Origin of the sequence: Mesorhizobium sp. SEMIA396 (assembly GCF_024518615.1) — a bacterium.
In the GTDB taxonomy this organism is placed as follows: domain Bacteria; phylum Pseudomonadota; class Alphaproteobacteria; order Rhizobiales; family Rhizobiaceae; genus Mesorhizobium.
Window position 1 is genome coordinate 54,262 of the sequence record NZ_JANIFC010000016.1, and the last position, 115,343, is coordinate 169,604.

Annotated in this window: 74 protein-coding genes and 2 pseudogenes (2 of these 76 only partly in view); 53 read left to right on the plus strand and 23 right to left on the minus strand. The window is 62.5% G+C overall.

All coding sequences use genetic code 11. From position 1 onward, the window contains the following. Together NP503_RS29845 and NP503_RS29850 are read right to left on the minus strand one after the other, a co-directional pair. Positions 1-1,259: the 5' portion of a methanol/ethanol family PQQ-dependent dehydrogenase gene (locus NP503_RS29845; RefSeq protein WP_127271841.1), read on the minus strand. Its footprint begins 622 nt before the window's first position; only the first 1,259 of its 1,881 coding nucleotides appear in the window; its start codon is at positions 1,257-1,259; its stop codon lies off the left edge, out of view. Next, entirely contained in the window at positions 1,256-2,287 is a 1,032-nt protein-coding gene (locus tag NP503_RS29850; RefSeq protein WP_372958894.1) for a heme-binding protein, read from the minus strand. Before NP503_RS29850 ends, NP503_RS29845 begins: the two co-directional genes overlap by 4 nt. A 442-nt stretch (positions 2,288-2,729) precedes the next feature. Between NP503_RS29850 and NP503_RS29855 the strand changes: the two genes are divergently transcribed. Together NP503_RS29855 and NP503_RS29860 are read left to right on the plus strand one after the other, a co-directional pair. Further along, entirely contained in the window at positions 2,730-3,773 is a 1,044-nt protein-coding gene (locus NP503_RS29855) for a LacI family DNA-binding transcriptional regulator (RefSeq protein ID WP_127268546.1), read from the plus strand. Positions 3,774-3,811: 38 nt separating this feature from the next. Further along, positions 3,812-4,225, plus strand: coding sequence for a heme-binding protein (locus NP503_RS29860; protein ID WP_268931180.1), 414 nt, complete (start codon positions 3,812-3,814; stop codon positions 4,223-4,225). 41 nt (positions 4,226-4,266) lie between these two features. Here NP503_RS29860 and NP503_RS29865 read toward each other — a convergent pair whose 3' ends face one another. Beyond that, positions 4,267-5,298, minus strand: coding sequence for an L-idonate 5-dehydrogenase (locus NP503_RS29865; protein WP_127268548.1), 1,032 nt, complete (start codon positions 5,296-5,298; stop codon positions 4,267-4,269). 15 nt (positions 5,299-5,313) lie between these two features. Next, positions 5,314-6,249, minus strand: a complete 936-nt coding sequence (locus NP503_RS29870) for a 2-hydroxyacid dehydrogenase (RefSeq protein ID WP_127268549.1) — start codon at positions 6,247-6,249, stop codon at positions 5,314-5,316. Between the two features lie 129 nt (positions 6,250-6,378). Here NP503_RS29870 and NP503_RS29875 point away from each other — a divergent pair, with 129 nt between their 5' ends. The 8 genes from NP503_RS29875 (at position 6,379) to NP503_RS29910 (ending at position 13,787) form a co-directional block, all read left to right on the plus strand. Beyond that, complete coding sequence (locus tag NP503_RS29875) at positions 6,379-7,146, plus strand: SDR family oxidoreductase (protein WP_127268550.1); 768 nt, start codon at positions 6,379-6,381, stop codon at positions 7,144-7,146. Further along, complete coding sequence (locus tag NP503_RS29880; RefSeq protein ID WP_236383252.1) at positions 7,115-7,690, plus strand: gluconokinase; 576 nt, start codon at positions 7,115-7,117, stop codon at positions 7,688-7,690. Before NP503_RS29875 ends, NP503_RS29880 begins: the two co-directional genes overlap by 32 nt. 1 nt (position 7,691) lies before the next feature. Beyond that, the gene (locus NP503_RS29885) at positions 7,692-8,576 is read left to right on the plus strand and encodes an NAD(P)-dependent oxidoreductase (RefSeq protein WP_127268551.1); all 885 of its coding nucleotides are present in this window, start codon (positions 7,692-7,694) and stop codon (positions 8,574-8,576) included. An 80-nt stretch (positions 8,577-8,656) separates the two neighbouring features. Beyond that, positions 8,657-10,153, plus strand: a complete 1,497-nt coding sequence (locus NP503_RS29890) for a sugar ABC transporter ATP-binding protein (RefSeq protein ID WP_127271839.1) — start codon at positions 8,657-8,659, stop codon at positions 10,151-10,153. A gap of 19 nt (positions 10,154-10,172) precedes the next feature. After that, positions 10,173-11,228 (plus strand): ABC transporter permease, encoded by a 1,056-nt coding sequence (locus NP503_RS29895; protein ID WP_027036365.1) that lies wholly within the window; start codon positions 10,173-10,175, stop codon positions 11,226-11,228. Between the two features lie 28 nt (positions 11,229-11,256). After that, the gene (locus NP503_RS29900) at positions 11,257-12,192 is read left to right on the plus strand and encodes an SMP-30/gluconolactonase/LRE family protein (RefSeq protein ID WP_127268981.1); all 936 of its coding nucleotides are present in this window, start codon (positions 11,257-11,259) and stop codon (positions 12,190-12,192) included. Positions 12,193-12,257: 65 nt separating this feature from the next. Then, complete coding sequence (locus NP503_RS29905) at positions 12,258-13,373, plus strand: substrate-binding domain-containing protein (RefSeq protein ID WP_127268982.1); 1,116 nt, start codon at positions 12,258-12,260, stop codon at positions 13,371-13,373. A gap of 81 nt (positions 13,374-13,454) precedes the next feature. Further along, positions 13,455-13,787 carry a hypothetical protein gene (locus tag NP503_RS29910; RefSeq protein WP_127268983.1) on the plus strand — a complete coding sequence of 111 codons (333 nt, stop codon included), beginning with the start codon at positions 13,455-13,457 and terminating at the stop codon, positions 13,785-13,787. A 535-nt stretch (positions 13,788-14,322) separates the two neighbouring features. Here NP503_RS29910 and NP503_RS29915 read toward each other — a convergent pair. Then, positions 14,323-14,652: a hypothetical protein gene (locus tag NP503_RS29915; protein WP_127268984.1), complete on the minus strand. Its 330-nt coding sequence runs from the start codon at positions 14,650-14,652 to the stop codon at positions 14,323-14,325. A gap of 710 nt (positions 14,653-15,362) precedes the next feature. Between NP503_RS29915 and NP503_RS29920 the strand changes: the two genes are divergently transcribed. The 6 genes from NP503_RS29920 to NP503_RS29945 all read left to right on the plus strand — a co-directional run bounded on the left by NP503_RS29920 (position 15,363) and on the right by NP503_RS29945 (position 49,149). Further along, positions 15,363-41,126, plus strand: coding sequence for an LEPR-XLL domain-containing protein (locus NP503_RS29920; protein ID WP_236383253.1), 25,764 nt, complete (start codon positions 15,363-15,365; stop codon positions 41,124-41,126). Positions 41,127-41,191: 65 nt separating this feature from the next. Next, positions 41,192-43,063: an HlyD family efflux transporter periplasmic adaptor subunit gene (locus NP503_RS29925; protein WP_127269820.1), complete on the plus strand. Its 1,872-nt coding sequence runs from the start codon at positions 41,192-41,194 to the stop codon at positions 43,061-43,063. A 2-nt stretch (positions 43,064-43,065) separates the two neighbouring features. Further along, positions 43,066-45,213, plus strand: a complete 2,148-nt coding sequence (locus NP503_RS29930; RefSeq protein WP_236383254.1) for a peptidase M50 — start codon at positions 43,066-43,068, stop codon at positions 45,211-45,213. A gap of 177 nt (positions 45,214-45,390) precedes the next feature. Then, positions 45,391-46,260, plus strand: a complete 870-nt coding sequence (locus NP503_RS29935) for a SapC family protein (protein WP_236383256.1) — start codon at positions 45,391-45,393, stop codon at positions 46,258-46,260. 45 nt (positions 46,261-46,305) lie between these two features. Beyond that, a complete protein-coding gene (locus NP503_RS29940) occupies positions 46,306-48,294 on the plus strand; it encodes a prepilin peptidase (protein ID WP_236383258.1) in 1,989 nt (662 codons plus the stop codon). Positions 48,295-48,345: 51 nt separating this feature from the next. After that, positions 48,346-49,149 (plus strand): efflux RND transporter periplasmic adaptor subunit, encoded by an 804-nt coding sequence (locus NP503_RS29945; protein WP_183445046.1) that lies wholly within the window; start codon positions 48,346-48,348, stop codon positions 49,147-49,149. A gap of 563 nt (positions 49,150-49,712) precedes the next feature. Here NP503_RS29945 and NP503_RS29950 read toward each other — a convergent pair. Together NP503_RS29950 and NP503_RS29955 are read right to left on the minus strand one after the other, a co-directional pair. Further along, positions 49,713-50,705: pseudogene (locus tag NP503_RS29950) on the minus strand (IS481 family transposase). Positions 50,706-50,944: 239 nt separating this feature from the next. Beyond that, positions 50,945-51,619: a GntR family transcriptional regulator gene (locus tag NP503_RS29955; RefSeq protein WP_127323185.1), complete on the minus strand. Its 675-nt coding sequence runs from the start codon at positions 51,617-51,619 to the stop codon at positions 50,945-50,947. A gap of 289 nt (positions 51,620-51,908) precedes the next feature. On the opposite strand from NP503_RS29955, the gene NP503_RS29960 reads away from it, so the two are divergent. Genes NP503_RS29960 through atzF form a run of 8 tightly spaced genes read left to right on the plus strand, consistent with a single transcriptional unit; the run spans position 51,909 to position 60,242 of the window. Next, the gene (locus NP503_RS29960) at positions 51,909-53,036 is read left to right on the plus strand and encodes a BMP family ABC transporter substrate-binding protein (protein ID WP_236383261.1); all 1,128 of its coding nucleotides are present in this window, start codon (positions 51,909-51,911) and stop codon (positions 53,034-53,036) included. A gap of 29 nt (positions 53,037-53,065) precedes the next feature. Further along, positions 53,066-54,196, plus strand: a complete 1,131-nt coding sequence (locus NP503_RS29965) for an ABC transporter permease (protein WP_236383286.1) — start codon at positions 53,066-53,068, stop codon at positions 54,194-54,196. Next, entirely contained in the window at positions 54,196-55,122 is a 927-nt protein-coding gene (locus NP503_RS29970) for an ABC transporter permease (protein WP_127321988.1), read from the plus strand. Before NP503_RS29965 ends, NP503_RS29970 begins: the two co-directional genes overlap by 1 nt. Positions 55,123-55,136: 14 nt before the next feature. Next, positions 55,137-55,838: a cysteine hydrolase family protein gene (locus tag NP503_RS29975; protein WP_127321989.1), complete on the plus strand. Its 702-nt coding sequence runs from the start codon at positions 55,137-55,139 to the stop codon at positions 55,836-55,838. Between the two features lie 10 nt (positions 55,839-55,848). Beyond that, complete coding sequence (locus NP503_RS29980; protein WP_127321990.1) at positions 55,849-57,372, plus strand: ABC transporter ATP-binding protein; 1,524 nt, start codon at positions 55,849-55,851, stop codon at positions 57,370-57,372. After that, positions 57,372-58,040: a cysteine hydrolase family protein gene (locus NP503_RS29985; protein ID WP_127330531.1), complete on the plus strand. Its 669-nt coding sequence runs from the start codon at positions 57,372-57,374 to the stop codon at positions 58,038-58,040. The genes NP503_RS29980 and NP503_RS29985 overlap by 1 nt, the downstream gene beginning before the upstream one ends. Then, complete coding sequence (locus tag NP503_RS29990) at positions 58,033-58,383, plus strand: cupin domain-containing protein (protein ID WP_127330529.1); 351 nt, start codon at positions 58,033-58,035, stop codon at positions 58,381-58,383. Before NP503_RS29985 ends, NP503_RS29990 begins: the two co-directional genes overlap by 8 nt. Continuing rightward, entirely contained in the window at positions 58,380-60,242 is a 1,863-nt protein-coding gene (gene atzF / locus NP503_RS29995) for an allophanate hydrolase (RefSeq protein ID WP_236383264.1), read from the plus strand. Before NP503_RS29990 ends, atzF begins: the two co-directional genes overlap by 4 nt. A 227-nt stretch (positions 60,243-60,469) precedes the next feature. Here atzF and NP503_RS30000 read toward each other — a convergent pair whose 3' ends face one another. Next, positions 60,470-62,212 (minus strand): hypothetical protein, encoded by a 1,743-nt coding sequence (locus tag NP503_RS30000; RefSeq protein ID WP_256755019.1) that lies wholly within the window; start codon positions 62,210-62,212, stop codon positions 60,470-60,472. Positions 62,213-62,631: 419 nt separating this feature from the next. Here NP503_RS30000 and NP503_RS30005 point away from each other — a divergent pair, with 419 nt between their 5' ends. From NP503_RS30005 to NP503_RS30030, 6 genes are all read left to right on the plus strand, one after another. Beyond that, entirely contained in the window at positions 62,632-62,820 is a 189-nt protein-coding gene (locus tag NP503_RS30005; protein WP_127322616.1) for a hypothetical protein, read from the plus strand. A gap of 275 nt (positions 62,821-63,095) precedes the next feature. After that, positions 63,096-63,524 (plus strand): hypothetical protein, encoded by a 429-nt coding sequence (locus tag NP503_RS30010; protein WP_236383269.1) that lies wholly within the window; start codon positions 63,096-63,098, stop codon positions 63,522-63,524. A 479-nt stretch (positions 63,525-64,003) separates the two neighbouring features. Beyond that, positions 64,004-64,186 (plus strand): hypothetical protein, encoded by a 183-nt coding sequence (locus NP503_RS30015; RefSeq protein WP_127322615.1) that lies wholly within the window; start codon positions 64,004-64,006, stop codon positions 64,184-64,186. A 15-nt stretch (positions 64,187-64,201) separates the two neighbouring features. Next, entirely contained in the window at positions 64,202-65,110 is a 909-nt protein-coding gene (locus NP503_RS30020) for a LysR family transcriptional regulator (RefSeq protein WP_127322614.1), read from the plus strand. A gap of 342 nt (positions 65,111-65,452) precedes the next feature. Next, positions 65,453-66,199: a hypothetical protein gene (locus tag NP503_RS30025; protein ID WP_236383272.1), complete on the plus strand. Its 747-nt coding sequence runs from the start codon at positions 65,453-65,455 to the stop codon at positions 66,197-66,199. 54 nt (positions 66,200-66,253) lie between these two features. Beyond that, positions 66,254-67,174, plus strand: coding sequence for an NAD-dependent epimerase/dehydratase family protein (locus tag NP503_RS30030; RefSeq protein WP_236383274.1), 921 nt, complete (start codon positions 66,254-66,256; stop codon positions 67,172-67,174). Here NP503_RS30030 and NP503_RS30035 read toward each other — a convergent pair. The 8 genes and pseudogenes from NP503_RS30035 to NP503_RS30070 form a co-directional block, all read right to left on the minus strand. Continuing rightward, positions 67,072-67,584: an OmpA family protein gene (locus NP503_RS30035; RefSeq protein WP_236383276.1), complete on the minus strand. Its 513-nt coding sequence runs from the start codon at positions 67,582-67,584 to the stop codon at positions 67,072-67,074. The two genes, NP503_RS30030 and NP503_RS30035, sit on opposite strands and share 103 nt — an antisense overlap. A gap of 10 nt (positions 67,585-67,594) precedes the next feature. Then, positions 67,595-68,254: a L,D-transpeptidase gene (locus NP503_RS30040; protein WP_128308789.1), complete on the minus strand. Its 660-nt coding sequence runs from the start codon at positions 68,252-68,254 to the stop codon at positions 67,595-67,597. 172 nt (positions 68,255-68,426) lie between these two features. Next, the gene (locus NP503_RS30045; RefSeq protein ID WP_236383277.1) at positions 68,427-68,930 is read right to left on the minus strand and encodes a hypothetical protein; all 504 of its coding nucleotides are present in this window, start codon (positions 68,928-68,930) and stop codon (positions 68,427-68,429) included. 293 nt (positions 68,931-69,223) lie between these two features. Continuing rightward, positions 69,224-69,322, minus strand: a pseudogene (locus NP503_RS30050) (integrase); the annotation flags it as partial. Positions 69,323-69,563: 241 nt separating this feature from the next. Next, entirely contained in the window at positions 69,564-71,525 is a 1,962-nt protein-coding gene (locus tag NP503_RS30055) for a CHASE2 domain-containing protein (protein ID WP_236383279.1), read from the minus strand. 87 nt (positions 71,526-71,612) lie between these two features. Next, positions 71,613-72,416 carry a FecR domain-containing protein gene (locus NP503_RS30060; RefSeq protein ID WP_236383281.1) on the minus strand — a complete coding sequence of 268 codons (804 nt, stop codon included), beginning with the start codon at positions 72,414-72,416 and terminating at the stop codon, positions 71,613-71,615. Positions 72,417-72,427: 11 nt separating this feature from the next. After that, positions 72,428-73,642 (minus strand): M48 family metallopeptidase, encoded by a 1,215-nt coding sequence (locus NP503_RS30065; protein WP_236383282.1) that lies wholly within the window; start codon positions 73,640-73,642, stop codon positions 72,428-72,430. Positions 73,643-74,170: 528 nt separating this feature from the next. Further along, positions 74,171-75,358 carry a magnesium transporter gene (locus NP503_RS30070; RefSeq protein WP_127332122.1) on the minus strand — a complete coding sequence of 396 codons (1,188 nt, stop codon included), beginning with the start codon at positions 75,356-75,358 and terminating at the stop codon, positions 74,171-74,173. A 792-nt stretch (positions 75,359-76,150) separates the two neighbouring features. On the opposite strand from NP503_RS30070, the gene NP503_RS30075 reads away from it, so the two are divergent. Both NP503_RS30075 and NP503_RS30080 read left to right on the plus strand, forming a co-directional pair. Next, positions 76,151-77,212, plus strand: a complete 1,062-nt coding sequence (locus NP503_RS30075; RefSeq protein WP_236383283.1) for an aromatic ring-hydroxylating dioxygenase subunit alpha — start codon at positions 76,151-76,153, stop codon at positions 77,210-77,212. Between the two features lie 457 nt (positions 77,213-77,669). Beyond that, positions 77,670-79,463 (plus strand): PAS domain S-box protein, encoded by a 1,794-nt coding sequence (locus tag NP503_RS30080; protein WP_128309167.1) that lies wholly within the window; start codon positions 77,670-77,672, stop codon positions 79,461-79,463. Between the two features lie 312 nt (positions 79,464-79,775). Here NP503_RS30080 and NP503_RS30085 read toward each other — a convergent pair whose 3' ends face one another. Beyond that, positions 79,776-84,800: an autotransporter domain-containing protein gene (locus tag NP503_RS30085; protein WP_236383284.1), complete on the minus strand. Its 5,025-nt coding sequence runs from the start codon at positions 84,798-84,800 to the stop codon at positions 79,776-79,778. 455 nt (positions 84,801-85,255) lie between these two features. Between NP503_RS30085 and NP503_RS30090 the strand changes: the two genes are divergently transcribed. Continuing rightward, positions 85,256-85,399, plus strand: coding sequence for a hypothetical protein (locus tag NP503_RS30090; protein ID WP_236383285.1), 144 nt, complete (start codon positions 85,256-85,258; stop codon positions 85,397-85,399). Between the two features lie 350 nt (positions 85,400-85,749). Beyond that, positions 85,750-86,610: an ATP-dependent DNA ligase gene (locus NP503_RS30095; RefSeq protein WP_256755020.1), complete on the plus strand. Its 861-nt coding sequence runs from the start codon at positions 85,750-85,752 to the stop codon at positions 86,608-86,610. A gap of 693 nt (positions 86,611-87,303) precedes the next feature. On the opposite strand, the gene NP503_RS30100 is transcribed toward NP503_RS30095, so the two are convergent. Then, positions 87,304-88,533, minus strand: coding sequence for an acetyl-CoA C-acetyltransferase (locus NP503_RS30100; protein ID WP_306256337.1), 1,230 nt, complete (start codon positions 88,531-88,533; stop codon positions 87,304-87,306). Between the two features lie 81 nt (positions 88,534-88,614). Between NP503_RS30100 and NP503_RS30105 the strand changes: the two genes are divergently transcribed. The 14 genes from NP503_RS30105 to NP503_RS30170 all read left to right on the plus strand — a co-directional run bounded on the left by NP503_RS30105 (position 88,615) and on the right by NP503_RS30170 (position 102,829). Next, positions 88,615-90,561, plus strand: coding sequence for an acetoacetate--CoA ligase (locus NP503_RS30105; RefSeq protein WP_236383494.1), 1,947 nt, complete (start codon positions 88,615-88,617; stop codon positions 90,559-90,561). Then, the gene (locus NP503_RS30110) at positions 90,558-91,709 is read left to right on the plus strand and encodes a thiolase family protein (protein WP_127330595.1); all 1,152 of its coding nucleotides are present in this window, start codon (positions 90,558-90,560) and stop codon (positions 91,707-91,709) included. The genes NP503_RS30105 and NP503_RS30110 overlap by 4 nt, the downstream gene beginning before the upstream one ends. After that, positions 91,709-92,149: a Zn-ribbon domain-containing OB-fold protein gene (locus NP503_RS30115; RefSeq protein ID WP_127330593.1), complete on the plus strand. Its 441-nt coding sequence runs from the start codon at positions 91,709-91,711 to the stop codon at positions 92,147-92,149. Before NP503_RS30110 ends, NP503_RS30115 begins: the two co-directional genes overlap by 1 nt. Then, positions 92,146-92,598, plus strand: a complete 453-nt coding sequence (locus NP503_RS30120; protein WP_127330591.1) for a MaoC family dehydratase — start codon at positions 92,146-92,148, stop codon at positions 92,596-92,598. Before NP503_RS30115 ends, NP503_RS30120 begins: the two co-directional genes overlap by 4 nt. Positions 92,599-92,603: 5 nt before the next feature. After that, a complete protein-coding gene (locus tag NP503_RS30125) occupies positions 92,604-93,839 on the plus strand; it encodes an MFS transporter (RefSeq protein ID WP_236383495.1) in 1,236 nt (411 codons plus the stop codon). Between the two features lie 180 nt (positions 93,840-94,019). Then, positions 94,020-94,748: a GntR family transcriptional regulator gene (locus NP503_RS30130; protein ID WP_256755021.1), complete on the plus strand. Its 729-nt coding sequence runs from the start codon at positions 94,020-94,022 to the stop codon at positions 94,746-94,748. Between the two features lie 197 nt (positions 94,749-94,945). After that, entirely contained in the window at positions 94,946-95,722 is a 777-nt protein-coding gene (locus tag NP503_RS30135) for an SDR family NAD(P)-dependent oxidoreductase (protein WP_127330587.1), read from the plus strand. A 27-nt stretch (positions 95,723-95,749) separates the two neighbouring features. Next, the gene (locus NP503_RS30140) at positions 95,750-96,409 is read left to right on the plus strand and encodes an L-fuculose-phosphate aldolase (RefSeq protein ID WP_127330585.1); all 660 of its coding nucleotides are present in this window, start codon (positions 95,750-95,752) and stop codon (positions 96,407-96,409) included. A gap of 63 nt (positions 96,410-96,472) precedes the next feature. Continuing rightward, complete coding sequence (locus NP503_RS30145; protein WP_027035479.1) at positions 96,473-97,474, plus strand: sugar ABC transporter substrate-binding protein; 1,002 nt, start codon at positions 96,473-96,475, stop codon at positions 97,472-97,474. 102 nt (positions 97,475-97,576) lie between these two features. Beyond that, complete coding sequence (locus tag NP503_RS30150; RefSeq protein ID WP_128306845.1) at positions 97,577-99,070, plus strand: sugar ABC transporter ATP-binding protein; 1,494 nt, start codon at positions 97,577-97,579, stop codon at positions 99,068-99,070. After that, entirely contained in the window at positions 99,067-100,098 is a 1,032-nt protein-coding gene (locus tag NP503_RS30155) for an ABC transporter permease (protein ID WP_127330583.1), read from the plus strand. The genes NP503_RS30150 and NP503_RS30155 overlap by 4 nt, the downstream gene beginning before the upstream one ends. After that, positions 100,095-101,078: an ABC transporter permease gene (locus tag NP503_RS30160; protein WP_128306846.1), complete on the plus strand. Its 984-nt coding sequence runs from the start codon at positions 100,095-100,097 to the stop codon at positions 101,076-101,078. The genes NP503_RS30155 and NP503_RS30160 overlap by 4 nt, the downstream gene beginning before the upstream one ends. Before the next feature lie 21 nt (positions 101,079-101,099). Continuing rightward, entirely contained in the window at positions 101,100-102,065 is a 966-nt protein-coding gene (locus NP503_RS30165) for a carbohydrate kinase family protein (protein WP_236383498.1), read from the plus strand. After that, a complete protein-coding gene (locus NP503_RS30170; protein WP_128306848.1) occupies positions 102,062-102,829 on the plus strand; it encodes an SDR family NAD(P)-dependent oxidoreductase in 768 nt (255 codons plus the stop codon). The genes NP503_RS30165 and NP503_RS30170 overlap by 4 nt, the downstream gene beginning before the upstream one ends. Before the next feature lie 304 nt (positions 102,830-103,133). Here the strand turns inward: NP503_RS30170 and NP503_RS30175 are convergent, their stop codons facing one another. From NP503_RS30175 to NP503_RS30195, 5 genes are all read right to left on the minus strand, one after another. Continuing rightward, entirely contained in the window at positions 103,134-103,928 is a 795-nt protein-coding gene (locus NP503_RS30175; protein WP_128306849.1) for an N-acyl homoserine lactonase family protein, read from the minus strand. A gap of 2 nt (positions 103,929-103,930) precedes the next feature. Further along, positions 103,931-104,854, minus strand: coding sequence for an NAD(P)-dependent oxidoreductase (locus NP503_RS30180; RefSeq protein ID WP_236383501.1), 924 nt, complete (start codon positions 104,852-104,854; stop codon positions 103,931-103,933). A gap of 71 nt (positions 104,855-104,925) precedes the next feature. Further along, positions 104,926-106,881, minus strand: a complete 1,956-nt coding sequence (locus NP503_RS30185; RefSeq protein ID WP_236383503.1) for a (Fe-S)-binding protein — start codon at positions 106,879-106,881, stop codon at positions 104,926-104,928. 1 nt (position 106,882) lies between these two features. After that, on the minus strand, positions 106,883-107,851 hold the full coding sequence (locus NP503_RS30190; protein WP_236383505.1) for an electron transfer flavoprotein subunit alpha/FixB family protein: 969 nt from the start codon (positions 107,849-107,851) through the stop codon (positions 106,883-106,885). Positions 107,852-107,854: 3 nt separating this feature from the next. Continuing rightward, positions 107,855-108,619: a hypothetical protein gene (locus tag NP503_RS30195; RefSeq protein WP_236383507.1), complete on the minus strand. Its 765-nt coding sequence runs from the start codon at positions 108,617-108,619 to the stop codon at positions 107,855-107,857. Between the two features lie 380 nt (positions 108,620-108,999). Here NP503_RS30195 and NP503_RS30200 point away from each other — a divergent pair, with 380 nt between their 5' ends. The 5 genes from NP503_RS30200 to NP503_RS30220 all read left to right on the plus strand — a co-directional run. Then, positions 109,000-110,145 (plus strand): substrate-binding domain-containing protein, encoded by a 1,146-nt coding sequence (locus NP503_RS30200; protein ID WP_164898422.1) that lies wholly within the window; start codon positions 109,000-109,002, stop codon positions 110,143-110,145. 74 nt (positions 110,146-110,219) lie between these two features. Next, positions 110,220-111,761 carry a sugar ABC transporter ATP-binding protein gene (locus NP503_RS30205; protein WP_236383508.1) on the plus strand — a complete coding sequence of 514 codons (1,542 nt, stop codon included), beginning with the start codon at positions 110,220-110,222 and terminating at the stop codon, positions 111,759-111,761. Further along, a complete protein-coding gene (locus NP503_RS30210; RefSeq protein WP_127330565.1) occupies positions 111,758-112,708 on the plus strand; it encodes an ABC transporter permease in 951 nt (316 codons plus the stop codon). Before NP503_RS30205 ends, NP503_RS30210 begins: the two co-directional genes overlap by 4 nt. A gap of 41 nt (positions 112,709-112,749) precedes the next feature. Continuing rightward, positions 112,750-113,679 carry an ABC transporter permease gene (locus tag NP503_RS30215; RefSeq protein WP_256755022.1) on the plus strand — a complete coding sequence of 310 codons (930 nt, stop codon included), beginning with the start codon at positions 112,750-112,752 and terminating at the stop codon, positions 113,677-113,679. Between the two features lie 36 nt (positions 113,680-113,715). After that, positions 113,716-115,343, plus strand: the 5' portion of a protein-coding gene (locus tag NP503_RS30220; protein ID WP_127330561.1) for a GMC family oxidoreductase. It continues 46 nt past the right edge of the window; only the first 1,628 of its 1,674 coding nucleotides appear in the window; its start codon is at positions 113,716-113,718; the stop codon falls past the right edge of the window.

A 115,343-nucleotide genomic window follows, 5' to 3' on the forward strand; every position in this document is an offset into this window, starting at 1 on the left:
GGGTTTGCAATCAGGCGGCCGGTCTTCAGGTCGACGCCCTTGCTGGAATTGACCGGGCCATAGGCTGTGGCCGACAGCACCTCGCCAGTGGTCCGATCGAGGATATAGAGGTAGCCGTTGCGTTCCGGTCGGACGAGGACCTTGCGCGGCTTGCCTTGCCAGGTCATGTCCAAAAGGATCTGCTCGTTGATGCCGTCATAGTCATGGAGGTCATGCGGGCTCCACTGATAGAACCACTTCGCCGCTCCGGTATCGGGATCACGCGCGAAAATACCGGACGTCCATTTGTTGTCGCCGGGCCGCAAATCCGGATTCCACGGTCCTGGATTGCCTGTGCCGTGGAAAATCAAGTTCAAGTCCGGATCGTAGGAGATCCAGCCCCACATATTGCCGCCGCCGATCTTCCAGGCTTCCGGCGGCCATGTCGTCACGCCAAGGTCTGTGCCCTTGTCCATGTCATAGTGGGGCTTGAAGTCCGGGCCGATCAGCACATCCTTGTCGGGTCCAGTGCCATAAGCCGTCCAGACAATATGCCCGTCTCCGGCATCCAGCGCCTTGACCCAGCCGCGGACGCCCATTTCGCCGCCGGAATTGCCGACCAAAACTTTGCCCTTCACCACCAGCGGAGCCATGGTGATGGTCTCGCCGATGTTGATGTTGCCGATATGAGCGTTCCAGATCGGTTTGCCTGTGTTGGCGTCGAGGGCGATCGTGTGGCCGTCCAGCGTGTTGAAGAAGATGCGCCCGTCGGCGAAGGCCGCGCCGCGGTTGACGACATCGCAGCAGGCCACCCCTTGTGCCGCCGGCTCGGGGTTGGGCTCGTACTTCCACTTCATCGGCGCGCCGGGCCTGGAAAGGTCGAGCGCGTAGACGATGTTGGGAAAGGGCGTGACGATGTACATGATGTTGCCGACAACCAGCGGCGCTGCTTCCTGGCCCTTGTTCACGCCGGTGGAGAAGGTGAAGGCGACCTGCAGGTTCTTGACGTTGCCTTCGTTGATCTCGGTCAGGTCGCTGAAGCGGGTCGACGCGTAGTTCTTGGCCGGCATTGTCCATTGCCCGTCATCGGGTGGCGCGGCGGCGGCGGGCGGCGCAATAGCCGCCGCCGATGGCGGCTCCGAGGCACCGCTCAGGAATGGGCCGCATGCCAGCAGCATCACCGAGAGTATGCAGGTGCGAAAAGAATTCTCGGTCGCCAATGCGCGGGCGCCTCGTCCTGCGTCAACGCGCGCCGGTGCCGGGTGCAGCGTGCCTTTCATTTGTGGATCGAGCCTCCCACGCCGGCGCCGAGCGCCGCCGCGATGTCAGCCTCGGTACCGGCACAAAGCGGATGGCCCCAACCCGAGGCGCTTTTGCCGCCGGGATCGAGATCGTAGACGATGGCGTCCTTGCGATTGGGATTGACCCCGGCGGGAACCTTGTCGAGGCCGAGCGCCGCGCGAACACGCCAGGCGACATTGTGATCGGCGCATGAGGAATCTCCGGAGACCCCGATCCCTCCGACGATGCTCTTGCCGTCATAGAGGGCAAGCCCGCCGCCAAACACAACGACGCCTCCAATCGGCTTGCCGACAAGGGGATCGCTGGCGCTTCCGAACGTTTTGGGATCGCCCGCATAGGCCGCGGCCTGGTTAACCGGATTGGTCTCCTGCAAGCCGAAAAGCGGCCCGCCAGGTTGCGCCCCCGCGTAGAGATTGGCCGTCGATAGGGCCATTTGCGCCAAGCTGAGCCCATTGGCCGTATTGGCCTTCTCTGCCGCGACGAGGCGACTGCCTGGCCATTGGGAATCGGCGGTGGGACCGCTGAAAGCGATCGCGCACACGGCGCCGTCGCGGGCAACGACAGCCGCCCATTCGTTAGTCTCAAAGCCTCCGTTGGCAGGTCCGCCGCTCGCTTTCACATTGGCCTTGAGGACAGCGAGCAGCTTATCGTGGTGGGCCGGGCAGGGCGCCTGTGCCATGGCTTGGCCCTGTGGGGACAGGCCACCCGCCAACACCAGGCCAAAGGCAGATAAGAAAAGCTGACAGCGGTACATTGTCCTGCCCATTGGTTCGAGCATCAAAGAATCATGGAGCACTCTGTCAGACTGGAGAATGCGAGAAAGAATCCGTGATCCAATGCCGTCGATGTCTAACTTGGGCGATGCAGGTATGTTCCTGCTTTTGGAAAAAATGCACAGTTCCCGTCCGGTGAATGGCAAGGTTGCCGTCTGTCCCGCCGGCTGCCGGCTCATCGCACCTAGTAAGCACTTGGCATTATCGGAGAAGCGGAGCGGTTGCGGGACCATACGGACGATCCACCCGGCAATGAGGGGTTAGCGTAGTCCGGAGTGCTTCGTAGTGGTTTTTCGCAGAAAAACCAACGGTTTGCGGTTCATCTCATTCACAATCGGACCCACATTATCAACTGAAGTCTTCGATTGCCTAAGTCGCTGATTTCTTTGGCCTCGTGCAAATCTGGGTGTAAGGGCAGCAGATCCATCTGACGGTGCTTTGACGGTAATTTTCGTACGCGACTCAACGTTCGAGAAAAGAACCGTCACCCAGTGCTCATGACAATACCTAGACACATATGGTCGTTGTCTTGTTCAGATGGTATCGATAACATGTCCTTCGCGTGGAGTTTGATTCCAAGGGGTGGCTCATGATCGATGCAGGACGCCGCAGAGACCTTGTGACCGAACGTCTAGCGCTTCCCTTGGGCAGGCCTCAGCCGGCCGGTGGAGCGGCATGATGGCCAAGGCTGCCTCATCTAGGCCCCTCGAAAGCCATGCGCCAACTATGGTTGACGTGGCGCTGCGGGCAGGTGTGTCCACCATGACCGTTTCACGCGCCCTGAAAGAGGGCAGCCGGGTTTCCAAGGCGACGCGGGAAAAGATCATGGCTGCGGTCAACGAGCTTGGTTACGTGCTCGACCAGTCAGCCGGTACCCTGTCCTCGCGCAAGACTGGATTTGTTGCTGCAATGGTTCCATCGCTCAACAATTCCAACTTCGCCGACACGGCGCGCGGTATTACGGATGAACTGGAGAGCACGGGACTCCAGCTTCTTCTCGGCTACACCGACTACACGGTCGAGAAGGAGGAAAAGCTGATCGAAGCGATGCTCCGCCGACGGCCGGAAGGCATCATAATGACTGGAGGAGCCCATACGGAGCGCGCCCGCCGCCTTCTTGATAACGCGGGCATCCCGGTAGTCGAAACCTGGGAGTTGCCGTCGAAACCCATCGATCAGGTGGTCGGGTTCTCCAACGAAGAGGCGATGGGGCTTCTCGTCAAAACGCTGGCCAGGAAAGGCTATCGAAAATTCGGCTACATCGGTGGCACGACCTCGCGCGACACGCGCGGCAGCCAGCGGCGCGAAGGCTTTGTCCGAGCCATCGAGGAACTCGGCCTGCCGACCGGCCGGCTTGTCTCCTTCGGCGTGCCACCGATCTCCATCGAACAAGGTGGCCAGGCGGTTGTGAGCATGCTGGAACGCTGGCCGGACACCGAGGCCGTGCTCTGCGTTTCCGATCTCTCGGCCTTTGGCGCGCTGATGGAATGCAAGCGTCGTGGAATGCGGGTCCCGCAGGACATCGCCATTGCCGGCTTTGGCGACTATGAGGTTGCCGCCTTCTGCCATCCCGGCATCACAACCGTGAACGTGGACTGCTATGGCATCGGACAACAAGCTGCCCGCAGGCTTATCCAGATCATCCGCGGCGGCGAAAAGAAGCACGAACAGGAAATCATCCTGACCGGGTATCGCGTCGTCGAGCGCGAAAGCACCTGAACTCCTTCAGCAAATTCCAAAACAGTAAAGGCATAGCGATGTTTCGAAAGACCATCAGCCTCACGCATGACGGCGCGTTGAAAGCCGTGGCTGCCGGAGCCGCACGCGCCGTCACGATAGGGGTGCCGCAATGTCTTGTGGTTGTCGATGCAAGCGGCGAGACCATCGCCAGCCTGCGTATGGACGGCGCACGGTTCCTGAGCCTGCACACGGCGCGGGCAAAGGCGCGCACGGCGGCGTCGATCAACGCCGCCACCGGCGGCATGGCGCCCGAAGCAGCAACCTTGGCTGGGATCGCCTCACAGGGCGGCGTGACCAATTTGCCTGGCGGCCTGCCGATCCGCTTCGATGGCCGCCTGGCGGGCGCCATCGGTGTCGGTTCGGGAACCGGCGAGCAGGATTTCGACGTGGCACGCGCCGCGCTGGCGGCGATCGGCGCCGACGCGATTTAAAGGCGATGTGTTGATGCGCTTCCAGCGCATCCGAAGGATCTTCAGAACGCGATCTGGACCTTCATCGACCTGTTGCGGTCACCAGCGATCTCGAAAGCGGTAACCGCCTCGTCGAGCGGATAGATGCCTGATAGCAGCGGTTTGACATCCACCCGGCGGTGGTTGATCAGGTCGACGGCGAGCGCGAATTCCTCGTGAAAACGGAAGCTGCCGCGCATCTCGATCTCTTTGGCGACGATCAGGTTCTGCGGGAGAGACACGTCGCCGCCAAGGCCGAGCTGCATCAGCACGCCGCGCGGCTTCAGCACGTCGAGTCCGGCCCGTGCCGCGCGCTCGTTGCCGGAGCATTCGAACATCACGTCGAAACTGCCCTTTTCGATGTTATAGGCAGCGAGCTTGTCGGCGTCGGTGGCGACATTGATGGTGCGGTCAGCGCCGATCTCCCGAGCCTTTTCCAGCACGGCATCCATGACGTCGGTGACGATGATTTCGCGCGCGCCGTGGGCTCTGGCTGCCAGGATGCAAAGCGCGCCGATCGGCCCGCAGCCGGTGACCAGAACGCGTTTGCCGAGCAGCGAGCCGGCGCGGTTCAGGGCATGCAGCGTAACCGCAAAAGGCTCGGCGAAAGCGGCCTCGTTGATGGAGATATGGTCGGCGATTTTATGACATTGCCACGCCTCCGCGATCAGGCGCTGGCGGAACGCCCCTTGTATATGGGGCATCGGCATGGCGCTGCCATAGAAGCGCATGTTGAGGCATTGGTTCTGCATGCCTTGCAGGCAGTAGCGGCAGGCGTTGCAGGGTCGGCTGGGCGAGATCGCGACGCGGTCGCCGACAGCGAGTGTGGAAACGCCGCCGCCGATGACCTTTACTGTGCCGGCAACCTCGTGGCCGAGGATCATCGGTTCGCGCAGGCGAATCGCGCCGAAGCCGCCATGGTTATAGTAGTGCAGGTCCGAGCCGCAGATGCCGCCGGCTTCGACCGCGATCTCGACCTGTCCGGCGCCGGGGGAGCCCGGATCGGTCTCCTCTATCCGCAGGTCTTTTATCGCGTGGATGACGATCGACTTCATGATGGAATCTCTTTCTCAAACGACCGGTGTCAGCAAGGTCTGTCCGCCGAAATGGGCCGCGAGATTGTCGCGAACGAGCTGACCCATTGCCTTGCGGGTCTCCACCGTGCCGCTGGCGTGGTGCGGTTGCAGCACGACATTGGAAAGCTTCAGGAAGCGATCGTCGATCGTTGGCTCGTTCCAGAACACGTCAAGGCCGGCGCCCTTTATGGCACTGGATTCCAGGGCCGCGAGCAACGCGGTCTCGTCAACCGTGCTGCCGCGCGAAATATTTATGACGATGCCGTCAGGCCCGAGTGCAGCCAGAACATCCGCATCGATGATGTGCTTCGTGCTGTCGCCGCCAGCGAGCGTCACAATCATGAATTCACTCTGTCGCGCCAGTTCGACCAGATCGCCAACGAATGCGTAGGGCAAGTCATCGCGCTTACGCACGTCGAAATAGGCGACAGCGCAGTCGAAGGCTGCGGCGCGCCTGGCCACCGCCGCGCCGACGCGGCCCATGCCGACAATGCCCAGCCTTTTCCCGCAAACGCGCGTCACCAGCGGCATGTTGGCCTTGCGCCAGCTGCCATCGCGGACGTAGGCGTCGGCCTGCGGGATCTTGCGCGCCACTGCCAGCAGCAGCCCGATGCCGATATCGGCCACGTCCTCGGTCAGCACGTCAGGCGTGTTGGTGACGCGGATGCCGTTTGCCCTGGCGTAAGCAAGGTCGATGGCGTCGGTGCCGACGCCATAGCAGGAGACGATTTCAAGCTTCGGCAGTTTCGCCATCAGCGCCGCACTTGCCCCAAGCTCGCCGCGCGTTGCGATGGCACGAATCGCGCCAGCTCGGCTTGCGATAAGCGCGTCCTTGTCCTCCGCCTGCCAGAGCTTGTGAACGCGATATCTCGCCTCGAGGTCTTCCATGTCCCAATCCGGATAGGGGCCGGTCATCAATATATCGGTCATGGCGTCGTCTCCTCAGCAAGTTCATTTTTCCCATTGACTATGTTATCGATAACATTCATGTCAATAGGCACTGGCGGCGGCGCGGTGGAAATCATATCCGCTTCAGGGGACAGTCCTCAGGAGGAGCGCATGAGCAGTTCGTTGTTCGATTTGACCGGCATGCGGGCGCTGGTCACCGGCTCGGGTCAGGGGATCGGCCTGGCGCTGGCAGAGGGGCTGGCGCAGCACGGCGCCGAAATCGTGCTGAACGGGCGCAACGCTGAAAAAGTCGCGGCCGCTGCCGATGCGCTGGTGGCCCGGGGATACAAGGCTCGCGTGGCGGTCTTCGACGTGACCGATCACGCTGCGGTCGTCAAAGGCGTCGCCGAGATCGAGGCGACGATCGGCGCCATCGACATTTTGATCAACAATGCCGGCATGCAGTTTCGTATGCCGCTCGAGGACTTCCCTGCGGACAAATGGGACGAGCTGCTGCGCACCAACATCTCCAGCGTGTTTTTCGTCGGGCAGGCGGTGGCGCGGTACATGATTGCGCGCAAGTGCGGCAAGATCATCAACATCGCCTCGGTACAAAGCGAGTTGGCCCGCACGAACATCGCGCCCTATACCGCCACGAAGGGAGCGGTGCGCAATCTGACGCGCGGCATGTGCGCCGACTGGGCCAAGCATGGCCTGCAGATCAATTCCATCGCGCCGGGCTATTTCAAGACGCCGCTCAACCAGGCGCTGGTCGACAATCCCGAATTTTCGACATGGCTGACCAACCGAACGCCGGCCGGACGCTGGGGCGATGTCGGCGAACTGATCGGCGCGGCAGTCTTCCTGGCCGGACCGGCCTCATCCTTTGTCAACGGACACACGCTCTATGTCGATGGCGGCATCACGACCTGTCTTTGAGCCCGCACTCATCGTCGTGATGGGTGTCAGCGGCTGCGGCAAGACCAGAATCGGAGTCGAGATTGCGGAGCGGCTCGGCCTCCCCTTCATCGAAGGCGACACGCTGCATCCGCCCGGCAATGTCGAAAAGATGTCGGCCGGCATCCCGCTCGCCGATGACGATCGCTGGCCGTGGCTGGATCTGGTGGGTGCAGCCTTGCGCCAGGCGAACGAGGAGGGCCGTGGGCTTGTCGTAAGCTGCTCAGCGCTGAAGGAATCCTACCGTGATCGGCTTCGCCATGCGGTGGGCGGGTCGGCGGTTTTCATATTCTTGGAGGGGTCGCGCGCGCTGCTGCAAGCCAGACTCGCCGAGCGTGGCGGCCATTTCTTTCCGCCGGCGCTGCTCGATAGCCAATTCGCTGCGCTGGAAAATCCGGATGGTGAGAAGCTAGTGGTCACCGTGGATATCAACGCTCCGGTCTACAGCATAGTCGACGCGGCTTTGGAGGGGCTGGGCACTCTCAGTGTCGCACCCGCTGCCGGGACAAAGAGAGAGGCACGTTGACATGACAGAAGCAGCACAAATCGCCGTTGTCGGCGCCGGCATCATGGGATCGGCGATTGCCACCCGCCTGATCGAGACCAAGCAGACCGTCACGATGTTCGATCTGGACAAGGCCAAGGTTGCCGCCCTGACCGCGAAGGGTGCGGCAGCCGCCGCGTCTGTCGCCGAGGCGACACACGCCAGCAGCTTCGTCATCCTCAGCCTCAACCATGCCGATATCGTGCGTTCGGTGGTGTTTGGCGACGGCGGTGTCGCGGCTGCGGCGTCGTCCGAAAAGCTGCTGATCGACATGTCGTCGATCGACCCGGCCGACACCGCTGAGATGGCGAAGAAGCTCTTTGCCGAGACCGGCATGAAATGGCTCGACTGTCCGCTGTCGGGCGGCGTTCCCGGTGCGCTCGCCGGCCGGCTGACCGTCATGGCGGGCGGCGAGGCGGCAGACTTCGAACACGCGCGCACGGTGATGCGGCATCTCTGCGCCAACTACACGCTGATGGGGCCGAGCGGGGCAGGGCAGACAACCAAGCTGATCAACCAGCTTTTCTGCGCGGTGCTGTTCCAGGCCGTCGCCGAAGCGGTGAAACTCGCCGAAGCCGGCGGCGTCGATCCCAAGGCCATCCCGGCGGCGCTGAAGGGCGGCAGGGCCGATTCCAGCATCATGCAGGAGTTCATGGCAAAGTTTGCCGCTCGCGATTTTTCAGCCACCGGACGCATCGACAACATGCTGAAGGACCTCGATTCGCTGCAGGCCTTTGCGCTGAAGACCAAGACGCCGATGCCGATGACCGGGCAGGTGGTCGAGATCCATCGCCTGCTCTGCGCGGCCGGGCTGGGGTCTAAGGATTCGGCTGAAATGATGCGCCTGCTCGACGGCAAGACCAGCTGAGCGGCGAGCCCTGGACTTTGTCGCTTGACGCTCAGAAATGTTATCGATAACATCATTTGGCGATCTTGGGAGGAACGCTTGTGTCTGAGGAAAAATTGATCGAATTCAAGTCGATTACCAAGGAGTTCGGCGGCACCCGCGCGCTCTCCGACGTGTCGCTCGATCTGCACAAGGGCGAGATCCTGGCACTGCTCGGCGAGAACGGCGCCGGTAAGTCGACGCTGATCAAGACGCTTGCCGGCATCTACCGTCCCGATGGCGGCAGCATCCTGTTTCGCGGCGAGCCTTATCATCATCGCCCGCCGCGGCCGAACCAGCGCCAATCCGTCGCCTTCATTCACCAGGATCTCGGCCTGATCGAGTGGATGACGGTCGGCGAAAATGTCGGCCTCGCGCAGGGATTTTCGCTGCGCTCCGGTCTCATCGACTGGCGCTCCACCGAAAAGCGGGCGCACGAGGCGCTGAAGCTTGTCGGCTGCGATTTCGATCCGACGACGCGCGTCCAGGATCTAACGCGTACCGAAAAATCGCTGGTCGCCATCGCCCGCGCTCTGGCCACCGAGGCCGATGTTCTGGTGCTCGATGAGCCGACCGCCAGTCTCCCGGCCGACGAGGTCGATCGCCTGTTCGACGCCATCCGCCCGCTCAAGCAGCGCGGTGTCGGCATGATCTATGTCTCGCATCGCCTCGACGAGATTTTCCGCATCGCCGACCGCGTTGCCGTGCTGCGCGACGGCAGGCTGGTTGGCCAGAAGAAGGTCGCCGAGACCAAGCCGGACGAGCTGGTCGAGATGATCGTCGGCCGTCCGGTAAGCCAGGTTTTCAGCAAGGCTGAGACGCAGGCCGGCGAGACGGTGTGCGCTGTTCGCGACCTGGTCTGCGCCGGCGCCGGTCCGGTGTCGTTCGACGTGCGCAAGGGAGAGCTGCTCGGTCTGGTCGGATTGCGCGGCGCCGGACAGGAATTGGTCGGCCGCACGCTGTTCGGCTGCCAGGCCTTTTCCGGTTCGGTGACGATCAATGGCGCTATGCCCGATCTATCGAGCCCGATCGCGGCGATGGCGGCCGGCGTCGGCCTAATCGCCCGCGACCGGACGGAGGAATCCATCGCGGCCTCCTTGTCGATCCGCGAGAACAGTTTTCTCAATCCCGGTGCCGGCAAGCGCGGCCTGTTCTCATTCCTGGCGCCTCACAAGGAGGCTGCGCTGGCGCAAGTGATCGGCGGCTCGGTCGGGCTGCGCCCCAACGATCCGAACCTGCCCATCGAAGCGCTTTCGGGCGGAAACCAGCAAAAGGTGGTCGTCGGGCGCTGGCTCCACACCGGCCGCACATTGCTGATCGCCGAGGACCCCACTGCCGGCGTCGATGTCGGCGCCAAGGCCGAGATCTACCGGCTGATCGGCCGCGCACTTGAAGCCGGCCTCGCTGTGGTCGTGGTGTCGACCGATTTCGAGGAGATCGCCCATATCTGCCACCGCGCCTTGGTGTTTTCGCGCGGACAGATCGTGCGCGAACTCACCGGCAACGACCTGACCACATCCGCCGTGATCATTGCGGCATCGGCTTCCGAAGCCGCCTGAATTTTCTGGGAGCGAACCCATGCAATCGATCGAATCCAGTGCACTTGAACCAACCCGTGGCGAAATGGCGGGTTTGCCTTTGGGGCAGAAGATCGTCCGGCTGCTGCCGGTCTACGGGCTGGTGATCCTGACGGCGCTGCTCATCCTGTTGTTTTCGATCCTGCTGCCGAACACCTTTCCGACCCTGCTCAATTTGCGCTCGATCATCTCCGACAAGGCGATCATCGCCCTGCTGTCGCTCGCGGCGATGATTCCGATGGCGTCCGGGCGCATCGACCTCACCGTCGGCTACGGCATCGTGCTGTGGCACATCCTTGCCATCAGCCTGCAGACCATGTTCGGCGTTCCGTGGCCGCTGGCGGTGATCGTCGTGCTGCTTCTCGGCGCTGCAACCGGCTTCCTCAACGGACTGCTGGTGGAAGTCGCCCGCATCGACTCCTTCATCGCCACGCTCGGCACCGGCACCGTGCTCTACGCTCTGGCGCTCTGGCACACTGGCGGGCGGCAGGTCGTCGGCGTGTTGCCCGACGGCTTCTATGCGCTCAACGGCACGATGGTGTTCGGCCTGCCGATCACCGGCCTCTATGTCTTGGCGATTGCCGTCTCGCTGTGGATCATCCTCGAATATCTGCCGATCGGCCGCTACGTCTATGCCATCGGCGCCAATCCGAAGGCTGCTGCGCTGAACGGCATTCCGGTGCGCCGCTTCGTCATCGGCGCCTTCATTTCGTCGGGTTTCCTGACGGCACTGACAGGCGTCCTGCTCGCCTCCAAGCTGCGCATCGGCCAGGCCAGCGTCGGGCTGGAATATCTTCTGCCGGCCCTGGTCGGCGCCTTTCTCGGCTCGACCACCATCAAGCCTGGACGCGTCAATGTCTGGGGCACGATGACGGGCGTCGTCATCCTGGCGGTCGGCATTTCCGGCATCCAGCAGTTCGGCGGCTCTTTCTTCGTCGAACCGCTGTTCAACGGCGTGACGCTGCTCGTCGCCATCGGTATTGCCGGCTACGCCCAGCGCAAGCGCGGCGCGGCGCACAGGGCCAGGACCAAGACCGCAGAGCAGTCCTCGAAGTGACCAGCCGAACCATCCCGGGATCCATGAAATGAGCGACTACGAGATTCTGGACGACCGCTTCCGAAAGCTGACGATCGGGCATGCCAAGCTCGAACGGCTGTGGACCGGCAGCCGCTGGGCCGAGGGGCCGGTCTATGTTCCCGCGGCAAAGCATTTGCTGTGGTCGGACATCCCCAACGACAGGCTGCTGCGCTACGACGAAAGCGACGGTTCGGTCAGTGTCTTCGAAACCCCTTGCAACAACCAGAACGGCCACACGCTCGATGGCCAAGGCCGCGTCGTCGCCTGCGAGCATCGCGGCCGTCGCGTCTCCCGGCTCGAACATGATGGGCGCTGGCAGCCGCTTGTCGAAACCATCGACGGCAAGCGGCTCAATTCGCCCAACGATGTGGTGGTCAAATCCGATGGGACGATCTGGTTCACCGATCCAGTCTACGGCATCGACAGCCACTATGAAGGCATGATTGCCCGGCCGGAGATCGGCGCATCGCATGTCTACCGGTTCGATGAAGCAACCGGCGAGGTGAGTGCGGTCATCGCCGATCTGGTGCAGCCGAACGGGCTGGCTTTTTCGCCCGACGAGAGCATCCTCTACGTGTCGGATACCGGCGCAAGCCATGTTCAGGGCCTGCCGCGTGCGATCAAGACCTATGACGTCGCTGCGGACGGACGCTCGCTGCGGTCGCGCGGCACGCTGGCCGAATGCGAGGCAGGGTTCTTCGACGGGTTCCGCGTCGATCGCAATGGCAATATCTGGGCCTCGAGCGCCGACGCGGTTCGCGTCTACGCGCCGGACGGGACGCTTATCGGGCGCATCCCGGTTCCCGAAATCGTCTCCAATCTGTGCTTCGGCGGTCCGAAGCGCAACCGCCTCTACATCACCGCCCAGACGTCGCTCTATTCCATCTATGTCAACGCGCATCCAGCCGGCCTGAGCCCGGTGGCTGGGCAGATCAGCCAGTGACCTGGCGCCGAAATCGAGTTCCGGAAAGACCAGATAACTTTTTTGAAACCAGGGGAGGTACCAACATGCAACGCAGAACACTTCTGAAATCATCCGTCGCCTTGATGGCCACGACCGTCGCTGCTCCAGTCCTGTTCGCCGGCCACGCACGCGCAGACGCGATGGCCGACGCCATGGCGGTGGTCGAAAAATATGCGCAGAAAGTAACCGCCTGGGACGGCCCGACCACCGGTCCGAAGGCGCAGCCGGGCAAGACGATCGTCGTGCTCGCGGGTGACCTCAAGAACGGCGGCATTCTGGGCGTCACCACCGGCGTAGAGGAGGCAGCCAAGGCGATCGGCTGGGAGGTCAAGGTGATCGACGGCGCCGGCTCGATCGGTGGCCGCACCGCCGCCTTCGGCCAGGCGATGGCGTTGAAGCCGAATGGCATCGTCATTAACGGTTTCGACGCTGTCGAGCAGGCGCCGGCGCTGGAACAGGCTAAGGCCGCCGGCATCCCGCTGGTTTCCTGGCATGCCGGACCGGTGATCGGACCTGACGAAAAGAGCGGCGTCTTCGCCAATGTCTCGACCGACGCCATGCAGGTCTCCACGGCTGCGGCCGACTGGGCCTACACCGATGCCAAGGGCAAACCCGGCGTCGTGATCTTCACCGATTCGACCTACGCCATCGCCATCGCCAAGGCCGACATGATGAAGGCCGAAATCGAGCGGCTGGGCGGCAAGGTGCTCGAATATGTCGACACGCCGATCGCCGAGACCTCGCAGCGCATGCCGCAGCTGACCACGTCGCTGCTGCAGAAATACGGCGATGCCTGGACGCACTCGCTGGCGATCAACGACCTCTATTTCGACTTCATGGGACCTTCTCTGGCCGCCGCCGGCAAGGCCGGCACGGACGCGCCGATCAATGTCGCCGCCGGCGACGGTTCGGAATCGGCCTATCAGCGCATCCGCGCCGGCCAGTTCCAGAAGGTGACGGTCGCCGAACCGCTCAACCTGCAGGGCTGGCAACTGGTCGACGAACTGAACCGCGCCATCGCCGGTGAAAAATGGTCGGGCTATCTGTCGCCGCTGCATGTGGTGACGGCCGACAATGTCGAGTTCGACGGTGGCCCGAAGAATGCCTTCGACCCCGAAAATGGCTACCGCGACCAGTACAAGAAAATCTGGGGCAAATAAGCACGCACCAAGGCGGGCGTATCACCCGATGCGCCCGCAAGCCGACAGACGTCACAAGCACACAATCAGGAAAGCCTCGCCATGATCATTCGCTACGCCCTCTTCGAAGGTGAAATCCATCCCGGACAAGAGAGCGAGTTCCGGCGCTTCGTCAGGGACCGGCTGGTGCCGCTCTGGACTCAGTTTCCCGGCGCTGAGGAAGTGCGCGTTCTCGACGGTACGGCGCGCGACGAAGGCGCGCCCACCTACGCGATGGCGCTGGCCATTCGCTATCGGGACATGGACACCTGCAACCGGGCGCTTCAATCCGACGTAAGATTTAAAAGCCGGGAGGTCACCGGTGAACTGCTGAAGATGTTCACCGGCCGCGTGCATCACCATGTTTTCGAGGCAAATGAGTACGCACCGGTCTGATTGAGATCTTGATCGGAAACGCTCCCATTGCTGCGATCAGCGAATGCCGGTATCGGGGGTTGCGTATCCAAGATTTAAACCTGCGGACCAGACGTCGCCCATTGGCCGCGGAACCATACGGTACGATGCGGAAGATCTCTGATTTTCTGCCCAAGGAAAATTCAATAAAATCAACGTTCTCGCTACATCCTCCGGACCCACCATGACCATTGATTTCGAAGCGAAAATGCACACAACCTGAGCGGTGACGGTACTTTTCGAGACGGCATACGCGCCCCGCCAGACGCCGTTGTGCTGCAAAAATCATCCGATTGTTCTCGATAGTTGGTGAAACCTCAAAATATTTTTTGTTGCGATTTTCTCTTTAAAATCAATAGCGTAATTTTCTGACGGTTCTAGTGTCGTTCTTTTCCGCGTTTCAGGAAATATTTGAAAGTGATTTCAATGGGTTATATGGTCTTTAAATAATCGAGTGGGAGTAGGGGGACCGGCGGCAATGGCAAAGGTTCGGCACGTAGCGTCTCCGCTAGTGTGCCTACGCCAATGACCCCTTACCGGCCTCGATCGCCTTTCCAAAACAATCTGACGGCACTGAAACGTGGCTGTGCGTGGATGTAAAGCGTCCTCTCAGCTGTGTAGAGCCTTGGCGTACAATGGCGTGCAAATAGGCGGGTTTGGGCAGATTGCCGGCTCTGAACTCGCTGGCCAGTCCAAACGTTGCGTCGGTGTAAGCAGGCGCTATGGACAGCGCTTGCAAAAATGCGCTCCGCGCAGCCGGCGGGTCATTGATACCCAGTTCGATGAAACCCAGCGGAACAAGCGCGTCGGTATTTGCCGGCTGAAGAGCAAGGACACGCTTCAGCAACCCGGCGGCTTCTTCGAAATGCTGTTCCTGCCGGGCTTGACGCCTAGCGCATAAAGACTATCGGCCGTTTGTCCATGTGCCGCAGTCGCGCAGCGGAGATACACAACCGTGTATCCGGCAAGTGCGACAAGCCGCTTCTGGTGCATCAGACCTTCCCGCCGCGGTTATGATGGCTTGGTGCGACATTCGTGCCTTGCCCCTTCTCCAGGTTTCTTGCCTGCCGTGGCGGAAACCGTGTGCTGAAATTTCAAGGAAAGAACAAGAAATACTTCACTTTTGAAATATTGTTTTCTAAACTATCAGATTTAAATATGCTTAAAAAAATAATATCCCATATACATGTTAGATGGTTGATAGTTATACTTGTTTTGACGGAAACGTATCCGTAGATAATAATATGTTTACCGATGTATACGCCTATGGTCCGTATTGTCACAAATTTTACATAAATATAGACTCGTCGCGGTTTCGTGATCGCCTTGCGCCCAAGAATTTTCGGATGTACGTTAGCTTGCGGTCAATTAGCCATAGATGATGTTTGAGGGGGCAAAATGAACATTTTGTCGAGGCCAGCTTTTTTTGAAGCATTTCAGAAGAGATTAGCCAGCAAAGAACAGACACCCGTCCCTGGCGTATTTGGCCGTTGGCTGGCAAGTTCGCTGTTGCGGCGCTCGCCGGGGCGAGCCCGACGGCCCAGCAAGACATCAGATTTGCCGAACCTGGCACTTGAAGCGCTTGAACCGCGTTATCTGCTGTCGGCCGACATCTTGCCTTTCGCAGTCGACATGAACGACTTGGCCGGCGCCGACTATTCGCTGCGCTATGACAATCTGATCCAGGCGATCCAGATCTATGACAACAAGTCGGACACGCTGATCGACCAGCGCAACGTGCAGCAGATCGACTATATCGTGGTGCGCGGCACCGACGCCGACGACAAACTCACCATCGACTTCGGCGAAAACTTCCTGGCGGCGCTCGACGTGCGCTTCGACGGTGGTGCCGGCAACGACACGCTTGCCATGACCGGCGGCAGCTTCGACGCCGTGCGGCTGGCGACCGACACCGGCCTGTCAGGTAGCATTACCGCGCAAGCCGGAGCGTTGACCCATAGCATTGGCCTGGCAAACGTCGGCGCGGTCGAGGACGATACGACGGCCAGCCAGCGCATTTATGCCGACACTTCCGGGCAAGCGCGGGTGATCCGCATCGGCAGTTCAGATGATTCCAATGACGGTCTGTCGGTGCTTGACGCTGGAACATTTAACAATTTGATCGCCTACAAGTTCGCAACTCCGGCGGTCTCGCTGACCGTTGACGCGGGCGCGGGCGACGACAGCTTTGTGCTGCGCGAGATCGACCCTGCTTTGGCTGGCAGGGTGGTGTTGAGCGGCGGCGCCGGCAGCGACGCCGTGGTCGGCCCCCCGCGGGACACCGACTGGCATCTCACTGGCGAGGGTTCAGGTGATGTTGCTGGGGTGTCCTTCGTTACGGTCGAGAACCTGATCGGTTCCGCTGGCAACGAGGACACCTTTTTTGTTGGTGCGGCCGGAAGATTGAGTGGCGTCATGGCTGGCGGCGACGCTGGCTTCGACAGCATGGTTCTCGACGGCGGCACCTTCGCCTCGGTGAAGTATGCAGCTACTGGCCAGACGTCGGGCACAATCACGCGTGACGGTGTCGTGCTCCGCTATGACGGGCTCGAACCGATCATCGACAACAGTGTCGTCGCGGACCGGGTCATCACAACCAGCAATGCCGACGATGAAGCGACTCTGACCGACAATGGCGCGACGCTGACGCTGTCGTCGGATTCTCTTATTTCGACATTCGAGTCGATCACTTTCAACAAACCCAGCACCAGCCTGACCATCAATCTCGGCGATGATCTGGGCATTCCGATTCTTTCAAAGGATACCTTGACGATCAATGCGGTGAACCTCGGTTCAACCGCACTCATCATCAATGGCCAGGACGGCAAGGACGAGGTGACGATCTCCGGGACGCTGACTGCCGGCGCAGTTACCGTCAATGCCGAGAAGATCAGCGTTTCCAGCACCATAAACGCCAGTTCGATGACCCTGACAGCAGCGGCGGCGGACGATGGAAAAATCACGGGTGGCGCGTATTTCGCGACCCCGGAGGCGATCATCGACCTGAGCGGCGCCACGATCATCGTGACGGGCGCGGCTCAATTCACTGCAACCGCGACCGCCAATGTCGAGGCTGAGACTTTCGAAGTTGGGCCGCTCGCGGGTGTCATCGCGACGATCCTGCCCGAAGCGCGGGTCAAGTTCAGCAGCACCAATGTGACCGCGGCCAGCCTGTCGGCGTCGAGCACCGTAACCGTCACGCTGACCGCGAAGGACGAGTCCGACGCCGGTTCCGACAACGATGAAAAGAAGGATGCAGCGGTTTCCGTCACCGTTCTGGTCAGCGACGCGATCACCGAAGTGCTCGCGGGCAGCGTGCTCAGCGTCTCGGGCGCGGTGTCGCTGACTGCAACCAGCAACTTGACGATGACCACCGAGGCCGATGGCGGTAGCGGCGGCAAGGGCGCAAGCGTTGCGGTTTCAGAAGTCAATGCGACGACCCGCGCCAATGTCTCGGGCGGTTCGACGATTGGCGCGAATGCCGGCGATACACCCAATTCGATCGCGCTCGGCGCAACGCTGATCAGCAATATCACGACGATCGCCAAGTCGACGGCAGGCGGATCGGACCAAAGTGCGGGCGGTGACAACGAATCCGAGGAGCGCCTGAAGGACCCCAATAAGGACGGCATCACGTCCGACAAGGCGACGACCAGCAGCGGCGATATCACCTTTGCCGGCGCGGTGACGGTGTCGGATTATCGGCCGACCACCGAAGCCTTCGTTCAGGCCTCCACCCTCACATCCGGTGGCGCGATCACGCTGACCGCGCAATCGACGGACAAGGTGACGGCGACGGCGGACGGCACCAACACGAACTCTTCCTCCAACGGCGCTACCGGCATCGGCGTTGCAGTAGCGCTGAGCATCGCCGACGTCACGACGCGTAGCTATCTCGGCGGCGCCTCGTCGCTGTCGGCGAGCGCGGTGTCATTGAGCGCCACGATTGCGGCCGGCGACAGCTTCATCGCCCAGGCGACTTCCGGCGCCGGCGAGGGCTCCAAGACGCAGGTCGCGGGTTCGCTCGCCATCAATATCGTCATCACCGAGGCTTCCGCCGACGTCGCGGCAAACGCCTCGATCAATCTGAATGGCGCGGATCTGTCGCTCACCGCCAACTCCACCACCAACGTCGTGACCGATGCGGTTCCCGACGACGCGAGCGGCGCCGCGGGCGAACTCGGCATCGGTGGTTCGGTCGCCCTGACCATCGTCGACAATTCCACCTCGGCGTCGATCCGCGACAACGCGACCATCGTTGCCGGCGACGCTATCACCATGATTGCGACCGGCAACCATACAGCTGCCACCAAGGCAGAAGCGGGCGCGGAAGGCGGCGATGTTGGCATCGGCGGTGCGGTGGCGATCGACGTCATCGACAACAACACCGAGTCGTCAATCGGTTCCGGCGGCGAACTCGACATCACCGGCAATTTGTCGGCCAGCGCCAGCAATCACGGCGTGAGCACGACGCTGGCCGATGGGGATGCCATCGGCTCGACGGCAATCGGCGCGGCGATCGCGCTTGCCTTCGTGGACAACCGTGCGTTCTCGACATCGAACCGCAATCTTCGTTCGAACGGATCGATCAGTCTGTCGGCCGCCAATGACGGTTCCAGCAAGGCGGAGTCGATTGCGAGTGCCGCTGGCGCCGAGAAAGACGAGGACGGCAACACCAAGGCCGACGAGCAACGGGACAAGGAAGTCGGTCTGGCCAACAGCAAGTCGAATGATGGCGACAGCGCCAGCAAATCGGCCAACAGTTCAGGTGGAAGCGGCGGCGGCGATGTCAGCGTCGCGGCAGCGCTTGCCCTCAATGTCTCGTCGTCACTGGCGGTGGCGTCGATCAATGACGGGCGCACGGTTGTTGCCGGTGATGGCGCTGGCGTCGGTGAACTCAATTTACAATCGTCCAACAATATGGACGCGACGGCGAAAGCCGATGGCACCGCAAAGACGAGCGACAGCGGCACCGCTGTCGGTGTCGCAGTGGCGATCAATATCGCGACGATGCGCAACGAGGCGTCGATCGGGGCTGGCAGCATCATTACGGCCGACGGGGTGAAAGCCGAAGCCAAGATGAAGAACGTCGGCGGTGACGTGACGCATCGTTTCGGCGCCGAGTCGACCTCCGGCGCCAGCGGCGGCGATATCGGCGTGGCCGGTTCGTTCGCGCTGAGCTTCGCCGATACCGACACGCTTGGCGTGATTGGTCTCGACCATGCCGATCAGCCAGCAAGCGGCGCCGCGACGGTTACATTGACCGGCGGCAATGTTCTGCTCACGGCGATCAACACGACTGTAACCACAACGACGGCGACCTCCTCCGGGGCCGGAAGCGGCTCGGGCAGCGTCGGCGTCGGCGCGTCGATCGCGCTCGGCATCGGCTTGAACACCACGTTTGCCGGCATCGAGAACGGCGAGACGGTTAGCGGGACGACCGGCAATTTCACCGTCACCGCGACATCCAATGATACGCTGACGACGACGGCCAAGGCCGGCGCCGAGGGCGCAACCGGCATCGGGGGCGCGATCGCTGTCGCCTATTTCGACAACGACACGGATGCGCACATCGGCACCGGCGGCGGCGCAACGATCACGCTGACGGGCAATTTGGCCGCGCAAGCGTCGCACACCGGTACGGTTCACACGCTTGCCGATGGCGAAGCCGCCGGCAGCAGCGTCGGCGTTGGCGCGTCGATCGCGCTGAATATCGGCGAAGTCACCAACGACGCTTTCCTCGGCCGCAATTTCCAGAACGTCGGCACGGTGACGATCACCGCGACCTCGATGCTCGACACCAAGGCAGAGTCCAAGGCGAGTTCGAAGGGCCAATCCACCAAGAAGTCCGATGGCACAACGGACAGTGCCAGCTCCGATCAGGAGACGACCAACCAGACCGAGATGGCCAAGAACCAGAGCGGCGGCACCAAGACGCCCTCGCAGAGCGGCGGCAGCAGCCTTGGCCAGGCCGACAGCAACAGCAATGCGCAGACCGGCAAGGGCACGCAGGGCGGCAACGGCTCCGGCGGCACCAATGTGGCAGCGACGATCGCCGTCAACTTCCTCGATGCGGACAACCAGGCGCAGATCGCCGGCGATGTGACGATCGCCGGCACAGGCGCGATGAAGGTCGAGGCGATCAGCACGACCGACGCGCGGGCATTGGCCACAGCGACGTCCACGAACACCAGTTCCAACACCGGCGTTGCCGCGGCGATCGGCCTCAACATCGTGCTGCTGGACAACAATGCGATGATCGGTTCAAACGCCGATCTGACCGCCGGATCGATCGAGGTCCGCGCCGCGACCGGCAATGGACAAAAGAACACGTTCCAGGCGCGCGCCCTTTCCGGCGCAGTGTCGAAAAACACCGCGGTCGGCGGCTCGGTTGGCGTCAACTATCTTGATGTCGACACGCTGGCATCGGTCGGCGACAATGTCGATCTCGACGCCAACACCGGCAATATCGAGATCGGCGCCGTCAGTCTCAATGAAATGCAGAACCTGGCCGGCGGTGCGGCTTTGAGCACCGGCAGCGGCGGTGGCGGCGTGGGTATCGCGGTCACCGTCAACATCGTCAACGATCTCAACACCAAGGCGCAGACCGGCATCAATCTCGACGCTGAAGCGCAGGGCGCGATCAACGTCACCTCGCATGCCGAACTGCTGCCGATCTCGGAAGACCTGCCGGTCATCGGCTCGTTGGCCGTCACCAGCTTCGCCGCCGGCATCGCCGGTGCGTCGGGCGGCTTTGCCGTCGGCGGCTCGTCCAGCGTCAACGTGATCTTCATGGAGACGCACGCGTCGGTGAACGACAACTCCGACCTCGAAGCCGGAACCGGCATCAAGATCGAGGCGACGGACCTGCTGACCGTGGTCAGCGGGGCGGGCGGCATCGGCCTCACGCTGAACGGCAATGCCGGCGTCGGCATCGGCCTGGACGTGCAGGTGATCACGCGCAACACCAGCGCCTGGATGGGTGGTGGCGCGGATCTGGATACGACTGCCGGCAACATCATCATCAATGCCGACTCCTTCGACGACATCACCTCGATCGCGGCGACGTTCGGCGGCAGCGCCGGCGGCTCGGCCGGCGTCGCGGCATCGGTCGGCGTGCTTTACCTCGACACATCGACCCAGGCCTTCGTCGAGGCCGGCAGCACGCTGAACAAATCGCATCTGGGCGCCGGCGGAGATGTCTCCGTGACGGCGACCGGCGACGCGGACGTGTTCCTGCTGGCTGGCGCGGCGGCGTTCGGCCAAAGCGCCGGCATCGGTATTTCCGGAACGGTGTTTGTCCATCTCGACGATGTAAAGGCGGAGCTCTATGGCGACGCCGACGTGGTCACCGGTGGCGCAAACGGCCTCTCCGTATCGGCGATTTCCACCGATGACGTGCTGATCATCGCAGCCGCCGGCGCTGCTTCCGCGCAGGCGGCGGTCGCCGGTTCGGTCGCTGTGACGGTGCTGACCGAGACAACGACGGCTCGCATCGGTGCAAACAGCAAGGTTTCCGGCCAGACGCTCGCCAATGATCCCGGCGTTTCGGTCTTTGCAAGCGACGAAACCGATATCCTGACAATCGCGGGCTCGCTCGCGGTTTCCGCCGGCAGTGCCGGCGTCGGCGCCGGCGTCAATGTGTCGACGCTGACAAAGACGACGACTGCATCGATCGAAGCGGGCGCCGACATCGACGTCGACGGCAATGTGACGGTCGAAGCAACCGGCAACGAGGACATAGGTTCGTTCTCCGTGGCCGCGGGCGCGTCGAGCGGCGCTGGCGTCACGCTGACGGCTGACGTCTTCGTGCTGAATCTGAAGACCCGCGCCTTCATTGGCTCGGACCCGCTGGCGCCGATCGGCGGCCTGACGGATGTGCGGGCACGCGGCAGCGTGCTTGTCCAGGCACTCGACGAGACCGAGATGGACCTGATTGTTGGCGGCGTGGCGATTGGCGGCAGTGCCGGCGTCGGCGTCGCGGCCGGCGTTGCGGTTGTCGACAAGGTGACGGATGCCTTCATCGGCGCAGGCGCACGCGTCACCGGCGAGGGCCACGGCACGGTCGCGGCGAGAACCGGCCGCTACCAAATCGAGTATGCGGGCAGCCAGGCGATGTCGAGCTTCGACCCGCAGGGCGGCAACAAGCCGACCGCGAGCAGCCTGGAGGCTGGTACGCCGTCGGGCCTCACCCAGTTCAAGAACCTCGACCAGGAGGGTGGCGACGACGTCCAGCAGGATCCGGGCTTGACCCAGAACCGGGTTGCGACCGCGTCGGTCGATACCGGCTTCCGTGGCGTGGCCGTCTCCGCCTCGGCGAAGGATGATGTCGAGACTTTTGCGATTTCCGTCGGCGGCGGCGGTTCGGTCGGCGTGGCTGTCGGTGCGGCGGTCAACGTCGTCGATACCAAGACGAAGGCGTTCATCGGAGCCGATGCGCAGATCAACCAGGACATGGCCGGCCCCGGAAATGCAGGACAGTCCGTGCTGGTTGCGGCGGCGAGCGACTTCAGCCATGTCGGTGTCGGGGCCGGTGCGGCTTTCGGCGGTTCGGGCGCGGGCGCGCCCGGCGTCGACGTGTCGGTGATCAAGGTCGACACGGTCGCGACGATCAATGACGGCGCGGACGTGAAGGCGAACAACGACGTTGCGGTGATCGCCACATCCAAGGAAAAGGTCATCGTGGTCTCCGCCGGTCTTGCCTTCAGCGGCACGGTCAGCCTGGCGGGCGGCGTCTCGGTGCTGTCGTTCGACACCGAGACCTATGCCCGTGTCGGTGCCAACGCGACAATTGTCGCCGGCGGCGACGTCGCCGTCATGGCCAAGGACGATTCCGAGGTGGTGGTGGTCGCGGGTGCGGTCGCCATCGGCCTGTCGGGCGGCGGTGCCGCCGGATCGGTCGCGGTCGTCAATGTCGACAAGCTCACCGAAGCGACGATCGGCGACAATGCCAGCATCGACGCGTCCGGCAACGGTGCCGGCATCGGCGGCGTGCTGACCGGCACGATCGTCGGCGGCGGCGATCCGACTAGCTTCGGCGCGGCCGAGGCGCATGGCGTCATCGTGCAGGCCGAATCGTCGGAAGAGGTCACGAACGTCACGGTCGCCGGTGCAGCCGGCCTTTACGTCGGCCTGGCTGGCTCCGTCACCGTGACGCTGCTCAATTCCGACACCAAGGCGCTGATCGGGGTCGGCGCCGACATCAATCAGGGCGCTGCAGATTACCTCGCCCATCCAGGCACGGTGTCGGGCGCACAAGGCGTCTATGTCAACGCGGCCAACGAGGTCCGGGTCACGTCCTTCGCGGGCGCTCTCGGCGCCGGTTTCGTCGGTCTGGCCGGCGGTATCGACTTCGGCAGCATCAAGAACGATACGGTTGCCGCGATCAACGCCAACGCCATGGTGCGGGCGCGCGGTGACGTCTCGGTCAATGCGGTCGCAATCAAGGTTCTGCGTGGGTTCGCCTTCAGCGGCGGCGTCGGCGTCGCCGGGCTTGGCGCGTCCGTGTCGGTCTGGTCGATCGGCGAGGCGTTCACCGATTCCTACCAGGACAACCAGGGTGGCAGTGGCAACGCGACGAAGGACGACGGAAGCTCGAAGACCGCCAACGACGAGGCCGGCGAACAGGCCGACGGTGGCGTCGCAGGCATCACCGGGGAATTGGGCCGCTTCGGCAGCGGCGCCAACAGCAACACGGCCGACTCACGCGTCAAGGCTGGTGTTGAAGGCGCCCGCGACAAGGTCGGCGCCAACGCACTGACCTCAGGCGCCCTGACCAACAAGCTAACCGCCGCCGTCACCGACGAGCGTGGCACCACCGCCTCCGTCGAAGGCGGTGCGACGGTCGAGGCTGGTTACGACATCGTCGTGAACGCGCGTGAACAGATGAAAGCCAACATCCTGGTCGGCAGCCTGGGCGCCGGTCTTGTCGGCCTGGGCGCGTCGATTTCCGTCGTCAATGTCTCGGGCCAGGTGAGAGCGAAGGCCGGCGGAAACCTCAAGGCTGGCAATGCCATCCGCCTTGAAAGCCATTTCGGCCAGAATATCGATGTCACGACTGTCGCCTTGCAGGCCGGCTTCGTCGGCCTCGGTGCATCGGTCGCGGTGGTCAACGATACCAGCCGCGTACAGGCCGGCTTGCTCGACAACACGGTGGTCAACGACGCGGCCAGCCTCACGGTCTCGGCGACCAGCAACCAGACGTTTGACGTGCTGACCACCGGCATACAAGCCGGTGCGGTGGCCGTCGGCGCGTCCTACAGCGACGTCACCATCGGCGATGACGACGACAACACCAAGGAAGTCCTGGCCACGATCGGCACGGGCAGCCAGATCGGGCAGGTCGACGCCGTCGGGGCCATCACGGTCCATGCGGACTCGACGATCAACGTGGATTCCGACACCTTCGCGCTGGCTGCCGGGCTCGGTGCACTGACCTTCAATTTCGCCTTCATAGATGTTCAGCCGAACGTAGAGGCATCGATTGGCAGCGGCGCCAATATCAGCGCGACGGGCCTCCTCACGGTCGAGGCGTGGACGCTGCACGATGCGACCGGCGACATATTCGCGCTTTCAGTCGGCGCACTGGCGGCCGGCACCAGCTTGGCGACGGTCAATGTCGTCCCGACGGTGACTGCATCGATCGGTGGCAATTCGACGGTTCACGCCGGCGGCATCGTCATGCTGTCGTCGCACAATTACCAGGGCGAGACGGCGACCGACCGCGGGGCGAAGGCCTATGCGGAAGCCTCCGGCGGCGGCTTGTTCAGCGGCCAGGGCTCGGTGCCGACCGCGAGGTCCAATGCGGTTGCCAACACCACGATCGGCGCCGGCGGCGCATTCACCATCACCGGTGACATCAACATCAAGTCGCGCGTTCGCAACTATGCCGTCGCCAATGCCGAAGCGAATTCGTTCGGAGCGGCGGCGGTCGGTGCTTCCGTGGCTGAAGCCGAGGCCAATGGCCAGAGCAACGCCGCGATGAACGCCAACATCGTCTCGGTCACGGACATCATGATCGAAGCCCTCGCTGTCAATGGCGCGCTCGCCGTGGCGGAAGCCGCCGGTGGCGGCGTTCTTGGCGCACTGACCATCAACAGTGCGGTCGCAACAGCCAGCCCATCATCGGTCAGCGCCTCGATCGGCAACAACACCTCGATCCAGTCGGCGCGCAATGTGCGGCTGAAGGCACAGGCGCAAACCGAGGGCGACGCCAAGGTTGTCGGCATTTCGATAGGCGGCATTTTCGGCGCCGGTGCTTCGGATGCGACGACCCATGTCAGCCCGACGGTTGCGAGCTCGATCGGCGCTGGCGCGGTGATCAACGCGACCGGCGATATCCTGGTCGAAGCCTCCGCCTCGCCGATCCCCGGCGTGCAGCCGACCTACGAAATCGTCGATGTCGACGGCACCGCCAACACGATCACCGTGAACGGGCATGGATTGGTGACCGGCGATACGGTCGAATATGATGCCGGAAGCGGCGGCGCCGTCATTCCCGGCCTCAACTGGCCGGATCCGGACGATTCGGCCGTGAACCGTCAGTACAGCGTGATCAATGTCGTCAATGCAGGCGTGACAGATCCGAACACGCTCTATTTCGGCTCCGTCTTCAATGCCGCCGACATCGATCCAAACACCGAGATCATCGAGTTCGCGGGTGGCCATAATTTCCTGAGCGGCGATGCCGTCCGCTACTATCCGGGACCAGACGAAACAGTCGACAGCTTTGGGCTGACCGAGGGCAATCTCTATTATGTGCTGGTCATAGACGGGTCGCACATCAAGCTGGTGGGCACCTTCGACAAGGCGGTCAACCCACAGAATTACCTCAAGAATTTCCAACCGGACGATGTCGCGGGCAACAGCATAACCATCGCGGCGCATGGCTTCGTCAATGGGACGGCGGTGACCTATGAGGCGCCGGACGCGCGCACTTTCGTCAGTCGCCAGGTGGACGTCAATTCGAGCAGCCTCAACCCTGATGGCTCCCCAATCGCCGATGCCAACGCCGATGACATCCGTTTCTTCGACGATGACGGGAACGCGCTGGCGCATGGCTTCGTCGAGGGCGAACACGTCGTCTACGACGTCAAGAATGCGAGCGGAGGAACCGGTCTGGCGATCGGCGGCCTGGTCGACGGCCAGACCTACCGTGTGCATGTCGTCAACTCCTCGACGATCCAGCTCAAGCGTAACGACGCGATCACCGAAGAGGTGCAGTTCGTTCGCAATGCCGCTGGCGACCGCATCATCCGCACCGACGGCCTCAACTGGGCCGACAACGGCTTTGCCGCTGGCACGCTGTTCATCGGCGGCGGCGGCGCCAATTCTGGCACGTTCACGATCGCCAGTGTTTCCGGTAGCACGCTGATCCTTACTGTCGCGAACAGCGTCACGGCGGGAACGCAGACAAAGACCTTCGATCAGCCGATCATCGCACTGGCCCCGAACAAGGGCCTCAGTGCCAATCCGGCGCTCAACGTCGGCGCCAGCGATATACATTCGCTGGTCAATGCCAAGAATCTGCCGATCGGCGGGCTGGAAGACGGCAAGACCTATTATGTGCGCGGCGTCAGTGGCCCTGGCGACAACACGTTCGAACTGTGGAATGCACCGAGCGGGGGCAGTCAGATTGCTCTGACACCGACGGCGATTGCCGGCCCTTACGGCAATCACAGCCTCACTGCGCTGGCGGTTGACATCTCGGCGGCCGCCGATAGCGAGCAGCAACTGCGCATCGACATCAACGACAGCGCCACATCGGCGTCACCGGGGCAATTCCTGTTTGGCCCGGGCGAGGTTCCGCTCAGTGAGATCGCCCCGCAATCGGGCGACGGAGTCTCCTCGGCCTATGCCAAGGGTTCCGGCGGCGGCTTCGTCGGCGTGCAGATCAACGATGCCGACATCATCAGCAATCCGAACGTCTCGGCGACGATCTCCGCGACGCAGATCACGACCGTGGGCAACGTGACCGTCAGCACATCGGTGACGACCAACACCTCCTCCTACGCGGTCAATGGCACCGGCGGCTTCGTCGCCATCGGCGATGCCGATGCGCGCAGCTATCAGGACATCATCAGCGCGGCGACGATCAGCGATAACACACGTATCACCGCGGGCAAGAACTTCACGCTGGCCTCGGCAAGCAATGCCATTACCAGCGCCGCCTCGCAGTCGAGCGCTGGCGGTGCGGTCGGCCTGGCCGACCCGACCACCGATGTCCGCATCGAATACAATACGGTTTCGACGATCGGCTCCAATGCTATCGTTCTGGCTGGTCAGTTGGCCAAGGCCACGGCCAATGCATCCGTCGATGTGACGGCGAAATCGACCGCCTCCGGCATCGGCTTCGGCGGTGACGGCGACGCCATCACGCATGTCAATATTGGCTCGCCGGACGTCGATCCGGACGCCGACCAGGCCGACGCTATCGTCTCGCTGGCGGCCAACGCCGTGCTCAGCGCGCGGCGCACTTCGCTTGCGGCGCGGGTCGACAACTTCCATGTCTTCTCCGGCAGCGACGGACGCGGCGCCGGTTTCTATGGCGAGGGCGAGGCCGAAAGCACGATCACGGCACGGCCGGATGCGCAGGTGCGGATCAATGCGGGCGCCGACCTGACGGGTTGGGAAGGCGTTGACCTCATCACCCGCTACGACAATGTCGACACGCATGCGAAATCCTATGCCCGGTCGACGGGCCTGTTCGGCTTCGTCGATTCCGACGCCCATAACGACACCGACGTCTCGTCCGAGATTTTCGGCGCGGCAGGAGCGTTGGTGACGGCCGGTCCGCGCGACAATAGCGATGTCGTGCTCGGACACCCGGATTATCCGCAGGAGCCTGGGAGCTCGGCCGAGCACCTGGCCTTGTTTGCCTCGACCGTGAACGGCCCGAATATCGCGCAGACAGACAACGCCGACGACAGCAAGCGCTCGCTCGCCGCCGGCGGATCGAGCGGCAGCAGTCCAGATGACAGGCCGCAATCGATCAATTTCAATTCCGACGTGCTGATCCTTTCGGGCCGGTCACCCGAACTGGTCATCAAGCAACTGGTCGTCGGCGCCGAGGGCCAGATCGATGTCGCGGTCGAAGTGTCGGTCAACGACACCGCGGGCGGCGGCAGTGCGACCGAAGGCGAAGGCAGCACGATCCAAAGCAATGACATTGTCGTCAACAACATCGTCAATCCGGGTCCCGGCGACGTGGTGTTCGATTCGAACTCGATGATCGGCGCAGGCGGCACCTGGACGTTCCGCGATACGTTGCAGCGCGTGTCGATCCGCAACGAGTCCGACAAGGACATCATTATCAACAATATCGATGTCGTCACCGACGAGCAGCCGCTGGCATGGCTCAACCCGTCGCAGAGTGTGACGCTGACTTTCAAGGTGGTGCGCGAAGTCGCGCCGACGCTGGTCGAGATCACCGACACCGGAGGCCATTCCGATATCTACATCAACGGCACGATCGACAACCCGATCGGCACGACCTCGATCGTCAACACCGACGGATCGGTGTTCGCCACCAACGATCGCGGCGTCACAGGCAGTGACGGCCGCCAGTCGCTGATCCGTACCCACATCCTGAACATTCGCGCCGACGAAAACATCGGCGCGACCGGTGCGCGCGTGAACATCGACATCGTCGACAGCGCCGGCCTGCCGCTCGGCATAGGCTTCGACACCGGCCGCGTCGCCGGCTTGACGAACCAGGTATTCCTTGGGGTCGAGAACCGTTTCTATACCGGCCAGCTGGTGCGCTACGATGCCGTGACCACGGCCATCGGCGGGCTCACCGACGGCGGCTATTACTACATCATCGCTTCGCCCGACGGGCAGAGCGTCAAGTTGGCGACCACGTTGACAAACGCTCTGGCCGGCACGGCCATCGATCTGGCACCGGGTGGCGCGCTGACCGATCTGCATAGCCTGATTTCGGCTGAGACCTTCACCACCGATGCGCTCGGCAACATCAGCCTCGACCTCAAGGCGCTGCTGCGCGAGGCGCCGGCCGGGGGCTTCTACATCGTCGAGATCGACCGGATCAATGCCGGCAATACGGCGGACGTGCTGCTGCAAGCCAGCATTGAACAGTTCGGCGACGGTCTGTCCGGCGGCCTGCTGGTCAAGGCGCCGGCGTTGCCCGCGGGCGGACAGACCTACTACAATAAATTCCGGCCGGATGAGGGAGCTATCCCGTCGCTGAGCCGTGGCGTCTTCGCCACCGGTAACACGGAAATCGCGTCGACCTATGATTTCCGGGGCCTCGACCCGGCAACCGGCCTGCGCACGCTGCCCGGGCTGCAGGCAGGCTCGGTCGTCACGGGCGGCGACATCATCGTCGCGGCAGCCAATCCCGCACCCTCGGCGACCACCATCAACGTACTGGGCATCACCGAGATCGCCGGCAATGGCGACATCGACGTGCTGACCAATGGCTACATCGCGCTGACCGAAAAGACCGGTGACATGCGCATCGAGCGCATTCGCTCCAACGCCTCGGATGTGCTTTTGTATTCGCCGCGGCGCATCCTCGATGCGCGCAATGACAACGGCGACCCGACCTCGATCGAGGCCGATGTCTCCGGCCGCAACATCACCATGGCCGCTGGCGTGGGGCTGTTTAACCCGACCCATTTCCAGGTGGCTGCCGAGGTGCTCAACCCGACGCTGCTTGACATCAATTCGGCCCTGGGCGGCATTGGTGAACCGGGCAATTTCCTCGAGATCAACGTTGACAACCGCAATGGCGCCGGCGGGCTCGGTGTGCTGCGCGCCTTCGACATCAGCGCGGATGCGACTTTGGGCATCTTCCTCGACGAAGTCGTCGGCGACATGCATGTTCATACCGTCCACACGATCCGTGATGTGTCGCTAAGGACCGTCGCGGGCTCGATCCTGGATTCACGCAACAACGGCTTGGGCGACGATTTGGCCGACGTGATGGGGCAGACCATCGACCTCGACGCCAACGGCAATGGCTCCATCGGCGCCTTTACCAACGACCTCGAGATCGATTCATCGCGCGGTTCGAGCGATGACGACGTCGCACTTGAGGCCGGCAACAACATCTACCTGGCCGAAGCGCCGGAGGTTCCCGGCGGCACCGCCGGCAATCTGCGGCTGGTGCTGGCGCACACCTATGATGGCGACATCCGCATCACGGTGCGCGAGACCTCGGTTCAGGGCGAGAACCTCGACCTGCTGCACAGCGGCAGTGCCCGCTTCGGTGAAGATGGCACGACGTTCCCGACCTTCCAGCCCGATGCGTCACGTGCGATCCCACATGGCCAGATCTTCGCCGAAAAGGGTTCCGTGCTGCTGCGCGTCGGCGACAACGTAACGCTCGATTCCAACAGCGAAACGCTGGCGGCCAAGAGCATCGACATCTATGGCGACGTGTCGGCGACCAACGAGGTCATCCATGCGCTCGTCAACCTGGATTTCGCCTTCGGCACCGTGATGGTGCTGCGCGGCCGCATCATCGCCAACGCAACCGTGACGCCGGGCAACAAGACGATCGGCGCGCCGGTCGGCTCGGCAACGCCGACGCTGACAGCGAACCCGGTCACCGGACCGACCGTGCTGACCCGAATCTTCGGCAATACGGATGTCGACACGATCCAGTTCGGCGACACGTCCGGTGCCGGTGGCACCAACACGCAGGGCAGCGCCGGTTACGTCTTCCTCGGCTCGAAGACCCGCGCCTATGGCAGCCAGAACCTCGATGTGAACAACGTCGATGGCGAAGACCGCTTCCGCGTCTACTACCTCCAGGATACCACGACGCAAACCTCTCCGAACATGCAGACGGCGGCCGAGCACACGCTTACGCTCGACGGCGTGTCGGGCACCGATCTCTATGAGATCTACACGCTTGGCTCCAACAATCCGGGGCAGGGCACCGCGGGCACCGACTTCCAGCGCAATTACGTCATCAACATTCTCGACAGCGGGCGTCCTATCGACGGTGTCGATGAACTGACGATCTTCGGGTACGATTCGTCGCAGAATGGTCTGATCGGCGGCAACAAGCCGATCGACGACATCTTCCTGCTGCGCGGCGCCAACTATCTGCCGCACGAAGCCGCCGACCGTCCAGGCTACGTCGCCATGGTCTACGGACAGCCGAAGACCTATGCCGATACGATCGAGGACAATGAGCCTTCGAACGAAGTCGCGCGCATCAACTACGACACCGCGCTGAATGGCCGGATCACCATCGAGGGGCAGGGCGGCAACGACAATTTCTACTCCGACGACACCACGGCGATCGTTTCGCTGCAAGGCGGCGCCGGTGACGACTCCTTCAACATCGGCCAGATATTCGGCACCAAACGCACCGGCGATGCGGAAAACGGCGTCACGCCGTTCTTCGGCGGCAACCTGCTCGACCAGGACGTGTTCCCCGACATGGTGGCCACGACACGCGGCTGGCTGAGCCCGGGCATCAGTGCGCCGATGGTGGCGCAAGGCGGCACCGGCAACGACGAATTCCGGGTCTATGCCAACCAGGCCGAATTGCGGCTCGAAGGCGACGACAACAACGACCTGTTCATCGTCCGCGCGTTCGCCATTGCGGCGGTCGCCAACCAGGACTGGAATGGTGACGGCACGATCGATCAGGACGATTTGCCGGCGGTGACGCTCGACACCAATGGCGATGGCGTGATCAATTTCGCCGACGCTGACTCGACGCCTGACGACTATACCGACGACGTTATCGTGCTGGACGACTTCGGCGTCGCCAAGTCGATCATCGGGCTCGGCTTCTCGGTCGCGCGCGCGCCGGACATCCGCGCCGGCGGCGGCGAAGACGAAGTGCAATACAACGTCAACGCGCCGGTCTCGGTCGACGGCGGCACCGGCTTTGACAAGCTGGTTATCCTCGGCACGGAATTCGCCGACGATTTCGCCATCACCGATAAGGGTATCTTCGGCGCCGGCCTCAACGTTCGCTACACCACGATCGAAGTGGTCGAGGTCGACGGGCTTGAAGGCGACGATGAATTCTTCGTCCAATCGACGGCTTTCGGCGTAGCCTATCGCGTTATCGGCGGTCTGGGTTCAGACACGATCAATGTCGCGGGCGATGTCACGGAAGATATCATCACGCGCGAACTCGAAGGTGCCTCCGGCGCCGTTGACCACCTCGTCACTTCGGGCGATCCACTCTACGATGGCGTCCTCGTCGACGGCTTCGACTATCACGTGGCCGGCCCCCAGGAGGGCATCGTCCGCATCGACGAAACGGATGGCTTCACGGCTGTTCGCGAAGGCGGGCCGCGCAATGTCGACAGTTACACCGTCAGGCTGGCGGTGGCGCCGCTGGCCGGCCAGATCGTCTATGTGACGATCTCGGCGGCACGTTCGCCACAGCAGGAAGAAGACGGCACGCTGATCAATCCGGCACCGTTGCCGAATGGCATCGGCGATACGATCTGGCTATCGAAGCTGGATCCCGGCGCTGTCGGAACCGACGGCGAATTCCAGCATGTCATCACCATCAACGGCGTTCCGACGATCATCAACGACCGCTCGATCGTGCTGGCCTTCGACAGTACCAACTGGAACACGGCGCAGAACGTGTACCTCTATGCGCCCGACGATTTGCGCGCTGAGGGCGATCGAGTGGTCGTCGTCCAGCACAGTGTCATCTCCGACACCAGCGGTGTCGCACCGGCACTGCTGGCCGCGGCCTATCCGAACGGCGATCCCTTCGACGCGGCGGACGTGCGCAACGTCGAGGTCGACCTGCGTGACAACGACACGCCCGGAATCTATGTCACCGAGGTGACGCCCGGCACGAACACCGAAGATGGCCGCTCGCTGGTCATCGAAGGCAATGCCACGACCAAGCTGAATGACGAACTGCTGGTGCAGCTCGCCAAGGCGCCCGACGCGGGCGACACGATCGTCGTCAAGTTGTACGTCAACGAGTTCAGCGACGAAAACATCATGATCTACGACGTCGATGATCCGAACGGTCTCGACAACCGCATGTTCAAGGGTGCCGACGGCTACTGGCGCATCACTTTCGACAGCGGCAACTGGAACGATGCGGTGCGCGTCGGCATCGAAGCGCGCGACGACATCCCGCGTGAGGACCCGCACACGGCGGCGATCTTCTTCCAGCTCGACCAGGCGCTGACAGTCGACGCCAACCACAACTATGTCTTCCCGAACCTGCGCTCAGGCCCGGGCTATGTCGACATCGACGTGATCGACAATGACAGCGCCGGCGCGGTTGTGCTGGAGAGTGAAGGCAATACGCTGCTCAACGGCGATGGATCGGACACCGACGACTATACGATCCGGCTGACCAAGGCGCCGTCGACCAACGTCAGCGTCGCGGTACTAACGGACGGTCTGGCGGATGTCGTTAGTGTCAATGGCGTCGCGGTCACGCCCGGCTCCGGATACAGCATCATTGGCGGCCTCAGGCCAACGCAGATATTCGACGGCAATCTTGTCTTCTCCAACGAAGGTGGCTTGGGCAAGATCACGCGTAGCACCGGTGCCGATCTCGGCAGCTTCGTCGATGAAGGCTTCTTCGTCGGCCAGCAGATACGCATCGGCAATGCCGGCGCCGGCAGCGGCGACTATTTCATCACCTCGATCGATGCGGACGGAAAGTTCTTCAAGGTCGACAGGCTGTTGGCAGCGACAGGCGCGAAGGACGACGTCATCCTGTCCGATCTGGCGCGGGACGGCGAGTACACCGGCAATATCCGCTTCGAGCAGGTCATGGAAGGACTTGTGCCGACCTACCGGATCACCATCGCCGGACTTGGCGACAAGGACGATGGCTGGCTGTCATTCGGTTTCCTCGAAGGACAGTGGATCCGCGTGTTCGATACGGCCGACAATCTGATCGGCGACTTCAAGATCGCGATCATCCGCGGCGACAACGACACCAAGGACACCTCGATCCAGATCACCGGCACCAATGTCGCGCAGATCCTGCCGCATCTCGGCGCCACGCTGAACGATGTGCACGTGGTTCGCACCGCGGCCCTGGCCGTGTTCACGCCGGCCAACTACTACCAGCAGCAGACGGTCGAACTGCGCGCCGACACCGAATACGAAGTGCCGATCACCCGCGAAGGCGTCAAGGTTTTCCCGGTTTCCGGCCATTACCTGTCCAAGCTGCGCGGACCGTTGGCTGTCGAGGGCGGCGTCACCGGCGCCGACCGTTCACTCGAGAACGGCCTCAAGCTGCCAGGCGAAGCCGACGACTTCCTGATCGCGATCGGCCAGCAGCCGCCGGAATCGCAACAGATCGACGTGCTGAACATCTTCAACGACACCAGCAAGGAAGATGTCGGCGGCGTGATGACGGCGACGACGCTCACCGGCTTCAACATGGCTGACAATCTAAGCCTGGGGCTCGGTGTGACCGGCGATCCGACTTTCGGTGAATCCGGCTTCTTCCCGGGTGGCATCAGCTTCGGACGCATCAGCGTCGACCAGAACGGCGATTTCGGCACCGACAGCACCAAGAGCACCATCGAGGTGGTCAATCTGATGCTCGGTGAAGGCAACGACAAGCTCGTCATCGAGGGCACGCTCAATCCTGCGCCGCCGGTGCAGGTGACGAGCACGTTCGACATAACGCCATCCGGCGTCAACGGCGGCACCATCGTGCGCACCGGATTCGACTGGAAAGCGATGGGCTTCCTCGTCGGCCAAACGGTGAAGATCGACAACCTGCCGGGCGTCTGGACGATCGTCGCCATCAATGATGCGCTGATCAATCCGGCCAATCCGGCCGAAGGCGCGGATCCGAATGACAACTCGATCCTGGTTCTGAGCGGACCGACGCTGGCCAGCGTGGCGGACGGGCCGCACACCATCACCGCCTTCGATAAGGATGTGATCACGCTCAACAAGTCGGTGGATGTGGCCACGACGACGGCGGGCGGCATTATCACGCGCACCGACGGCGGCAACTGGGCCGGCTTTGCGGTCGGGGACTTCATCTCGATCGCCGAAGACTTTGCGCAGGGCGAGTATCAGATCGTGGCGATCGCCGGCGCGGTCATGCGCGTCATCGGCGGACAACTCGCGCCGGTCTCGGAAGCACCGCGCACCATCAATCGCATCAACCCCGTGACCAACGCCGTGCTGCAGACCGTGGTGGCCGAAGTCGATGTCGACCCAACTTATACCGGCGGCATCGTCACGCGCCACGACAACGTCAAATGGGCCGCTGAAGGCTACCTCGCCGGACATCTGGTGACGATGGTCGATGCCAGCGGCAAGCGTAACTTCCGCATCATCGAGATATCGGAAGACGGCTACTCGCTGACGCTCGAGGGCGCGCCGCTCGCGACGCAAAACAGCGCGGTGAAGAGCTTCTACGTGCAAGGCCAGCATGGCGCGCTGACGCTCGTTCATGGCGGCGGCAACATGTATCTGGAAAGCACCGGCCCGATGAACATCGCCGCCGGAACCGGTGGACAGATCATCGTCACCCGTCAGGACGGCCGCGACTGGTCGGAGGACCGCTATCAGGTTGGCCAGGTAATCCAGCTTGCGGGCGAAACCTACACGCGCACCATTCTGGCGATCGCCGATGCGACCCTGCCGGCGCCGAGCAACTCCGCGCTGACATGGGGTGACGGCAGCAAGCTGGTGCTCAGCGCACCGAACACACGCGCCGGCCAGCCAGCCGGCACGGTGCTCGCGCTCAACACGTTCAACAGCTATGCCGAGCGTTCACTGCACGTCGCGGAGCCGCGCGCCATCACCGGCACGGCGACCGTCAACATCACCACCAACAGCCTGACACGCAGTGTCGGCAGCTGGCTGGCGGATGGCTTCTATGTGGGCCAGAAGGTGCAGCTGAGCGGATTTGCCGGCACGTTCACCATCCAGGCGCTCACTGCGAGCGTGATAACGCTGCAGAGCGTTGCGCTGACGCCGAAAGCCGGTGTTGCGATGACCGTCTCCGGTGTCGATATAACGCTGGACGGTGGCAGGCGTGTCGGTGGCGACCATATTATCGTCACCGGCGGCGCCGGGCCGAACTCGCCACTGGTCATCTATGGCGACACCAGCCAGGACGGAATCTGGTATTCCGGCCAGGCGCACAATGTCTTGGGTATGGAATTCGGCGAGAAGCCGTTCGATCCGTTCCCGCAACTGCAGGACGGCGAGAACGAGGATGACGAGTGGGTGTTCCCGCTCGCCAATCCCTACAAGCTAGCCGGCAACGACATCATCGACGCCAGCGCCTTGTTCGCCGGCACGCTGTCGGCAAACCTGCCGAGCGTCGGTCTGACGATCTATGGCGGCGCGGGCAACGACACGATCTACGGCAGCCAGGCTGGCGATCATCTCGCCGGCGGTTCCGGCGACGACCTGATCATCGGCAATCGCGGCGCCGACCACATCTATGGCGATAGCGGCGTCAACGTGAATATCTTCACGCGCCAGCTGTTCATCGACACGGTCGACAACAGTCCGTTGCCTTCGGCCGATCCGAATGCCGACACCAACGGCACGACGATCAAGCCGGTCAAGTCGTCGGTTCGCGACCTGATGAATGCGGGCGACGACGTGATCTTCGGCGATGGCGCTTCGCATCTCGGCTATGGGCCGAGTTCGGTCGCGGCTGCCGGCCTGCTCGGCGACTTCGACGACATCATCTTCGCCGATCACGGCGTGATCGAAATGTTCGTCGACGATCCGAACTTCCCGTCAGCCTTGAAGCAGCGCATCCAGACGACCGAGCTGGCGTTGGTCACCGGCATCAAATCGGCCGAACTGCAAAATGGCGGCGACGACGTGGTGTTCGGCGGCCTCGACCGCGACGTCATCGTCGGCGGCGCCGGGCATGATCTGCTCGATGGTGACCAGCAGGACGATCGCGTCTTCGGCGACAACGTCTACCTGTCGCGCCAGGGCGGCGCTCACGGCAATCTGTACAATGACACGTTCAGTCTGCGCTTCCAGACGCTGGCCGGAACATTGATGTACAGCCGTACCGACCGGCCGATGCCGGCCGGCCTCGGCACAGTCAATGCCGACAACAGCGGCCTGCTGCTGGTCGACAGCATCGCGCGGCGGTATCGCGATCCGGACGGGGCTCCGTGGTGGAGCGAGTATTCGGTCGACTACGCGGCGCTGCACACCTTTGCCTTCGACGAGGGCGCGGCCGGCGTCGGCAGCTTCGGCAACGACTATATCGCCGGCAGCGAAGGCAATGACGAACTGTTAGGTCAGCTCGGCCATGACGTGGTGCAGGGCGACGGCGGCATCGAGCTTGCCTTTGCCGGTACCTCGCATGTCGGCGCATCGCGCACATCCGCCGGCGTCACCGATCCGATCGGTCCGCTGACGGTGATCGCCTCCTTCACGGCGGCGACCGACGGCCAGGACTATATCGAAGGCGGTGGCGGCGACGACCAGATATTCGGCGGTCTCGGCCAGGATGATCTGATCGGCGGTTCCTCGTCCTTCTTCAGCCTCATCGATCCGAATATGCGGCCTGACGGAGACGACTATATTTTCGGCGGCGCCGGCATCGAGATTGATCGCAATGACGATAATCTGCCGAATGACGGCACGCTGGCCAATTCGCGTTTTGCCCGCGATGCCGACTCGATGATCGGCGACAACGGCAACATCGTGCGGATCGTCGGCGTCAATCACACCGACATCAATCCGACCGGCGCAGCCGGGCAACAGCTCTATGTGCAGTTCAACTACGACGTGAATGACCCGGCGCGCGCTGGTGGCGAACGCCTCGTCGTGCGTGGCATCCATCTGCTCGACTACACGCCGGGCGGCCCGGACTTCCGTCCGGACCTGTTCTCCAAAACCAACCCGAACAATCCTGCCTATCGCAACGAGTTCGGCCTATGGGCCAAGCAGGACATCGGCGGCCATGATGAGTTCCATGGCGAAACCGGTGACGACACCGCCTATGGCGGCGGCGGCCATGACCGGATCTTCGGCGATGCCGAGAACGACGATCTGATCGGCGGCTGGGGCAATGATTGGATCTCCGGTGGTACCGGTGAGGACGGCATCCTGGGTGACGACGGCCGCATCTTCACCAGCCGCAACAGCGCGACCTACGGCGAAAGCCTGTTCGGCGTGCTGCCATTGCTGGCGACCGATCCGGATACGCGCACCAGCCAGGGCGATGTGCTCAACGAGTTCATCTCCACTCCGGGACAGGTGCAGACCGAGACGATCAATGTCGGTGGCAAGATGAAGAAGGCGGTCGACCTGACCCCTTACAATCTGACGCCGAACGCACAGGGCGGCGACAATCCGCTGTTTGACGCCAATGTCGTGGACGATATCATTTTCGGCGGCCTGGGTGACGACTTCATCCATGGCGGTTCCGGCGACGATGCGGTCGGCGGCGGGGAAGCTCTGCCAGATTCCTATACGCAGCGCTTCGATGCAGCGGGCAATGTCGTGGGCATCGTGCGCACCGACTTCTCGCGGCCATGGAACCCTGGCGACGTGCTGAGGTTTGGTCCCGACAGCGATCCGTGGAATGCGCCGAAGCCTGTGCAGAGCCGGCTCGGCGAGTTCTTCCTTTATGACGAGTACGATCCGCGCCGGACAATCATGTTCAACGCCGATGGTTCGGTATGGAAGACCGGTGCGGCGCCCATCACGCGCCAGTATTTCCTCAACCTCGTCGACAATGAAGGACCGCTGGTCAACGGTGCGATCGCTTTTGCGCCGAACGGCACGCCGACGGCGTTTGCGCAGCGCAACACCGACGGCAACGATGCGGTCTTCGGTGACCTGGGCAATGACTGGATCGTTGGTGGCACTGGCCGCGACCACATCTATGGCGGCTGGGGCAACGACCTCATGAATGCCGACGATGTGCTCTCGACCAACAACTGGCTGAACGACCAGCCAGAGACGCACCCAATGTATGAGGACCGCGTTTTCGGTGGGGCCGGGCTCGACATCCTGATCGGCAACACCGGTGGCGACCGCCTGATCGATTGGGTCGGGGAGTACAACAGCTACCTGGTGCCGTTCGCACCGTTCGGTATCGCGACGGTAAGCCGGCAGGTGCCGCCGCAACTGTTCGACTTCCTCTATGCGCAGGCATTCAGCGACGGTGTCGACATCACCCGCACCGCTGACACTGGCAGCATCAATGGAGACGACAAGTACAGCCACGTCCATATGTTCATGGGCGGCGTGGAAGGTGAAATCGGCCTGATCACCCAGAAGGATCATGGCTTCTGGCAGGATCAGACCGGCGGTCCGACGGATCCCCAGGCTGGCAACATTCCGGGCGGTAAGCGAGACGTGCTGCGCACGGCTGACTTCAACGACGGCAATGCCAAGGTCGTGGCGGTCGATGAGGGCAATTTCGCCGTCACCAGCGGCAAGCTCACCGTTCAGTCGGCAAGCACCTGGGATCAGGCAGCCGCGGTTCTCTATCTCGACGCCTATACGCCGATCTACTACGAGCTCGCGGCGACCTTGACGGCCGACAAGCCGACCGGCGGCTGGAAGGCCAACTCCTACATCATCTTCGACTATTATTCGCCGACCGATTTCAAATATGCCGGCATCAATATCTCGAACGACCAGATCGAGATGGGCTATCGCGACGCCAGCGGCTGGCATCAATTGGTCAAGTCCAACAAGCCGGTGCAGCTCAAAGCGAACCAGGCTTACGATGTCCTGCTCGCAGTCAACGGCACGAACGTGAGTTTGACCGTCGCCGGCGTGAATTGGTTCAGTTACACCTTCGCGCCGCGCATCGTCGATGGCCAGCCGGTGGCGCTGAACAAGGGCCTCGTCGGTGTCGGCAACAGCGGCTCGAAGGGTACGGTGGACAACTTCCGTGTCCAGGTCTTGCCACCACAGATCACGCTCGACTACGCAGCCGAGTTCAACGGGCCGCCGACCTATCCGATGTCGAAGACTGCGGCTCAAGGCTGGACGCTCTCGGGCGGCAGGCTGAATGCGGCGGCCAGCGCTGGCACCAATCTGCTGGATGTCGGCCCGGCGATCGGGGCGGACGCCTATCTGGAACTGACGGCGAAGTTGAAGACCGCCGGGACCGCTGGCATCGTCTTCGACTACTACGGCGCCAACGACTACAAGTTCGTCACCCTGGATGTGGTTGGCCAGAAGGTTTTGGTCGGACACGTGACGTCGAAGGGCGGCACGGTGATCGATCAGAGCTTCGCGCGCACGCTCAGTTCAACGACGGACTATGACGTCCAGTTGACCATACGAGGCGCAGCCCTCTCGATCACCGTCAACGGCGCATTCGTCGGCAGTTATGGCTTCAATGCAGCAATTGCCGATGGCGAGTTCGGTCTGGTGACAGGCAATGCAGGTGCGTCTTTCGACCGGCTGCAGATCCGCACCAATGCGTCGGCGTTCAGCACCAGCTCCAATCAGTTGGCGCTTGCTTCGCTCGGCCAGGCCGCGGACACGGCAACGGCGGTCGGCATCGATCAGGCCAAGGCGATGTTGGCGCAGGCGGTGGCGATCTGGTCGGGAAGCGGCCAACTCGACGCGACACAACTTGCCAAGCTGTCGAACCTGGATGTCCAGATCACCGATCTGCCTGGCTCGGCGCTGGCACAGTCGGTGTTCGGCGCGGTGATGATCGACCGCAATGCGGCCGGACAGGGCTGGTTCGTCGACCTGTCACCTCTCGACAGCAGCGAGTTCCAGCTCGATGCCTCCGGGCACCTGACGGCGTTGCCGGGCGGCGCCGCCGATGGACGGATGGACCTTCTGTCGGTGCTGATCCACGAGATCGGCCATCAGGCGGGCTTGGATCACGATGAGGGCGACGCGGGCGTGATGTCGGCTGAGTTGGCCGCCGGCGAGCGCCGGCTGCCGGAGGCCGGATCTGCCGGTCCGCTGACTGAAACGCAGCTCTTCCATGATGGCCTGGGCGTCTTTGTCGGCGCGCAGGAGCATGGATTGCTCCAGAGCGCAGGCATTGCCCGGGCTGAACCGATTGGCGAAGCCACGACGATATCGAGCGCAAGAGCTTCCGGCGGCACGGCGGCGGCACATTCCAAGTCAGAAGCCGATACAAGCGCCAAGACCGACGACATCGTGCTGACCGGGGCTACTTCTGGCTTGCAGGCAAGCGGCCAGCTCAACTGGGTGTTCGACGAAGCCAGCGGAACCTTTGTTGCCGCACAGGGTCGGCAGCAGGACCGTCCGCACGATGCAGCGCCCGATGCGGATCAGGACGATGGCGACGCAACTTCGGACGACCTCAACGGTCTCGCCGAATGGAGCAACCGCAAGGGACTGCTGTCGCGCCTGTCCAGTCTGTTTGGAGTGCGATGAGACAATGATGGCGGCGCAGTTCACACATCTCGCGAACTGCGCGCGCCGCCTCGAAACGGCTGTCCATGGCCGATAGCATCCTTGAAAGTGATACCCACAGGATGCTGGATGATGCCGGCATCGTCAGCTACAGCGTTCTGGACCAGGCGCTGTGGACACGCTTCCGCACTGCCGGGACATCGGATGAGTTCATTGGCGCGTGGCTGGGCCTCCTGTGCCGCCAGATTGCCGATGCCTCGGCAGCAGCCCTGGTGCTCGGGGAAGCCGATACCGGGCCTTATGTGCTGGCCGCCGCATGGCCGAACTCACAGTCGCCGGTCGGCGGACTTCTCGCCGCCACCGAAATGGCCACGGGAAAGCGTCAGGGCGTCAGTGTATCGGGTCCGACGGACAACACACAAATCATCGCGTCACCCATCCTCATCGACGGGCATCTGTTCGGAGCCTGTGCCGTTGCGGTGAAGCGAAACGACGCTGCCTTCACCGACATCATGCGTAAGATCCAGTGGGCCTGTGGCTGGGTGGAGGTGCATCTGCGCCGCGGCATGAGCGATCAGAGCGAACAGGCGGCGCAGCGCAGCCGCTTTGCGTTCGATATGTTGGCGGCAGTGATCGAGAAGAAGCGGTACAAGGGCGCTTGCACCGCCCTCGTCACCGAACTCGCCATGCGGCTGAACTGTGACCCGGTCGCCGTCGGCGTGATGCGCCGGCGCTGGACGCGCGTTGCGGCGGTGTCGCATTCGGCGGCATTCGACGGCAAGGTCAGCTTCATGCGCGACATCGCGGCGGCGATGGACGAGGCAATCGACCAGCGGGCCGTGGTCGTCGCGCCACCGCGCCAGGGTCAGGAATATCGGGTCAGCATCGCGCACGAAGCCTTGACGCGCCAGTACAAGAATGGCGCCGCCCTGACCGTGCCGCTGCAGAGCAACGGCACGATGACGGGCGCGCTTACCTTCCTGCGGCCCGCCGACGCGAGCTTTGACCAGGAGACGATCTACCTTTGCGATGCAGTCGCGGCCGTGGTCGGACCGGTGCTCGAGGAAAAACGCGGTAACGACCGGACGATCTTCACCAAGGCGATCGAAGCGGGCTGGATCCAGATCAAGAGGCTGCTTGGCCCGCGCTTCATCGGGCGCAAGATTGCGACGCTGGCCGCGGTGGCGATAGCGGCCTATCTGAGCGTCGCCACCTCACCCTATGCGGTAACGGCGCCCGCGGTCATTCGCGGTTCGGTGCAGCGAACCATCGTTGCCCCGTTCAGCGGCTATGTTCTGGCTGAATTCGCCAAGGCAGGCGAAACGGTGCGCAAGGATCAGGTGCTGGCGCAACTCGATGATCAGGATCTGAATTTCGAACGGCTGCGGCTGGTCACCACCAAGGCTCAGAAGGAGACGGAATTCGACCGCGCTCTGGCGCGTGGCGAGCGCGCCGAAAGCCAGATCATCGAGGCCCAGATCAAGCAGGCGGACGCGCAGCTGTCGCTGATCGACGAACAACTGCGGCGCACCCGACTGGTGGCGCCGTTTGACGGATTCATCGTCGCCGGCGATCTGTCGCAATCGGTCGGCGCGGCGGTCGAGCGTGGCCAGGAATTGTTTCACATCGCGCCACTCGATTCTTACCGCGTTGTCCTGGAAGTCGACGAAAGCGACATCGATGACATCAAGATCGGCCAGACCGGCCAGTTGCGGGTCAGCGCGTTGCCGAGGGAGCCGCTGCCATACAAGATCGAACAGATCACCTCTGTCTCGCGACAGGGCAACGGCCGCAACTCGTTCATGGTCGAGGCTTCGCTCGCCGGGTCCCTCGAGCGGCTGCGTCCTGGCATGGAGGGCGTCAGCAAGACCCATGTGGATGAACGGCTGCTGTTCTTCGTCTACACCCAGAAGATGATCGACTGGCTGCGCCTGACCCTCTGGCGCTGGGCGGGCTGACCATGGACGGGAGCTATTTCAGTTCGTCCTGGTATCGCGTTGCGCAATTGAAGCCGCGGCTGCGAAGCCAGGTGAGCATCCACCGCACGATCTTTCGCAACCAGGTCTGGTATGTGATGCAGGATCGGACCTCTGGCCGCTTCCATCGCTTCACGCCGGAGGCCTATTTCATCATCAGCCTGATGACGGGCCGACGTACCATGCAAGACGTGTGGGACAACGCCTGCGAACACCTCGACGAAAAGGTCATTACGCAAGACGCGGTGATCCGTCTTTTGGGGCAGCTTCACGCAGCGGATGTGCTGTTCGGCGACATTCCGCCCGACATCGAGGAAATCGCCGACCGCGCCAGCAAGCAGCACAACCGCAAGCTTCTGTCGAAATTCGCCAATCCGCTGGCTATCCGCGTCGGGCTGTTCGATCCGAACGAGTTCCTGAACGCGACCTATCCGCTGGTGCGGCCGTTCCTGTCCTGGTTCGGCGGCGTCGCCTTCCTCGCGCTGGTTGCCTATTCGATCTTCCTTGCCGCGATGAACTGGCAGGCGCTGACCGGCGATGTAACCGACCGGGTTCTGTCGGCCGAGAATATCGTGCTGATCCTGATCGCCTATCCCTTCATCAAGGCTTTGCATGAGCTGGGGCATGCCTTCGCCGTCAAACGTTGGGGCGGCGAGGTGCACGAGATCGGCGTGATGCTGCTCGTGTTCATGCCGGTGCCCTATGTCGACGCGTCGGAGAGCCTGGCATTCCGGGACAAATGGCAGCGCGCCCTGGTGGGTGCGGCAGGCATTATCGTCGAGGGGCTGTTAGCCTGTCTGGCGCTGATCGTCTGGCTGAACGCCGAGGCCGGACTGGTGCGCGCCTTCGCATTCAACGTGATGCTCATCGGCGGCGTCTCGACCTTGCTGTTCAACGGCAATCCACTGCTGCGCTTCGACGGCTATTACGTTCTGAGCGATATTCTCGAGATACCGAACCTTGGTCAGCGGGCGACCAAATATCTCGGCTATCTGGTGCAGCATTATCTGTTCGGCATCGAAAGCGCCGAAACGCCGGCGACCGCGCAGGGCGAAGAGTTCTGGCTGTTCAGCTACGGCGTCACGTCATTCTTCTACCGGATCGGCGTCATGGTGGCGATCGTCACGTTGGTCAGCCAGCGTTACTTTGTCGTCGGCATGATGATGGCTGGGTGGGCGCTGGTGCTGATGGTTGGCGTGCCGCTGGCGCGCCAATTGTGGTTTCTGTTCACGAGCCCATCCCTGAGAAAAACGAGGGGGAGGGCCTTCGCCGTCGTTGCAGCCAGCCTCGCACTGGTAGCCTCGCCGTTCTTTGTCATCCCGCTGCCTTACGCGACCGCCGCGCAAGGCGTCGTATGGCTGCCGGGCGACGGAGTCGTCAATGCCGGTGTCGATGGCGTGGTGGCGGAAATTGTCGCGACGCCCGGCGCCAGGATCGAGCGAGGCGACCCGATCCTGCGGCTGGAAGACCCGTTGCTGGAAGCGCGGACCGTCCTCTTGGATTTGAGGGTTGGGGAGCTTGAGCGCCGCCTCGAAAAACTCGATGTCTCGGAAAAGGTCAACGCCAAAGTGGTGGCCGAAGAACTCAGGCTGGCACGCGCCGACCTTGTCATCGCACGCGACCGTGCCGAAGCGCTGACGGTACGGGCGCAGGCAAGCGGAACTCTGATCGTTCCTTCGGCAAATGATCTCGAGGGCAAGTTCGTGCGCCGTGGCGAGACGCTGGCCTATGTGACGCGGTTCGACCAGCCGACACTGCGCGCCGTGATCCCGGAGGGCGACGCCGACCTGGTTCGCAACCATACGGAGTTCGTCGACGTGCGCTTCGTCGAAGATCCGTCGGTTTCGCATTCCGCCAAGATCATACGCGAAGTGCCGTCGCTGACCGCTACTTTGCCGAACGCCGCATTGAGCACGGTGGGCGGTGGCCAGTTCTCACTCGACCCGACCGATCATTCGCAGAAGCGGGTGCTTGCCAATTTGATGCATCTGGAACTGGCGCTGGCCAATCCAAGCAAGGTCGATCGCATCGGCGGGCGAATCTACGTCCGCTTTTTTCACGGCAATGTGCCGCTTTACGAACGGACCTATCGCTGGATCAGACAGGTGTTCTTGCGGGTCTACAAGGTATGACCTGCGTGTCGGAGGAATTGATATTTTTACTAAGTTAACTAGATCATCTAACGAGTGCGCAGAAACTAAATAAATCATTTACTTATACCAATAAATAAGAAATAGTAGTTTCAATTGAATGTCGATATAAACTATAGAAGCGATGATTTGGCCGTTTTAACCTCGAGGAGAGTTCTCATGACTACTCAGCTTCTTTTCTACCAGGACGCAAAGCCGGTGACCTCAGACCGTCACAGAGATGTTTCGATCAAGGCGGGTCACTCCTACAGCTTCGCCCGAAACGTGAATTCGGTGCCGGTGACGGCTGTCGAATTCGCGCAGGCAGCGGCGGAGTACCCAATCGTTTTCGCGGGCACCGATCACTCGATCATGCCGGCGGTCATTCTTGGCGTGAAGCAGACCGAAAACCTTTATGTCGACGATGCCGGCAACTGGAGCGGCAAGTATGTTCCGGCGTTCGTTCGGCGCTATCCGTTCGTTTTCTCTTCCGATGCCGGCGGTCGAACGTTCATCCTCAACATCGACGAGAGTTTTGAAGGCATCAACCGGGAGGGCCGCGGCGAGCGCCTGTTCGACAGCGACGGACAGCAGACGCGCTATCTGAAAGAGGTGCTCGGCTTCCTTCAGGATTATCAATCGCGCTTTCAGCGCACCAAGCAATATTGCGATCGTCTGAAGTCGCTCGGGTTGCTGCAGCCGATGCAGGCGCAATTCAATTTGAACAGCGGTGAGCGCCACTCTCTGGCCGGCTTCATGACGGTCGACCGCGAGAAGCTGAAGGCGATCGATGTCGCCGACCTGCAAGCGTTGTTCGGAAATGACGAATTGGAGTGCACCTATCTTCACCTCCACTCCTTGCGGCACTTCGCCAACATGCTGGAGCGGATGCCTGCCCCAGGCCTGGATGTCGGCGACAAACCGGAACCGGCACCAGAGGCCGCCAAAGCGAAACGGGAAAACGGCAAATCGCCGGCGCACAAAGGCGGTGGACGAAGCGCGGATGCCGGGCTGCAGGCCGAGGCCGAGGATAGTGGGCAGCAGGCTTGACCAGGTGACGACCGGAATATCAATCGAGCGTAGTAGGGTAGGAGCTTGACTGCGGCCGGGCAACCGGCCGGCGTATTGCTTCCGGCCCTCGATCTCGGCGCCGAGCGGGAAGACCCGGCGCCGAAATTCCTCGACTGGCTGGATCAGTGGCTGGTCGGCGTGACCTCGCCGCTACGGGAGCGGGCGAGGCTCAGGCGGATGTATCGCGCACTGCCTCGCATCGAGGTCCTGGGGCGTGACTATGCGGGTATAGCCGAAGTTGAGCTTGTCGAGCGGGTCGCGGCGTTCCGCGGGGTGATGCGTCGCGGCGGCCTGACCCAGGCGAACGTCGAACGATGCTTCGCGATCGTGCGCGAAATATCGTGGCGCAAGCTCGGACTGCGCCACCACAACGTTCAAATTCTGGGTGGCCTTGCAATGCTTGACGGGCGGGTGGCGGAAATGGCGACCGGCGAAGGGAAGACGATCACCGCCGGTCTCGCCGCATCGGCAGCGGCGCTGGCTGGCACGCCGGTTCACGTCATAACTGTGAACGACTATCTGGCGGAACGCGACCTTGCGACGCTCAAGCCCGTCTATGACTTTCTCGGCCTGACCACGGGCCTGATCCAGAGCGGCGACAGGGCAGGGCGGCCGCAAGTCTATGCGTCGGACATTGTCTATGCGAGCAACAAAGAGGTTACGTTCGACTACCTGCGCGATCGCATGGCTCTTGGCCAAAGGACCGGGCTGCTGCACCGCAAGCTCAGCGGCTTCGGCCAGGTCGGCAATGAGAATTCACAAACGGTCATGCGCGGTCTGCACCTGGCAATCGTCGACGAGGCCGACAGCGCGCTCGTCGACGAGGCCCGTACGCCGCTGATCATCTCCCAGGAAAGCAATTCCGTCGACGAACGCGACTGGGCGGAAAAGACCTTTCGCCTGATCGAAGACCTGCAGCAGGATGTCGACTACGTGCTGTTGCCGGATCGGCGCCGTATCGAACTGACGGAAGCTGGCAAGGACAGGCTCTGGGTGCGGGCCGAGGCGGCCGACGGGTTTTGGCGCAACCGTATCCGACGCGAGGAATCGGCCAGGCAGGCACTCTCAGCCTTGCTGCTTTTCCGACGCGGCGAACACTATCTGGTCGCCGACGAGACAGTTCAGATCGTCGACGAATTCACCGGTCGCATCATGGCCGACCGCACATGGAGCGACGGCCTTCATCAGTTGATCGAATTCAAGGAGGGCTGCAAGGTAACGCCGCGCAAACGCACCGCCGCTCGGATCACCTACCAGCGCTTCTATCGTCGTTATCTGCGCCTCGCCGGCATGTCCGGCACCGCCTACGAGGTCAAAGGCGAACTGGGCGCGGTGTACGGGCTGTCGGTTCTCGCGGTTCCGACCCATGTGCCGCCCCGGCGCGCGAAGCTCGCCCCAATCGTGTGCACGACGCGCGAGGAGAAATGGAACCGCATCGTGCAGGAGGTCGAGACGATGCGGACCCTCGGACGGCCGGTACTGATCGGCACGCGTTCGGTCTCCGCGTCGCAGGAACTCAGCGCGTGTCTCGACCGCGCCCGCATCGAGCATGCCGTGCTGAATGCCGAGCAGAGCGCGGACGAGGCGAATGTCATTGCGGGCGCGGGTCGTGTCGGAACGGTGACGGTCGCGACCAACATGGCCGGGCGCGGCGTGGACATCAAGGTCGATCCGGAGGCGCTGGCGATGGGTGGGCTTCATGTGGTGCTGAGCGAGCGCCACGATGCCCGTCGGATCGACCGGCAGATGGAGGGGCGGACGGCGCGCAAGGGGGATCGGGGGTCAACGCGCGACATTCTTTCGCTGGAAGATTCGATCCTCGATCTCGCGCCGCCGCGCCTTGTCGAGTGGGCTGGCCGACGTCAAAGCTGGTTCAGGCGTCGAGCCGCGCTCGTGCTGTTTCGGGTGGCGCAGATGCGTGCCGAACGCGCGCATGCATCGGAGCGCAAGGACTTGCTCGACCAGGACCGGAGGCTGGGCGTGCTGCTCGCCTTCTCCGGCAAATCCGAATAGACTTGGGGCCGGCGGCTGGACAGGCCGCGGCGGGCAGGGGAGCCACGTCAAATGCTGCGAGCCATCTTATCCATCGCCGCTCTGTTTCTGGGCCACGCAGTTCATGCGGCGTCGTTCGATTGCGTCGTCAACCCTTCGATCGTGGTGGGTGTCGGCGGCACAGTGCCTGGCCTCCTGGAGGAGGTGCTGATCGATCGTGGTGACATCGTCAAAAAAGGCCAAATCCTGGCCCGGCTGAACGCCAACACCGAGCTGTCAACCGTCGACTTGATGTCCGAGCAGGCGGCCAACACGTCGGAAATCGAGGCCCAGCAGACACGGCACCAACTGGCCTTGAACCGCATGGAGCGCTCCCAGCGATTGGCCAGTCTGAACGTCACCTCCAAGGACGCCGTCGAGGAAGCGATCGCGCAAATGGAAGTCTCCAAGCGCGAGCTGGCGCTCGCCCAGTCGCGCAAGCGCATTCTCGAACTCGAACTCGCCCGGGCAAGAACGGTGCTGGGCCAGAAAATTATCGTCAGTCCGATCGATGGTATTGTCATGGAGCGCAAGCTCTATGCCGGCGAGTATCTCGATCAGGACGGGAAACTGGCCACCATCGCACAGCTCGACCCGTTGAGCGTGGAAGCCTTCGTCGCCGACAGCGAATACAGCAAGTTCAGTGTCGGCCTCGCCGTCAAGGTGACCGTCAGCGAGCCGCGCGATGAAGTCCATGTCGGCACGGTTCAGGTGATCGACCGGGTGCTGGACGCGGCCAGCAGGACGTTCGGTGTGCGCATCATGCTGCCCAACGCCGGCAACCGCTTGCCCGCCGGCCAGCGATGCAAGGTCGAATTCGACACCAAATCGAACTGAAGCGTTCCGGCGACAGCCGAGTGCGTCACTCGCATCGGCTGGCGGCGAAGTTCCGATTATTGTCCATAAAAGATAATAAAATCAATAGAGTAGACGCACCTACAAGCCTGCCTGTGATCCATTGATTTCCAGCGAAAATACCTTTGTTGGAGTGGTGACGGTACTTTTCGAAACTCTGTGGGTCGCCGTCGGACTCTGCCAGGAGCAAAAAATCGCCCGATTGGTCCCGATAGTTGGTGAAACCTCAAAATATTTTTTGCAGCGATTTTCGCTTTAAAATCAACAGCGTAATTTTTTGACGGTTCTGGTGTCGGACTTTGTACGCCGCTGGGAAATATTTGACAATAATTTCAATGGGTTATATGCTTTTTAAACAATCGAGTGGGAGTGAGGGTACAAACGGCGGCAATAGCGTAGTTTCGGCGGCGAATTTCGCCGTCGCGCAGTGTTGTTGCAGTCCGTACCTTACTCCGCAGAGCTGGCGTTCTCCGTTTCTGCCTCGGTGGTTCGATCTGCGCCCAGTTTCCGGATGATGTAAAATCGCTTTAGAGGGCGGGAGTGCTCTAGCTGTTTAGTCCCGGCATTTGCTGGAGCGGATCGAGTTTGAAGCGTTCCGGTTGTGACGCCCACGCCTTGCAGATGAACTCGTAGGGCGTAAGGCCTTTGAGGGTCTTGAGCCTGCGACCGAAGTTGTAGGCCGAGATGAAGTCGGCAAGGTGCTGGCGGAGTTGGTCGTGGCTCTCGTAATAGAAACGCCTGACGGTTGCATCCTTGATAGTCCGGTTCATCCTCTCGACCTGGCCGTTGGTCCACGGATGCCTTGCCTTGGTCGTTCGGTGCTCGATGTCGTTCGTGGCGCAAGCCTATTCGAAGGCATGGGCCCAGAAGCGTTCGCCGTTTGCGATGGCCTCCTTGATCAATGGCACGGCCGAACCGCCGGCGCCGGGCGTCGTGAACTGGATACCGTTGTCGGTGAGGACAGTGTGGACCTTGTAGGGCACGGCCGCGATCAGGCGCAGTAGGAAGTCTCTCGATATGGCGGTGGTGGCCTTCTCATGCAGTTCGACGAAGGCGAATTTCGAGGTGCGGTCGATAGCGACGAACATGTGCAGCTTGCCCTGTTCTGTGCGCACCTCGGCGACGTCGATGTGGAAGTAGCCGATCGGATAGCTCTTGAACTTCTTCTTCGCCGGCTTGTCGCCTTCTACGTCCGGCAGGCGGCTGATGCCGTGGCGCTGCAGGCAGCGATGCAGTGATGAGCGCGTCAGGTGTGGGATCGTCGGTTGTAAGGCATAGAGGCAGTCATCGAGTGGCAACAGAGTGTAGCGCCGGAAGGCGACTATGACGGCCTCCTCCTCGGGCAAGAGCACTGTCGATCTAGGCTCTCTCGGACCGGTCGGCAAATCTGCCACCGAGGTCCGTTCCCGCCATTTGGCAACAGTCTTTTGGTTGACCCCGTAGCGCTTCGCCAGCGCCCTCAGGCTCTCTTGACTATGCTGTATCGCTCGACGGACCGCCTCTGTCGTCGTGGCGCTCCCATGAAGAACCTGGCCCATAGCGCATCCCTTGATTCGGAGGACAAGGATGCCCATCAAAATCTGGGATCAAACATCTAGTCCCTCATCGCTCACGCCTCGACGTAGAATGCCAACTGGGGCACGTATATCGGTCTGGTTGACCATGCTGCTTCAAAGCCTTGCTGCCGAGCAGCGTAGCGCCTCATATCAGCCGTTGCGCGATACTGTGCGCCGCCTGGAAGCAGACATCGTCCCGAGATTCGGGATGTTCGGAATTTTCAGGCCACGTCCCGCCGAACTGGCTTGCCGCCATCAGCCGCGAACACCGCGCTCGCCTCGCTGACGATAGAGACATGATCCCTGGCGGCCTTGCCCGCAGCAGCGCCGTCTCCGCGCATGATTGCGGTGACGATTAGCTCGTGTTCCTGCCAGGATTTGGCCAACCGTCCGGGCAGCATGAACTGAGCGCGCCGGAAGGGTGCCAACCGGCTGCGGGTCATCACGGTGAGATCGTGGATATGCGGGTTGTGGGCACCACGATAGAGCCGGGTGTGGAACTCGGTATTGAAATACTCGTAGTCCTCCTCGGCGCCCAGTTGCACCATCCGCGCCGAAGCCTGATGCTCGATTTCGAGCGAGCGGCGCTCGGCACTGGTCATGCGCTCGGCCGAGAAGCGCGCGCAGATCGCCTCCAGTTCGGCCATGCTCTCGAACATCGAGGCGAGATGCTCTTGCGTCACGACAGCCACGATAGCACCCCGGTTGGGCCGCCTTTCGACCAGCCCCATGGCGCTGAGGTGGCCGAGCGCCTCCCTGACCGGGGTGCGTGATACGTCGAAGCGGGCGGCGAGGGAGGTCTCGTCGAGCTTTTCGCCGGGGCGCAGGTAGCCGGTGACGATCCGGTCCCCGATCGCCCTCACCATCTGATCCACGGTCTTGCCCGACCTGATCAAGTTGCGCTTCCCCGACAAATCTCCTCCGCCCCGTCTTCTTGTGGAGGGTCGACGCACCGGCCCATCGACTCAACATACCCCTGTATGCCTCTATTTTAATCTGTCTGTCAAACTGGCTGTTTTAAAGGCAAAAAGTGCATGCAATTGCCCGCTACATGAGCAGGCTCTTTTAAAGGTACGATTGATTCCATTCATTAATTTCGCCAAAGAAATTGGCATGGCGATTGCATGCACTTTGTTGACGGCATGTTAACCGACCCGGAAAGGGTCCTACAGGGGAGCATTCACAATGACCGCGAGATTCACGCTTAACCGCCGCGAGCTACTCAAGACCTCCGCCGCTGGAGCCGCACTCGGGCTTGCCTCCGCTGCCTTCCCCATCAGCAGGGCCTTTGCCGCTGCCGCCACCGTCGGCTTCATCTATGTCGGGCCGAAGGACGACTACGGCTACAACCAGGCGCATGCCGAAGGGGCGGCGGCGTTGAAGGGTATCGATGGCATCTCCATCGTCGAGGAGGAGAACGTGCCGGAGACGGTCGACGTCCAGAAGACGATGGAATCGATGATCAATCTCGACGGCGCCTCGCTGATCGTCCCGACCTCGTTCGGCTATTTCGACCCCCACATGCTGGCCATGTGCACGAAATTCCCCGACGTGCAGTTCCGCCATTGCGGTGGCATGTGGGACAAGGCCAAGCACCCGATGAATGCCGGCTCCTATTTCGGCTATATCGGCATGGGCCAGTATCTCAACGGCGTTGTCGCCGGCCACACCTCCAAGACGAAGAAGCTCGGCTTCGTCGCCGCCAAGCCGATCCCGCAGGTGCTGCTCAACATCAATTCCTTCCTGCTCGGCGCGCGCTCGGTTGATCCGACCATCACTTGCCAGGTCATTTTCACCGGCGAATGGTCGCTGGCGGTCAAGGAAGCGGAAGCCACCAACGCACTGGTCGACCAGGGCGCCGACGTTATTAGCTGCCATGTCGATAGCCCGAAAGTGGTGGTTGAGACGACCGCCGGCCGTGGGGCCTTCGTGTGCGGCTATCACGCCAACCAGAGCCCGCTGGCGCCGGAAAAATACCTCACCGGGGCCGAGTGGAACTGGGCCAAGGTCTACAAGATGTTCGTCGACGACCTCATCGCCGGCACGCCACTGCCCAACTTCACGCGCGGTGGCCTGGCCGACGGCTTCGTCAAGATGAGCCCGCTCGGTCCCGCCGTCGGCGAGCCGGCGCGCAAGCAGTTCGACGCCACGCTGGCCGAAATGATGAACGGCGGCTTCGCCGTCATCAAGGGACCGCTGAAGAGCAACAAGGGGGCTGTCGTCGCCACCGCGAGCCAAGCATTCCCGGAGACCGCGATCGAGCTCGAAAGCATGGATTATCTGGTCGAGGGCGTCGTCGGTTCGACCGCCTGATCTGAGGGGGTGGGGCGATGACGGACACGATGACAGGGGCCGGCATGCCGGCACTCTTCAGCGCCAAGGCCTATTCGGCGGCGGTGGAATGGATTGCGCGGCGGGCGGAGGCTTTGGTCATTCCGCTCGCGGCGCTGATCGTCGGCATGGCGCTGTTCAGCCTGTTCATTGTGCTCGTCGGCAAGTCGCCGATCCTGCTCTACGAGACCATATGGCGCGGCGGCTTCGGCTCCTGGTTTTCGGTCCAGAACTCGCTGTCGCGCGCCGCTCCCCTGCTGCTGGCCGCGCTCTGCGTGGCCCTGCCGGCCCGGCTCGGCCTCGTCGTCATCGGCGGCGAGGGTGCAATCGTGCTCGGCGGCGTCGCCGCTGCGGCAGCCGGCACTGCGCTCAGCGGCGGGCCATCGTCAATCGTCATTCTTGCCATGGGCGTGGCGGGCATGGCCGCCGGCGGCATCTGGATCGGTGCCGTCGGCGCGCTGCGCCATTACCGGGCCGTCAACGAAACCATTTCCAGCCTGCTGATGGCCTACATCGCCATCGCGCTGATGAACCAGCTGGTGGAAGGGCCGTTGCGCGACCCGGCCTCGCTCAACAAGCCGTCAACGCAGCCGCTGGCGGACATCTACCGCATCGGCAACATTCCGGGCATGGACGTGCATTGGGGGCTGGTTGTCGGTGTCGTCGCCTGCATCCTCTCCTGGTTGCTCATCGAAAAGACCCGCTGGGGTTTTGCCGCGCGCATCGCCGGCGGCAATGTGCGGGCAGCACAGGTACAGGGGCTGGCCGTCGGGCCGCTGATCGCCGGCTTCACCGCGCTCGCTGGCGGCTTTGCCGGGCTTGCCGGCATGCTGGAGGTCGCCGCCGTGCAGGGGAGCGCCAACGCCTCGCTTTCCGCCGGCTATGGTTACACCGGCATCCTTGTCGCCTTCCTGGCCCGCCACAATCCGCTGGCCATCATTCCGTTCGCCATCCTGCTTGGCGGCATCGACGCCTCGGGCGGGCTGATACAGCGCCGCATGGACCTGCCCGACGCCACGGTGCTGGTGCTGCAAGGCATGATCTTCATCGTCATCCTGTTCAGCGAAACCCTCTACGGCCGCTTCAAGGCCTTCAATCCCGATCTTTGGAAAAGACCCGATCTCGTGAAGGGAGCCGCCTGATGGACGCGACCGAGATCGGCCTCTGGGGCGTGCCGCTGGCCGTGCTCGGCGGCGCCATCCGCGTGTCGACGCCCTTCATCTTCGTCTCGCTGGGCGAGGCGATCACCGAGCGTTCGGGTCGCATCAATCTGGGGCTCGAAGGCACGCTGGTCTTCGGTGCGATGACCGCCTATGCGGTGGCGGTGATGACGGGCTCGCCATGGCTCGGCCTCATCGCCGCCGCCTTCGCCGGCCTGTGCTTCGGCCTGTTCCATGGCTGGATCTGCAGATTCCCGAAAGTCAACGACATCGCCGTCGGCATCGCGCTGATGCTGTTCGGCTCGGGTCTCGCCTTCTTCTTCGGCAAGCCGTTTATCAAGCCGAAGGCGCCCAATCTGCCGGCCATTCCCTTCGGCGGCTGGTCCGACATTCCGCAGGTGCAAGCCGCACTCGACGTCAACGTGCTGTTCCTGATCGGCGCGGTGCTGTCGGTCATCCTGTGGTGGGCGTTCCGCAACACCCGCGCCGGCCTCATCGTGCGCGTCGTCGGCGACAGTTCGGACGCGGCACGCGCCATGGGCCTCAACCCCGATACGGTGCGGCTGCTCGCCACCGGTGTCGGTGGCGCGCTGGCCGGCATCGGCGGCGCCTACCTGTCGCTCTACTATCCCGGCAGCTGGACCGAACGCATCTCGTCGGGCCAGGGCCTGATGGCGGTGGCGCTGGTCATCTTCGCGCGCTGGAACCCGCTCGGCTGCTTTGCTGCAGCGCTTTTGTTCGGCGGGGCGGGAGCTCTCGGCCCGGCGCTTCAATCGGTCGGCGTCACGCAGGGCTACTACATGTTCTACGCCGCTCCCTACATCCTCACCCTCATCATCATGATCGCCACCTCGTCGCCGACACGAACGCTTGCGGGCGCGCCGGGCGAATTGTCGATCACCAAATGACTAGAGTTTTGCCGATGAACGCCAGAGCCGAAGTCACTCAGCATACGATCGACGCCGAGCCTTATCCTTGGCCCTACAATGGCGACCTGCGGCCCGACAACACGGCGCTGATCATCATCGACATGCAGACCGATTTCTGCGGGCCGGGCGGCTATGTCGACCATATGGGCTACGATCTGTCGCTGGTGCGCGCACCGATCGAGCCGATCAAGTTGGTGCTGTCGACGATGCGAGCCAAGGGCTACACCATCATCCACACGCGCGAGGGGCACAGGCCCGATCTCGCCGACCTGCCGGCCAACAAGCGCTGGCGCTCGCGCCGCATCAATGCCGGCATCGGCGACCCTGGCCCGTGCGGGCGCATCCTGGTGCGCGGCGAGCCGGGCTGGGACATCATCCCCGACCTTTACCCGACCGAGGGCGAGCCGATCATCGATAAGCCCGGCAAGGGCTCGTTCTGCGCCACCGACCTGGAGCTCATCCTCAATCAGCGCGGCATCGAGAACATCGTGCTGACCGGCATCACCACGGATGTCTGCGTGCACACCACCATGCGCGAGGCCAACGACCGCGGCTATGAATGCATGATGCTGGAGGATTGCTGCGGGGCGACCGACTACGACAACCATCTGGCGGCGATCAAGATGATCAAGATGCAGGGCGGCGTCTTCGGCACGGTGTCGAATTCCAAGGCGCTTGTCGCGCAGTTGCCATGAGGAGGCCGCGATGAATGACAGGAAAGCGGTCGGCGTCGAGACCATCGGCATGACCATGCGCTTCGGCGCCTTCACGGCGCTGGATGCCGTGTCGGTGAAGGTGCCGGCGGGCTCCTTCCACGCGCTGCTCGGCGAGAACGGCGCCGGCAAGTCGACGCTGGTCAAATGCATGATGGGTTTTTATCACCCGACATCAGGCGACCTGCTGGTCGATGGCCGCGAGGTGGCGATCGCTAGTCCGCGCGACGCCTCGGCGCTCGGGCTCGGTATGGTCTATCAGCATTTTACGCTGGTGCCGTCGCTGACCGGTGCGGAAAACCTCGTCATCTCGCGCGAGAAGGTTCCGGGCATTATCGATTGGCGTAGGGAACGAGCCGACCTTGCCGTGTTCATGGAGCGCATGCCGTTCAAGCTGCCGCTCGACGTTAAGGTGGCGGAACTCGCCGCCGGCGAAAAGCAGAAGCTCGAAATCATCAAGCAGCTCTATCTTGGCCGCAGCTTTCTAGTGCTGGACGAGCCAACCTCGGTGCTGACGCCCGGTGAGGCGCAGGAGGTGCTGGGGCTGGTGCGCGACATGACCAAGGCCGGCGACCTCACCGTGCTGATGATTTCGCACAAATTCCATGAGGTCACCGCCTTCGCCGACGATGTCAGCGTGCTGCGCAAGGGCAGGCTGACGGGAACCGGCCGCGTCGCCGACCTCGACCACAAGGCGATGGCGGCGATGATGATCGGCGACCAGCCGATCGCCGCGCTCGACAGTCGCGCGGCGCCGAAACCCGATGCCGAGATCGTGCTCAAGGTCAAATCGCTGAAGGCGCCGGACCGCACCGGGCTGAAGTCGATCCGCATCGAGAATCTCGGCGTGCGTTCGGGCGAGATCGTCGGCATCGCCGGCATTTCCGGCAATGGCCAGAAGGAATTCCTCGAGGTCCTGGCCGGCCAGCGGCCGCGCGACGGTGGCGAGGTGCTGGTACGCGGCTCCGCCTATGCGGCGACGCGGGCCGAGGCGCGCGCGCTCAATGTGCGGCTCATCCCGGAAGAGCCGCTGAAGAATGCCTGCGCGCCAAAAATGACGGTGGCCGAGAACATCTCCTTCCGCACCTTCGACATCGACGGCAACGGCAGGCCGGTGAACTGGATCAGCGCCAGCGCCATACGCGCGTTCAGCGCCAAGCTGGTCGAGCAGTTCAAGGTCAAGACCGCCTCGCTATCCTCGCCCATCGCCTCGCTGTCGGGCGGCAATGTGCAGCGCGCCGTGCTGGCGCGCGAACTGACCGGCGAGGTCGACCTGCTGATCGTCTCCAACCCGTGCTTCGGCCTCGACTTCTCGGCGGTGGCCGAAATCCGCGCCCGCATCATGAAGGCGCGCAATGCGGGTGCGGCAGTGCTGCTGATGTCGGAGGACCTCGACGAGCTTTTGGAACTGTCCGACCGCATTTTCGTCATGTCGGACGGCGCGCTGGTCTACGAGACGCCGATCGCGCAAGCGAGCGTGCAGACCATCGGCGAGCATATGGCGGGACATCACTGATGGCGGAGATTGATGCGCAGCCGTTCGCCTTCTCCTTCAAGCCGCAGACGATGGCGCTGGTCGTCATCGACATGCAGCGCGATTTCGCCGAGCCCGGCGGCTTCGGCGCCAGCCTTGGCAACGACGTCAGCCGGGTGGCCGCGATCGTGCCGACGGTGAAGAAACTGATCGAAGGTTTTCGCGCCGCCGGCCTGCCGGTGATCCACACCATGGAGTGCCACCGCGCCGACCTGTCGGACCTGCCGCCGGCCAAGCGCAATCGCGGCAATCCGGCGATCCGCATCGGCGATGTCGGGCCGATGGGCCGCGTGCTGATCGTCGGAGAGCCGGGCACCGCAATCCTCGACGAGCTTGCGCCGCTGCCGGGCGAGATCGTCATCGAAAAGCCCGGCAAGGGCGCCTTCTACGCGACCAGCTTCGGTGGCGAGCTGAAGCGGCTCGGCGCACAGCAGCTGGTTTTCGCCGGCGTCACCACCGAGGTCTGCGTGCAGACGACGATGCGCGAGGCCAATGATCGCGGCTATGAGTGCCTGCTCGCCGAAGACGCGACGGAAAGCTATTTTCCCGAATTCAAGGCGGCGGCACTAGCCATGATCCGGGCGCAGAGCGCCATCGTCGGCTGGACGGCAACGACCGACCAGGTGCTCGAGGGAATTGCCAATGCCTAATTTTGCCTTTGCCGGCCTGCTCGACGGCGGCTGGCGCGATCTCGCGTTCGAATATTTCCGCGACGGCATCAGCGTGCACTGGCTGCTGAAGGGCGGGCCGGTCGAGCCGTCGGTCGCGATCCTGAAATACCGGTCCGGCGCCAGCGTGCCGCGACACCGACATGTCGGGCTGGAAACCATCGTCGTGCTGGAAGGCACCCAGAGCGACGAGAACGGCGACTATCCCGCCGGCAGCGTCATCCTGAACCCGGTCGGCACCGAGCATTCGGTGTGGACGAAGGACGGTTGCGTCGTGCTGATCCAGTGGGACCTGCCGGTGATCATTCTGGAGGAGACGAAATGAGCGATATCCATTTCGACATAGCGAGCCTTCACGCAGCCTATCGGGGAGGCCTCGCCGTTGGCGATGTGATCGCGACGATCTTTACCCGCATCGAAGCGGCCGACGACCCGGGCATCTTCATCCATCTCGCCGCCAAGGCGGATTTCCTAGCCCAGGCCGCGGCACTCGGTCCGTTCGACCCGGCGACAAAGCCGCTCTGGGGCATTCCCTTCGCCGTCAAGGACAACATCGACGTCGCCGGCATGCCCACGACGGCCGCCTGCGCCGAATACACCTATTGGCCCGAGAAAGACGCCACCGTTGTGGCGCGGCTGAAAGCGGCCGGTGCGCTGGTCGTCGGCAAGACTAATCTCGACCAGTTCGCCACCGGCCTAGTCGGCGTGCGCACGCCCTGGCCGATCCCGCGCAATGCCATCGACGAGGCGCTTGTGCCAGGCGGCTCCTCCTCGGGGTCGGCGGTGGCGACGGCGCGCGGCATCGTCTCCTTCGCGCTTGGCACCGACACCGCCGGCTCCGGCCGCATTCCGGCCGGCCTCAACAACATCGTCGGGCTGAAGCCGACGGTCGGCGCGTTGTCGGCCGCCGGCGTCGTGCCGGCCTGCCGCACGCTCGATTGCGTCTCGGTGTTCGCGCTGACCGTCGATGATGCGTATAGGGTGTTCTCCGTTGCCGCCGCGCGCGACGCTGCCGATCCTTATTCGCGTGACATCGCCGTCCAGCCGCTCGCCGCGCGCCAACCGGTGCTGACCGTCGGCGTGCCTGTAAAAGCGGAGCTCAAATTCTTCGGCGATACGGCCATGCAGACTGGTTTCGAAGCTTCGCTTGCCATTCTGTCGCGGCTTGGCTGCCGGCTGGTCGAAATCCCCTTCGGCGATTTCTACGCCACCGCCAACCTACTCTATGAGGGTGCCTGGGTGGCCGAGCGCTATGCGGCGATCCGCGATTTCATGGAAGCCAACGAAGCCGCCTTGCATCCGGTGACGCGCAAGATCATCGGCGGCGCCAGTAACCTGTCGGCGGCAGACGCCTTCCGCGGCCTCTACGCCTTGCAGGCCTACAAGGCGAAGCTCGCCCCGGTCATCGCCTCGGTCGACCTGTTCTGCGTGCCGACCGCCCCAACGCACTATACCACTGCTACCGTGCTCACCGATCCCGTCGAGACCAACAGCCGGCTCGGCACCTACACCAATTTCGTCAATCTTCTGGACATGTGCGGCATCGCCGTGCCGACCGGCAAGCGCGACGACGGGCTGCCGATGAGCGTGACGCTGCTTGCGGCCGCCGGAGCGGACGGCCTTGTAGCATCCGTCGCGCGCGATCTCCATGCCGCGAGCAGTCTCACCCTCGGCGCGACTGGCTGGCGGCAGCCGAGCGCGCAGCCTGTCGGCGCATCAGTCGAAGATGGCACTATCGAGTTGGTGGTGGTCGGCGCTCACCTCTCGGGAATGCCGCTCAATGGCCATCTCAAGGAGGCTGGTGCCCGGTTCTGCCGGGCAATGAGGACGGCATCTTCATACAAGCTATATGAGCTCGCGGGCCAGACCACGCCCAAGCCGGGACTGGTCCGTGTTGAAAACGGCGGCACTGCGATCGAGGTAGAGGTTTGGCGGCTACCTGCCGACGCATTCGGCCACTTTGTGGCCGCCATCCCGTCGCCCCTGGGCATTGGCAATATAGAGCTTGATGATGGCAGCACCGCCAAAGGTTTTCTAGTGGAATCCGTGGGCTTGCTAGGCGCTTTTGATATCTCGTCATTTGGGGGCTGGCGCCGCTTTCTGTCAGATCGTTCCCGCTTGAACACTTCGTCAACGGAATATGCGGAGGCAAGAGCAGGTGGCGACACCGCCCGCGGCGGTTAAACTTGTGATGTCCTTGATCGCGAAGCCGGAAGCTGCCGTTTCGCTATCGGCCCCGCTTCTGCCTTCACCTCTCGTTTCTCGAGTGCCCAATCAAAACCGAGGAGTAACACGATGGGTTACTCGATTTGATCCCGCCACACACGGTCGCGCACCATGGAATATCGGAAAGACCGGTAGGACGAAGCGGCTAGCTCTGCCCGCGAAGATTCTTCGTCCCGTTTCGGCGATCAATCCCGGCGTGGGTCGTAAGGCTTGGCGGCCCGTTGAGCGACGCGCTCGCGGTACCTCGCGTCGGTTCCACTTCGGTTTTCCGGCTTGGTAAGCGTTTCGACAGGCTTCCCGAGGACGACCAGCAGCGTGTCCCATTCTTCCTGGCCGAGCGTCTTGTAGCGGTACTTCAGACCCGGCGAAGCCAAGAGCTGCTCGATCTCAGGCCGCGCGAAAGAGGCCGCAGGGCCAATGCGGCGAAAGCCGCTTCGCACGGCATCGGTAGCCGCGGTCAGGTCGCTGAAACCATACTTGTCCGGATCGTAGACGGAGTACTCGCGCAGCAGCCGCAACAGGTCGGGCACGGCATCGACGCCGCGGTCCCCCTGGCGCTTGATCAGGCCGGTGGCAAAGCGGCTGACCTCCGGATCTGCGAGAATCGCGCGCTCTTCGGGCAGAGGATCGGTGTATGCACCCACAGGGAGGCCGGCCAGGGCATTGATCCAGTGGCGCGCCTCCTTCTTGTCGGTGGCCGCGAGGTAGCGGCGGGCGGCGAGCCGCCGCAGATCGGCGGAGTCGCCATCGACCTGTTTGATGATCGCCCACAGCCCGTCTGGGGATCGCACCCGTGGGTCCTCCAAGACGCGAACCAGCAGGCGCCGGTCGCTTTCGCCGAGCGGCTGGTCGTTCGCGCGGAACGAGTCCATCCATTGATTGGCGAGCGCGAACACGGGACCGCTCACCGGCTTACGCGGATCGTCGAGCGCTCTGGCAAGTTCCTCGCGCGTTCTCGCTTTCGCCGCTTCCATATTCACGCCGCGCGAAACGCTGGTGTGGTCGAGCAGCAGCCGGTTGACCGGAACCTCGGCGTACATCCTTCCGTCACCGAGCCGCAGACGCGCCCAGCCGAACCGGAAGTTCTCGATCCCGCCCGAAGTCCCGATCAGCAACGGCGCCGCCGGGGCAAAGATCGACAGGATCGACTGCCGCAGCAGCACCTGTTCACCGGCGTCGGTGATGGTGAGCGCCTTGCGGTGGGGTGCGGAGGGTTCGAGCGACCAATCCAACCGTCCCGATCGGGGCTTGGAATCGGGCGCGGCAGGGCCGTCCTCGATAGCGATGGTGAAGTCGGGTTCGGGGGCGTCGTCGCTTTGCAGCAGCGCCTTGCCCTCTGACATCATCAGGTTCCATTCGGATTCCAGCGCGCGCTGAGGGGCGAGCGGATCGGAGGCATCGTAGCGCCGCTCTTCCAGCAGGCCATGCCCGATGACGGTGCTTCGTTTTCCGGGCGTCGAGTCCGGCACGACGCGGTAGGTATAGGAATGACCGCGAAGGGTCTGGACGCGGACCGAAGTGACGCCCGGGGTCTTGAGCAAGGCCGCGCACAATGCATCGCAACGGCCCTCGAACGGGCGGGCGAGGAGAATATCGCCCTTGAGCGCAATCGGTGCGTTCGACTGAATGTCCGGCTCCTCCAGGCTGGCCAGCATGCCCCTCGCCCAGGTGAGGCCTGGCTGGGGGATGGTCCAAAACAGTGCCAGCGTCGCGGCGCCCGACATGACGTTCAGAGGAACGCCTGAAAGGAAACTTCCGAGCAGCAAGCAGAACAGCGCGAAAGCGATGCCATACATGAAGGCCGTTGGCATCGACCCGAGGATGAGCCCCGGGATGATCAGGAAACTGCCGATGATGACCAGCCATGGCATTGTCAGCGCCACGAACGCGCCGACGCCGGTGATGATCAAGTAAGTCTTCAACCACATGCGCGGAACCTTACCGCGCAGAATTCAAAAAATGATAAAGCTACTGATCTCGGGTCGGTGCCGTCTTTCGGCATCCACCCGTTGACGGAATCTCGTTACGCTCACCTCAAAAGGCTGTCGACCGTCCGCCTTTGGGGGTTCTGGCGCCCACATCACATGACCGACTCGGGTCGCAAGGGGAACGCCAGCTTCTAGCCCATCGCGCCCAAACCGGAAGGACAGCAGACGGCCCCAAAGCTGCCGGACTCCAATGCGCCTCATGTCGGCCGTTGAAGTCCAACTTTGCCACGACCTGAAATGCCCAGGGTCGGAGGACGCGAAGACCGAAATCGCCTTTGGGCGGCAGCGGTCCGATGGCCGATTGTCCCGGAACCTCAGGCCGATCGAAGAGTTGCCATTGCTTCACAAAGGAGAGGCTGATGGTGGAAAAATCGGTCGACAAGAAAGTTGGCAAGCGCCCCGGCAAGGAGCTTGAAGCAGACGCGCGAGGCCAATCAGAAGAGCACCACAAAGGCGGAAAGAACGACGGTGTCTCAAGCGCCAATCCGCGCGTTTTATCAGGCGAGAAGGATGGCGACGCCACATTTCCTCTAAAGCGGGAACAGTGACAGCAGCGTCATTCCAGCGCTGACCGAACCAAATCTCGCCCACGGTTGTCTGCGACTGATTGCGCCCCAGCTGGCCTCGGGAACGAGGCTGGACCAGATAGCTCTGATGTCGCAGCCGATTCAGGGTACAATTGCCGCAATACAGAAACCCTGGCGCTGAAACCAGTGGTTCCAGGCCTAATGAAGAGGACGTCTCATCTCTGGCCTAAACGCGTTGTCGCGCGAAGGTGTTTGGGTGGTGATTATGTTGTTTTCTGTGGAAGAGGCCACCCTCAGTGGCGGTCGTTTTTGTGTGGATAAGACGTGCATGGCCTATTGGTTCTGCGCGTCATGCCGCGCACTCTCACGCAATGAAGGCGGAGTATGTTGAACTGGTTTTGTTCGAGCAGTCTTTCGCCAATATCAATCGGCCGTTTGCCGATCGAGTGGCTGACGTCGCGGAAAAGACTGGTGGCTCTGTTCTGTTCGATATTCGCGTCGAGGACGACACTCGCATTCAAAGGATGGCAGCTATCGGTTATGGCGCAAACGGAACCGTAGCGATCATGATGAACAAGCAGGGACAACTTAGCACCACGCCGGTGAATGGGAACGACGACATTCTCGTTGCCGAACTTACTGTTTGGTGTTCGCTACCGATGGCTAAACAGGTCTGCGTTAGTTACCATGGTGCAGCCGCGCGCCTGCTTGCTAACCTTCTTTGAAACGAAACGTGTTGGCGCGTTTGACACAAGGAGCCCACCTCAATGGGCGGGCCAGGCGCCGGGGCCTCAGCGTAAGGGTGTGGCCCTACGATATCTCCAGCGCACGTATGCGGGTTGGTACCCTACTCCGGCGCAATTTCAAATGTCGGGTTTTCTTTACTGGCGAATCGTCATTGCCGCACCAAAGACGCAGTTCCAAGAACAGATTTTGTACTCTTGGCGACAGTCTCTACCCCTGCTTGTATTACAAAGACTGTAGACTTGCGCACAATCCGAACCGCAGCTTTTATGCTCGCCTACGTCCGCTAGAGCGCTTTCATCGATGCTGTCCTTAGAGGTCACACCACATTGATGATTATAACCTGGCAGGCCAGATGACGCGGTCGCGTCGCCACATTGTTCGACGGCGATCGCCGATAAATTTGCAAGGGCGACAAGACCGAGAGAAGCTAATATTACAATTGATATGTGGCGCATGATTGCTCCATTCGATCGATGAATTAGTTGAAGAAAGTGGAACAAACATTATTCCATCTTTCATTGTCTTTAAAAAATCAATGTCGCTTGAAGATGCTTCTTCGACAGGATTAATTATCCTCGATGACGGCGCTGCTGTCTTGTGCTATGTTTTGTTCAGCCTGCTGCAAGAATTGCAGCGGTGATGCGGGGGGCTGCCGATGCGTTACCTGAACTCCGCTCACTATATCGATGTGGTGGCCAAGACCGGTTCGATCCGCGCCGCCGCGGAATTGCTCGCCATAACCTCGACGGCGCTCAATCGGCGTATATTGGCGATGGAGGCCGAACTCGGCGTTGCCATTTTCGAGCGACTGCCTCACGGCGTGCGATTGTCCAGCGCCGGCGAACTTCTAGTGCAGCACATGCGCAACCAGTTATCCGATATGGAGCACGTGAAATCGCAGATTGCAGACCTTGCTGGCGCCCGGCGCGGCCATGTGGCGATCGCCTGCAGCCAGGCGCTATTGCCCTACCATCTGCCGATGCAGATCTCACTCTACCGCAAGGAACATCCGAATGTGACCTTCGGAGTGCACCTGCGCGACCGGGAGGAGGCCGAGCGTGCCTTGGTCGATCACACGGCCGACATTGCCATCGTCTACGAGCCAACCCGGCTGGCTGCCTTCATGACACTAATACGGGTGCACCAGCCGGTGCATGCGGTTATGCGGCCCCATCATCCGCTGGCTTCTCACGAGACGGTGCGCTTGCGCGCTTGCCTCGACTATCCAATCGCGCTTCCCACATCAAGTTACGGTGTGCGCTACCTGCTCGACATCGGGGCGCAATCGTCATCGCTGCAGCTGGAGCCGGTGATTCAGTCAGACAGCTTCGAATTCCTGCGCAACCACGCTATCTCAGAGGATATCATCACCTTCCATTTCCCGATTGGCCTATCCCACCAGACGATGACCGGTGACATGATCTCCCGGCCGCTCGACTTGCGCGACGTGCCCGCTGGCATGCTCTATGTCGGCCAACTCAAGGGCCGCACCCTACCGGTGGCCGCTGCACGTTTCGCCGACCAGCTTTCCGCTTCGCTGGCGCAGCAGTATGAGGTCTCGTGATGGCGCCTATTAGGGGTCAGAACAAGAGCAGTGCCGGGCATCTTGCATCCTATCAAATGAATGCAATCGAAGGACGACCTATTCCCGGAACGCTCGGTGAACCTGGCCCGACAAGGCTTCAGCACGTAGGACCAAACGTTGCGATCGCCTGTCTGAATGTGGACCTCCGCAGGCATGCCAGGCTGTAGCCGCCTTCCACGCGGGCATGCTTTTGGTCGTCGAGCGTCGTCCTCCCACGAAATAGGAAATCTTGCGCTGTTGGTCCTTGATCAGATCGGCTGAGACTCTCTGCACGGTCCCCTTGCATTCCGGGTCGTATTTGCGTCGCACGCGGAGAAGCGCATGGAAACCGGCTGTCCGGGTTCGACGTCATCGATGCTGGCGGGCGCGACCATGCCTGTCGACCACGAACCTGTCCTGTTCAGGAACAATCAGCATGATGGTCTCGCGGGGACTGATCACGCCGCCGACGTATGGACGGCACGCTCCTGGACAAGTCCTGACTGGGGAGCGCGGATTTCGGTCCGCGCAAGCTGGTCCTGCGCCACTGTCTTCCGCTCGACGAGTTCGGCCTCCTTGCCATCGAGTTCGCGCAGTTCCTCGTTTGCCTCCGGTCTGGTGCTGCATCTTTTTGGGGTTGCTTTCGACGACCACGGTGCCCGATGCGATCACGGCCCCGGCGAGCGAGGTCGTTGCGGCCAAAGCGCCGACGCCGCCGACAAGCACAACGCAGACTGTCAGCCACAGCAGGACTTTGCCCGGATGCCTTCGCCGGATTTCTCCGGAGCGCACACCGAGCCGGAACCTGGAAGTCTGAACGGCGAGATCATTTCGGCCAAGGAAGACAGCATGTCTTCCCGCTATATGAGATTGTGCTTTTCCGGGGAGAGGACCAAGTTATCGGGAAAGGGCGTGGTCGGCTATCGAATCAGTGCTCAAACTGCGATGGAAATCCCGCAACTTCAGATGGCCGATGATCAGACCTCTCAAACGTTCTACGCAATCCCAACAAGTGCTGGTTACGGGAGGTTCCGGCTTCCTCGGTATGTACTGTATTTTGCAGCTGCTCGATCTTGGATACCGGGTTAGATGCACTGTACGCTCGCTGACACGCGAACCAGAAGTCGTCGTACACTCGAGCAGATGGGCGCATCATCAATTGGCGCTTCTCTTTCCTTCATCGAGGCAGATTTGAGTGCCGATCCCGGTTGGGATGATGCCGCCGCCGGTAGCTCCTATGTGCTACATGTCGCCTCTCCATTTGCCGTTGGACAAAAGGGTGGCAATATTGACACCATCGGCATCGCCAGATCTGGCACACTACGAGTGTTGCGAGCAGCACATGAAGCGAAGGTTAAACGGCTGGCGATCACATCGTCATTCGTTGCCTTGAGTTACGCTCGCGATATGGACACCGCTGAATTCACTGAGGCCGATTGGAGTGACTTGAGCATTCCCACTCTTACCGCCTACGTCAGATCGAAGACGTTAGCCGAAAAAGATGCCTGGGATTTTGTGAGGCAAAAAGGTGGGCCAGAGCTTACAGCAGTAAACCCGACGGTGATATTGGGGCCGGTCATGTGCCCCGACTATTCTCCGTCAATTTCACTCATCCAACGTATGCTGGACGGAAATCCGCCGTTAGCTCCGAAGCTTTCCTACGGGATCGTGGACGTCCGCGACGTCGCCGATCTACACATTCGCGCTATGACCGATCCTGCAGCAAATGGCGAGCGGTTCGTTGCAATAGCGGGTGAAACAATGAGCATATACGAGATAGCCCGGATGCTCAGGTCGCGGCTGGGTGCTCATGGAGCAAAAGCGCCGCGATTTGAGATGCCAAACTGGGCGATGCGACTTCTCGCTTTGGTCAGTCCTGCGGCAAGTGCTATCGCCGGCATGTCTGCTTTACGGGGACAAAGCTGCCTACGGCCTCCGATGACAAGCAAAACTGCTGCCACCTACGACTCGTCCCTCTCATCGCGCAAATTAGACACAACGCGGCGGTTCTGCGACCTGCAGGCGGCGTCGGGGCAGTCGCGGACGAGCCTGTCCTTGCCGTAGCCCTTGGCCCACATGCGATTGCGGTCTATGCCGCCCGCGGCGAGGTAGTCCATCACCGCATCGGCGCGCTGCTGCGACAGCGCCGTTTCACTTGCGCCGGGATCGTCGGCGAAACCCTGCAGCTTGAGCAGCCAGCGCGGATGCTTTGCTAACCAGGCGATCTGGGTGTCGAGGGTGGCCTTGGCGACAGAATCGAGCGCAACCGAACCTTGAGTGAAATAGGTGCGGCGGCCGACATTGAGGATAAAATCCTCCTCGCTGCCCGGCTGCACGTTCTGGAAGCCGGCAATCTTGGCGTTGGTGACGTCGGGTGTGGAAGGGGCCAGCGTGTTGCTGGTCGAGCAGGATGCGACAAGCACCAGCAGGCTGGCAGCGAGCAGCCGGCGCGTGTTTTCAATCATGCGGTTCATGAGGCGCCAATCATTCGACAGTTGTGGAAGCGGGCGCCTGGTCGGCTATGTGCGGCAGGACCTCCACCGCAGTGCCGATCGGGCACCGCTGGTAGAGGTCGATGATGTCTTCCGGGAACATGCGGATGCAGCCGCTGGAAGCGTCGGTGCCGATGCTCCATGGCTCCAGGGTGCCATGCAGGCGGTAGCCGATGTCGGCGCCGTCGCGGTACAGATAGAGCGCGCGCGGCCCGAGCGGATTGTTGGACGCGCCGCCTGCGACCATCGGCGGTAGATCCGGCTTGCGCTTACGCATTTCGGGGGGCGGGACCCATCGCGGCCACAGAGCGCGGCGGTCGATCGTCGCGCGGCCGTACCATTTGAAGCCGTCCTTGCCTACGCCGACGCCGTAGCGGATGGCGGTCTTGTTTTCCATGATGAGGTAGAGGAAGTGGTGGCGGGTATCGACCACAACGGTGCCGACCGGCTCGCTGCTGAAATATTTGACGATCTGGCGATGCCACCTTTTGTCGATCTTGGTGAAGTTGGTCTTGCGATAGACAAAATTGTTGTCGCTGGCGGTACCGGCGAAAAAGGATTTCTCCGTCGCGGCTCGAACAATATTGCCGGTTGCACCGACCGCGACCAGCGCCAGGCCGCCGAGCGCCACACCCCTGCGTGATAAAACCATCGGCAATCCCCCATGCCTTAAGTCTGGCGGACCTTAGTTGAGAATGATTTCGCCTCAAAGTGGAAAATGCTGCAGCGGGCCGGATGCGACCCGAAGCCGGACCTTCGATACGCTTCGGATTCACGGGCCGAAGCCAATCCTTGCGACTTCGAGCCTCGAACCTGCCACGCAGTCAGAAGCCGTATAAAGCGATGGCGATTCCGAAGACGATGACGACGAAAATGCCGATGAAGGTCGGTGCGGTTACGATGAAAGCTGCCGGGACCAGGTATAGGTTGCGCCAAGCTAGCGTTGCCGTAACGATCGCGATGATGGGGGAGACCACGAAATAGACCGGGGTACCCCAGTCGTCACCGCCAAAGTCGAGCCCTTGCTCAGCGACCGAAGGCAGCATCGAAAACCAGCCCAGCATGATGCTGCCGGCTAACGCTAGGTTAGTGCCGCGAAGATCGCCTCGAACAGCCAGCACAAAGGCCGCCATGGCCGCAATCGTCTGGAGCCCGCCTGTCATGGCCGCTGTCCATCCGGCAATCCCGGAGCCCGGGTTTGACACGCCCATGAACACATAGGCTACCAACGACAGACCCAGATACGCCTGCAGCGCCGCCGTTAGAAAGAGAAGCGGCCATACTGCCTTTTCCGCCGCTGATTTGTCTTGCTGCTCCCCGCTTGCCATATTCTGGTCTCCAAATTCTGGGGCTGCCTCGCCTATCCTGCGGCTTGGTCGGAGCCTGTCTGAAGAAGCGGCTTTCTGCGGGGAGTTGTCACTCGGAGGAGGCGTTTTGCAACCTCACTCCCACGCGAGTCTGGTTCACAGCGCCACGGCGTCTTCAGCAACTATGTCCACATATGGGATCGCAGGAGTTCGCCTCAACGACCGAAACAAGGCGCTTAGCATACGCGGCTCCACTCGGAAATGGAGCCGCATCTGTAGGTTTCCGTAGCCTCAGCAGTTCCAGGGCATCTTCTACCGCGTCGCTCCAGCCATGCGAGAAGGCTGGAGCGTGCGTCGCTCATCAACTCGAACTGAACAGGTCGGCCGGTGTTCTGTTGGACGACCGCTGCGCGCCGGCAGACGGTTGATGAGCGTGGGGCCGCAAATAGAATGGCAGCTTTCAGGAATAGATGGACTACTTTCAGCTCCGGTATTTTGCGGCCGCCCAAATTGGCCTAATCCTGCAGGCGTGCGAGACGCCCGCCGTCAAAAACAACGGCTGCGCAGGCCGGATGCCGCCTGATGGCACCTAGGCCTCCCCAGCGGTCTTAGTTCACGATGCAGGACGGCACCACTGCGATCGGCTGAATCCGGTCAGCGTGTGCTTCGGGTTCGGGGCGCAACATCAGGCGGTGTCATTTGCACGGATGGCGCCGAACCAACCACCGCGCCAGGGGCGCCAGATTGTTGGATCTCTACTTCGCGGCTCACACCTTGGTGAGCAGCTTGCATCTCCGGAACAGTGAAAACCGGCACCTCGCCCTTGAAACCCTGGAGCTCAAAGGCGCCCGCCTGGACGACCGGCATCGATGCTCCTGCCGCAAAGCCGGGTCCGAGCACCAGGGGGATGCCCAGCTTCTTGGTCGTGGACTCGAGACGTGCCACGCGGTTCACCGGGGAGCCGATTGCGGTGTAATCGAAGCGTCGTTCGGAGCCGAAATTGCCTACCGAGCAGATGCCGGTCTCGATGGCGACGCCGATTTCGATCGAGCGATGGCCATCCGCAGTGAAGGCGGCATCTTCGCGCTTCACCCGCTCGATCAGGGCAAGACCCGCGTCGAGCGCACGCTCGCGATGATCGGGTTGATCAAGCGGCGCGTTCCAGAAGGCCAGCACCGCATCGCCCATGAACTTGTCGATGGTGCCGTCGCGCTTGAGTATCTCATCGGTCGCAATACCAAGGAAATGGTTGACTACCTTGGCGATCTCATGGGTATCGAGCTGTTCGCTCATCGTCGTGAAGCCGCGTATGTCGCTGATCAGGATTGTGATCTCGCGCTTCTCGCCAGACAGGATTGCCTCGGTGTCCGAGCTTGCGAGGCGCTGCACCACGGAGGGCGACAGATATTGGGAGAACTGTCGCGCCAAGGTGGACCGGCGCTGCTCGCTGCGCCTGTAGAGGACATAGCCTTCGAAGCCCGCAACCATGATCGTTGCAAGCGCCGGCTGCAGCGGGTCATAGAGTGCACCCTGCATGCTGTACTCGAGAGCGCCGAACACAAACGGCGTGACGGCCAGCAGCGCCAGTGCGAGGGCGCCAAGCACGACACGCCCGGCGAGCACTCCGGACAGCCCGATGAAAACGACGGCACTGAGGAGAAACCAGAGCCGCTCAAGCATACGCGCGTGCGTTGGCTCGGCCAGGTAGCGCCCGGCAAGCATCTGGCCAACCGCATCGGCGTGGATGTCCGCTCCTGATCGTGCTGGACTCCTTGGCGTGGGCAGGTACTGCGTCAGTCCCACAGCCGACAGGTCGACAATGGCGATGGCGTCGCGCAGCCGCGGATCGCCATGGCGCGAAAGGATAGTGCTGGCAGACAGGCGGGGCGCATCGGTGGCGGTTTGCCAGAGGCGGATGCTCCCCTCCGGCTCGAGCGGCACAATGGCGCCGGCCATCCTGAGTGCGTCGAACCCGGCTGCATTCATCCGGGCTATGTACCCGTCCTGTCCAGCGTAAAGGCGCAGGAGCTCGAGTGCGAAGGACGGCCACAACTGCACGCCTTGAGCGGTGTTGCGAAGCCAGAGCAGCGGCACATGGCGCAGTACGCCGTCGGGATCAGGCAAGGTGCGAATCACGCCGAGGCCCGCGGCAGTGTTCGAGAATTCGGCAAGCGAGCCGGTCAAGCCGGTGAAGCCGGGAAGTGTATCGGGTACTTGCCCGACGATCGACCAGCCGGCTTTGGGTTCTGCTTCTGAAACTGTCGCCTCATTGCCTAGGCTGACGGCAAGCGCCGTTCGATTTTTGGCCAGCGCCGCTGCTAAGTGCTTGTCTCCGGCGATGCCTTCAGGCGAGTTGTCGGCCTCGGGGAGTACCAGCGCAAGCCCGACCACCGCCGCGCCGGATTCGGTGATGCCATTGACCAGATCGGCCAAGAGGCCACGATTCCAGGGCCATCGCCCATGTGCCTTGAGGCTGGCGTCATCTATCGAGACGATCACGACAGGATTGCTCGTCGTCTGGCGTGGGGCGAGAAACTGATAGAAGTCGTACGTCCGCTCACGCAGACGCGACAACGGTGCGTCAAAAGCCAAATGGCAAGCGAGCAGCAGGAGCACGACCACAAGGCCGGATATTTTGCGCCTGCCAGCTTGCCGCCAATCAGCCCAGGGACTACCGACCAAGCGGCTCATCGTGGGGCCAGTCTAATCGCAGTAGTAACAGCAACGCTCACCCTCACACTCGCCCCTCCGCCCCCCGCTGCCCGCAGGTGGCATTGGGCTGTCAGGGAATTCCAAGACCACTCCTGGCAATGCGCCGTCCGTGGACCCGCAGACTTCGAGCGAGTCGCCGAGTGCCGATGCACAAATTGCGCTTACGTCCAACCCAGGACCCGGTGCCCCTGGCAGGCCGGTGCCCGCTATCCGGTCAATACTGTCCAATATCGGGAAGGTGTCGATGCCACCGTAGCCGGTCAGCAGCTTGCCATCTGCCGACGTGCAGGCGTAGCCCGGGTTTGTGATGACCAGCCGTTTGCCACTGATCGTGCAGGTCATGCGGCCGGCGCGCAATATGCCGACAGTCTGGCCGGCTGCCACCAGCACTTCGATGATGCCGCCTCTCGCCCCGAGCACCATGTGCGGCGTCGCAACCTGCATGACGCCCCCTTTAGAAACCTGGCCGCCATAAAAACGTGCCAGGCCGCTGTTCATCCCGATATCGATCTTTCCGGAACCGGAGCCCGGATTGTAGACGAATTCATCGATTGTCAGGCTGGTGTTCGGACCAATCTTGGCGCTCGATTCATCCCGGAACACCAGCATTCCAAGACCGGTGGGGTCACTGCGCAACTGGTCGCCGAGTTCGACGCCAGCACCAACGTTCATTGTCCCACCGTTGTTGCGGACGATGTTGGTCTGATAGGCTATCATCGACCCGACTGTCTCAGCGGCGGATGGTACCGTGAAAGCAAGGCAGGCGATAAAAAGAGCGATCTGACGGTACCTCATCGAGGCCTCTTTCAATTGAGCGTCAACGTATAGCTCATGAGCATTTCGAACGATTTTCGGTCGCGGTTGGCGATGGCGAAAGTGGTTTCTCGATAGGCGAGATCAACGCTGATCTTCTGGGCTTCAGTCAGCTGAAAATCGCTTTCCGAGGCAATGCGCCAGAAGTCGCTCTTAATATTTGTGCCGATGCCGACCGAGAGATCGGGAATGTCGCTGTGGCCGGCCGAGAAGGCGATCTGGTGTGACCATGCGAAAAGATCCGGTACGTTCATCAACAGGCCGCCATAGCGGACCTCGCCTGAGTAGCTGCGGCCGATTTCTCCAGATCCGGAAGCGAAGTCGTTCGAGCCGACAAAGCGCAGTCCGAGCGCCTGGCCATTGCGGAAGCGGTAGCTGCCGCCTGCCTCATAGAAGACCCTGCTGTCGGCGAAAATGCCTTGCGAGGCGCTTAGATCGATGTAGCCGCCACCGGCGAAGAGCGTCGTTTCGACCGTCGGTCGAACGAGGAAACGTCCACCAAGGCCAATGCCGGTTTCCTGAATATCGCTGTCGAAACGGTCTGTAACGGTAAACGCGGAGAGCAGCAGGCGAAGCGAATCGATCCCACTATTGGGCAGCCCCTTGTCCCAGGTAATCGCTGCGTTGCCGTGGACAAAAGTCTTATCGCTACCCGGAACCGACAGGTCTTCCGTGAAAAAACGCTCTGTCGCCGTCAACGACCCTGAAAGCACCAGCGCGTCGGCACTTGGCGTGCCGAGGTCCCACCGGACAAAGCCTTCCGCCCGCCCGTAGGGCGAGACGAAGCTTTCCTCGTCCTGCGCCCCGCCCGGCGCAAAATTGGTGAATGCGCTGAGTACGCCGCCGGTCAGGGCGAGTTCCCAGGTGACGCCACGCAACGCACGATCGATCCGGCCGAGGAGGCGAACAGCTTCCTGCTGCTCACCCGCGGTCAGACCGCCGACTTCGATGCCGTACTGCACCTGCCGCCGGGCCAATTCATAGGAGCCGACATGATAGTACAACCGGCTGGCGGCAAGCCGGGCGCGCGCATCGCGGGGGTATTGGATCAGATACTGCTCGATTGAGGAGATCGCCTGATCGTATTGGCCCGCGTTGACCGCAACCGTGACGAATTGGGCGAGCGTTCCATTGTCGGCCGGACTGGCGATGCGGGCCGAAAACGCATCGTCATAGGCCGTAAAAAGACCTTGTGCGCCGGCCGGCAATACCCCGCTAAAAAGCAGCGCTGCGGCGAAGCCGAAAATCGTGCGAGACGAAGATTGCATGCCGAGAACCCACCCCGACCGGACTAGTGCGAAGGAATCGCATGACTACAAGAAAAAAGGCGACTGAACTGCCACCAGATCACGCGAGCCTCAGCAGCTGTTGCAGCTGCGCAACAAGCTAACAGGCTTATTCCTATTTTTGGCTGCGCTGGTCGCAAAAACGTCTGCTTGGAGTTGCTGGACGTAATTGAAGGATTCGGCACCAGTAGCAAACAACCAGATCCTGAGTGGCGGATCGCAAACCGACGAGGTTAATATTGCTTGCGCGATTCTGCGCGTGTTCTGGTCACTGAATAGGCTTCAAGGTCATCCACGGCCTATCCAAAGGTCTTCCGGCGCGTTGCGCAAGGGGTCAGAGAGCTGCCGGAGGGTGCTTCTCACGATGCGTGCGCGATGTGGCCTGGCTCTCGCAATTCGCTGAACGCGACGAGATCAGCTTGTTGCCTCAATTCCCAGGGACGTACCTCGCTACAGCACGAGTATGGTGGCCAGCCCCAGCATCAGGCCCATGCCTACAATATCGGTCAAGGTGGTGAGGAAGATCGCCGAAGCGACCGCCGGGTCGGCGCCGACCCGGCGCAGGCCCAACGGGATCAGCACGCCGGAGATTCCAGACATGAGGCACGATCCGGACATGGCAAGCAGGATCACAAGTGCTAACATGGGCGCTTGGGCCGCCGACTCCGGTTGCCTCGAGGCGTAGAACCACATCGCCGCAGCCGCAAGAAGGCCGACAAGCAAGCCGTTGGCGATCCCGAGCGCGCCCTCTCTCACCACCAAGTGCAGCTTCGGTCGTTTGTCCACATCCCCCAGCGCAAGGCCACGCAGCGTCATAGCCAGTGCTTGGCAGCCCGTGTTTCCGCTCTGCCCGGCCAAGACCGGGAGGAATGCCGCCAGCGTGACGATCTTCTCGATGGTTCCTGTGAACGAACTGACCACGAATGCGGCCATGAAGGCCGTCAGGAGGTTCAACTGCAGCCACGGATGACGCTTCAAGAAGGCTGAAAACAGCGGCGTGAAAGAGCGCTCCTCCTTCTGGACACCTACCATTTGGCCAGACTGAGCGGAAATCTCAATGACTTGCTGCTCGAACAAGCGCCAGCCGCGAACCTGCCCGAGCAGCCGGTTCTCCGCGTCCACCACCGGATAGACAGGGTAGTGACGCCGTACCGCTGCCTTGCAGGCGTTGCTCAAAGAGAGACCTACATCAAGAGCGAACGGCTTGGGCAGCATGATCTGGTCGACAATGGCGTCCGGTTCGCTCAGCATCAGATCGCGCAGGACCACCAGGCCAACCAGTTTATTGCCCTCGTCCGTGACGTAGAGATAAGTGAGTTCGGTCGGCACCTGGGCGCGTCTGACAGCTTCCACCGAGGCAGCAACCGTCGTCCCGACAGGAACGCTGGCGGAAATCGGGTCCATTACCTCGACAAGCGACTCGGGGATCGCGAAATCCTCGCCATCGTCAGGGGGCCTGATGGGCCGCATATGCGATGGCAAATGCTCGGCCACCTTGCGGGCGTGCCCCTCTGGCAACAGCTCTAGTGTGTCGCGGATGAACTCGGGAGACTCTCTGGCCAGCAATTCAGCTGCGTCGTCGGGTGCTCGGGCACGCAGTGTGCGCACCAACTTCTGAACGCCGGTCTCATCTTTCATTCGCTATAACCCCCAGTTGAAGGTCACATAATATGTTAAGTACCGGATCGCACCAGTGTGGAAATACCCAGCTTCTTCCTGCCCCAGCAGTCCGCCTTGGCTCTCGAAGTTACTGCGGCCTAAAACGAGTTGACATACGCCGCCTGACGCAAGCGTCGACCCGGCAGACGCCATCTCACCTGGGTGATCCGGACCGGTCCGGAATTCCTGCCTGAGCGATCAATGGCCGTCCTGGGAAATGCATGTGGGGCGGGTTGGAGAGTCTGATATCGTTGCGCATCGAGAGCTATGGCGCGGTCACTGTGATGTCTGCTTCTTGGAAGCGGCTGCTAATATCTCAATGACCGAGACGAAGCGCAAAGACGCCATTCGCAAAAGTCTGGTCAGACTGAATGTCTGAGATACGCTTAAGCCAACATCAGGATTCGGCGTGCCGAACGCTCGGCGGTAAGCTGCCGTTCTAGCTTGGCGTCCTCGGGCAAAGTTTCTCTCGTCAGCTCACGACTCCATCCCCCGTCGTTCGCGAGCGAACGGCACTATTCTGATACCCGCCGTCCACCAGGCGGACGACGAACTGGGCTCGAAGTCGACCTGGGACCTGTGCTGCGGTTAAGCATCCCACGTGATGATCGCGGTCGACAACTAGGTCGGCGAATTGGAAACGACCGCCACTCCAGCAAATCTGCTTTAGAGCAAAATTGCACGCCGGCTTACAGGCTGTGCGCAGCAGAGCCAATTCTCTTGCGATGCCGCTCCGCTTACGACAGGATTGCCGCAACTGGAGGTTAGCCTATGACGCCAGACCCCTTGCGGCCCGACCAGCTGCCACTCGACACTCCGCCTGTGCAATACCTGAACCTGGACCCGTCGCTTTATGTACGCGATGATATCTGGCAGCAGGAACGGTGCAGCATCTTCGCGCACACCTGGCAGTTCATGGGGCCTGTCGCCTCGGTCGCGACGTCCGGTCAATACCTTGCCATCGACATCGCCGGCACGCCGATCTTTGCCATCCGGGGCCGGGACGGGACCTTGCGCGGATTTAAGAACGTCTGCCGCCACCGGGGGGCGAAACTTCTGGCCGATGGCGCGGGTAAATGTGGGCTGATCGTTTGCCCCTATCACAAATGGTCCTTTGCCGACACCGGACGGCTGGTGCAGGCCCCAGGGTATGGCAAGGATCCCGCGATCATCGCCGAAGACTGGCCGCTGGAGACGGTGCACTTGTCGGAATGGCGCGGGCTGCTCTTCGCGGCACTCGACCCGAAGGAAAGTCTTCTGGATCAACTTGGCTCTCTGCCCGACGAACTGGCGGACGAGCCGTTGGAGACCTATGCCGCCACCGATCAGGCCACCGTCAGCTTTACGGCGAACTGGAAGATCTACACCGACAATTTCGTCGAAGGCTACCACATCCCTGGCACACATCCCTCGTTCTACGCTGCCATCGACTTCGAAGCTTTCCAGACCACCGCCCATCCCGGTTATGTCCGGATGACCGCACCGCCGAAAGACGGTCTGTTCTATCGCGGCAAATGGCTTTGGATGTGGCCGAATTGGACGCTATCGCTTTTCGATGGCGGCATGAACGTTAGCCGGATCAACCCGACCTCACCGCATCACACAGACCAGCATTACCATTTCTTCTTTGCCGATATCGCTGCAGAAGCATCCGAGAGCAGGGCGAAATCTGTGCAAGGCACTCTGGCCGTGGTACGCGAGGACTACGCCATCTGCGCCGATACGCATCGCAACTATGCCGCAGGAGCCTATAGCTCCGGCCCGCTCTCGGGGCGGCATGAGCGGGGAGTGCAGTATTTCCAGGAACGTGTCGCTGCGGCACTGGGGCTGTGAGCGCCCCTGGCGTCCTTGTCCGCCGGATAGCTCGGCGCCGGCACGAGAGCCCTCCGGCCAGTCGAATAGGGCGGGCACGGTAAGACGAGTTACGAGCGTCGTGGCAATCGGAGCTCGCTCAATGCGGAGAGCAGATCGGCGCACGCGGCTTTGACGACCAAGTTTAGCGGGCTGGAGCTGATTGGCCCGATCGGCACCGATTCCGTGAGGCGCGGCTGCTGTTCCGGCAACCCCTGCGTTAAACCAGTCGCACGGCCGGCCGAGCACAGCTATCCGGTGATCTTCTGGCCCGGGCGATCAAGGTTTCGTGGTAAGCGACCAAGGACTTGGCATGAAGTCGCGTGCGATAAGAATGGTAAGCTGGCCGGCCGTGCAACACACCCGAAAACGGCGACTTTGGAACGATACCGGCACAAGCTACGTTACAGCTGGTTGAATTGATATCGGGGCCAGAAATATGAATGAACTGCCGCAGGCGAACGTTGTCGCCTTCAAGAACCCGGAAATGTCCGGCACTGACAGTCCGAATTTTGATTATCAGGATTTTTTCGAGAACGGCGCGGTTGCTCTCCATCTGGTGAGCGAGGATGGCATCATTCTGCACGCCAACACAGCTGAGCTCGACCTCCTCGGTTATCCCGCAGAAGACTATGTCGGCCGGCACATCGCCGACTTCTACCCCGACCGGCCGGTCATCGAGGACATTCTGGAACGCCTCACCAAGGGCGAAAAGATCGCGAGATATCCGGCGCGTCTGAGAGCCCGCGACGGAGCCATCAAGCATGTCGAAATCACCTCGAGCGGCCATTTTCGTGACGGCAAGCTAATCAACACCAGATGCTTCACAGTCGATGTGACCGACTTGGAGCGAGCCCGCACCGAACTGAGGCATCAAGACAATACTTATCACCAGATCCTCGACGCCCTTCCGGTCGCCATCTACACAACTGACCAAGACGGTACGATAACCTATTATAATCGCGCTGCCGCCGAGCTGGCAGGACGGGAGCCTAACGTCGGCAAGGACAAATGGTGCGTGACGTTCAAGCTGTTCACTGCCGATGGCAAGGAACTGCCCCACGACGAGTGCCCAATGGCGATCGCTCTCAACGAAAACCGGCCGGTCCGCAACCAGGAGGCCGTGGCGCAGCGACCGGACGGATCTTTTTTCCCGTTCCTGCCCTATCCCACGCCGCTGCGGGATGAGCACGGCACCCTGATAGGTGCCGTGAACATGCTATTGGACCTGACGGACCGCCAACGTGCCGAAGAGGCCAAGCAGCATCTGTCAGCGATTGTGGAATCCTCGTTCGACGCTATTGTCAGCAAGGATCTCAACACCATCATCAAGAGCTGGAACCAGGGCGCCGAACGGCTGTTCGGCTATACCGCTGACGAAGCGATCGGTCAGTCGGTGACGATGCTGATTCCGGATAACCACCAGGACGAGGAACCTCGTATCCTCGAACGCATTCGGCGTGGCGAACGCGTCGAACCGTTCGAAACCACACGGCAGCGCAGGGATGGCAGCCTGGTTCCGGTTTCGCTGGCGATATCGCCCGTGCGTAACGCAGCCGGGCAAATCGTCGGCGCGTCGAAGATTGCCCGGGACATCACGTTGGCGAGGGAAAGCGAGCAACGCATCCACATGCTGATGCGCGAGGTCAATCACCGGGTGAAAAACCAGTATTCAGTCATCCTGTCGATGATCCGTGAGACCAACAAGCGATCGGAGACGCCAAAGCAATTTGAATACCAGGTGCGCGAGCGCATCATGGCGCTGTCGCGCTCCCACGACCTGCTGGTTGCGGCGGACTGGAAGGGCGCCACGATCAGTGACCTTTTGGCGGCGCAAGCCCAGCCATTCCCACGGGGAGACGTTATCGCCATGTCGGGCCCATTGTTGGTCCTCAATGCCAATGCGGTGCAGTATCTCGGGATCGCTTTCCATGAACTGGCTACCAACTCGGCCAAATATGGCGTCCTCTCAGCGGATAAGGGCCAGATCTCAGTCATATGGACCATTACCGGGTCCGGTGCTTCGAGGCTCCTCCATCTCACCTGGGCTGAAACCGATGGGCCGGAAGTTCAGAGCATCGGACAGGGCGGCTTTGGAACCGTGGTATTGAAGCGGGTGGCACCTGCGGCAGTGGGGGGACAGGGAAAGCTGGAGCACGGCCCGCATGGGGTCACCTGGAGCTTGGAAGCCCCGTTGACCGCCGTGGAGCCGGCCGTTGCAAACAGGGGCTAGCCGTCAACGTTTCGACCTCGGCCGCCTTTGCCTTCATCTGTGGCGCCCTGGTCGGGCGGTCACCAGTAGATTCGCTTGCTGCGACCTTTATCGAGGCGGGAAACCCCAGTGTTGCCGCCCTGACCTTCAAATCGGTCATGTCGTCCCATGCCTGAGGCGACTTGTCACAAAAAGCCGGCGTCACTTCCGATGTTAGATCAGTCACCTGAGCTCGTTGTCATGGGCCGCGGGCTGACGGTCAGCTTCTTGCTTACTAGAAAGTGACCTGTTATCGCAGGCAGGCGAATGGATCTCTGCCTCGCCTTAGGTCCCTCAAAACTTGACCATCAGATTTGCATCGAAGCCGTTTTGCTTCATGGCCGATGCGAACTGGCCCTGATAGGCGAAGCCAAGCTTCGCATAGGGGCTGAGTGCGACGTCGATGCCGGCCTCGATCAACGCTGCATTCCTTGCGATCGGGGCGCCGGCGATGGCAAACGTGTCGGAGCCAGCGAAGGCGAAGGTGGAGATCGGTGTAACGTCGCCAAATGCATGGCGCCAGGCAAGTGTACCGCGCGCCGTGACAGTGGTGCCGCCGAGATCGAAGTTGCTGGATGCCCTAAGGCCGAGGGTGGTGAACGTCACATCGGTGTTGGTGCTGGACGCCGTCAGGGCCGCGGCACCGCCTGTCTCGCTGAAGCCGTCGGTGTGGAGTGTCACGTAAGAAAGTCCGGCGAATGGTTCGAAACCGAACTGCCCGGCCTTCAGGTCATAGGCGATCTCAGCAAAGGCCTGTGCGGTGGCGGCATCATAATCGGCGCTCAGACTGTTATCCAAGCCGGCGAAGGCGACGTGGCGGCCCATTGAGATGTCGTGCCAGGTGTAGGCCGCGCCGGCGCGAAGGCCAAAAGCGCCCCATTGGCCACCGCCATAGAGGCCGAGATGCCAGTTCTGGCTGTCGCCCGAGGACGCGCGATCATCGACATTGAAGCTCGAATGGCTGAAGCCGGCGATGACGCCTGCCCGCCAGTTATCGCCGAAGGCGCTGTCGATGCCGGTGAGGAAACCGCCGGTGGAAGACGAGATCGGCGCAGCATTGCCATCGCCGTCATTGTCGCGCCATGAGCCGAAGGCGGTTGCCCAGGCGGCGGCGCGATCCGTGGTGGCCGGCAACAGCATGCCATGGATGGCTTCATTGGATTTGCTGCCTCCCTGCGGCACCTCGCCATAGGCGATGACAGGCGCATCGCTGGCCGCGACCGTGCCGAAGGCCGAACGGATGCGCGCATTGACGGCCTCGGCAACGTGCTGGCTATCCTCCACCAGGACGCCATTGGCACTGGGATATCCATCGCCCGACAACTGGTCGAAGATCTGGCGTACCGTTTCGTCGTCATTGGCTAGAACAACGACGGCCTGGTAGAGCGCGCTCAGCGATCCGAGCGTCTCGAGCACGCCGGCCGTGCTCTTCTGGTTGAATGTCTGGGCAAAGTCGGTGAAGGCAACGTTGTTGCGATTTAGGGTCAGATTCACGTCGTCGCCATCATAGGCCAGGAACGGATCAAGGAAGGCAAAGTCCGAAGTCACGCTGTCGAACTGACCCGAAACGCCACCGTCGGCCGTGAGGATCGTATAGGTCGAAGACGGCTTGTAGCCGCCGTCGACACCAATATGGGCAACAGAGCCGCCGCCGATGGTCGCCGCGCCGGTTACGTGAACCAGATCGCTGGAACTGCTGGCCGGATCGACCTCGACCTGCAAGCTGGCGCCAGCGTTGAAGACGAGATCCCCGTCAAGCGTTAGTGTGCCGATAGAGGCGCCTGGCGCCAGTGTGCCGCCACTTTGAACAGTCACCACGCTGCCAGCCCCGGAGCCGACCGTCCCGTGGCCGCCAAGCACGGCACCATTCGTCACATCAAGGTTGCCGCCGAGCCTTGCCCCGGAATGTACGTCGTCCGATCCGATGAGGAGGGTGCCGCCGGCCACGGAAGTGGTGCCGGTGAAGCCGGAACCGTCGCCATCATAGGAAAATGTCGCACCCGTCTTGATGAACGTGCCGGTGCCCGAAAGGATGCCGCCATAGCTGCCATCCTGGTCCTGGACAATCGTCAAGGCCTTGGTGCCCAGTTGGACAGTGCCGCCGGAGCCGCTAAGATTGTGGATCGTCATGTCGAGAGCGCCAATACCACTGATGTCGAATACGCCGGCATCGATCTGCAGCGAACCCGGTCCGATCGAGCCCGCTCCCGAGAGCGCAAGCGTGCCGGCCTCGATGGTAGTGCCGCCCGAATAGATGTTGGTTCCGGAAAGCACCAGCGTGCCCGCGCCGGTCTTGCGCAATCCATCGGTGCCCGCGATCACATTGGAGATGGTCGACACATAACCGTTGCTTGCGGCGCTGCCATCGCCGACGCGCACTTCGACCGGCGCCGGATGATCGGCGTCTGCCACCAGCGTCAGCGTGTCGCCGGTGAGCACGTAGCCGCCCGACGCGAACTGCATGCCGGTCGTCTGGACTGCGCCGGCGCTGCCGTCCACCGTTACGGTGCCTGCCTCGCCGCCGAAGACGGCGAAACCGGGCTGCGGCTGCATGGCCGCCGTGAGCGCACCCGTCGCATCGGTCCAATTCGGCGCCATGTTCGACCAACTGCCAGCGCCGCCGCCCATGTGGGTGGCGTCGGCCTGGCCGTTGGCGTTCCAAAGGTTCAGCGTCAGGCCGGTGGTGTTGATGAGATTGATCTGCTTGTCGGCCGTCAGCATTTGGATCGACAGCGTCGATGCGGGCGGAACGGCGCCCAGAGTGAGTCCGCCGTTGCTCTCGGTGAGTGTGCCCGTGTAGTCGACGATACGGTAAAGACCGGGGCCGAAGCCGCCAGCATTGGCGACATCGAGCACGGCTCCGTTGAGCGTCACGTTTCCGTTGACCATGACGCTATCCGCCTGACCGGTCGTAAAATCCGCGCCCGGTGCTGCCGCCTCGTAGGCCAGATGACTGCCCTGCTGCAAGGTCATGTCGCCGTTCACCGTCAGCGTGCCGATCGAGGTGCCCGGTGCGATCGTGCCACCCGAAACGACTGTCGTCGTGCCCACCGTGCCCGAGCCGCCGAGCGTGCCGCCCGTCAGGACGTCGATCGAGGAACTCGAATCGCCAAGCGTGCCGTTTACCAGCAGTTTGCCGCCCGAAATCGTCGTTGTCCCGGTGAAGCCGGAACTGTTTCCGGTCAGGATCGTCGTGCCGGCGACCTGGCCGATGGCCCCCGCACCGGTGATCGCCGGAGAGAACGTGTGGCCCGTCCCGGTATGGTTGAAGGTGAGAGTCCCCACGCCCGCGCCGAAGCGAACCTCAGCAGCCTGCAGCGTGCCTGGCGCAACGGCCGACTGCCCAGCGGCCGCGCCGATGTTGAGGGTGCCAGTCGAGCTACTCTGAACGGCGATATGGGCAATGCCTGCCCCATTGCCGGTGCTCACTGCGCCACCATCCGCGACGGTCAGCGTGCCAGTGCCCCCATAACCGACATAGAACGTGCCGCTGTTCTTCCAGGTGGAGCCGGCGCCCGTTACAATGGCCGTGCCGCTCGAGGTCACTCCGATAGCCCCTGTAGCATCGCTGACCAGGCCACCGTTCGCGACGGTCAGCGTGCCGGTGGCGAAATCGCCGACATAAAGGTCGCCGCTGTTGGTCCAGGTGGAGTTCGCGCCCGTTACCGTGGCCGTGCCCGTGGAACCCGGCTGAAATCCGAGGCGGCCGACCGTGTTGGTGACGGCGCCGCCATCCTCGACGTTCAGCGTCCCGTTGCCGGAACGACCGATAAGAAGCTCGCTGCTGTTCGCCCAGGTGGAGCCAGCGCCCGTCACAGTCACCGTGCCGGTGGAGCCAGCGAGGTATCCGATGTAGCCGACCGTGTTGGTCACGGCGCCGCCGTGCTCGACGTTGAGCGTACCATCACCGCTACTGCCTATGTAGAGTACGCCGCTATTCGACCATGTGGAGCCGGTACCCGTCACAGTCGCCGTGCCGGTGGAACCTGCGTTAAATCCGATGTAGGCAACCGTGTTGGTGACGGCGCCGCCATCCTCGACGTTGAGCGTGCCGGTGCCGGAACGGCCGACATAAAGTTCGCTGCTGTTCGTCCAGGCGGAGTCCGCGCCCGTCACCGTCGCCGTGCCGGTGGAGCCAGCGTCGTATCCGATGTAGCCGACCGCGTTGGTGACGGCGCCGCCCTCCTCGACGTCGAGCGTGCCGGTGCCGGAACGGCCGACATAAAGGTCGCCGCTGTTCGTCCAGCTGGAGTCCGCGCCCGTCACCGTCGCCGTCGCCGTGCCGGTAGAGCTTGCGAAAACCCCGATGTAGCCGTCCGTGTTGCTGACAGCGCCGCCGGCCTCCACGTTCAGCGTCGCGGTGCCGGAACTGCCGACATAAAGTGCACCGCTGTTCGTCCAGGTGGAGTCCGCGCCCGTCACCGTCGCCGTCGCCGTGCCGGTGAAGCTTGCGAAAGTACCGATATAGCCATTCGTGTTGCTGACAGCGCCGCCGTCCTCGACGCTCAGCGTCGCGCCGCCGTTAAAGCCGACATAAAGTTCGCCGCTGTTCGTCCAGGTGGAGCCGGTGCCCGTCACCGTCGCCGTGCCGGAGAAGTCCGAGCCATTGCCGATAAAGCCCTGCTTGTTGGTTACGGCACCACCGGCCGCGACGTTCAGCGTGCCGTTGACAGTAAGATCGAGGCTGCTCGTCCAGGTGGAGCCGGCGCCCGTCACCGTCGCCGTGCCGGAGTCGATGGAGCCCGCCGTGTTGGTGACCACACCGCCGGCCGCGATGGTCAGTGTGCCGGCGCCACCGGCATAGCCGATAAAGAGCCAGCCGCTGTTCGTCCAGGTGGAGCCCGCGCCGGTTACCGTCACCGTGCCGGTAGAACCCGAGTGATATCCGATGTAGCCGTTAAAGTCGGTGACCTTGCCTCCGTCCTCGACGTTCAGCGTGCCGTTGCCGAAAAGGCCGACAGTGAGCTCGCCGCTGTTTGTCCAGGTGGAGCCGGTGCCCGTCACAGTCGCCGTGCCGATGGAGCCAGGGTCACGACCGACAAAGCCGAATGTGCTGGCGACCGTGCCGCCGGCTTCGATGTCCAGCGTGCCGGTGCCGGATTTGCCGACAAACAGCTGGCCCCCTACGTTCCAATTGGGCGATGCGGCGGGGGTCGGATCCACGTCGCCGGAGATCGACACGGATTGGGCCGAAGCGGGAATGCCTGTCGCCAGCGTTGCGAGACTGGTCGCGACCGCCGTGGAAGCCAGAAGCATCCGGATCCGCCTGGTCGATGCCAGGCCGCCCAACAGGGTGACCTTCCTGGAACCGTATTCCATTTCACCCCACCCCTAAATTAGCTACAACTTACACGTTCGCATGGCCAACACAACCCAGGCCACAGGGCACAACATGGCTCAATTTAGCGGCGGGGAGGTGTCGCGATCCAGCTTGCCAAGCACCTCGGCGCAACCGTTGCGACTACGGCGAGCGCCGATTTGGTCAAAAGTCCGCGCGAGGCCGACATCGGACCCGAATTTGCCAACGGACCGATCCGTTGCCCAAGCTGATTCTGCTCTGCCGAAGGCTTGCAATGCTGTCTCTTGAGGCTGAAAGGCAGCGACAAGGTCTCTTTCTAAGGCCAAAGGCGCATGAGTGCGCTCACCGCATCAGGTATCGAGAAAGCCTATGGCACGGTCCGAGTTATTCATGGCGTGTCAGTCGACATGAGGTCAGGTGAATTCGTCATCCTGGTCGGCCCGTCGACGTTGCGCCGAAGTCGCGCGACCTCGCCATGGTGTTCCCGAACCATGAGCTCTACCCGCACATGCCAGCGCGCGAGACCGTGGTCTTCGCGCTGACGTTGAAGAAGACCGACAAAAGCGAGATCGGCGAAGTGGTGCTTGGCCACATTCGAGTGGCTTTAACACGATGCTAATCTAGGTGGCGGCGCTCGACGCCGAATCCTGCCGGACCGCTCGATGTTTTGGGCCACCATCTTTTCCGAGCGCTCAATCGCGAGTTCGTCCCGTTTGAGGCGCTGCTTGACACTTGCGACTTCGGCCGCCATCGCGATTCGGCTTTTCGTGATGTTTGTCATGAGATTGAAACACCGGGAGGGCGGAATCGTTCCTTGACGCCGGCCAGGTGGCGCTCCAGCGATTGCAGCCGCTGGATCAAGATGACGCTCCTCAATGTGCTCCGGAGCTGCCCAAGCGTCTGGTGCGTTCCTTTGCAACCACTTTAGCTTAATCTAATTTAAACTCGGTCAGTCCGAGTTTGCGTATGTTGAAGTTCATCCGGCCGATGTTCCCCACGCTTGTCGAGGTGCCGCCGACAGGGGACAACTGGATTCACGAAATCAAATATGACGGCTATCGTACCCAGGTGATTGTTGAGGACGGCAAGGCCAGAGCGATCACGCGAAGGGGCTACGACTGGTCATCGACGTACAAGACGATTGTCGAGGCGGCGGCAACCATTCCGAAGTCGGCAATCATCGACGGCGAGGCAATCGTCCTTAACGAGAAAGGCGTGTCGGATTTCCATTCGCTGCGGTCGGCGATGCGATGGGCGCCGGATCGGATCATCTTCGTTGCCTTCGATCTGCTGCACCATGACGGCATCGATCTGCGTCGCGAACCGTTGCTGGCACGTCGGGAAAAGCTGCTCGAACTCGTCGGCACCGCTAAAGGCGTGATCCAGTACAGCCACCATGTGCATGGCGGCGGGGCTGACTTTTATGCCGCGGTTGATCGGATTGGCCTAGAGGGCATGGTGTCGAAGCGGGAAGAGAGCAGCTATCGGTCAGGCGACACCGAAGCCTGGGTGAAAACGAAATGCTGTGAGGAAGTCGACTTTGAAGTTGCAGGCGTGCAGCGAACGCCCGGTTCGGCTCCACTCGCCTTGATGGCAACCCGCGATGCGGAACGCCGCTACGCCGGCTCGGCAAACATCGCCCTGACCAAAGCCATGCGGGAACGCCTCTATGCCAAGGTGCAAGAGGGGAAAGGCTCGCCACCGAGGGGCGCCGACAAGCCCGATGCCGAATGGATCAAACCTGGCCTTGTCGGACGCGTGAAGACCCTTAAGCGCGAAAATAAACTACGCCACGCCACGCTGCGGGCGATCCGGGAGGCAAAGGCATGACGCATCGCCCACGATGCACATCTCGGGATGGCGTGAGGGGCGCTGATGGCAAGCGCAGGCGCTTTGCTCGACACAACACGGCCGCCCGTCAGGCGATGTATCTTAGTGCCAGCGGGGTAGTTGGAGCGTTAGCATGCCTGGTCATCGGGCAAGTTTCCGTTCACTTGAACCCGGCGGGTGCTCCCGCAATAGCGGGTTGGCGATGCATATTCTCGCCATCGTGATTGTGTTCGCTGTGCGCGAACCGTTCCGTTTGCCATCTTGCAGCACTTCTCGCCCGCTCGCCAAGATGATTGCCGTTGGCTGCGTCCTCGTTCTCGCAGCCGCTCTTTATGTCATCGCGCTGGCAGACTTCCCCCACAGGGTTGATGGAGATGCAGCGGCGCAGGCGAACAACGCTATGGAATTTTTGGGCGCTTCGCCGCCACCCATTGTGGGTGTGGGCTGGTTTGGCCGCGCGAATCTCTACTACTTCCTTGACTCGATAGCATTAGCCATGTTCGGCCCCACGCTGTTCGGCATGCGCATTTTCGGTGCAATCGGAGGTATCCTCGCGGTTCTTTTTACCTTTCTATTTGCGCGATCAGTGATTGGCTTCCGCTACGCAATCCTCGCGCCGGGTCGAAATCTTGGAGGTGGCGTGGCCAGGCCATTGTGCACCGCTTTCACACGACAGCTGCTTAGAGTCTCGGATCACCGCTCCAGGCAGATCGCCACGCCTTGGCCGCCGCCGATGCAAAGTGAGGCCAGGCCTTTGCGGGCCTTGCGCCTCGTCATCTCGTGGAGCAGCGTCACTACGATGCGGCAGCCGGACCCGGCCAACGGATGGCCGAGCGCGATGGCGCCGCCGTTGATGTTGATGATCTCCTCGTTCCAGCCCATCTCGCGATTGACCGCGATGGCCTGTGCGGCGAAGGCTTCGTTGATCTCCATGGCGTCGAGGTCGGCCGCCTGCCAGCCGGCCTTCTGCAGCGCAAGGCGTGAGGCAGCGACTGGTCCCAGCCCCATATCCATCGGCTCGACCCCCGCTGAAGCATAGGACGCAACTCGGGCGAGGGGCGTTAGCCCGAGTTCGTTCATCCGTGTCTCCGACATAACCAACACGGCGGCAGCACCATCGTTGAGCCCGGAGGCGTTGCCGGCGGTGATTGTCCCCGCCGGATCGAAGACCGGCTTCAGCCGGCCAAGTCCTTCGAGGGTGGTCGAGGGGTTTGGATGCTCGTCACGGTCGATGACGACATCACCCTGCCTTGTCTTTACCGAGACAGGGACAATCTCATCGTCGAACCTTCCCGAGCGGATAGCGGCGTCGGCCTTCTCCTGCGAACGCAACGCGAAACGGTCCTGCTCATCGCGCGTGATCTGGCAACGCTGCGCCAGGGACTCGACCGTGACGCCCATATGGACCTGATGGAAGGCGTCCCACAGCCCGTCGGTGATCATCGAATCCTTGACGATCTGGTCGCCCATGCGCACGCCGCCGCGAATGCCTGGAATAAAATGCGGCGCGGACGTCATCGAGTCCTGGCCGCCGGCGATGATGCAATCGGCGTCGCCGCAGCGAATGGCCTGCGCGGCAAGATGGATCGATTTCTGGCCAGCGCCGCACACCTTGTTGATCGTCATCGCGGGTACGCTGACCGGCAGGCCGGCCCTGAGCGATGCCTGTCTTGCCGGGTTCTGCCCGGCGCCGCCGGTCAGCACCTGGCCCATGATCACCTCGCCGACGGCATCAGGCGCAAGCCCGGTTTCGGCCAGCATCGCTTGAATCAGCTGCCCACCCAGTTCCGCGGCGGAGAGGCCGGCGAGCGCGCCGTTGAGCTTGCCGATCGGCGTGCGTTTGGCGGCGACGATGTACACTGCATCCGGCAATTTCCTGTCCTCCATTGGTGCGGCACAAAGGGCGTGTTCGCCGCTTGACATTCTGGTTATAACCAATAATCTGAAAGTGACTTGCAGACAAGATGACGGCTTCGCGCCGGCCTGCATTCCGGGAGGAAATTCATGTCATCCGTGCTTTGGACGCCGGCACCGGCGGCGTTCCAATTCTCGAATCTTGCGCGCTTCGCGACAGCCAACGGCTTCAGCCCGCACGACTACGAGACGATGCATCGCTGGTCGATCAGTGACCTTGGCGCGTTCTGGCGGGCGGTGTGGGACTTTGCCGGCGTGACCGGCGATCCGGGCACGCGATCTTTCCTGCGCGACGACCAGGCGCCGATGACGCGGAGCCAATTCTTTCCCGACGCATCGCTTAATCTCGCGGAGAATCTGTTGCGGGGCGACGATGATCGGGTCGCGGTCATCGAGGCCGACGAGAGCGACCATTTCCGCACCGTCACCCTCTGTGAGTTGCGCGGGCGCGTCGCCAGGATAGCGCATGGCCTGCGCGCGGCCGGCGTGGCGAGGGGCGACAGCGTCGGTGGTATCCTGCCCAATCGTGTCGAAGGTCTCGTGGCGCTTCTGGCGACGCTTTCGGTCGGCGCCGTCTGGTCGTCTTGCTCGCCGGATTTCGGCGCTGCGGCGATCGTCGACCGCCTCGGCCAGATCGGCGTGAAGGTGTTGTTTGCAACACCGCGCTACCGCTATGCGGGCAAGAAGCACGACATCTCCGATCGGTTGGCCGAGATCGTTGCGGCGATGCCGACGGTGACCACGCTGGTGCTGACCGACGAGCCGCGCGCAGAGGCGGACTGCGCGGCGACCTGTCTCGCCTTCGACGATTTCGGCAGCGACGGTGCGCTGGAGTTCGAACGCGTGCCCTTCGATCATCCGGCCTATGTGCTCTACACCTCGGGCACCACGGGCGCGCCAAAGGCGATCGTCCATCGCACCGGGGGCGTGCTGCTCCAACATCTGAAGGAGCATCTGCTGCATGGCGAGGTCCGCCCCGGCGACGTGATGAGCTGGTACACCAACACGGCCTGGATGATGTACCATTGGTTGATCTCGGGCCTCGCCTGCGGCGCGGCTGTTGTGCTCTATGACGGCGCGCCGATCCTGAAGACCGCTGATGGCCTCGACGCCAGCCCGCTGTGGACAATGGCGGAGCGCGCACGCGTCACCCATTTCGGCACCAGCCCGAAATATCTGGCGACACTTGCCGCCGAAGGCTACGCGCCTGGGCGCTTGCACGACCTGTCATCGCTGCGCTCGCTGCTTTCGGCCGGCGCGCCGGTCTCTCCCGGCCAGTTCGACTGGGTCTACGAGAATGTGAAGCACGACATGATCTTCGCCTCGATCTCGGGCGGCACCGAGATCATCGGCTGTTTCCTGCTCGGTTCGCCGCTCCACGCCGTTCGCCGTGGCGAACTGACGGTGAAGGGGCTTGGCCTTGCGGTGGCGGTGATGGACGAGCGTAACGCGCCGGTCATCGGCCGGCAGGGCGATCTCGTCTGCACCGAACCGTTCCCGTCCATGCCGCTGACCTTCTGGGGCAAGGACGGCGACGCGCGCTACCACGCCACCTATTTCGCCGCACGCCGGGAAATCTGGACGCATGGCGATGTCGCCGAGATGAGCCTGCATGGCTCGGGGATCATCCATGGCCGCTCGGACACGACGTTGAAGCCCGGCGGCGTGCGCATCGGCACGGCCGAAATCTACGCCGCCTGCGAAACCTTTGCCGAGATCGAGGATTGCCTGGTATTCGGCGCGCCGGTCGAAGGCGATGAGGAGATCGTGCTTTGCGTCAAGCTCAGCGACGGTTTTGAGCTGACGCCTGAGTTCGCTGGGCAGATCCGCCGCGCCATTCGTGCGGGCGCATCGCCGCGCCACGTGCCGCACCGCATCCATGCGGTGCAGGCCGTGCCCTACACGCTCAACGGCAAGAGGGTGGAAGGGGCCGCCCGCACCACACTCGAGGGCAAGCCGGTGAAGAATATGGCTTCGCTCGCCAATCCCGCATGCCTCGAGGAATACCGCGCGCTCGACCGGAGCAAGGCGGCATGATCCGGGCCAAGGGAGCGATCGTCGGCATCGGCGAATTGAAACCGCAACGCCTGACCAGCGGCGTGGCGACGCTGGAGATGATCGCCGAGGTCTCCCGTCTGGCCGTGCTCGATGCCGGGCTGGAGCCGGCGGCGATCGATGGGCTGCTGGTCGGGCCGCAGGTCGGCGAGACGCCGCAGCATGTTCCGGCGACCGTCGCTGAGTATCTCGGGCTGGCGCCGGCCATGGCCAATGTCGTCGACCTCGGCGGCGCTTCGGGTGCCGGCATGGTCTGGCGCGCAGCGGCGGCGATCGAGGCCGGCATGTGCGAGACAGTGCTGTGCGTCCTCGCCAACAACCGCGAAGAGGTTGCACCGCGATCGCCCAACCGCAATCCGATCCGCGAGTTCGACGTGCCGTTCGGCGCTTCGGGCGCCAATATCTCCTACGCGCTGCTGATGCAGGCGCATATGGCGGCGCATGGCTCGACCGCCAGGGATTTCGCGCTGATTGCCGCGGCGGCACGGGCCAACGCACAGCTCAACCCAGACGCGATCTTCTTCGGCAAGCCGGCGGATGTGGAGATGGTGCTGGCCTCGCCGATGATCTCTTCGCCGCTGCATCTCTATGAAATCGTCATGCCAGTCGCCGGCGGCGAGGCAGTTGTCGTCACCTCGGCCGAGCGCGCGCGTTCGCTGCGCAAGCGTCCCGTGCATTTGCTGGGGGCCGGCGAGAAGGTCACGCATCGCGCGGTCAGCCAGGCGCCCTGCCTCACCTCCGGTCCGCTGAAGAGCGCCATGGCGCGGGCCTTCGCGCAGTCCGGCACCAGGGCCGATGACATGGATCTCCTGTCGCTCTACGACTGCTACACGATCATGGTCGCCACGACGATCGAGGACGCCGGTCTCTGTGCGCCGGGCCAGTTTGGCGCGTGGCTGCGCGACCACGATCTTTCGCACCAAGGCGACAAGCCGCTCAACACGCATGGCGGCCAGCTCGGCTTCGGCCAGCCCGACCTTGCCGGCGGCATGACGCATGTCGTCGAGGCGGTGCGTCAACTGCGCGGCGAGGCGGGCGAACGCCAGATCGGCAAGGCCGAGCTCGCGCTGGTCACCGGCAATGGCGCGACGATGAGCGAGGCGACCGCGCTCGTGCTGGGAGCCGCCTGATGTCCGTCGATCTCAGTGCACTCAAGACCCCCGGTCCGACGATCACCACGCTGACCCAGCCGTTCTGGGACGCGGCGGCGCAAGGGCAGCTTAAAATCCAGCACTGCGAGGACTGCGGCAAGGCCGTGTTCTATCCGCGCCCGATGTGCCCGCATTGCTGGGGCAAGCGCCTGGTCTGGAAAGAGGCGTCGGGCAAGGGCCGACTGAAATCCTTTTCGCAAGTGGGCAAGCCGGGCCATCCCGGCTGGCTGCCGGCCGCTCCCTATGTGGTCGGGCTGGTCGAATTGGCCGAAGGCCCGACCATGCTGAGCTTCATCCTGACCGGCGCGCAGCCACCACACGTCGGAGACGCGCTGCTGCTCGCACCGACAGCCATCGGCGGTCGCGTCCTGCCAGCCTTCAAATCAGTGGAAACCGCAACAGAGGAGAAGCCGCAATGAGCACCGAGACGAAAGATGGCTGGGTAGGTGTGGTCAAGGGTCGTCCGGAAGTCGGCGCCTTGGCCGAGCGCACGCGCCGCACGCGCGCCAGCGATATCGAGGCCTTCACCGACATCACCGGCGACCGCAATCCGCTGCACTATGACCGCGCGCTGGCCGAGAAATCGGTGTTCGGCAAATTGATCGTCCAGGGCGGCGTCACCTCAGGCATCCTCAATGCGCTGGTCGCCGAAGACCTGCCTGGACCAGGGACCGTGTTCCTTGAAGTCGCCTGGAAGTTCGTCAAGGCCGTAGGCGTTGACGAGGAGATCACCGGACGCGTCGAGGTCAAAGAGGTGCGCCCTGACAAGCCGATCTGCAAGATCGAGACATCAGTGCGCAACGGCCAGGGCGAGCTTTGTCTCACCGGCACGGCCACGGTGTTCACCGTTCCGCTGCTAGGCGCGTGAGTGCGGTGGACGACAGCCGTCCTGGCATGGCGGCCGACAGCGAACGCTGGCGCGTGCTGTCGCTGCTTTGCCTGGCTGTCGTTCTGTCGCTGACCACCTGGTTTTCGGCGACCGCCATCCTGCCCGAGCTGAAGCAGGAACTGGCTATCGGTTCTGGCGCCGAGGCGTGGCTGACCAACGGCGTCCAGGTCGGCTTCGTGATCGGCGCGCTGGCGGCGAGCCTGGTCAACCTTCCCGACCTGGTGCGGCTCAGCCGCCTTATGGCCGCCGCAGCTTTTGTTGCCGCGCTCGCCAATGCCAGCCTGCTGTTTCATCCCGACCCGGGCGGTGCCATCGCCGCGCGCATCGTCACCGGCGCAGCACTTGCCGGGGTCTATCCGCCGGCGTTGAAGCTGGTCGCAACCTGGTTCACGCGCGACAGGGGGCTGGCGCTCGGCGCGGTCATTGGCGCGCTGACCATTGGCTCGGCACTGCCGCATCTCTTTCGCGCCGCATCGAGCGCGCTCGACTGGCGGCCGGTGGTTGCGGCCGCCAGTCTGGCGACGGCCATCGGCGCGCTGCTGTTCCTGCAGTTCGCCAGGGAAGGGCCTTATCCCTTCGGCAAGGCGGTGTTCGAGCCGTCGCGCATCGGCCAGGTGTTTCGCGAAAAGCCGCTGCTGCTCGCCAATCTCGGCTATCTCGGACACATGTGGGAACTCTATGCCATGTGGGCGTGGCTGCTTGCCTATACGCGTGCCGCCTTCGAGGCGCAGGCCGTTGGGACGACGGCAGCCGCGTCGCTATCGACCTTCTTCATCATTGCGTCCGGAATTCTCGGCTGCCTGCTCGGAGGCTATCTGTCGGACCGGATCGGCCGAACGGCGACCACAGCCGGCATGATGATCGTCTCGGGAAGCTGCGCACTGCTCATGGGCTTCCTGTTCACCGGGCCGCTCTGGCTGTTCATGCTGGTTGCCATCGTCTGGGGCATTTCGGTGGTCGGCGATTCCGCGCAGTTTTCAGCTGCCGTCACCGAGCTTGCCGACCGCCGCTTCGTCGGCACGGCGCTGTCGGTGCAGCTCGGCGCCGGCTTCGCGCTGACGGTGCTGGCCATCTGGTTGACGCCGCGCTTCGCCGACCTTGTCGGCGGCTGGCGCTGGGCCTTCCTGCTGCTGGTTCCCGGGCCGCTTCTTGGAGCCGTGGCCATGCTGTGGTTGCGAAACTTGCCGGAGAGCGTGAATATGGCTGGCGGGCTCCGTTAGGGAGGACGCTGCCGCTTCTTGAGTCGCGGCAAATCATTTTGCGGCGGGACCGAAATGGAACAAACGACCAGAATGCGTGGGCGTCCTCGCTACGACTAGGAAGATGCCGGAGCGGCCGAGGCGTTCCGCTCGATCGGCTCCAAGGTCGAGCTCAACCGCGACGAGGCGGCACCGCTGTGGGTGCAATTGCGCAACCAGGTCGAGGAAGCCATCAACACCGGTCTGCTGGCGGCCAATTCGCGCATCCCTTCCGAGCAGGCGCTGTGCGACTTCTTCGGCGTCTCGCGTCCGGTCGTGCGTGCCGCGATCGGCTCGCTGTCCAGCGAAGGCCGCATCATCAAGATGCCGCGCAAGGGCATGTTCGTCGCCGCACCGCGCGAGCATGTCGACTTCATGACCGCCAATCTCGGCGTGTTCGACGACCTGACGGCGAAGGGCCACAAGGTCTCGACGCGCACGCTCGAAATCTACCGGTGCCCGCCGAGCGAGAAAGAGTCCAAAGTCTTCGGCATTCCCGCCAATGGCAGCGTGGTCCGCATCAGCCGCGTCTACATGACCGACGGCGCGCCGATCACCATGACACGCATCAGCCTGCCGGGGCACAGGGTGCCGGGGCTCGAAAACATCCTTTCGGAAAACCAGTCGATTTTCGGCACCATCCGCGCGGTGTTCGGCCTGACGGTGAAGCGCGCCGACCGTTGGCTGCGCGCGGCATTGCCCACCAAGGAAGAGGCCGAGGAGATGGGCGTCGCCGCCAACACACCGCTGATCGAAATCGAGTCGATCGCCTATGATGCCGACGGTGCGGCGCTCGAATATTACGAGGCCTTCTACAACTCTTCCGTCGCCCGCATCCACATGGCGGTCGAGCAGCCGTCGGCGACAGTGAACGGCGTCGATCGCACCTGAATATGATCCGTCAAAACATTCTGTTTTCTGGTTATAACCAGATTGACGAACCCGGGAAGCTTCTGTAACGTCCTTGCCATGGGTCGGGAGGAGCCTGACCCCTAACGCATTATCAGGATCGATCGGCTTGCGACGCCACGTTGGTGTCGAGGGGAAGGTTTTGCCCGCGTTCAAGCCTCGCCTGATGGAGGATTAGCATGGACTACCGGTCGCAATTCGACCTGACGGGCGAGGTTGCCGTCGTCACCGGCGGTGCCAGCGGCATCGGTCTGGAGGCCGCCAAGGCGCTCGGCACCTGCGGCGCGCGCATCGTCCTGCTCGACATGAATATGCAAGGCCTGGATGCAGCCGCCGAGGCGCTTAAGGGGGCCGGTGTCGCAAGCGTCGATGGCCGCGTGCTCGACGTCACCGATCCACGTGCCGTCGAGGCGATAGCCGCCCGGATCGTCAGCGATTTCGGCCAGGTCGACATACTGGTCAACAGCGCCGGCATCGCCCGCCTCAACACCGCGCTCGACACATCCGACGAGGAATGGCGCCAGGTGATGGATGTCAACGTCAACGGCGTCTACTGGGCCTCGCGTGCCTTCGGCCGCTCCATGGTCGCCCGCAAGAAGGGCTCGATCGTCAATCTCGGCTCGATGTCGGGCCTGATCATCAACCGTCCGCAGACCGCGCCCTCCTACATGGTGAGCAAGGGCGCCGTGCACATGATGACCAAGGCGCTTGCCGTCGAATGGGCAAAATCAGGTGTGCGCGTCAACGCGCTCGCGCCAGGTTATGTCGGGACGGAGATGACGCTGAAAATGCGCGAGCGCCCCGAACTCTTCAACACCTGGATCGACATGACGCCGATGGGCCGGCTCGGCGAGCCGCACGAGATCGCTTCGGCGATCCTGTTTCTCGCCTCGCCGGCGTCGAGCTACGTCACCGGCGCGATCCTGTCGATCGATGGCGGCTACACGGCCTGGTGACGGGCCGAGCAAGGATTGGAATATCGCATGATCGTTTCGGACCTAGAGGCACGCCAGGCAATCATCGACGCCTGCCTCGAGATGAATGCGCTGGGCATCAATCAGGGTACGTCAGGCAATGTCAGCCGGCGCCATGGCGAAGGCATGCTGATCTCGCCGACCAGCACGCCTTACGAGACACTGGTGCCCGAGGACATCGTCTTCATGGCCTGGGACGGCGAGGTCGACGGGCGCCTGCCGCCCTCGAGCGAATGGCGCTTCCATCTCGACATCATGAAGGCGCGGCCCGAGGTCAACGCGGTCGTCCACGCGCATCCGACCTACTGCACGACCATCGCCATCATGGGCCGGAAGATACCGGCGATCCACTACATGGTCGCGGTCGCCGGCGGCAGCGACATTCGCTGTGCGCCCTACGCCACCTTCGGCACGGCGGAGCTCTCGGCGCATGCGGTGGAGGCGCTGCGCGACCGCAAGGCCTGCCTGCTTGCACAGCACGGCATGATTTCGGTCGGCTCCAGCCTCAGCCAGGCGATGTGGCTGGCGGTCGAGGTGGAAACGCTGGCGCGCCAGTATCACGGCGCCCTTCAGATCGGCGAGCCGCCGATCCTGTCCGAGGAAGAGATCGAAAACGTCATCAGCCGCATGGCCAGCTACGGCCTGCGCGACAAGGAGGCTGCTGCCTGAGCGGCGGTCATCTGACAGAATCCTCCGGGAAGGTCCGGAGCGATCAACAAGGGAGGAAATGAAATGACCGGATCAATGAAAGGCCTCGTCAAAGCGCTCGCTTTGGGGTTGGCGGCGGCTTGCAGCCTGGCTGCCATCTCGAGCGTGAGTGCCGAGGAACTGTCGCTGAAGGGCAAGCGCATCGGCGTTTCCGCCATCGGCACGGACCATTACTGGGACCTGATGGCGTTTCGCGGCATCCAGGACCGCGTGAAGGAGCTCGGCGGCGAAGTCATCGCGCTCGATGCCGGCCGCAAGGACCAGCAGCAAATCGCGCAGCTGCAGACGCTGATCGCGCAGAAGCCCGACGCCATCATCGAGCAGCTCGGCAACCTCGAAGTGCTGAACCCGTGGCTGCAGAAGATCCGCGACGCCGGCATCCCGCTGTTCACCGTCGACACCGCGACGCCGCACGCGATCAACAACACCACGTCCAACAACTACAATATCGGCGCCGAGATCGCTCTGCAGATGGTCGCCGACATGGGCGGCAAGGGCAATGTGCTGGTCTTCAACGGCTTCTACAGCGTGCCGGTCTGCAAGATCCGCTACGACCAGCTGAAATATGTGCTGACCTCGTTCCCCGATGTGAAGATCGTCGAGCCGGAACTGCGCGACGTCATCCCGAACACCGTGCAGAGCGCCTATTCCAACGTCACCGACATGCTGACCAAGTCGCCCGAGAAGGGCTCGATCGGCGCGGTCTGGGCCTGCTGGGACGTGCCGCAGATCGGCGCCACGCAGGCGGTCGAAGCCGCCGGCCGCAACGAGGTCAAGACCTACGGCATCGACGGCAGCCCGGAAGTCATCAAGATGGTGATGGATCCGAAGTCGTCCGCCGGTGCCGTGGCAGCGCAGCAGCCCTATGAAATCGGCAAGACATCGGTCGACAATGCCGCCAGATATCTTGCCGGCCAGAAGGTCGCGCCCTTCACCTTCGTGCCCGCGGTGCTGATCAACAAGGAAAATGCCGCCGAAAAGGGAAAACCGTTCCTCGACGCGGCCGAGAAGGCTGGCGTTAAATAGGCTGAGCGAAACGGCGGGCGGGCATCCAGCGAAATGGCTGCCCGCCACCATCAACCAGGGTTGACGGCCATGCAGACAGCAAAGCGTGAAATTGCTGTATCGATGAGCAATATATCGAAGCGGTTCGGTCCGGTGCGAGCGCTGGAGAACGCGAACCTCGAGATCGTGCGCGGTTCGATCCTCGGCCTTGTCGGCCAGAACGGCGCCGGCAAGTCGACGATCATCAAGGTGCTGGCCGGTATCATCAAACCGGACAGCGGAACTATTGTCATCAATGGCGAGACCGTTACCGCCCTTTCGCCGGCATCGGTCGAAAAACTCGGCGTGCATTTCATCCATCAGGACAGGCTGCTGGTGCCGACCGCAACCGTCGGCGAGGCGGTGTTCCTCGGCCACGAAATCGGCTTCGGCCCCTTCGTCAGCCGCCGCGCCATGGAGCGCAAGGCAGCCGATCTGTTGCAGCGGTTCTTCGGCATGGAATTGCCGGCGGGAACCCTGGTCAAGGACCTGACGACGGCACAGCAGAAAGTGGTGCAGATCACGCGGGCGCTGGCGCAGAAAGCCTCGGTGCTGGTGCTCGACGAACCGACGGCGGCCCTGGTCAAGCGCGAGGTGGACAGTCTGTTCGACGTGCTGCGGCGGCTGCGCGACGACGGCATCGCGGTGGTCTTCATTTCCCACTACATGCAGGAAATCGAGAAGCTCTGCGACCGCGTCACCGTGATGCGCAATGGCACCGACGTCGGCATGGTCGACCCGCGCGAGACATCGATCGACGAGATCATCTCGATGATGATCGCCCGCGATGTCGGCGAGATGTTTCCCAAGCGTTCCGTCGTCTTGGGCGCGCCGGTGCTCGAAGTCGCCAATCTGCGTCTCGGCGGCGGTTTCGAAAACATCGGCTTCAACATTCGCGCCGGCGAGATCGTCGGCCTCACCGGCCTGCTCGGATCCGGCGCCAAGGAAATCGTGCAGTGCCTGTTCGGCCTCAAGACCGCCGAGGGCGGCTCGATCAAGGTCGAGGGGAAGGCGCTGTCGCTGTCGACGCCGGTCAAGGCGGTGCGCAGCGGCATCGCCATGCTGCCCGAGGATCGCCGCGCCCATGGCGTGGCGCTCGGCCTGTCGGTGCGCGAGAATGTTTCGCTGGCCAGCCTGCGCCGCTATTCGAGAAACGGTCTGGTCAGCCGCGGCAACGAGAACCAGGCGGTCGATGGGCTGATCAAGGAGCTGTCGATCAAGACGCCGCATCGCGATGCGCTGGTGCGCGAACTCTCCGGGGGCAACCAGCAGAAGGTGGCGATCGCCAAGTGGCTCAGCTGTCAGTCGCGGGTCTATGTGCTGGACGAGCCGACGGTGGCCGTCGATGTCGGCGCCAAGGTCGAGATTTACAATCTGTTGAACCGGCTGGCGGGCGAGGGTGCGGCGATCCTACTTCTATCGTCCGACCTGCTCGAGCTGGTCGGCGTCTGCGACCGCGCGCTGGTCGTCTATCGCGGCCGGCTTGCCGGCACCTTCTCCGGCCCGTCAATGAACAGCGACGCGCTGCTCGCGGCCTCGTCAGGCGCCCGCTCGAATGCTGATGGGTTGGCGGCATGAGCGCGACAACTCTCCACACCGAGGCCGGCGCGTCCGACGAAACCCGCGCCACCGGCAAAAGTGCTGGCCGGCGCTTCGCCACCATCGTCGTGCGTCTCGGCGCGATTGCCGCCTTTGCTGCGATCATGGCCTATTTCGTCGTCTTCGCGCCGGGCTTCACCTCGACCTTCAACCTCATCAACGTGGTCGAGCAGTCGGCGATCCTGGGCGTACTCGCCTATGGCATGACGACCGTCATCATCGGCGGCGGCTCCGATGTCACCGAAGGCGGTATCGACCTGTCGATCGCCGCCAATATGGGGCTGTGCGCCGCCGTCTACGCGACGCTGTTGTCGATGGGCTATGGCGACTTCCTGTCGGTCCTCGCGGCCATCGCCGTCGGCATGGCCGTCGGGGCGCTGAACGCCCTTGCCGTGGTCGGTCTCGGCATCCTGCCGCTGCTGGCGACGCTTGCCGTGCTCAACGTCGCCGCCGGCATGGAACTCACGCTCACCCAGAACACTGTCGTCGGCGCATCCTCCCCGCTGCTCGGCTTCCTGGTCTCTGGGAGCTTCCTCGGCATCTCGGCGCTCGCCTGGGCGCTGATCGTGTTCTCCGCGATCATCATCGCTATCATCCATGTCACGGCGTTCGGGCTGCGGCTCTACGCGGTCGGCGGGCACCCCGAGGCTGCACGAGCGGCCGGTCTCAGCGTGCCGTTCTACGTGTCCTTCACCTATGTGCTGAGCGGCTTCTGCGCGGCGGTGGCGAGCATACTCACCGTTTCGCGGCTCTCGGCCAGCACGCCCGGCTCCGGCGAACTGCTTTTGTCGGTGCTGGCGGCCGCCCTGCTCGGCACTGTCTTCTCCCGCCGCTTCGTGCCGACCATGGGCGGCACGCTGCTCAGCGTGTTGTTCATCGGCCTGCTCGCCAACGGCTTCCAACTGCTCAACGTTTCAAGTTACTGGGTAAACGGCGTGCAGGGCGCGCTGATCCTGCTGGTGGTGGCCATCACATCCTTTGCCCGCGGCTCGGAGGGTTCACGATGAGCAACTCGGCCAATGACCGCGCCAAGATGGGCCTGCGCGCCTTCCTTGCCAAATACAGCATGCTCGTCGCTTTCGCGGCGATCGTCGTCTTCTTCGCGGTGGCGAGCCCGACCTTCCTGACGCCGGCGAACCTCTTCAACGTGCTGGTCAACAATGTCGTCATGCTGGCGATCGTGGCGCTCGGGCTCACCATTGTCATCTCGTCCGGCGGCATCGATCTGTCCATCGGCGTGTCCGTCGACATGGCAAGCATGGTCTTCGTCATGCTGCTCGCCGCCGGCTATGGCGGGATGGTCGGCGTGGGCGGCGGGCTGGGTGCCGCGCTGGTCGTCGGCATCCTCAACGCAATTCTCATCACCAGGCTCAACATCAGCCCGTTCCTGGCGACGCTTGGCGTGCTGTTCATCGGCCAGAGCACGCAGCAGCTTGCCACCAGCGGCGGCCAGCCGATCTACCTCACCAGCGGCTATGCCGGCGACCAGTTCAACGCCATCGCCCGCACCGCTCTGTTCGGCGTGCCGACACCGGTGATCGTGCTGATCTTATCAGCCATCGCGGTCCACGTGCTGCTGCACCGCTCCGTTTTCGGCCGCTATGTGCAGGCGATGGGCGCGCAGCCCGGCGTCGCCTGGTATTCCGGCATCCGCGTGCCGCGCGAATTGTCGATGGTGCATGTGCTTTGTGCGCTGCTGGCGGGCGTGACCGGCATCCTGCTGTCAGCGACGGTGAAGTCCTACGTGCCCCTGTCGGGCAACGCCTTCCTGCTCGACGCCATCGGCGCCACCTTCATAGGCACGACGCTCAGCCGCGAGCGCAAGCCCTCGGTGGTCGGAACGCTGCTCGGCGTGCTGTTGCTTGCCATCGTCAAGAACGGGCTGCTGCTCGTCGGCTGGAATTTTTACTGGCAGCAGGTCGGCATCGGCGTGCTGGTCTTCCTGGTGCTGGCCGTGAGCTTCGGCCTGCGCCGCGCCACCCATTGAGTTCGAAAGGTCAAGTCAGCCATGCCACAATTCGACATCAGCTCGATCGGCTTCTATGTCCTCGACATTCTGGGACGCCCGGTTTCGCGCATCCCCGAAGGTGGCCGCGCCGACTATATCGAGGAGATCCGCATGACCGTCGCCGGCACGGCCGGCGCGACCGGCATGGACTGCGCCATCCTTGGCCTGAAGACGCGGGCCGTCACCACGCTCGGCACCGACGACATGGGCGACTGGTTCCTCGCCAAGCTCAAGAAATATGGCCTCGAGTGCGGCCTGGTACGCCGCGACGGCAGCCTCCAGACGTCCTCCACCATCCTGCCGGTGCGGCCGAATGGCGAGCGGCCGGCATTGCATGTGCCGGGCACCGCCACTTTGTTCGAGGTCGCCGATGCCGATCTTGATGCCGCACTCGACGCCACCGTCGTCCATGTCGGCGGCACCGGCCTGCTGAAGCGCTTCGACGGCGAGCCCACCGTCAGGCTGCTGAGGCGGGCCAAGGAGCTTGGCCGCGTCACCACCTTCGATCTCATCCAGGCGACGCCGGAAACGTGGCGGCTGGTCGAACCGTGCCTGCCCTATATCGACTATTTCGTGCCGAGCATCGACGAGGCCGGCGAGATGGCGCATGACCGAGATCCGGCCCGCGTCGCAGCCTTCTTCAAGGCCAGGGGCGTGAGGAACTGCATCCTCACGCTTGGCGCCGACGGTGTCCATGTCTCGCCCGAGCATGGCGAGGATTTTCATCTGCCGGCCTTCGAGGTCGAGGTCTTCGACACCACGGGCTGCGGCGACTCCTTCACCGCGGGCATCATCGTCGGCATCGTCAAGGGTTGGGACCTCAGGCAGTCCGCACGCTTTGCCAGCGCCGTCGCCGCCAAGGTGGCGATGGGGCTCGGTTCCGACGGCAAACTCGTTTCATTCGACGACACGATCGCGGCGATGAACTCGCTCCCGGTCAAGACATCAAAGGTAGAAGCAGCATGACCATCCTTCCTGAAGCCAAGGGCAAGACGGCCCTCGTCACTGGCGCCAGCCGCGGTATCGGCAGAGCACTGGCCAAGGGGCTCGCCGAGGCGGGCTTTGATGTCGCCATCACCGACCTGCCATCGCAGGCAGCGGAGCTTGCCGTCACCAAAAGCGAGATCGAGGCGGCTGGCCGCAAAGCCTATGTCTACACGATGGATGTCAGCAAGAAGCGCGAGATCGAGGCGACGGCGCAGGCTCTGCTTGCAGCAGCCGGCAGCATCGATGTGCTGGTCAACAATGCCGGCATCCTCAAACCAAGCCTGCTCCAGGATCTCGATGAGGCCAACTGGGACGCGCATTTCGATGTCAACGCCAAGGGCGTGCTGATGATGTGCCAGGCCGTGCTGCCGCATATGCGCGCCAGGAAATCGGGCCGGGTGATCAACATCGCCTCCATCGCCGGCCGCCAGGGCGTGCCGACGCAGGGCCACTACGCGGCGACGAAATCGGTGGTGATCACGCTGACCCGTGTGCTGGCGCAGGAAGTCGGCATGGACGGTGTCACCGTCAACGCCATCTGCCCCGGCATCATCCTGACCGAGATGGGCAAGAACAACCTCGGCAGCGAGGCGGCCATCCACCATTGGGAAGACGTCGCGGCGCTGAAGCGTCTCGGCGCGCCAGAGGATGTCGTCGGGCCGGTACTGTTCTTCGCTTCGGACCTGTCGGCGTTCGTCACCGGACAATCGCTCAATGTCGACGGTGGCATTTACTACCACTGATCCTCGCAGGGCTGGCCTACGTGGTCGCCATGCCGGCCCTGGCGTGACGCGAACGAGACTATGTTGATGTAAGGTCGGTTTTCTGCCCAGATCATCCTGGAAGCTGCCAGTCCGCTCCACGGCCCAAAGGCGTCGGACCGCAATGCGCCTCATTGCAGCCGTTCCGCTGATCCGCGCCATCCTCCAAAAGCGGACGTCGATTGTTTCAATGCACGGACAAGTGTGGAAACTTGTTCATACGAGATCTCTTGGTTGTCCAAAATCTGTGGGATGTGCCGCAGAGACCTCTTGCCACGGCAACGCGTCAGCCTTTGGGTCGGTTTAACGCAACAATGTCCTCGACATCCTGACGGGTGCGCGCGAAGCGCTTTAGCACTAGCGGGTCGTGTCCAGGAACAATGTGAGCAGGCGAACTGGCGAGTTGTTTCATACGCTCGACCCCGAAGACTACATCGCTTAGCCGGTCGAAGACGGGAAAGGGCTTTTCGCGTTCCATATTGGCGTAGAAATGGGCTGCGTCGGACGCGATCACGACCGCGCCATTGTCGGTTTCCACCCGCACGACCTGCAATCCACGCGAGTGGCCGCCAACCTTGTGGAGCGTTATGCCGGGCGCGATCTGCGACTCCGGGTCATGAAAGCAGATCTTCCCCGCATACAGTCGCCGCACCATGGTGGTGACGTCTTCGGCCTCGAAGGGATGACGCATCGCATGGTGGCACATGCAGCGGCCGGTCGCGAATTCCATTTCGGCGTCCTGAAGGTGGAAGGTCGCGTTCGGGAACAGGTGATGGTTCCCGCAATGGTCGTAATGCATGTGGGAGATGATGACGTCGCTGACATCCGCATGATTGATGCCGATTGCCGCCAGGCCGTCATCGACGGGTCTGACGACGCTGCGGCCCCGTCTGTCGCCGGTCGGCTTGTCGAAGCCGGTGTCGACGATGAAAGTGCGCTTCTCCCCGACGATCGCCCAGACGAAGTAGTCAAGTGGCATAGGAACATCATGCGTGTCGCCGCCCAGGAAATTCTCGCCTGAGCGGCGCTCGAAATGGCCGTAGCGAACGGCATGAATTTCGTAGCGTCCGGGGTCACCCATCATCAGCTCGCTTTGGCGACATCTGTGGTCTGGGCCGAGCCGACTTCCACATGCGCCCATGTCTCGACCGTCTTGACCATACAGGTAAAATCGGATTCAGGCCCGTAGAGTTGGTTCGTCACGCTGAGCAGCTGGCGCACGGCACTGCCCACCACCATCGGCACGCCCATCGCCTCCGCCTCGTCCACGCACAGCCGGACATCCTTGAAGGACAGGCCTGTCGCGAAACCGAAATCGAAGGTGCGCGGCAGGACGGATTTTGGGAACTTGTCCTCGGTGGCGCTGTTGCGGCCGCTCGAGGCGTTGATGACGTCGATCATCACCTTGGGATCGAGGCCTGCCTTGACGCCCATTACGACTGCTTCGGAGGAGATCGCAAGTGCCGCCGCCGCAAGCAGGTTGTTGGCAAGCTTCATGGTCTGGGCGGAGCCCTGAACCTCGCCCATGAAGAATATCCGGCCGAAATTCTCGATCACCGGCCTCGCCGTTTCAAACGCAGCCTTCGGCCCCGACACCATGACGGCGAGCGTGCCGTTGCGCGCGCCCTTCAATCCACCACTGACGGGCGCGTCGATCATGGCGATGCTCCTGGCTGAAAGGCCTTCGGCAACCTTGGCGGCCATTCGCGGACCCGTCGTCGAGATATCAACGAAGATGCGAACCGCCTTGCCCTCGGCGATGCCGCCTTCGCCGAGCACGACCTTTTCCAGGATCTGCGGGCTGGGCAGGCTGGCAAAAACGATCTCCGCAATATCGGCGACATCGCGCGCGCCGGCGGCGGCTTTCGCGCCCTCGTTAGTCAATTCCGCCACGGCTTTGCTGTCGACGTCGTAGACCGTCACTTCGTAACCAGCCTTGATGAGACGGGTCGCCATCGGCGTGCCCATTTTTCCGATGCCAACAAAGCCGATTTTCAGGGTCGACATGATCGCTCTCTCCTCTTTCAGGGCCGATGCCCATGCATGGTGTTTGGTCTCGATCTCTGGATCGCATTCTGTCAGGTCGTTTCCACCGTGGGTATTTCGAGCGCCTGGCTTGTACGCGGCACAAGAAGTTCCGCTATGTCCACGACCTTCAAGCTGTCGCCCACGTCGAGCGCATCGATCGCGGCGGTGTACATCACCTTGTCCTTCGGGCAGGCGACGACGAAGTACGCGACGTCGCCCAGGCTCAGCGCTTCACGGATACGGTTCTCGCTCGGACGCTCGGTCACGCCGTCGTCGCCCTGCCAGATGCGGCCGCCGCCGGCGCCGCAGCAAAAGGAATTCTCGCGGCAGCGCGGCATGTCATGAAGCGTGTAGCCGGCGGCGCGGATCAGATCGCGCGGCGCATCGAAGCCACCATTGTAGCGTCCAAGATAGCAGGGATCATGATAGGTGACCCTGGCGCCATCGGCGACATGCAGGTCGAGTTTTCCCGCCCCGATGAGTTCCGCCAGCAGCGCCGTATAGTGCAGCACCTCGAACGCCGCGCCGAAATGCTGATAGTCGTTCTTCAGCGCATTCAGGCTATGCGGATCGGTGGTCATGATCCGGTTGAAGCTGCACGCCTTGATCTCATCGATGTTGGACTGCGCGAGCGTTTCGAACAGACCTTCTTCGCCGGCACGCCGCACATCATTGCCGCTGTTGCGCTCGGCATCGAAGAGAATGCCGAAGTCGACACCGGCTGCGGTCAGCAGTTCGGCAACCTTGCGGGTGATTTCCTGAACGCGCGGATCGTAGGAGGCGTAGTCCCCGACGAACCACAGAACGTCGACGGGTTCCTCGCGCGCGTCCTTGACCTGAAAGCCGAGCTCCCTGGTCCAGCGGGCCCGCATCTTGGAAGGCTTGCCCATGGAATTGCCGAGACGGGTCAGGTTCGATAACGCCTCCTGCAGACCGGGGCCGACACGGCCTTCGTCGACCAGATGACGGCGCATGTCGATGATCTTGGGTAGATGCTCGATCTCGACCGGGCATGCCTCCATGCAGGCACGGCAGGTGGTGCAAGCCCACAGCGTCTCCTCGGAAATCACGCCGCCGACCAGTGGGGCCGCCGAAGATCCCGCGGCAAGCGCGTCACGCATGTCGGTGATCAGCAATTTTGGGCTGAGCGGCAGACCGGCCGCATAGGCTGGACAGACCGCCTGACAACGGCCGCATTCGGTGCAGGACAGAAGGTCGAGCTGCTGTTTCCAGTCGAACTGTCCCAGGCTGTCGATGCCCGGAGCCTCGCGCGCTTCCGGGACCGCGGGCGCCAGGCCGCGCGGTTCGAGGCTGCGGAAGTAGATATTGGGTGCAGCAAGAAACATGTGCCGATGTTTCGAACCGGGGATATAGACAAGGAATGCCAGAATGGCGCCGACGTGAGCCCAGTAGAACAGCTCTTCGCCCTGATGTGCCGGTATGCCGGCACGATCGAGCAATCCAGCCAGTGCCGATGCGACCGGCCGCCACGAGCCGTCTGCGCCACCGGCTATGCGTGCCGCCGCCTCAAGCAACAGGGACGCCACGATCAGGACGATCAACACATAGATGATTGCCGCATCACTGCCGCTCGAGCCGTCGAAGCGGGCAGGCCGCAGCACGTAACGCTGATAGAGCGCAAGTCCGACGCCGACCAGCATCAGCACCGAAAAGATATCCTGCAGAGCGGCAATCCAGGTTTCGCCACCGATGGGCGCAAGTGAGAACCCTGGAAACAGCCGCGAGCCGAAGGCATCGATCGTGGCGGTGAACAGCACCAAGAACGAAATGAAGATGATTGCGTGAAGCACGCCGGAAAGCGGCTTGCGGAGCATTTTCCGGTGCATGCCGATGGCGACCATCACACCCTGGAGGCGCAGCATCGGGCGGTCGAAGCGGGCCGCTGCCGGTGCATTGGCAAGAGCGACCGCGTAACGGCGCGAGCGCCAGGCCGTTAAAGCGAGTGCTGTGATGACCAGGATCCAGAGTGGCAGGGTCGATGCCATCTCAACGGCCAGAGCCGGCCCGCAGCCTGTCGCTCAGATTGGCGACGAGATCGAACAGGTCACAGGTCGCACCGTAATGCGCGACATTGAAGATAGGGGCCTTCGGATCAGTGTTGACGGCAATGATGAGCTCGGCCTGCGCCATGCCCTCGAGATGTTCGGGCGCACCGGACACGCCGAGCGCCAGATAGAGCTTCGGCTTCACCTTCTGGCCGGATTTGCCGACCTGGCGCAGCTTAGGCAGCCAGCCATTGTCGACGACAGGACGGCTGCCGGCGATCTCCGCCCCCAGCATCGTCGCCAGATTGCGCGCAAGGTCGATGCTTGCCTCGTCGCCGATGCCGCGGCCCACGCACACGATCCTCTCGGCTGTCGTCAGATCGACGTCGGCATAATCCGGCACGTCGATGGCCACCATTCTCACCTTGCCGCTGGCGAGCGTGGGTTCGGCATCGATCGTCTGCACGCTCGCGGCGGCGATCGGGCCCGGCGCTGCCTCCGCGAAGGCGCCTGGGTTGATCATCAGAATGGCGGGCAGTTGCACCTCGCAGTCGGCGAGTATCTTGCCGCCATACATCTGCGCGACAACCGTCAGGTTTTCACCGTGCCGCTTGATTTCGTTGACATAGGAGATGAGCGGCCAGCCGGTTCGCGCCGAAATGTCGGCTGCCACGTCCAGCCCGTTTGCCGAATAGGGAACCAGGACCAGGCCGGGGCTCTCGGCGGTGACGACTTCGCGCAGAAGCACCGCATAGGTCTCGGCGGGAATAACATCCGCTTTTGTCGCGCGGGCCACTATCAGGCGATCGGCGGCACCGAAGAGAGAGGATGCGGCTTCCGCTTTACCGCCGGCGAAAAAAGCGACAACCTCGTCGCCGGCCTGGGCGATCGAACGCGCCGCGGCGATCATTTCGAGGGAGAAGGCTTCGATCTTGCTGGAGTGGCCTTCGGTACAGGCAATCAATTTCATGGCTTAGTTCCTCGCCAGGCCCTTGGCTGCCAGGATGCTGACCAGCCGATCCGCGACTGTCTCGGCATCGCCGCCGAGATTCTCGCCGGAGCCGCCCTGGACTGGCAGGCGCAATGTGATGATCTCGGCGGAACGCTCGAAGCCTGACGATTCGGGCGCGGCGCGGCCAATGGGCGTCTTGGATGCTTCGCGAAGCTTGCTGCCGGAGACATAGCGTGGCGCCTTCGACGCTGTCTGAACGCCCAGCACCGCCGGCGTGGCCAACTCATAGGTGACGGCGACACCGGCGCCGCGCTCTTGCGTGACCCGAAGCACGGCGCCGTTCGCAACGATACGGTTGGTTCCCGACACATGCGGCCAGTCGAGCAGCGCGCCGACATAGGGCGCGAGCTGGCCGAAGACATCCTCGCTCGATTGAACGCCGCACAGAACCAGGTCGGCCGACTTTGCCCGCGCCATCGCCGCGATGGAAGCCGCGATCTCACGTGAGGAGATCATGGCGTCCTCCTCGGCCTGAAGCGCCACGACTTCGTCGGCGCCGCGTGCGGCAGCCATCTGCAGGACACGGTTGGCGCCTTCGCCAACGGCCACCGCCGTTACCTTCGCGCCGCCGGTTTCCTTGAGCAGGATTGCTTCCTCCAGCGCATGATCGTCGAAATCGTTGAGCTGAAAATCCAGCCATTCCCGATCGATGCTGCGGCCGTCCTCGGCGAGCTGCAGCTCGCCCGCGGAATCCGGGATCATGCGCAAGACAACAAGAATATTCACGGCCTCTCCTCCGACGGAACGCACCTCAAGCGCCCGGCACCGGCTGCTAGATAAGTCGTATTCCTTGCCGCCCCCAATGGCGAAAAAGGTAATAGCAGCTATTACAAGACGGCAGATTGACGATCGTGGGTAATCGACTGCTAATTTGCGTCAAATCGCTTTCAGTCGAATTTTTCTGAATTGGAGGTTGTCAGGAAAATAGTCGTGCGATTTGCCCGGGATATAGACATCTATTGTTTGTTTATACTGTCTCGCGTGCGAGAATGTCTGAGGAGAATTTAGACGCTCTGTCGAGCGTTCAGGAGGAGGAACCAATGTCAATAAAGAGCATATTAGACCACAAGATCTCGCGTAAGAGCTTTATACGGGGAATGCCAGCCGTGGCGGCAGCCATGGCCGCCGCACCGGCCATCCAGCTCGCCCAGACCAGCGCAGCCGTCGCCGCAGAGCCGGAAACGAAGCCCGGCTACTATGGCGCGCCGCGCACCTGGATGTGGAACCCTAATGCGAACACCATGGTCGACACCTCGAAATGGAAGAAGGCGGGTCCCTATACGATCGGGTTCTCCAATGCTTCGATTTCCAATGCTTGGCGCGTCGCCTTCCAGCATGGCGTGCTCTGGTCCGCCGGCCAGCATCGCGACGAGATCGCCCATCTTCTCGTCACCGACGCCAATGACGACCCCTCCAAGCAGATCGCGGATATCCAGGATCTGATCAGCCAGGGCGTCGACATTTTGCTCATTGCCGCCTCGACTGAGGACGCGCTCGATTCCGTCGTCGGACGCGCAACCGAACAAGGCATCCCCGTTGTCATGGTCGATCGCAAGGTGAAGACGCCGGCCAACTACATCACCTACGTCACGGCATCCGACTGGGCATTGGGCCGTCTCGAGGCGCAGTGGTTGTGCGAGACGCTGGGCGGCAAGGGCAACATCGTTATGCTGCCCGGCATCGCCGGGTCAAGCGTCGCGGAAATCCGCATCAAGGCGAACGAGGAAGTGTTCTCGAAATTTCCCGACATCAAGGTGCTGGAGAAGCAGTATTGCGACTGGAATCCGGCAACAGGCAAGTCGGTGATGGCCGCGCTGATCCAGAAGCACGGCAAGGCCATCAACGGCGTCCTGGCCGACAGTGCGCTTCAGGGCTACGGCGCGATCGAAGCGTTTCTTGACGCCGGCTACAAGGACGGCGAATTTCCACCGATGACCGGCGGCGACGTTGCCCGGATGTATCAGCTGGCCAACCAGCACAACATCAAGATGGTCGGCATCGATTATCCGACGTCGATGGGCATCACCGGCATCGAGACCGCGCTTGACGTGCTCAAGGGCATCTCGGTCCCGGACAAGGTCGAGGTCAGCTTCCAGGTCGTCACGTCGCCGGGTGCGGATACGATCTCGGTCAAGGGCGACAGGCATCTGCTCGACCATGTCAGCATGAGCGATCCGGGCGATCTGTCGCCAAGCAACGGGCTGCCCGCCGGCTATAATCCGAGTACATTCAATCCCGACTATCCGAAGTAAGCTTCCCAAGCGAGCCGGTGCGCGCCCATCCTGGACGCGCACCGGACGTGCATTGAACAGTTCGAGCACCGGATATGTCAGCGTCTGTTATTGAGCTCAGCCAGATCGAGAAGGACTATCCTGGAGTCAAACCCCTGGACAAGGTCAATTTCGCCGTGCAGCCAGGCGAAATTCACGCCCTTCTCGGCGAAAATGGCGCAGGCAAGTCGACGCTGATCCGCGTTATGGGCGGCGTGACCAAACCGAATTCCGGGACCATGACCTATCTCGGCAAGCCGGTTTCCTGGCAGTCGCCGAAGGAAGCACGCGCTGCCGGCATCCACGCGATCCATCAAGAGCTTGCGCTTTTTCCCGAACTTTCGGTCGCCGAGAACATTCTGGTCGATACGCAGCCCCGCGGCAGGTTTGGTCTCATTTCGAACCGCGCCCGCCACGTCCGCGCCGCTGAAATACTCGCACAACTCGGCGTAGATATTCCAACCCACGCCAGGATTGACGAATTGCCGCTTGCCGATCAGCAAATGGTCGAGATCGCGAAAGCCCTGGTCGGCAGGGTGCGGCTTCTCATCCTGGACGAACCGACAGCGGTCATCGCTGGCCGCGAGGTCGATCTTTTGTTCGAGAACATGCGCAGGCTGCGCAACGAAGGCGTCGGCATCGTCTACGTCTCCCACAGGCTTGAGGAGATATTCGAAATCGCCGACACGGTGACCATACTCAAGGACGGCCAACTCGTCGGCACCAGCTCGGTAAGCGCGCTCACGCGTGAAGAGATGATCACTCGAATGGTTGGCCGCCGGCTCAGCCAGATCTATCCGCCGCGGCGTATGGCACCGGCGGGCGGTCCGGATGTGCTCACAGTTCGCAATCTCAAGGCCGGTCCGCGCGTCCGCGACGTCAGCCTCAACGTCAAGGTTGGCGAAATCGTCGGCGTGGCCGGCATGGTCGGTTCGGGGCGCACAGAGGTTGCCGAGGCTATCTTCGGCACGCGAGCCGTCGAGAGCGGGGTGATCGAATTTGATGGCAAGCCATTTGAGACAATGCTTCCGAAGGGTTCGATAAGGCATGGGCTCGGTTTCCTAACCGAGAGCCGCAAGGACGACGGCCTGTTTCTCGGTCTGCCGATTTCCGCCAATATCGTGGCGCCCGACCTCGACGGCATAACGAAACATGGCCTGATCGACAGGAAGCAGGAACGTGCTGTGGCGATGCAGCAGATCCAGGATTTTTCGGTAGCGACGCCGTCGCCTGACGTGAAGATCGGCAATCTCTCTGGGGGAAACCAGCAGAAGGTGCTGTTCAGCCGCTGGTCGCGGATCGCCAGCAGGCTGCTTATCCTCGACGAACCGACGCGCGGGGTTGATATCGGGGCCAAGGTGGAGATTTACCGCATCGTGCGACGGCTGGCGGATTCTGGCGTCGGTGTGCTGATGATCAGTTCAGAACTGCCCGAAATCGTCGGTCTCTCCGACAGGGTCTTCGTCATGGCGCAAGGCCATGTCGTCGGCGAAATCAAAGGCGATGCACTCGGCGAGGAGGCGATCATGGATCTCGCCGTGCGATCTGTCGGGCACCGCGAGGCGGAAACGGATCAGCGAGCGGAGCCGGTCGGATGAGCGCGATCACGGTGGATCTTCGCCGCAACCGGCTGTTGCTTTCCTATCTGATCGTGGCAGTGCTGCTGGTGCTGCTTGCTGTCGTCGGCGGCTTGTTGTCCGATCGGTTTCTGACCTGGCGCAACATCGGCAATCTGTTCCAGCAGCTCATCGTGCTGGGCATGGTCAGCCTGGGTCAGACGTTCGTCGTGCTGATGGGCGGCATTGATCTGGCGATCGGTTCGCTGGTCGGTGCGCTCACCGTCTTTCTGGCGAACTTCCTCGAATGGCGTCCGGATCTGGTCTGGCTTGCACTGCCGCTGGCATTGCTCGCCGCGACCGCTGTCGGCGCGCTCAACGGATTGCTGACGGTCGTGCTGCGCGTCCATCCCCTGATCGTCACGCTCGGCATGTCCTCGATCATCTTTGGCGCAACGCTGATGTACCGCAAGGAGCCCGGCGGCTCCGTACCGCGCGCCTTCGCGGATATTGCCTATGCAAAGGTCGGCGGTATTCCGTTCAGCGCCATCGTGCTCGTGGTGATTTTCGCGCTCGCCGGGCTTTGGCTGCAGCGCACGCGCACGGGCCGCAGCATCTACTTCGTCGGCGGCGATCGGGAAGCGGCGCGGCTGAATGGGTTGCCGGTCGATCGTATCGTGGTGCTTGCCTACGCGCTGTCGGGCCTGTGCGCCGGCATAGCGGCGATTTTCCTGACCGCCCGCACCGGCGTTGGCGACCCGCGCATCGGCGCCGCGCTGACGCTGCAGTCGGTCACGCCAGTCGTGGTCGGAGGCACCATTCTGGCCGGCGGCAGAGGCGGCGTGCTCGGTACTTTCCTCGGCGTGCTGCTCGTCACCATGCTCAACAGCCTGCTGAACTTCGTCAATGTCTCGTCCTACTATCAGTGGGTCATCCAAGGTCTCATCATCATCATCGCGGTCGGCATCCACACCACAAGGCGGAGATAGTGATGGCGCCTCTTGATACCCCGATGCCGCGATCGCAAGGCATGTCCCTGGCCTCAGTCTTCGAGCGCTACGGGCTGATGATCTTCCTGGCCGTGCTGATGACCGTTGCGGCTCTCGCTTCACCAACCTTTCTGCGGCCGGCCAACCTGGTCAATGTGCTGACGATCGCGGCACCGCTTGGCATGGTCGTCGTCGGCCAGACCTTTGTCATCCTGGTGCGCGGATTGGACCTCTCCGTGGCCTCGCTGATGGCAACGGTGGCCGTGCTGGCGACCGCTTTCAAAGCCACGACCAATGAGGCGATTCCGATGATCTTCATCGCCGCGATCGCCCTGTCGGCCGCGGTGGGTCTGGTGAACGGCTGGCTCGTCGCCAAACGCAATGTCAGCCCGTTTCTCGCAACGCTGGCGATGATGATCATCCTGCAAGGCATTCGTTTCGCCTATACTGGCGGCGCACCGATCAGCACCTTGCCGCCGGGCATGGGCTTTCTGGCCTCCGGACGGATTTTTGGCGTGCCCGTCAATCTGATCACCCTGGCATTTCTGGCAATTGCGTTCGGCATCGTGCTGCACCGGTCACGCCTCGGCCGTGAGATTTTCATGGTCGGAAGCAATCCGAAGGCCGCGTTCCTCAACGGCGTCGCGCCCGATCGCGTGGTCATCCTCTGCTACGTCATCTGCTCGGTCTGCGCGGGAATAGGCGGACTGTTCCTGCTCGGTTATGTCGGCACCGTTTCGAACTGGGTTGGCCAAGGCTACGAACTGGACTCCATCGTTGCCGCCGTGATGGGCGGGGTCGCGCTTACCGGTGGGCGCGGCAACATCTTTGCGGCGCTGCTTGGCGTGGCCGTTCTGGTGGTGATCAACAATCTCGTGCTGCTGCTCGGATTTCCGATCGAGATGCAGCTCATCATCAAGGGTGTCATCATCATCGGCGCGGCGGCGTTTTACCGGACGCGGCTCGCCTGACCCGATGCTGCCATTGGACCCCAAGGGAGGAAGAAAATGACCGTTGAAGTTCTGGCGGATCGCAATGCACGGGCAAGGCGCGACGAGGAAGTGGATGTCGTGATCGTCGGGGCCGGCCCATCCGGCTCGGTCGCCGCACTTCATCTGGCGCGCGCCGGCATTTCCGTCGTCGTGCTCGAGCAGGGCGAATGGCCGGACTATGCCGCCTATACCGGCGCGCGTCCGGAACACGAGCTTGTCAGCACCAAGCTCTGGCATCCCAATCCCAACGTCCGCGACAATCCCAACGACTATCCCGTCGACACGTCGACGACGGATATCAACCCGTTGATGTTTGCCGGCGTCGGTGGCAGCGCGACCCTCTACGGCGCGCAATGGATGCATTTCCTGCCGTCCGACTTCCGCGTGCGCTCGATGGATGGCGTGGCCGAGGACTGGCCGTTCACCTACGAAGACCTGTTGCCCTACCAGCTCGAGATCGAACGCGAAGTGGGCGTTTCCGGTCTAGCCGGCGATCCGGCCTACCCGCCGCGCGGCGCCTATCCCTTTCCGGCGCTCCCCATGGGCTCCGTCGGCCAGCGCGGTGCGCTGGGTATGGAGAAGATGGGCTGGCACTGGTGGCCCGGCAGCAACGCCATCCCGTCGGAGAAGTTCGGCGAACTCAATCCCTGTGTGCGTCGCGGAACCTGTCTGACGGGCTGTCCGGAGGGCGCGAAATCGACGACCGACCGGTCGCATTGGCCACTGGCCCTGAAGGCCGGCGCGCGGCTCGTCACCCGTGCACGCGTGAAAGAAATCGAGACCAACGACCAGGGGCTGGCGACCGGTGTCGTCTATGTCGATGCAAACGGTCGCGACCGGCGCCAGCGCGCCAAGGTGGTCATCCTGTGCGCCAATGGCGTCGGCACGCCACGGCTGCTGCTGATGTCGGGAGGAGCCGGGAAACCGGACGGCCTTGCCAACTCGTCGGGCATGGTCGGCAAGCGGCTGATGATGCATCCCTTTGCAAGCGTACTGGCCTCTTACCAGGATCCGCTGGATTCCTGGCGCGGTCCCTTCGGCCAGCAGGTCTATTCGCTGGAATTCTACGAGACCGACGAAAGCCGCGGCTTTGTACGCGGCTCGAAATGGAACTGCATGCCGTCGGGCGGACCGGTCGGTGTATCCGGCGCGACCGGGTCCAAGGTCTATGTCGCCGAAAGCGGCCGGTTCCAGGATTTCTGGGGCGCCAACCTGCATGAAAATGTAGCGCGCCGCTTCGGCCACTCGCTGATCTGGGGCATTGTCGGCGAGGATCTTCCGGAGGAGAGCAACCAGGTGGTGCTGTCGAAGGATCTGGTGGATTCCGATGGGCTGCCGGCGCCGCAGATCGTCTACAAGGTCAACGAGAATTCCAACCGGCTGCTGAAGTTCAACATCGACCGCTGCCTGGAATCGGTGCGCGCCGCCGGCGCCATCGAGACGCTGGTTTCGACGCCGGTGCGTGAATCCGGTTGGCATCTCATAGGCACCACCGTCATGGGCGACGACCCGAAGCGCTCGGTCGTCGATCAATGGGGCGCCTGCCACGACGTGCCGAACCTCTATGTCATGGATGCGTCGACCTTCCCGACCTCGGGCGCTACCAACCCGACGGCGACCATCATGGCCGTCGCGCTGCGCAA

Coding starts and splice junctions, on each gene's coding strand:
- NP503_RS29965 (WP_236383286.1), top strand. CDS start 53,066: ATGACAGGGGCCGGCATGCCGGCACTCTTCAGCGCCAAGGCCTATTCG.
- NP503_RS29960 (WP_236383261.1), top strand. CDS start 51,909: ATGACCGCGAGATTCACGCTTAACCGCCGCGAGCTACTCAAGACCTCC.
- NP503_RS29875 (WP_127268550.1), top strand. CDS start 6,379: ATGAGCAGTTCGTTGTTCGATTTGACCGGCATGCGGGCGCTGGTCACC.
- NP503_RS29935 (WP_236383256.1), top strand. CDS start 45,391: ATGACTACTCAGCTTCTTTTCTACCAGGACGCAAAGCCGGTGACCTCA.
- NP503_RS29970 (WP_127321988.1), top strand. CDS start 54,196: ATGGACGCGACCGAGATCGGCCTCTGGGGCGTGCCGCTGGCCGTGCTC.
- NP503_RS30110 (WP_127330595.1), top strand. CDS start 90,558: ATGATCCGGGCCAAGGGAGCGATCGTCGGCATCGGCGAATTGAAACCG.
- NP503_RS29870 (WP_127268549.1), bottom strand. CDS start 6,249: ATGACCGATATATTGATGACCGGCCCCTATCCGGATTGGGACATGGAA.
- NP503_RS30180 (WP_236383501.1), bottom strand. CDS start 104,854: ATGTCGACCCTGAAAATCGGCTTTGTTGGCATCGGAAAAATGGGCACG.
- NP503_RS29990 (WP_127330529.1), top strand. CDS start 58,033: ATGCCTAATTTTGCCTTTGCCGGCCTGCTCGACGGCGGCTGGCGCGAT.
- NP503_RS30165 (WP_236383498.1), top strand. CDS start 101,100: ATGCCACAATTCGACATCAGCTCGATCGGCTTCTATGTCCTCGACATT.
- NP503_RS30060 (WP_236383281.1), bottom strand. CDS start 72,416: ATGAGGTACCGTCAGATCGCTCTTTTTATCGCCTGCCTTGCTTTCACG.
- NP503_RS30085 (WP_236383284.1), bottom strand. CDS start 84,800: ATGGAATACGGTTCCAGGAAGGTCACCCTGTTGGGCGGCCTGGCATCG.
- NP503_RS30215 (WP_256755022.1), top strand. CDS start 112,750: ATGTCCCTGGCCTCAGTCTTCGAGCGCTACGGGCTGATGATCTTCCTG.
- NP503_RS29855 (WP_127268546.1), top strand. CDS start 2,730: ATGATGGCCAAGGCTGCCTCATCTAGGCCCCTCGAAAGCCATGCGCCA.
- NP503_RS30140 (WP_127330585.1), top strand. CDS start 95,750: ATGATCGTTTCGGACCTAGAGGCACGCCAGGCAATCATCGACGCCTGC.
- NP503_RS29910 (WP_127268983.1), top strand. CDS start 13,455: ATGATCATTCGCTACGCCCTCTTCGAAGGTGAAATCCATCCCGGACAA.
- NP503_RS30080 (WP_128309167.1), top strand. CDS start 77,670: ATGAATGAACTGCCGCAGGCGAACGTTGTCGCCTTCAAGAACCCGGAA.
- NP503_RS30185 (WP_236383503.1), bottom strand. CDS start 106,881: ATGGCATCGACCCTGCCACTCTGGATCCTGGTCATCACAGCACTCGCT.
- NP503_RS29930 (WP_236383254.1), top strand. CDS start 43,066: ATGGACGGGAGCTATTTCAGTTCGTCCTGGTATCGCGTTGCGCAATTG.
- NP503_RS29985 (WP_127330531.1), top strand. CDS start 57,372: ATGGCGGAGATTGATGCGCAGCCGTTCGCCTTCTCCTTCAAGCCGCAG.
- NP503_RS29880 (WP_236383252.1), top strand. CDS start 7,115: ATGTCGATGGCGGCATCACGACCTGTCTTTGAGCCCGCACTCATCGTC.
- NP503_RS30190 (WP_236383505.1), bottom strand. CDS start 107,851: ATGAAATTGATTGCCTGTACCGAAGGCCACTCCAGCAAGATCGAAGCC.
- NP503_RS29975 (WP_127321989.1), top strand. CDS start 55,137: ATGAACGCCAGAGCCGAAGTCACTCAGCATACGATCGACGCCGAGCCT.
- NP503_RS30105 (WP_236383494.1), top strand. CDS start 88,615: ATGTCATCCGTGCTTTGGACGCCGGCACCGGCGGCGTTCCAATTCTCG.
- NP503_RS29905 (WP_127268982.1), top strand. CDS start 12,258: ATGCAACGCAGAACACTTCTGAAATCATCCGTCGCCTTGATGGCCACG.
- NP503_RS30020 (WP_127322614.1), top strand. CDS start 64,202: ATGCGTTACCTGAACTCCGCTCACTATATCGATGTGGTGGCCAAGACC.
- NP503_RS30100 (WP_306256337.1), bottom strand. CDS start 88,533: ATGTCAAGCGGCGAACACGCCCTTTGTGCCGCACCAATGGAGGACAGG.
- NP503_RS30175 (WP_128306849.1), bottom strand. CDS start 103,928: ATGGGTGACCCCGGACGCTACGAAATTCATGCCGTTCGCTACGGCCAT.
- NP503_RS30160 (WP_128306846.1), top strand. CDS start 100,095: ATGAGCAACTCGGCCAATGACCGCGCCAAGATGGGCCTGCGCGCCTTC.
- NP503_RS30205 (WP_236383508.1), top strand. CDS start 110,220: ATGTCAGCGTCTGTTATTGAGCTCAGCCAGATCGAGAAGGACTATCCT.
- NP503_RS29860 (WP_268931180.1), top strand. CDS start 3,812: ATGTTTCGAAAGACCATCAGCCTCACGCATGACGGCGCGTTGAAAGCC.
- NP503_RS30155 (WP_127330583.1), top strand. CDS start 99,067: ATGAGCGCGACAACTCTCCACACCGAGGCCGGCGCGTCCGACGAAACC.
- NP503_RS30210 (WP_127330565.1), top strand. CDS start 111,758: ATGAGCGCGATCACGGTGGATCTTCGCCGCAACCGGCTGTTGCTTTCC.
- NP503_RS29865 (WP_127268548.1), bottom strand. CDS start 5,298: ATGAAGTCGATCGTCATCCACGCGATAAAAGACCTGCGGATAGAGGAG.
- atzF (WP_236383264.1), top strand. CDS start 58,380: ATGAGCGATATCCATTTCGACATAGCGAGCCTTCACGCAGCCTATCGG.
- NP503_RS30005 (WP_127322616.1), top strand. CDS start 62,632: ATGGTGGAAAAATCGGTCGACAAGAAAGTTGGCAAGCGCCCCGGCAAG.
- NP503_RS29925 (WP_127269820.1), top strand. CDS start 41,192: ATGGCCGATAGCATCCTTGAAAGTGATACCCACAGGATGCTGGATGAT.
- NP503_RS29900 (WP_127268981.1), top strand. CDS start 11,257: ATGAGCGACTACGAGATTCTGGACGACCGCTTCCGAAAGCTGACGATC.
- NP503_RS29980 (WP_127321990.1), top strand. CDS start 55,849: ATGAATGACAGGAAAGCGGTCGGCGTCGAGACCATCGGCATGACCATG.
- NP503_RS30150 (WP_128306845.1), top strand. CDS start 97,577: ATGAGCAATATATCGAAGCGGTTCGGTCCGGTGCGAGCGCTGGAGAAC.
- NP503_RS30045 (WP_236383277.1), bottom strand. CDS start 68,930: ATGGCAAGCGGGGAGCAGCAAGACAAATCAGCGGCGGAAAAGGCAGTA.
- NP503_RS29885 (WP_127268551.1), top strand. CDS start 7,692: ATGACAGAAGCAGCACAAATCGCCGTTGTCGGCGCCGGCATCATGGGA.
- NP503_RS29895 (WP_027036365.1), top strand. CDS start 10,173: ATGCAATCGATCGAATCCAGTGCACTTGAACCAACCCGTGGCGAAATG.
- NP503_RS30075 (WP_236383283.1), top strand. CDS start 76,151: ATGACGCCAGACCCCTTGCGGCCCGACCAGCTGCCACTCGACACTCCG.
- NP503_RS30115 (WP_127330593.1), top strand. CDS start 91,709: ATGTCCGTCGATCTCAGTGCACTCAAGACCCCCGGTCCGACGATCACC.
- NP503_RS30035 (WP_236383276.1), bottom strand. CDS start 67,584: ATGAACCGCATGATTGAAAACACGCGCCGGCTGCTCGCTGCCAGCCTG.
- NP503_RS30040 (WP_128308789.1), bottom strand. CDS start 68,254: ATGGTTTTATCACGCAGGGGTGTGGCGCTCGGCGGCCTGGCGCTGGTC.
- NP503_RS30090 (WP_236383285.1), top strand. CDS start 85,256: ATGGTGTTCCCGAACCATGAGCTCTACCCGCACATGCCAGCGCGCGAG.
- NP503_RS30120 (WP_127330591.1), top strand. CDS start 92,146: ATGAGCACCGAGACGAAAGATGGCTGGGTAGGTGTGGTCAAGGGTCGT.
- NP503_RS30030 (WP_236383274.1), top strand. CDS start 66,254: ATGGGCGCATCATCAATTGGCGCTTCTCTTTCCTTCATCGAGGCAGAT.
- NP503_RS30135 (WP_127330587.1), top strand. CDS start 94,946: ATGGACTACCGGTCGCAATTCGACCTGACGGGCGAGGTTGCCGTCGTC.
- NP503_RS30070 (WP_127332122.1), bottom strand. CDS start 75,358: ATGAAAGATGAGACCGGCGTTCAGAAGTTGGTGCGCACACTGCGTGCC.
- NP503_RS29945 (WP_183445046.1), top strand. CDS start 48,346: ATGCTGCGAGCCATCTTATCCATCGCCGCTCTGTTTCTGGGCCACGCA.
- NP503_RS30025 (WP_236383272.1), top strand. CDS start 65,453: ATGGAAACCGGCTGTCCGGGTTCGACGTCATCGATGCTGGCGGGCGCG.
- NP503_RS30170 (WP_128306848.1), top strand. CDS start 102,062: ATGACCATCCTTCCTGAAGCCAAGGGCAAGACGGCCCTCGTCACTGGC.
- NP503_RS30000 (WP_256755019.1), bottom strand. CDS start 62,212: ATGTGGTTGAAGACTTACTTGATCATCACCGGCGTCGGCGCGTTCGTG.
- NP503_RS29850 (WP_372958894.1), bottom strand. CDS start 2,287: ATGGTCCCGCAACCGCTCCGCTTCTCCGATAATGCCAAGTGCTTACTA.
- NP503_RS30145 (WP_027035479.1), top strand. CDS start 96,473: ATGACCGGATCAATGAAAGGCCTCGTCAAAGCGCTCGCTTTGGGGTTG.